Origin of the sequence: Flavobacterium sp. ACN6 (genome assembly GCF_002304005.1) — a bacterium.
Classification (GTDB): domain Bacteria; phylum Bacteroidota; class Bacteroidia; order Flavobacteriales; family Flavobacteriaceae; genus Flavobacterium.
In genome coordinates, this window is record NZ_MRCQ01000003.1 from 346,030 (window position 1) to 428,573 (window position 82,544).

Below are 82,544 nucleotides of genomic sequence, written 5' to 3' on the forward strand. Positions count from 1 at the left end.
GGATAGTTAAAACTTCTTTTGCTCCCGTGTTATCTGCTACTTTTAGTCTTGATTCCTGTTGTACCATAATTATTTAGCTCTTTCTAAGATTTCAACTAATCTCCAACATTTTGTCTTACTTAAAGGACGCGTTTCGCTAATTCTTACAGTATCTCCAATGTTACAGTCGTTTGTTTCGTCGTGTGCAACGTATTTCTTTGTTTTCAACACGAACTTACCGTATAATGGGTGTTTTACTTTTCTTACTTCAGCAATAACAATAGATTTATCCATTTTATTTGAAGTAACAACACCTATTCTTTCTTTTCTTAAATTTCTTTTTTCTTCCATCTTTCAGCAGAATACAATTATTGTAACTCTCTTTTAGTTAACTCTGTAGCTAATCTTGCAACTGTTCTTCTTACACTTCTAATTTGAAGCGGGTTAGCAATTGGAGATATAGCGTGAGCCATTTTTAGGTCAGCATATACTTTCTTAGTTTGACTAAGTTTTTCTTGCAACTCCGCTGCAGAAAGATCTTTTATTTCTGATTGTTTCATAATAAATATAAATTATGCTTCGAAATCTCTAGCAACGACGAACTTAGTTTTTACTGGAAGTTTCTGAGCTGCAAGACGTAAAGCCTCTTTTGCAACTGACAATGGAACTCCTCCAACTTCAAACATAATTCTTCCTGGTTTAACAACGGCAGCCCAATACTCAACTGCTCCTTTACCTTTACCCATACGTACTTCAAGAGGTTTCTTAGTAATAGGTTTGTCTGGAAATATTTTGATCCATAATTGTCCTTCTCTCTTCATGAAACGAGTTGCAGCAATACGTGCAGCTTCGATTTGACGAGAAGTTAAGAACATTCCATCTTCATGTACAGATTTAATACCAAACATTCCATTTGAAAGTTCGTGCCCTCTTTGAGAGTTACCTTTCATTTTACCTTTTTGTACCTTACGGTATTTTGTTCTTTTAGGCTGTAACATTTTTCTTTAGTTTAAAAATTTACTTTCTTTTACGAGCGTCTGGTTTTCCGCCTTTGTTAAAGTTAGATTTGCCTCTAGGAGCATCTCCACCTTTACCACCACCTGTACCAGATTGTTTTTTGTCCATTCCAGCAAGTGGAGAAAGTTCTCTCTTACCGTAAACTTCACCTTTCATGATCCATACTTTGATACCCATTCTACCGTAAGTAGTGTGAGCTTCAGCCAAAGCATAATCAATATCAGCTCTGAAAGTTGATAGAGGAATTCTACCTTCTTTGAAACCTTCTGAACGCGCCATCTCTGCACCATTCAAACGACCAGAAATCAAAACTTTGATACCTTCAGCGTTCATACGCATAGAAGCAGCAATAGCCATTTTGATTGCACGTCTGTAAGAAATACGGCTTTCGATTTGACGAGCGATGCTTGTCGCCACAAGATAAGCATCTAACTCAGGTCTTTTAATTTCAAAGATGTTAATTTGAACCTCTTTGTCAGTAACTTTCTTAAGTTCTTCTTTTAACTTGTCTACCTCTTGTCCACCTTTTCCGATAATGATACCAGGTCTAGCAGTAGTGATAGTAACGGTTACAAGTTTCAAAGTTCTCTCGATGATTACTTTTGATACACTAGCTTTTGATAAACGAGCATGGATATACTTTCTGATTTTGTGATCTTCGGCAAGTTTGTCACCGTAATCATTTCCACCATACCAGTTTGAGTCCCATCCTCTGATGATACCAAGTCTATTTCCAATTGGATTTGTCTTTTGTCCCATGCTGCTTAAGAATTGCTTTGTGTGTTATTGATAGCCCCAAGCACGATTGTAACGTGGTTAGAACGTTTTCTTATTCTGTGTGCACGACCTTGTGGAGCTGGACGAAGTCTTTTCAACATCATTCCACCATCTACTCTGATCTCTTTAACAAATAATCCAGCTTCTTCTAAATTACCTTCACTATTTTTTTGCTCCCAGTTGTTGATTGCAGATAATAATAGTTTTTCTAGTTTTCTTGAAGCTTCTTTAGAACTGAATCTTAAAATGTTAAGTGCTCTTTCTACCTTCTGACCTCTTACCAAGTCCGCTACTAAGCGCATTTTTCTAGGTGAAGTAGGGCAGTTATTCAATTTTGCGAAAGCAATAGACTTATTAGCCTCTTTTCTCGCATCTGCTGTTTCTCTTTTACGAACTCCCATTGCTTCTTATTTTTTACCTTTATTTTTTGCTCCAGCATGACCTCTAAAAGATCTAGTTGGTGAAAACTCTCCTAATTTGTGACCTACCATGTTTTCTGTTACGTAAACTGGTACAAATTGACGACCGTTATGAACTGCGATAGTTTGTCCAACGAAATCTGGAGTAATCATTGAAGCTCTAGACCAAGTCTTTACAACTGCATTTTTACCACTTTCTACGTTTTCTTGAACTTTCTTGTCTAATTTATAATGAACGAAAGGTCCTTTTTTTAATGAACGTGCCATATCTTATTATTTCTTTCTACGTTCTACGATATACTTGTTACTCGGGTTTTTCTTAGAACGAGTTCTGTAACCTTTAGCTGGCAATCCGTTTCTTGAACGTGGGTGCCCTCCAGAAGAACGTCCTTCACCACCTCCCATAGGGTGATCAACTGGGTTCATCGCTACTGGTCTAGTTCTAGGTCTTCTTCCTAACCATCTTGTTCTACCTGCTTTACCAGAAACAACTAATTGGTGGTCAGAATTAGAAACAGCTCCAATTGTAGCCGAACAAGTCAACAAGATTAATCTTGTCTCACCAGATGGCATTTTAATTGTTGCATATTTCCCGTCTCTTGCCATTAACTGAGCAAAAGTTCCAGCTGAACGAGCGATAACAGCTCCTTGTCCTGGACGTAACTCAATACAAGATATAACAGTTCCAAGAGGAATTCTGCTTAAAGGTAATGTATTACCAATTTCAGGTTGAGATTCTGGACCAGAAACTAATTTCTGACCTACTTTCAATCCGTTTTGAGCAATTACATAAGTTTTCTCTCCATCAGCATACGCTAATAAAGCGATAAATGCAGTACGATTTGGATCGTATTCGATTGATTTCACTGTAGCTGGAATCCCATCTTTAGTTCTTTTGAAATCAATAATACGATATCTCTGCTTGTGACCACCACCCGTATAACGCATGGTCATCTTTCCTTGACTATTTCTACCTCCAGAGTTTTTTATCGGCGCTATCAAAGAGCGTTCCGGCTTATCAGTTGTAATGGCGTCATAACCATTCACAACTCTAAATCGCTGACCTGGGGTAATAGGTTTTAATTTTCTTACTGACATTTTTCTATCTTAGATATTGTTGTAAAAATCAATTGTTTCTCCTTCTTGTACTTGAACAATTGCTTTCTTAATTGCATTTGTCTTTCCACTGATTAAACCACTTTTAGTGTATTTAGTAGATCTGTCTGGTCTCACATTCATTGTGTTAACAGAAACGATAGTTACTCCATAAGCAGCCTCAACAGCTTTCTTAATTTGAACTTTGTTTGCTTTTTTGTCAACAACAAATCCGAAACGGTTTAGAACTTCACTTTCTTTGGTTACTTTTTCAGTTACTATAGGTCTAATTATGATACTCATACTCCTATTATTTACTTAAATTTTCTTCAATTAACTCTAAAGAACCTTCCAAAAGCACTAAATTATTAGTGTTTAATATTGCGTAAGTGCTTAATTCTGAGCTAGTTACGACATTAGAAGCCTTTAAATTGCGTGACGACAAATATACATTTTTATTTGACTCTCCCAACACAAATAGAGATTTTTTATTTTCTAACCCTAAAGCTTTCAAAACGTTAATGAAATTTTTAGTGTTTGGAGCATCAAAATTAAAGTCTTCAAGAACGATAATATTTGACTCTTTTGCTTTGATTGAGAAAGCTGATTTTCTCGCCAATCTTTTTAAGCCTTTATTCAATTTGAATGAATAACTTCTTGGTCTTGGTCCGAAAATTGTTCCTCCACCTTTAAACAATGGATTCTTGATACTTCCCGCACGAGCTGTACCTGTTCCTTTTTGTTTTTTAATCTTACGAGTACTTCCAGTTACTTCAGCTCTTTCTTTAGCTTTGTGAGTACCTTGTCTTTGATTAGCAAGATATTGCTTAACATCAAGATATACTGCGTGATTGTTTGGCTCAATTGCGAATACTGAATCAGAAAGTTGAACTTTTCTACCAGTATCTTTTCCGTTGAAATCTAATACTTTTACTTCCATTACTTCTGAATGATTACATAAGAGTTTTTATGTCCAGGAACACATCCTTTAATAACAAGTAAGTTCTTTTCAGCAACCACTTTTAAAACTCTAAGGTTTTGAACTTTTACATTTTCTCCTCCCATTCTTCCAGCCATACGCATTCCTTTGAATACTCTAGATGGATAAGAAGAAGCTCCTACAGAACCTGGCGCTCTTAAACGGTTGTGCTGACCATGAGTAGCCTGTCCAACACCACCAAAACCGTGACGTTTAACAACACCTTGGAAACCTTTACCTTTAGATACACCTTGTACATCTACAAATTCTCCTTCAGCAAAAATAGAAACATCAATAAGATCTCCTAATTTTTGTTCAGTTGCGAAATCTTGGAATTCAACGACTTTTTTCTTAGCAACAGTTCCAGCTTTTTTAAAGTGACCTAAAGCCGCTTTAGTAGAATGTTTCTCGTTTTTGCCATCGAAACCAAGTTGCAACGCTTCGTACCCGTCAACACCTTTGGTTCTGACTTGGGTAACAACACATGGACCAGCTTCGATTACTGTACAAGGAATATTTTTCCCGTTTTCGTCAAAAATACTAGTCATGCCGATTTTCTTACCAATTAACCCAGACATAAATATTAATTATTAATTACTAAAATTCCCTTCAATTTGAAAATAACAGAAATTTCCAAACAGGGAGTGCAAAAGTAGACATTAAAATTGAATATACCAAACGGTTACAAAAATTAAATCGCTCATAATCAAAATCCAAGCTTCAAATCGCCAACACAACAGACCTTATCACACCCAAAATTCAACACTTATATTTCAACACTAACCAAACTCAGAGTTAACAATTAATTAATCCAAACAAAATAAAAAACATTGCCAGCACCTTAAAACAAAGACAATTACACCACGTAACAACTAAAATTGACCACATAAAAAAGCAATACACACAACTCAAACAAAAAATTATTAAAACAAAAAAAGCGAGACAAAACTGTCTCGCTTTTATATATAAAATATAATAAAAATTATACTTTTATTTCTACTTCAACTCCACTTGGCAATTCAAGTTTCATTAAAGCATCAATAGTTTTTGATGAAGATGAATAAATATCAATCAATCTCTTGTATGACATTACTTCAAATTGCTCTCTCGCTTTTTTGTTAACGTGCGGAGAACGTAATACAGTGAAAAGTTTTTTGTGAGTTGGTAACGGAATTGGACCTGTTACAACTGCTCCAGTAGTTTTTACTGTTTTTACGATCTTTTCAGCAGATTTATCTACCAACATGTGATCGTAAGATTTTAGTTTTATTCTGATTTTTTGACTCATTTTCTTAAGAATTAAGCGTTACCTTTTGCTTTTTTAATTACAGCTTCTGAAATATTAGAAGGTGTTTCTGCATAGTGAGAAAACTCCATTGTTGAAGTAGCTCTACCAGAAGACAATGTTCTTAATGTTGTTACATATCCAAACATTTCTGATAAAGGCACATCAGCCTTAATAGTCTTAGCACCGTTTCTGTCACCCATGTCATTAACCTGACCTCTACGACGGTTAATATCACCTACGATATCTCCCATGTTTTCTTCTGGTGTAATAACTTCCATTTTCATGATTGGCTCAAGAATAATTGCCCCAGCAGCTTTAGCCACTTCTCTATAACCCATTCTTGCAGCTAATTCAAAAGAAAGAGCATCAGAATCGACAGGGTGAAAAGATCCGTCTGTTAAAGTTACTTTCAAACTATCCACTTGATAACCAGCCAAAGGACCAGTTTTCATAGCTTCACGGAAACCTTTTTCTACAGATGGAATATATTCCTTAGGAACGTTACCACCTTTTACTGCATTAATAAACTGTAATCCTACAGGAACTTTACCATCAACTTCTTCAGCTGGCTCAAGTGTAAATACGATATCACCGAATTTACCACGACCCCCTGATTGTTTCTTATAAGTTTCTCTGTGCGTTGCAGTTCTTGTAAACGCTTCTTTATATTCAACTTGAGGCTCACCTTGGTTTACTTCAACTTTAAATTCACGTTTCATACGATCAACCAAGATATCTAAGTGAAGCTCACCCATACCTGAGATAATAGTCTGCCCTGAAGCCTCATCTGTTCTAACAGTAAATGTTGGATCCTCTTCAGCTAATTTAGCTAAAGCCATACCCATTTTATCAACGTCAGCTTTAGTTTTAGGTTCAATTGCAATACCAATTACCGGTGCAGGGAATTTCATAGACTCAAGAATGATTGGGTGTTTTTCATCACACAATGTATCTCCAGTTTTAATATCTTTAAATCCAACAGCTGCTCCAATATCTCCAGCCTCAATAAATTCGATTGGATTTTGTTTGTTAGCGTGCATTTGGTAAATACGAGAAATTCTTTCTTTATTTCCTGAACGAGTGTTCAAAACATAAGAACCAGCATCTAGACGACCAGAGTAAGCACGGAAGAAAGCTAAACGACCTACGAATGGGTCAGTAGCAATTTTAAACGCTAGAGCAGCGAACGGCTCTTTTACATCTGGCTTACGCAAGATTTTAGTTTGATCTTCTTCCAATAATTCAGCATCATCAGGATGAATTCCTTCAATACCTTCTTTATCCATTGGAGAAGGCAAATATTTACAAACTGCATCTAACATGAACTGAACTCCTTTGTTTTTGAAAGAAGAACCAGCAATCATTGGAATGATAGCCATATCCATTGTAGCCGCTCTTAAAGCGTTGTTGATTTCTTCCTCTGTAATAGAGTTTTCATCTTCCATGAATTTCTCTAAAAGATTTTCATCGTAGTCAGCAACTGCTTCAATAAGAATAGATCTATATTCTTTAACCTCCGCAACCATATCAGCAGGAATTTCAACAATATCAAAAGTTGCCCCTTGAGTTGCATCATGCCAAATAATAGCTTGGTTTTTTACCAAATCTACAACACCTTTGAAATCATTTTCTTCACCAATTGGCAAAGTGATTGCAACAGCATTTGATTTTAACATATCACGAACTTGTTGACAAACTGCCAAAAAGTTAGATCCTTGACGGTCCATTTTGTTTACGAATCCCATACGTGGAACTCTATATTGATCAGCAAGTCTCCAGTTAGTTTCTGATTGCGGCTCAACACCATCAACAGCACTAAACAAGAAAACCAAACCATCAAGTACACGTAAAGAACGGTTTACCTCTACAGTAAAGTCAACGTGTCCAGGAGTATCAATAATATTAAAATGGTATGGCAAAGACTCAGGCAAAAGCTTACCTTGCTCAGTTGGAAAATTCCACTCACAAGTTGTTGCAGCTGAAGTAATTGTAATACCTCTTTCTTGCTCTTGAGCCATCCAGTCCATTGTTGCAGCACCATCGTGTACTTCACCAATTTTGTGTGACTTTCCAGTATAAAAAAGGATACGCTCAGTTGTTGTTGTTTTACCAGCATCAATGTGAGCAGCAATTCCGATATTTCTTGTATATTTTAAATCTCTAGCCATTTCTTACGAATTAAAATCTAAAGTGAGAGAAAGCTTTATTAGCCTCTGCCATCTTGTGAGTATCCATTCTTTTCTTAACCGCAGCACCTTCTTCTTTAGCAGCAGCTAAACATTCTGACGCTAAACGTTGTGCCATAGATTTTTCATTTCTTCTTCTAGAATAAAGTATTAACCACTTCATTGCCATAGAAATTTTTCTGTCTGGTCTAATTTGCATTGGAATTTGGAATGTAGCTCCACCTACTCTACGACTACGTACTTCTACGTGAGGCATAACGTTTGTTAAAGCATCTTTCCAGATTTCTAATGAAGATTTTTCTGAATCTTGCTTTTTAGACTCAATGATGTCAATTGCATCATAAAATACTTTGAAAGCTGTAGATTTCTTACCATCCCACATTAAGTTGTTTACAAAACGTGTTACCAATTGGTCGTTAAACCTTGGATCTGGTAAAAGTGGTCTTTTCTTTGCCGCTCTTTTTCTCATGTCTTTTTTTTAATAAAAAGTTATAGGTTATCCGTTAAATGTTATGCGTTACAGATTTTAACTTTCGCCATCAACCCCTAACCCTTAACTCCTAACCTCCAACTCTTAACGTTTTAAATTACTTTTTTGCTTCTTTTGGGCGTTTAGCACCGTACTTAGATCTTCTTTGCGTTCTTCCTGCAACTCCTGACGTGTCAAGCGCTCCACGAACGATATGATATCTAACACCTGGTAAATCTTTTACCCTTCCACCTCTAACTAATACTATCGAGTGCTCTTGTAAATTGTGTCCTTCTCCAGGGATGTAAGCATTCACCTCATTACCATTTGTCAAACGTACACGCGCAACTTTACGCATTGCAGAGTTTGGTTTTTTTGGTGTAGTAGTGTAAACACGCGTACAAACCCCTCTTCTTTGAGGACAAGAATCTAAAGCAACCGATTTACTCTTCTTAGTTATCTGAGTTCTTCCTGTTCTTACTAATTGTTGAATTGTTGGCATAATTAATACTAAAAATTTATTATGTATATTAAATTCCCGCTTTTTACGGGGTTGCAAATGTATAAAATATTTTTCACTATACAAACGTTAAATCATTAATTTTCAATAACATTATTTATATCTATGATTTCACAAAGAAACATTAGATATTTGCTTTTCATTAATCACAAAACAATTGCACTTGAAACAATTAGCACACATACTTCTTTTCCTTTGCTCCTTTAGTTGTTTTGCACAATCTTTTTATTTAAATATAAACGGTATTAACAAAAAACAAAACCAAACAATTGATTCGATTTCTTTCAACAAAAAACATCCTAATTTAAAATCCTTAAACAACGAGATTGAAACAGTTTCAAACGAACTCACTAAACAAGGATACACAGACCTTAAAATACTGGAAAACAACAAAATAAACGACAGCACTTTTACCACAATAATAGACATAAAAGACAAGATAAAAGAAGTACATATATATATAGGTATAAATCATTTTTTTTACAACGAAAAAAAAACAGCAAAAGACAGCATAATAATACCTTATTCAGAGCTTGAAAATTTTCTCAATCAAGAAATTTCAAATAGCGAAAAAGCAGGTTTTGCTTTTACAAAGATTAAATTAGAAAATATCAAGAAAAAGAATTTGATAATTTATGCGGATTTAAATCTCGATTCCGAAAAAAAAAGAACTCTAAATTCAATTATCATAAATTACACAAATCCTAATTTGAAAAATTATTTTCCTAAAGGAGCATTAAAACAACTAAACAAAAAATACACCAACAAAACGTTCAATCAAGAAATAATAAAAAACATTAACAGCGATATTAATAGTTTTGAATTTGTTTCTCAGACAAAATATCCAGAAGTACTCTTTACAACAGATTCAACTAAAGTATTCGCCTACATTGAAAAAAGAAAAGCAAACACTTTTGACGGCTATATTGGATTTTCGAATGACGAAAAGAAAAAACTTATATTAAATGGGTATTTAGACATATCATTGATCAACACACTACATGCCGGAGAAAAATTCTCCTTATACTGGAAAAGCGATGGCAATCAACAAAAAACTTTCAACACCAAACTCGAAATCCCATATCTTTTTCAATCCCCAATTGGAATAAAAGCACAATTAAACATTTTTAAACAAGACAGCACTTTCCAGAATACTAAAACTGATATAAATCTTGGTTATTATTTAAACTATAATTCCAAACTGTATATCGGATATCAATCAACAGAATCGAGTGATATTCAAAATACAAATAATTCCACAATCAGCGATTACAACAATTCATATCTTACCACAACTTTCGATTTTCAAAAAGCAGACTACATTAATCCGTTATTCATAAACAAAGCATTTATTTATACTTCTTTTGGATTCGGAAAAAGAATCACAAACGACAATCCACAAACCGCGGAAACAAGCAATCAGTTTTTCGCAAATATTAATGCCAAGTATAATTTCGAACTAAATCCTAAAAATTTCATTAACATAAATTCACAGAATTTTATCTTAAAGAGCAAAAACTACATTTCTAACGAATTATTTCGCTTCGGCGGAATGAACTCAATTCGTGGATTTTTAGAAAATAGCCTGCAAGCCAACTACACTTCGATGATTCTTACAGAATATCGGTATTTATTATCTCAAAGTCTTTACATCAATTCGATTCTAGATTATGCCTTATACCAAGATATGACAAGCATTTCCAATAAAAATCAAATAAAAAAATTAATAGGAATAGGCATTGGTACAACAATTCAAACAACTAGTGGAATATTAAAAATTAACCTTACAAACGGAGGAGAAAAAACATCGGATTTGCAATTATATAACACTATCATAAACATATGTTATAATGTTAAATTTTGATGTTTAACGAAAAAAATATTTTTTTTATTAGGAAAGTTAACAAATTATTAAGAGTTTTGCGATACTAATTCAAAATATTTAAAAATGAAACTAAAGTTCAATGGATTCTTAGTGCTTTTACTAGTACTAGTTGCGCAATTATCATTTGCGCAAGAAAGAGCTGTTTCTGGGACAGTTTCTGATAATGCAGGGATGCCTTTACCGGGTGTTAGTGTATTAGTTAAGGGAACTAAAGCGGGAACACAAACTGATTTTGATGGTAAATTCTCTATCAAAGCCTCACCAAGCCAAATTTTGGTATTTAGCTACATTGGGATGAAAACTCAAGAGATAGCTGCAACTTCAACTACAGTAAACGTTAAATTAGCTGACGCATCTGTAGAATTAGAGAGTGTAGTAATTACAGCTGCACTTGGTATTAAAAGAGAGAAAAAATCTATTAGTTACGCTGCTCAAGATTTAAAAGGCAGCATTATTAATGAGGGAGGTACAAACAATGCAGTATCAGCTTTATCTGGTAACGTTGCAGGTTTACAAGTTACTTCTCCTTCTACAATGGGAGGTTCTACAAGAGTTGTACTTAGAGGTGTTGGATCTGTAACAGGTGAAAACAGACCTTTGATCGTTGTTGATGGTATTCCATTAGACAATGGTAACTACAACAGTACAACTACTCAAAGAGGTGCTGGAGGTAGAGATTACGGAGATGCTTCTGCGGATATTAACCCAGACGATATCGAATCTGTAACTGTACTTAAAGGAGGTCCTGCTGCTGCACTTTACGGAAGTAGAGCTGGTAACGGTGCGATTTTGTATACTACTAAATCTGCTAAAAAATCAGGTGGTAAAGCAGAAATTGCTTTCAATACAGGTATTACGTTCGAAAACGTATACATCATGCCAAACCTACAACACGAATACGGAGGGGGTAGTTCTTCTACTTTCCAACAACAAGTTATCAATGGCCAAACTTACAACATTGCTGACTACGCTACAGACGAAAGCTGGGGACCAAAATACGATCCAAACTTAAAATATTTACCTTGGAACGCATTTGATCCAGAATTTTCTAACGATTACTTAAAAGAAAAATCTTGGATTAACCCTAAAAATGATGTTAGATCTTTCTTTAATACTGGTATTACAAGAACTAACTCTATCTCTTTCGCTAAAAACACTCAGGATTCTGGAGTAAGATTTGCGTTTACAAACCAAAAAACAGAAGGTATTGTTCCTAACTCAAGCTTGACAAAAAACACATTCACTGTGAATGCTAACACAAAAATGAGTGACAAGCTTAAAGTTGAAAGTATGGTAACTTATGTTCAAACAAGAGGTTTCAACAGACCTGAGGTTGGATATGGTGATAATGGTTTAGGTCAAAAATTCTTCCAATGGGGTCAAAGACAATTGGATTATGATGAGTTAAAAGACTATAAATTATCAACTGGTGAACAAAGATCTTGGAATAGAAAAGCATGGAATGATGCTACACCTAACTATTCTGATAACCCATATTGGATCATCAACGAGAATACATCAAACGATACAAGAAACAGAATCTATGGTAATGGTAAAATTACTTACAACATTACTCCAGATTTATACGCTGTAGGTAACGTTTATGCTGATATTTACAACTTAGGTATCCAAGAAAGAGTTGCTATTGGTTCACAAGCACTTTCAAGCTTCACAAGCAGTTCAAGAACATTGACTGACTTCAACTACGAAGGTCGTTTACACTATGACAAAAAATTTGGTAAATTTAGTCTTGCTTCTTTTGCCGGAGCTAACAGAAGAAACTCATTCTTAACTAGAGTTTCTGGAAATACAGTTGGAGGTTTAGTACTTCCAGGTCAATACAATTTATCTAATAGTGCTAGCCCTGCTCAATCTACTAACGAAGATATTAGAGATAGAACAAATAGTGTTTATGGTTTTGTATCTTTAGGATATGATGACTTTTTATTCTTAGAAGCTACAGATAGACAAGACTGGTTTAGTACAGTATACAAATCTGTAAACTACGCATCTGTAACAGGAAGTTTTATCTTCTCTGAACTTACTGACATTTCTTGGTTAAACTATGGTAAAGTTAGAGGTGGTTGGGCACAAGCCGGTAACGCAACTACAGCATACAGATTACAAAACTATGCTGATATCGCAATTCCATTCCAAGGAACTCCAAGATACAGCCAACCAGGAACTGCAGGAAATCCATTCTTGAAACCTGAGTTAAAAACTACTAAAGAGGTAGGTTTAGAATTAAGCTTATTCGACAGAAGATTAGGTGTTGATGTAACTTACTATGATGTTGTAACTACAGACTTAATTACTCCTATCCAAGTTGATCCATCGACAGGTTTTAACTTTGCTTTATTTAACGCTGGTAAATTACAAAACAAAGGTATCGAGGCTACAGTAACTGTTAACCCTGTAAGAACACAAGATTTCAGATGGGACATTACTTGGAACTTTTCTAAAAATGACAACAAACTTCGTGAATTAATTCCAGGAGTTAACGAATTAACTATTGCAAATGCTCCATTCCAAGCTAGATTATTAGCTGTTGTTGGACAACAATATGGTCAAATCTACGGAACAGACTTTACTTACGATGCTAATGGAAATAAAGTAGTTGATGCTGAAGGAGCTTACATTCCATCTGCACAAAAATCTTTAGGAACAATTACTCCTGATTACAATATGGGTCTAAGAAACAACTTTAAGTACAAAAACTTAAACTTTGGTTTCTTAATTGATATGCAAGAAGGCGGAAGCTACTTCTCTACTTCTCACATGTGGGGATCTTACTCTGGTATGTTAGAGCACACTGCTACTCCAGGATTGAGAGAAAATGGTGTTGTAGTTGATGCAGTATACGAAAATGGAGCACAAAATACTTCTGTATTACCTGGACAAGCTTGGGCTCAACAACATTACGGACTTGATGCTATGAACGTTTTTGATGCTAGCTATGTAAAATTAAGAGAGGTTACTCTTGGATATACTTTACCAAAAAGAATTATCGGGCCTTTCGCAGACATTAGATTCTCTCTTTTCGCAAGAAACTTATTCACATGGGGATTAGATTGGAAAGGAATGGATCCAGAGATGGCTTCATATGGTAGTGGTAACACTCAAGGTTTAGAGGGAGGTTCTTTACCTTCAACTAGAACATACGGAATGAATCTAGAATTAAAATTCTAAAAAAAAATCAAGATGAAAAAAATATTCATATCAATATTGTCAATTGCAGCACTACTTACTACTACTGTAAGTTGTGATGATAAATTAGAGGACATAAACGTAAACCCAAACAGACCAGACATTTTAAACACTACATCTGTTGGTGTTTTCAACGGGGCTGTATATAACTTAATGACGAATTCTAGAGGAAGTTTTTCTTCGGGTAGAATGGCATTACCATGGGTTCAATATTCTGCACAAAGAAACTATACTGAAGAGGATCGTTTCCAATTTAGAGAAGTAACAAATCAAAGTTTATACGGTGATTATTACCTATCAGCTATCGATTTCAAAACTGTTATTCAAATGAATACAGATGCAGATCTAAAAGTTAAGAATGCTGCATACGGTAGCAACATTAACCAAATCGCAGCTGCTAGAGTAATGTTAGCTTACACTTTCTTACAACTTGTAGATGCTTATGGCGATGTTCCTTACTATTCTTACGGAACTACTGATCCAGATTTTCAAGCTTTACAAAAAGATGAATTTATCAAGCCTAAATTTGCTCCTGCAGTTAAAATTTACGCAGATCTTATGAAAGAATTGAAAGAAGCTGCTGCAATGGTTGAAACAAATCAAACAGTATTTTCACAAGGAGATCAGCTTTTCAAAAGTCCTGCAAAACTTATTAAGTTTGCAAACTCTTTAAGATTAAGAATTGCAACTAGAGTTAAAGGCGTTGTTCCAGGAGCTGAAGCACATATCGCTGAAGCTATTGCGGGCGGAGTTATGACTTCTAACGCTGATACTGTTGGTTTAACATACCAAGCAGACAATGTACTTCCAAGTCCATTCTACAATGACTTTTTCATTGGAAACAGAACTGACTTTGCTATTTCAAATACATTCGTTGAATTATTAAAAGGACAAACTGGTAACTTTGGAGTTGATCCAAGATTACAAAAGTATGCTGCGCCTGTAACAGCTTCTATCACAGCTGTTAGAAACAAAACATATGCTGAGACAGATGATTTAACTCAATATGTTGGTATGCCTTACGGTATTACAAGTGCACAAGCTGCTGGACAAAGACCTGGTACTTCTTTCTGGAGTTCAAATGTTTTAAAACAAGATTACACAGAGGTTTTAATGGAGTATGCTGAAGTTGAATTCTTATTGTCTGAAAACAATGGATGGAGTGTTGCAAACTACCAAAATGGCGTAAGAGCATCTATGACACGTTGGGGAGTAACACCTGCTAAAATTGATGCTTATATTGCAACATTACCTGCACCAAGTCAAGAGAATGTAATTACTCAAAAATACATCGCTCTTTTCATGCAACCATATGAGGCATATGCTGAATACAGAAGAACTGGATTCCCAAGTACAATTCTTAAGCCTGGTCAATCTCATCCTTTCAATGTACCACAAGAAGGAGTAGCAAATTATACATTTGTTGCTTTAAACAACCTAAGTGCAATGCCAGACAGATTTACTTACCCAGTTAACTTACAACAGTTAAATGGTGAAAATGTTGCTGCTGCTGCTGCTGCAATTGGTGGTGATGAATTAGACACTAAATTAATTTGGGCTAAAAAATAATTTTCTAGCTTAATTAAAATATTAAGACCGCTCTGTTAATTCAGAGCGGTTTTTTTATATAAACATATTACCTATATTTGCCTCATGGAAAAAGAACATCAAATATTTGGCATAAGAGCCATCATAGAAGCAATTCAAGCAGGAAAAGAAGTCGACAAAGTCTTCATACAAAAAGAGATCTCAAGTGAACTAATGAAAGATTTAATGAAGGTAATGAAACGTGCCAACATTAATTTCTCTTATGTTCCTGTTGAAAAACTAAACCGTCTTACTCCTAATAACCATCAAGGTGCCGTTGCCACTATTTCTCCAATTGGTTTTATAGATTTGGAACATCTTGTTGAATCGACAATTGAATCTGGAAAAAAACCATTATTTTTAATATTAGATCAAATCTCTGATGCTAGAAATTTTGGCGCCATAATAAGAACAGCAGAATGTACAGGTGTGAACGGAATTATTGTACAGAAAGCTGGATCAGCCCCTGTTAATGGAGACACTGTAAAAACTTCTGCTGGTGCAGTTTTTAATGTGCCTATTTGCAAAGTGGAGCATATCAAAGATGCAATCTTTTATTTGCAAGGTTCTGGAATTAAAACAGTAGCAGCAACTGAAAAAACAGATCAAAACATTTACGATATCACATTAACTGATCCTTTGGCAATAATCATGGGATCTGAAGATAGAGGAATAAATCCGTCAGTCTTAAAAATTGTCGATGAAAAAGCAAAACTGCCAATGTTTGGTTCAATAGGGTCTTTAAATGTTTCTGTTGCCTGCGGCGCATTTTTGTACGAAGCTGTTCGTCAAAGAAGTTAGATCACATTGAGAATGAAGATTAGAATGAATAATTAAAACTTTAATTAATGCTTTCAAAATCTAATCCAAAACAAATAATTACTATAATCCGATGCTTGTTTGTAGTCATGATGATTACAAACAGCTACGGACAAAATACTACATACAATCAATTTTGGAATGAGATTCAATTTAATCAAACTCTAAGCAAAAAATGGTCTACCGAAATTGATTTAGGAGCAGCATACAGCAGCACGGAATCTTCATCAAATTTATTCGAAAACACGATTCAAAGATCCGTAAGAGGCTGGGGACATTATTTCTATTCTCCAAGATGGAAATTTTCAGCTTTCATTGCTCACTACAACAATAGAGACGTTCCAGAAATTGGACAATTTGAATCTCCTGAATGGCGTTATGCCCTTCAAGGAATTTACTATTTTCACAAAACAGGATATACTTTAAGTACTAGAATGAGAATGGAATTTCGTCATATGCGAAATCAAGATGACAATTATGAAAACGTAATTCGCTATCGGCAGCAAATAAAATACCTGCAGCCAATAAATAGTAAAATTTTAAGAAAAGGAGTAATTTACGCCGTTGCTTCTGATGAAGTTTATTTAAAATCAGGAACCAAAGTTACCGGCGAGAGTTTCTTTGATAGAAATAGATTAAATGTTGGTGCTGGCTATTTATTTTCAGATGACATTCAAGTGGAGCTAACTTATGCGAACGAATATCTTCCACGGAATAGTGGTACTCAATTTACTAATGCTGCTTCGCTAACGGTAAGCTTTAACAATCTTCTGAGAAATATTCAAAAGAAAATTGCCAATAAAAACGATCATCACGCAAAAGACGAAGAAGAATAAATGCTATTCTTCTTTCTTCAAAAAACAATTGAGCTGCTCCATAATTGCATTTTTATGAAGTTTAAAATTGTAACTTCTCACAAATTCAGTGCCTTCCATATTAATCTCTGCCGTTACAGCTCCGTAGTTTGAAAAAGCATTCACATCTTTATCATCAATTAAATAAAGAACCTGCATAATTGAATCATTCCGACGGTATTGTGTATCGTAATGCGTTAATTTATAAATATTCTTGTCTGCAAGATGGATAACTAAATCTTCTTTAATTTTTTTGCCAATTTTCTTATCTGGAAATGGAGTTGGCTGGAGTGCTACAAAATAATGTTCTTTGTCTGTGACAATATTAATTTTTAACGACTTTGATTTCGTGGTATAAAACACAGCTGGATCAAAATAATAGAGCATACTTCCGTCAGCCTGTACCCTATTTTTAATATCGCACTGAGCAATAGTTATGCTGGTAAAAATGAAACACAAGAACAAAACTAAAAACTTTATTTTTTCCATGATGCTCGCAATTAAATTGTTACACTAACAAATTTAATCTTTTTCTACAAAGAAAACTATGAAATCAATTTTCAGTATCTAATTCTGGCTTTCGTGTCAAAATATAATTTACTGGATAACTAGATGAAAAATATTCGATTTCATCTTCATCATCTTCCTTTGAAATATTAACAAAGTGTCCTTCTTCATCAAAATGCTTCATAAAAGGATCATTTTCTGGATCAAAATCTGGACGCTGCCAGTCGTAAACAATAGGTTTAGTATATTCTGGAGTTCTGTAAAATAATGTGAGGACAAAGCCGGTAATAAGTCCCGCCAAATGTCCTTCCCAAGAAATAGATTGGTCAACATCAGGAAAAACATACCATATCATGCCGCCATAAAGTAAAATTACGGTTAAAGACAAGGCAACTAATCTGTAATATCGAGTTTGAATTCCTTTAAAGAAAATAAAACTTACTAATACATAAATTAATCCGCTGGCGCCAATATGAAAGTTCTCGCGCCCCACAATCCAAGTAATTAATCCTGAAAACAATATTCCGTAACCAATAACTCCAAATGTTTGTTTTGGATAAAAAAACTGCATCGCAGGTAATAATATCAAGAGCGGAATACTATTATTATATAAGTGATCTAAATTTTCATGAATAAACGGACTGAATAAAACTCCCTGCAATCCCAAAAAATCTCTTGGATAAATTCCGTGTCGATAAAAATCAAAATCAAATCGAATCTGCATCCAATAAATAATCCATAAAAAAAGGACAAAAAACAAAGGTAGTCCAATAACAGAATTCGAAAATTTAAAATTAGTATCGTTCATATTTTTTATCAGTAATATTGTTAGGGACTCAAAAAACTATCCAAAAATATTTTACTGATATTTTGTCATACCATAAAAACATAAACTTGTTTCAAATTGTAACAATCGTTCTTAAAACCAACTGTTTTAACTTTCAATAAATAAGATTTAAAACTTAAAATAGTAATTTTGTATAATGGAAGCACCGTTAGCAGAGCGCATTCGTCCGCAAAAATTAGAAGATTATATTAGCCAGCATCATTTGGTTGGTCCGACTGGATCTTTAACTCAACAAATTTCAAAAGGAATAATTCCTTCTTTAATTTTCTGGGGACCTCCCGGCACAGGAAAAACAACACTAGCTCAAATCATTGCACAAGAATCGAAAAGACCTTTTTATATTTTAAGTGCTATAAATTCTGGCGTAAAAGATATCCGTGATGTTATTGAAAAGGCAAAGCAGAGCGGTGGTTTATTTACGGCTAAAAATCCGATTCTTTTTATTGATGAGATTCATCGATTTAGCAAATCGCAGCAAGATTCCCTTTTAGCTGCTGTAGAAAAAGGATGGATAACTTTGATTGGCGCTACCACTGAAAACCCCAGTTTTGAAGTAATTCCTGCATTATTGTCACGCTGCCAGGTTTATATCTTAAATGCCTTTACAAAAGCAGATCTAGAAGCGTTATTACAACGCGCAATGAAAACGGATACTTACTTATTGACAAAAAGCATAAATCTTAAAGAGACAGAAGCTTTATTACGTCTTTCGGGTGGTGATGGAAGGAAATTGTTAAATATTTTTGAACTAGTTATTAATGCATCTGCAGGTGATGAAATCACCATTACGAACGATCGCGTTTTAGCATTAGTACAACAAAATACTGTTCTTTACGATAAAACAGGTGAACAGCACTATGACATTATTTCTGCCTTTATAAAATCTATTCGCGGAAGCGATCCAAACGGTGCGGTTTATTGGCTGGCCCGAATGATTGAAGGAGGTGAAGACGTTAAATTTATTGCCAGAAGAATGCTCATTTTATCCAGTGAAGATATCGGCAATGCCAATCCGACAGCTTTTATAATGGCAAACAATACTTTTCAAGCCGTTACAACTATTGGATATCCTGAAAGCCGAATTATTTTAAGTCAATGCGCTATTTACCTTGCAACGTCTCCAAAAAGCAATGCTTCTTATATGGCAATTGGAAATGCGCAGCAATTGGTAAAACAAACAGGAGATTTACCCGTTCCGATTCATTTGCGTAATGCTCCCACCAAATTAATGAAAGAATTAGGTTATGGTGATGAATATAAATATTCGCATGATTATGCCAACAATTTTGCAGAACAAGAATTTCTGCCAGATGCTGTAAAAGAAACGGTTCTTTATAATCCTGGAAGCAATTCTAGAGAGAACAGCAACCGAGAATTTTTAAAGAACCGCTGGAAAGATAAATACGGTTATTAAACCGTATTTTATATTTAGAATTTAACTACAATTTTTTCTGAAACCAATTTATCGTTTTGATAAGATTCAAAATACCATTGTTGGTCTTCTTTTAAAATTAAAGAGCCTTGAACATTATCTTTAATAGCTATAAAAACATTAGTTTGAGAAGTTTTAAGAAGCTTCATTACTACTTTTGGTGTTTTATCTATTAATTGGTAACCTGATTCTGTTGGCTGCGCATATAATAAATTTGGATCTTTTAAATCTGGAGACGGAGCTACAACTACAAGCTGGGACTGAGAAGCCGCAACTGTATTATTATTTACAGCTGAAGTAGTCGCTGCAACTGGAACAGCTGCTTTTACTGCAGCAGGAGTTTTGGCTGCCGAAACTGAATTACCACTATATTTATAATGCAAATCATAAACAGATTTAAAAGCATTATCTAGTGCTTCTTTATAAGCCACTTCATACTCTTTTTCCCTGCTTTTTCCAACTTCTGAAGTATACACAACTTGTCCAAAACAATCTTTTAATTGTACAATAAGTTTTGTAACCAAAAAAGCATTATCTCTTACAACATCAATGTATAGAACTTGACAACGGTCTGTATATCCTTCTGGAAGCTGCTCGTTTGCATAAAAAGCTTGAAAACCTGCTTTAACCAAATTCTGTTTACTTAAAGTAGCCAGACGATATTGATTATCTGTTTTTATAAAATCATATTTTAGAGGGATAATTACTGCTTTGTAATCATTAACAGACTGCGCAAATCCAACAACTGAACATAAAATTGCAGTAAGTAAAAATTTAATTTTCATCATTATAAATATTTTTTTAGTTCTAATAAATGGTTAATTTGTTTGTAATTTCCGGAAATATCCAGTTTTTTTTCATTGAAAAAAATAGCATCTAAACCCGCATTCAAAGCACCATTAACATCGGCCTCAAAATCGTCTCCGATCATTATGCTGTTTTGCTTGGATGTCTTTGCCAAATTTAATGCATAATCAAATATAATACTATTTGGCTTTTTAACGCCAGCTAATTCTGAATTTGTAATTGTAGAAAAATAACCGCCCAGAGAAGCATTACTTATTTTCTTATCCTGAACATGCGCAAAACCATTCGTAATAATATGAAGTTTATATTTGGGTTTAAGGTACTCTAAAACCTCGATGGCGCCATCAAAAAGATAATTATTATCTGTTAAAAACTCAATGTAATCATTGGCGATTTCAAAGATATTTTCTTCAGAAATCACATAATTTAAAGCATCAAAAGAGAACTTCAAACGATTGTAACGCAATTCCTGATGTGTAATTTTATCATTTTGATATAACCTCCAGCATTCCTGATTTATTGGAATGTATTTTCTAATAAAATCTTCTGTGCTGATTTCTGCGTATTTCTCTCTAAAAATACGACTAAAAGCCATTTCTGAGTTTTTATCAAAATCCCAAAGCGTGTGATCTAAATCAAAAAAAATGTCTGTAATATTGGTATTCATACATTAAAAAATTCCTTCATCTACAAAACTATAATATTTTGATTCAGTTATAATCAAATGATCTAAAACTTTAACATCTAAACTTTCACCTGCCAGCTTCATTTTCTTTGTAATTTGTTTGTCGGCATCACTAGGAGTCAAATTTCCCGATGGATGATTGTGACACAAAATCAAACCCGTAGCAGCATTTTCTAATGCCAATTTAAAAACTAATCTGGCATCGACAATAGTTCCCGCAATACCGCCTTTGCTTAATTGTGACTTAGAAATGACCTTATTGGCATTATTAAGAAAAAGTACCCAAAATTCTTCATGCGGAAGTTGTCCTATAATGGGTTGCATTATTTCAAAAACAGCTTTGCTAGAAGTTATTTTTTTGAATTGTAAAGCATCTTCGCTCCTTTGCCTTCTGCCCAATTCTAATGCGGCAACTATAGAAATCGCTTTTGCCTCGCCTACTCCCTTAAATTGCATTAAATTAGAAATAGACATTTTTCCTAAAGCATTTATATTTCCTGCACTGGCCAAAATTCGCTTGCTTAAAGAAACTGCAGACTCATTCCTGCTTCCAGAACCAATTAAGATTGCAATTAGTTCAGCGTCACTCAAAGCTTCCTTTCCTTTCAGCATTAATTTCTCGCGCGGTTTATCATCTTCAGACCAATTTTTTATAGCAAAATGAGAACTTTCCATACTTATATATTTAAGAAGCGAATATATTAAAAAGAAGAAAAATCCTTCAATTAAATACAATCAATTTTAAAATTCATTAACTTTAAAAACTAATTTGTCTAAAAATGAAATTATTACCTATTTCTATTCTGTTTTTTCTTTTTATTTCATGCAAGCAAAAGGAAACACAAAACATTGCTATTTTAAATAAAGAACAGCCAAAAGATTTTGCAGAAAGATTATCTGAAGCGGCAATTTCAATAATTGATCCGTCTATACATTATGACCCGTCATATTTTAAAATTGATTACCCAAATGGCGATGTCCCAAAGGGCAAAGGGGTTTGTACCGATGTAATAATTCGTTCCTATCGAAAATTAGGCATAGATCTGCAAAAAGAAGTTCACGAAGATATGCTGGAAAATTTTTCTCTTTATCCAAATCTTAAAAAATGGGGAATGACCAAAACGGACACAAATATTGATCATAGACGAGTTCCGAACCTAGAAATTTTCTTTGAAAGAAAAGGAACTAAATTACCTGTAACCCAAAATCCAAAAGATTATCAAACCGGAGAACTTGTAACTTGGATGATAAGTAATAAACTGCCACATATTGGAATTGTAACTAACAAAAAATCTTCTGACGGAAAACGAAATCTAATTGTTCACAACGTTAGAGGCGGACAAGTGCTGGAAGATTGTTTGTTTGATTATACAATTGTGGGACATTTTAAATATTCCAATTAAGATTCTAAATCTCAAAATCCAAATTCCAAAAATCCAAATTCCAAATTCCAAATTCCAAATTCCAAACTAAAAAAATGCCGATTGTTTAACACAATCGGCATTATCTAATTATCTAATTATCAAATTGACACATTATCTAATTAAATAGACCTTTAACTTCATCAAAATTTAGACCTCCGTAATTTCCTGAACTCATTAGTAAAAGTGCAGAATTTTCTAAATTTAAATGGAATAAATATTCTTTAAACTCAGCTGGATTAGTATAAATAATTAAATCTTTTCTATTAAATGCCGTTGCAATCTGTTCGTAAGTTACTTCTTCCAATTGCTTAATTTTTACCGCATCTGGCGAATAAAAAACAACTGCAACATCGGCATATTCTAAAGCACCTTCATATTCTTTCAAAAAGGCAGCATTTAAACTACTGTAGGTATGCAATTCTAAACAAGCCACTAAAGTTCTGTTTGGATATTGTTCTTTTACCGCTTTCGTTGTTGCAGCAACTTTACTTGGCGAATGCGCAAAATCTTTATAAGCGACTTTTCCTTTTCCTTCAGCAATTTTTTCCAAACGTTTAGATGCTCCTTTGAAACTTGCAATTGCTTCATAAAAATCTTCTTCATCAACTCCCATATTTTGGCAGATCCATTTTGCTCCGGCCAAATTATTCAAGTTGTGCGCTCCAAAAACTTCAATCGGCATATCGCCTTCTGGTGTTTTTAGTAATGTTACGCCGTCACTCACAGAATATTCTGGAGTTGAATACGCAATTTTTCTTATCGGATTTGTTGCTGCTTCAGAAACACGTTTTACTTCTGGATCATTTTCATTATAAACCAATATTCCTCCATTCGTAATTTTTTGAATAAAAATCTCAAACTGTTCTACATAATTTTCATACGTTGGAAAAACATTAATATGATCCCAGGCAATTCCTGAAATTAAAGCAATATTTGGCTGATACAAATGAAATTTAGGACGTCTGTCAATTGGTGAAGATAAATATTCGTCACCTTCCAAAACCATAAAATCATTTTCTTCGGTCAAATGCACCATGGTGTCAAAACCTTCCAACTGCGCTCCTACCATATAATCTACAGCGATATTATGGTAATGCATTACATGCAGAATCATTGATGTAATGGTCGTTTTTCCGTGAGAACCTCCAATTACAACGCGAGTTTTGTTTTTAGACTGCTCGTATAAAAATTCAGGATACGAATATATTTTCAATCCTAATTCCTGTGCTTTTAACAATTCTGGATTATCAGCTTTTGCGTGCATTCCTAAAATAACAGCCTCAATATCTGAAGTAATTTTTTCTGGAAACCAGCCCATTTCTGCAGGAAGAATTCCTTTTTTTTCTAATCTTGATTTTGAAGGTTCAAAAATAGCATCATCGCTTCCTGTAACCTGATATCCTTTATTATGTAATGCTAATGCAAGGTTGTGCATAGCGCTTCCGCCAATGGCGATGAAATGTGTCTTCATTGAATACGTTGAATCGTTTAGATGTTGAACCGTTTATTCGATAAAACGAATACACAATTCAACGATTAAACCGGTTAATTATTTTTCAAAAATAAGGAAATATAGTATGCTCTATTTGGTTTTAAAAATAAATTATTAATTTGTACGAAAATTATTTTTAAAAATAATTTTAAATTTTCCCAACTAATCAGCAAATTAATTCATCTATAGATTAAAACTTTCTTATGAAAAATATACTTTTTGTATTCTTATTAATTTCAACAGTACTTTTTGGTCAGCAAAATGATAAAAAATGGGCAAAAGCAATAGCATTTGAAAACGAAGGCAAAATAAAATCTGCAAATGAAGTTGTAGCAAAAATCTACAAAAGATCTGTATCTAAAAAAGATGAAGTGCAGATGATAAAATGCTTCTTTTATCAGTCAAAATATTTGCAGGTACTCGATGAAAATTCAAAAAGTAAAATTATCGAAAATCTTAAAACCGATATTAATCGCGTTTCTATTCCTTCAAAAGCAATTTTGAATTTAATTTACGCCAAATACCTAAAAGATTATTCTGATTACGATTACACTATTGTAATGGATTCAACCGAAGTAGAGGTTGACGAAGCAGCAACTGTTGTTGATTCTGCAGCTGTTGTAGATTATGGTGACACCGCAATTGATTCTGTAGAAGTTCCGCATTCAGATTATGTTCCTCAAATTTCTACACCGGAAGAAGATAATGTTCTAGCTTTTGAAAAAACATTAGAAAATGAAGCCGTATTAAAAGCGACTCCTTTAAGTAAATATGAAGCTATTTTTGAGTTTTCTTCTTTAGAAAAATTTAAAGAAGAAACTTTATGGGATTTTTTACTAAAAGAAAACATCGAATTTTATACAGAAAAAATAAACAGCTGGGATATTCGAGCCAGTGATTTCTTAGTCTATAAAGAACAATTACTAGGAAACTCTGCGTTGTTTACAAAACTCAATCTTGACTTTATCGAAGATGCAAACATTAAAAAAGTGTTGTCTTTGTACCAAAAAAAAGAAACGAATAAACCTTCACTCAAAAATCAATTTGATCGTGCAAAATTTTGTTATACTTACCTAACAAAAGACCCTTTTGATTATTATGCATTTTTAGACAAACTTGAAAAACAAGTTAAGGATAAAGATCTTATTCAAGATATTAAATTAGACAAAGCCATTTTTTTAACCGATAATGCTTCAAAAAAAACAAAGCCAAATAATAACATCGAAGCGCTTGTTATTCTAGAAGAAATCATAAAGATTAATGACAAATCGAATATTGCAAAAATTGCTTCAATACAAAAAAAACAAATTCTTACTAAAGAGTTGTCGATCGAACTTTTGCAAAACAGTTACAAAAACGAAAATACTAGAGCTTTAATTCGTTTCAAAAACATAAATAGTGCCATAGTATCTTTTTACAAAATTGCTCAATCTAAAACAGTTGAGTTTTATGATTTATCTGAAATCAAAAAAGACAGTTTAGTAAATTCAATTCTTAAAAAACAAACTAAAATTAGTTCTGAAACTTACAATCTTCCGAACAAAAATGATTATTACGAATCGTCTACAGAAATAATACTGCCAAAACTGGAAATAGGACATTATTTGGTTTATGTAGAAAGCGATTCTGAAATAAAAAACAAAAAAGCAGAAGGTTATCAAATTATCACGGTTTCAAATTTGTCTACTCTTGTTTCAAAAAATGATCAAACCGAGACATATCAGGTTCTGCATCGAAAAACAGGAAAACCTCTCGAAAATGTTACCATTGAATTTGCGACTAAAATTGTGAAAACAGATGCAAGCGGAAAAGCATCTTTTGAAGTTTCCAGTAACGATTTGTACTATGGAATCGTTAAACTTTCAAAAGGTAATGACACGATTGTGTTTCACAAAAATTACATTCGAAATACAGAAATTTATAAACTTTCCAGTGATGAAAAACCAAGCGGTAAAGTGCAGTTTTATTTAGATCGCGCCATTTACAGACCTGGCCAGACGGTTTATTATAAAGGAATTGCTATTCAAAAAAACAATAACAAAACTAGCATTAACGCAAATACATCATTCAAAATTCTGGTTACAGATGTTAATTATCAGAACATAAAAGAATTTGAGATAAAAACGAATGAATACGGTTCATTTTCTGGTGAATTTATATTGCCTAAAAACGGATTGACAGGTTCTTTTCATATTAAAGCACAAAGACCTGATAAAATCGCAGACAGCAATATTGATTATTGGAATAATGTACAATTAGAAAACTCTACCCAATACTTTACTGTCGAGGAATATAAACGTCCAAAATTTGAAGTCACTTTTGATACTAAAAAAGAAAGCTCTCAATTGAACCAGCCAATTAAGGTTAAAGGAAACGCAATAGCTTTTGTCGGAAGTAATATTTCTGACGCAATTGTAAAATATTCTGTAACGAGATACACCACCTTTTCTAGAAATTATTATGGAGGAGATAATAATGAAACTTTAGCTGTCGGTGAAACAAAAACTGATGCATCAGGTAAATTTAGCATTGATTTTACCGCGTTACCGCCGAAAAACAACCTTAAAGAAAAATTACCCGTTTTCAATTATAAAATTGAGGCTACCGTTACAGATATAAACGGCGAAACGCATTCGGCAGAAACTACTGTAAAAATTGGTTATCATGATTTGATCTTAAACGCTCAGATTCCGAATAAAATTGAAACCAAAAATAAAAACGAAATAATTTTAAATAGCACCAATTTAAACGGGGAATTTTTAGCTGCAAAAGGCGAAATTAAATTATATTTTGTGAGTCCGTTATCTAATAAATTTAAAAGCAGAGTTTTAGATGAACCTGAAGTTCAAACTATTTCAGACCAAGAACTTGAGAAACTATTTCCTTATGAGATTTTAAAAGAAGATACACTTTCAAAATCTAACAAAACTTTACTTTTTTCAAAAAACATTGATACTCAAAAAGACAAAAAATTAGTACTCGATTTTATTTCGAATTATAAATCTGGGAACTACCAAATTGTATTTTCTGCCAGAGACAGTTTTGATAATCCGATAGAAACTACCACGAATTTTAGTCTTAAACAAAGTAAAGACAAATTTAATCCAAGTAAATTATTTACTGCCGAACAGCTCAATAATGATCCGAAAAAAGATGGTTTTGTTCTTCTAAAATTATTATCAGTTATTCCCGAATTATACATTACAGCGAATGCAAATTATAATAACAAAGTTTATTTTGAAAATAATATTTATTTACAAAACCACGAAACAACGGTTAAAATACCTCTAAAAAATGAATTCGAAAATCAAGTACGATTAACATTTGAAAGTGTTTTTGAAAATGACGCTTTTACAACTGACCTTTCTGTTGCTCTAAAAACACAACAGCCGAAATTAGAATGGAGCGTAGAAAGCTTTAGAAGCAAGTTACAACCTGGAACTGCAGAAAATTGGTCATTTAAATTAAACGGTCTTTATACAAAAAATGAAGCAGAAGTATTGGCGTCTATGTACGACAGTTCTTTAGATCAATTTGCAAAAGAAGACTGGAATCCGTTAAATGTAAATCGTTACAATTATAATAGTGCAATCTATAAAACAAAAGTAGGTTTTGACGTGACATATCTTTCTGTAGAAAACTTAAACGAAAGATTACCTTTTTCAAGACTTACTAATGAAGAGATAAGATTAAAATGGTTTGGTTTCAATTTTTACAACAGTAGATATGGCCAGGCACTGGGTATTACAATTGCTGATATTAAAGATAAAAAAGTCGGAAGCGAAACTATAAAGGGAGATCCAGATGCCGTTTTAACTGTTGATGAACCAGTTGGTGCTGGGGCCGTAAATGAAATAGTAGTCGATTCTGCAGCGGCAAATGTAAGCATGGTTAAATTTGTTAAACCTGTTGTGGCGCACGCACAGGAAACCACTGAAAATCCTGAATATTATTATCAAACCAACAAAATAAAATTCATTCCTGGCAAAAAAATAATTAGTGGATTAACTTCGATAGCCATAGATTCATCTATATTATATGTAATTGATGGAGAAATTTCTTCACAGATTAATTTCGAAAAGATCAATCCTGAAGATCTATTATCTATTGATTATTTAACTCCCAAGGAAGCAAGTTTAGCATATGGTCCTAGAGGAAAAGATGGAGCAATAATCATTACAACAAAAAGTGCTGTAGAAGCCTTAAACCAAGTAAAAGCCAGAAAAAATTTATCTGAAACGGCATTCTTTTTCCCAAATTTAAGAACAGATTCTAAAGGAAAAGTAAGTTTTAATTTTACTTCTCCAGAAGCTTTAACGGCTTGGAAACTTCGCTTGTTTGCACATAATAAAGATGCTGTTTCAGGTTATCTAGAAAAAAGTGTTATTACTCAAAAAGAATTAATGGTGATGCCGAATTTTCCAAGATTTTTTAGAGAAAAAGATACTATTGTAATCAGCGCTAAAATTTCGAATGTTACCGCCGAAGCAAAAACCGGAATCGCAAGTCTGCAGTTTTTTGATGCTGTTACAATGATGCCAATTGATGCAAAAATGCTGAATGCAAAAAACATTAGAAACTTTACAATTCCAGCGTATGGAAATACAACGGCAAATTGGACCATTACAATTCCAGAAGGTTTGCAGGGAATTCAATATAAAATAGTAGCAAAAGCTGGTAATTTTTCGGATGGAGAAGAAAACATTCTTCCTGTTTTGACCAATAATATGTTAGTGACAGAAAGTATTCCGATTTGGGTTCGCGAAAATTCTACTAAAGAATATACTTTCGAAAATTTAAAAAACAATAATTCAACCACTTTAAGAAATCATCAATTTACGTTTGAATACACTTCAAACCCAACATGGATTGCAATTCAATCTTTGCCTTACCTAATGGAATATGAGCACGAATGTGCCGAACAAACTTTTGCGCGTTATTATGCTAATGCATTAGCTTCTGAAATTATTTCGAGTAATCCTAAAATTGCAGCAGTTTTTGAAGATTGGAGAAAAAATGGAAAACCAATTTCAAAACTGGAAGAAAATGAAGAATTAAAATCACTAATTCTAGCCGAAACTCCATGGTTAAATGATGCACAAAGTGAAGATGAAAAGAAAAAAAATCTGTCGCTTTTATTTGATTTGGAGAAAATGAAAATTTCTCAGGAAGCTGCTTTCGAAAAATTAAAACAGAAACAAAAACCATCTGGCGGATTTTCTTGGTTTGCTGGCGGTTATGAAAGTGAATATATTACGAGACATATCCTGGCAGGTTTAGGACATTTGGGAAAATTAACTAAAAATGAAACACTTAAAAGCGATGAAATAACTAAAACTGGAATTCCATTTTTAGATAATAAGTTTCTAGAATATTATAAATCAAGAACCAAAAACTTAAAAACTACCGACAAATTAATCTGGATCAATCCGTATTCTGATCTTCATTATTTGTATACGAGAAGTTTTTATTTAGAGAAATATCCCCTTTCTGATACTTTGAAGAAAGCGACAAAACTATATTTGGAAACGGCTAAAAAAGATTGGCTGAATTATTCTCTTTATGAAAAAGGTTTAGCAGCTTTAACTTTAAATCGTTTTGGAGAAAAAGAAAGTGCCAAAAAAATCATCGAAAGCCTGAAAGAAACTGCATCAAACAACGAAGATTGGGGAATGTACTGGATCGCCAATAAATCGGGCTGGTATTGGTATCAGGCGCCGATAGAAACTCAGGCGCTATTAATTGAGGCTTTCGCCGAAGTTGCGAACGACACCAAATCTGTCGATGCGATGAAAGTTTGGTTATTAAAAAACAAACAAACCAAAAACTGGCCAACCACAAAATCAACAACCGAAGCGATTTATGCTTTATTAATGCAGGGAACTAATTGGCTTTCTGTAAAAGACAATACCATTATTAAACTTGGAGATGAAAAAATCATGACCAAAAAATTATCCGAAAATGAAAAAGAAGCCGAAACAGGTTACATCAAACTAAACTGGAAAGCTGAAGAAGTAAAAAAAGAAATGGCTACAATTAGCGTTCAAAACAAATCTAAAATCCCAGGTTTTGGCGGTGTTTATTGGCAGTATTTTGAAGATTTGGATAAAATTAAAAACAATACGGGTTCTGTTTTATCGGTTTCTAAAGAATTATATCTAAAGAAAAACACTTTAAAAGGAGATCAATTAGAAAAAATCACTCCTAAAAATCCTTTAAAAACAGGAGATTTACTTACAGTCAGATTAATAATTACCGCCAAAGAAGACACTGAATATATCCATTTGAAAGATATGAGAGCTTCGTGTTTTGAACCTGTAAATGTTCTTTCAGAATATCAATACAAAGATCAACTAGGGTTTTATATGAGCACCAAAGATGCTGCAACACATTTCTTCTTTGATCAAATCAATAAAGGAACTTATGTTTTAGAATATGATATTCGAGTAAATAACAGCGGTGAATTTTCAAACGGAATAACTACTATTCAAAGTATGTATGCTCCGGAATTTACAAGTCACACAAAAGGGATTCGAGTGAAAGTTAATTAATAAAATCCCAATTTTTAAATTCCAAATTCCAAGGAAATGAGATAAAAAAACCTAACAGTTTTAATCCTGTTAGGTTTTGAATTTTTATTTTACATCGAACTATATAATCCCAATAGTTTCCATTTTTTTAACAATTTGGAATTTGGGATTTATAAATTGGAATTTAAATCAGATTATTTCACAATCGTCAATTCGTCAATAATGTTTTTAGCTCCAGCGTATTTGTCAATAATCCAAAGTACATAACGAATATCAACATTGATGGTTCTTTGTAATTTAGGATCAAAAATAACGTCTCCTGCCATAGCTTCGATGTTACCATCAAAAGCAATTCCGATTAACTCTCCTTTTCCGTTAAGAACCGGCGAACCAGAGTTTCCTCCTGTAATATCATTATCCGTTAAAAAGTTAACTGGCATATATCCTGCTTTATCAGCATATTGTCCGTAATCTTTTTTCTTGTTCAATTCTAATAAACGAGATGGTAAATCAAATTCTTGATCTCCTGCTTTGTATTTTTTCACCATACTTTCCATTGTAGTATAGTTATTAATTTTAGCATCATCATTACGAGTATCTGCAGGTAAAGCGCGAACTTTTCCGTAAGTCAATCTTAAAGTTGAGTTTGCATCTGGATATTTAACTGCATTTAATTTTGATTCTCTTAAACCTTCAACCAATTTACGGTAAGCAGTTGCAAAACCATCATCAGCTTTTGCCTGATCGTCTGTTTTAGAACGGTATTTTGTCAACAAATCATTAGAAATAATATACAACGGGTCGTGTACAATTGCTAATGGTTTTGGATCTGCCAAAAATGCTAATACTTTTTCTTTATTTGTAAAATAACTAATTTCTGCTGCTTTTGCTACATCTGCAGTAAAATCACCATTATTTGCCGCTTTCATTTTTGCAACTTCTGAAGCAAGTCCGTATTCAGCAGCTTTAGAAGCATATAAATTCAATTGTGCAGTTAAAACATCTTTTTCTAATGGAGCGTAAAACTCGCCATAGATGCTTTCTACCAATGCATTAATTTTAGGAAGCATTTCTGCTTTCTTAGCATCATTTTCTTTGTAGTAAGCGATTAATGCATTTCCTAAGTTTGCAGGTCCTGTTGCATAACTAGAAGTACGTAAAAGTTGAGTCAAGTAATTATCATGACGCGCTTTTAAGTTTGTTTCTCTGTAATAATCGTTAATAGTAGGAATTACATTTTCGTACTTTTCTTTATGGGCAGGTTTAGTTGCCCACTCATAGAATTTATCTTCTTGTGCTGCCTTTGTATCAACAGTTCCAGCCTTTGTCAACGCATCGATCATACCTTGACGGTTTTTCCAATAGTTAGCTGTCGAAGCATATTTAGAAGCATATTGTAAACGAACAGTTGCATCTTTATCCATATACTTTTTCATTTGGTCCATTCCGGTTTTTGCACCTTCAACCCAAGCAGGATAAGCATATTTAATATTTTGTTCGATTCCGCCGGCCGGCATCCAACGGTTTGTTCTACCTGGATAACCCAAAATCATAGCAAAATCATTTTCTTTTACCCCTTTAATACTTACAGGTAAATAATGTTTTGGCTGCAAAGGCGCATTGTCTTTAGAATATGCTGCAGGGTTTCCGCTTTTATCAGCGTATACTCTAAACATAGAGAAATCTCCAGTTTGACGAGGCCACTCCCAGTTGTCTGTATCACCTCCAAATTTACCAACGCTTTCAGGAGGAGTTCCCACTAAACGAACGTCTGTATAATCTTGGTAAACGAAATAGTAATATTCATTTCCTTGAAAGAAAGGACGAACAGAAACAGTATATTTTCCGTTTTCGCTGTTTTCTTTTTCGATTAAGCTGATCTCTTGCTGAATAACTTTGTTTCTTTCTGTTTCTGTCATAGTATCATTTACTTTAGACAAAATTCTTTTAGAAACATCATCCATACGAACAAAGAAACGAACGTATAAAGATTTTGGTTTCATTTCAGCGCTTCTTTCTTTTGCCCAAAAACCATCTTTCAAATAGTTTTGTTCGGCAGATGAAAGTTCTGCAATTGCGTTGTAACCACAGTGGTGGTTTGTTAAAACCAAACCGTCTTTAGAAACGATTTCAGCTGTACAACCTCCATTAAATTGTACAATTGCATCTTTTAAACTATGATTGTTAATGCTGTAAATTTCTTCGGCTGTCAATTGCAAGCCCATTTTTTCCATATCTCTATGGTTTAATCTTTCGATAAACATCAAGAACCACATTCCTTCATCGGCTCTTACTGGAAAAGCCATAAGGCACATGGTCAAGAATAAAACTATTTTTTTCATGTTATTTTGTTTAAGTGATGCGAATATAACTCATTTTCGCAAAAAAAATAAACAGAACATCAAAAAACAAAACATAATAAATCAATTACTGCATGATTTTGCGAATTTCACAATTTTAGTAAGACAATAATAAAGTTTAAAATCTAAAAATAAAGACATAAAAACCATTAAAATTGTCCAATAAAATAATTTAAAAATTTAAAATGTGAGATTATTTATAAAAATTAACTTTGAATTCAATATTTAACAATTAATATATTTCCTACAAAATGTTTTCATTTAAATTTGCGATCCAATTAAATAAATGAAAAATGAAAAAATTATTAACAGCGCTTGTTATATTAGTTACAACTATCGCAAGTGCACAAAAAAATTCCATCTTATTAGGTGGAAATGTTGGATTCTCTTCAGAGAAAATTGGTGATTCTAAATTGGAAAATTTTGAGTTCTCTCCAAAAGTTGGATATCAATTTTCGGAAAATTGGACAGTTGGTGTTGAAGGTTCTATTATGAATTTTAAAACTATAGGAACAGACAAAACTGAGAAATACAAAATTGGAAGTTTTGTACGTTATTCAACTCCACTTTCTGAATTATTTGCTTTTTATGTAGACTTAGGTGCAGGATACCAAAACACTTCACTAAACAATGCAAAAGGAATGTATGCAAGTGTAACGCCAGCTTTATTTATCAATATGAAAAATGGCTTTGGTCTTAATTTTTCTATTGGAGGTGTAAACTACGATAATCTTGACGGAAAAAATGATCCAAGACAACAACATTTAGGTTTTGATTTTGGAAAAACTTTAAACATTGGAGTTTCTAAAAACTTCGGATTATAACTTTAGGATTTAAGTTAAAAAGTAGATCCCATTATACTTTTTGTTTTCCGCGCAAAAAGTAAAAAACCCGGCAATTTACATTGTCGGGTTTTTATGTATTATAAAGTATATGCTACTCGTTAAGCATTTTCCAAAGTTTATCTTTCAAATCAGTTAAACCTTGCTGTGCAACTGATGATATAAACATATACGGAACATCTTTGAATGTTACGTCTAGTTCTGCTTTCAATTCTGCCTTTAATTCATCGTCAAGCATATCGCATTTAGAAATAACCAAAAGACGTTCTTTATCCAGCATTTCGGGATTATATTTGGTTAATTCGTTAACCAAAATATCATATTCTGCTTTAATATCCGGAGTATCAACTGGAACTAAAAATAGTAAAGTTGAATTACGCTCGATATGTCGCAAGAAATAATGTCCAAGACCTTTTCCTTCTGCAGCACCTTCAATAATTCCAGGAATATCAGCAATTACGAAAGATTGGAAATCTCTGTAAGCCACAATTCCTAAATTTGGTTTTAGTGTTGTAAAAGGATAATCGGCGATTTTTGGTTTTGCCGAAGTTAAAACAGATAATAAAGTAGATTTTCCTGCATTAGGAAAACCAACTAAACCAACATCTGCCAAAACTTTAAGCTCCAGAATTACGTCTATTTCTACACCAAGTAAACCTGGCTGTGCGTAACGAGGTGTTTGGTTTGTTGAACTTCTAAAATGCCAGTTTCCTAAACCTCCTTTTCCTCCTCTTGCCAGAATTTGTTTTTCTCCGTGTTCTGTAATTTCAAAAAGTGTTTCGCCTGTTTCTTTGTCTTTTACAACAGTTCCCAACGGCACTTCAATAATTTTATCGTCTCCGTCTGCACCGGTACTACGGTCTCCACCACCGTCTCCACCGTGTCCAGCTTTGACGTGACGCGCAAACTTTAAATGAAATAATGTCCAAAGTCCTTTATTCCCAACTAAATATACATGTCCTCCGCGACCTCCATCTCCTCCGTCTGGACCACCTTTCTCAATAAATTTCTCTCTATGTAAATGCGTAGATCCTTTTCCTCCTTTTCCCGAAGAAACATATATCTTAACGTAATCTACAAAATTCCCTTCTGTCATTTTTCTGAATTTCAGATTTTAGATTTTAAATTTTAGATTACTCTAAATTCGTCCTCTAAATTCTATTGTTTTTAGTACTCAGTCTCAGTCTCCGTTTTCAGTGCAAACTGCAAGTGAAAATTGAGACTGAAGACTATATTTTTATATTCCATCTCAGTCTAAATTTCCAGTATAACTGCGACTGAAAACCGAGACTGAAAACTCTTTTTTTTTTATATTCAATCTCAGTCTAAATTTCCAGTATAACTGCGACTGAAAACCGAGACTGAAAACTATTTTTTTTATATTCAATCTCAGTCTAAATTTCCAGCATAACTGCGACTGAAAACCGAGACTGAAGACTTTTTTCTCTCTACTCTTTAAGCGCTTTCACAAGCACTTTATCAATTTTTACGCCGTCCATGTCAACTACTTCTAGGACGAATTTTTGCCAAAACAACTTCTCTCCTTCTTTTGGAATATGAGAAAGCTCAGTCATAATCATACCGCTTACCGTGTTTACTTCGTAATCGTTTGTCAATTCGTCTAACTCAAAATAAGTTAAGAAGTCGTGTAACGAATAATGTCCGTCAACCAGCCATGAACCGTCTTCTCTTTCTATAAGCTGGAATTCATCTTTATAAAATTCAGATGCATCTCCAACTAGTGCTTCTAAGATATCGTTCAATGTAATCAAACCTTGAAAAACACCGTATTCATCTGAAACTAAAGCGTAATGAACGCCTGTTTTTTTGAAATTTTCCAGCGCTTTGTAAGCCGTTGTCTGTTCCATTAAATAAGGTGCATCAGAAACTATAGCGGACAAATCGAAATTATCATTTTCTATACTAGCGAAGATATTTTTTAGCGTTACTACTCCAACAATATCATCGTAATTATCATTATAAACTGGGTAAACAGTATGCAGATCTTGAACTACTAATTCTTTGATCTTTTCTTTATCTGCTTTTAATGGCAGCATGTCAACCGATTTACGGTGCGTCATTAAAGAGTTTACTTTTCTATCGCCAATGTGAAAAACACGTTCCACAATATCTTGTTCAATTTCTTGAACTTCCCCAACTTCAGTTCCTTCTTTAATTATTGCTTTAATTTCTTCTTCAGTCACTTTTCCGTCGGCAGTTGGTTTGATCTGAAAAACATTCAATAAAAAATCTGTCGAAGAGGTTAACAGCCAGATAAAAGGTGCTGTTATTATCGAAATTACTTTCATTGGCATTGCAACCATTTTTGCAATTGCTTCTGGGTAATTTAATCCGATTCGTTTTGGAAGCAATTCTCCTAAAACCAACGAGAAGAAAGTTAAAATCACAACCACAATTCCAACCGCTACAGAATGTGCATAAGGTTTTAGAACTGCAAAACCGGCAACGAAAAGTTCAACATCTGCGGTTACTTTATCTCCAGAATAAATACCTGTCAAAATACCGATTAAGGTAATTCCGATTTGTACTGTAGACAAAAATTTGTTTGGGGAATTGGCTAAATCAAGTGCTGTTCTAGCACTTTTATTGCCTTTTTTCGCCGCTGTTTCAAGCCTGTTTTTACGGGCCGAAATCAATGCGATTTCAGACATGGAGAAAACTCCGTTTAGTAGAATTAGAAAAAATATAATTAGTATTTCCAATTGATAGGGGATTCGTTATAAAATGGTCTTGTTAAATGCAATTTGTACTCTTAATTTATTCTAGCCCAGATGGAAGTGAAAAGCCCGGAGCTAAAAAAACTAATTTTTTCTGCCATAAAACAGCGACCGGAGGAAGCTCGTTTTAGGGTTTGGAAAAATAGTTTTTTTAGCGAGGACTTGTAACGCACAGCTGGAAAAAGCTTCTACAAATTATCTATAACTGACGTTAAGCGCTCTGTAATTTGTTCAATTGTTCCGATACCGTCTACGGCATGAAACTTATTTTGTTCCTTGTAATATCCAATTAGCGGCGCTGTTTTCTCATTGTATTCCTGATATCTCACACGAATTTTCTCTTCGTCTTGGTCATCAGCTCTACCGCTTGTTTTTCCTCTTTCTAATAAACGTGCAACTAAAATTTCATCATCAGCCTCTAAAGCGATTGTTGCTGTTACGCTTGATCCAATTGTTGGTAAAAATTTATCTAAAGCCTCAGCCTGATCGATTGTTCTTGGATAACCGTCGAACAAAAATCCAGCTGTTTCAGGGTGTTTTTTTACCTCATCAATTAACATTGCAGTTGTTACTTCGCATGGAACTAATTCTCCATTATCCATAAAAACTCTTGCTTTTTTACCTAGTTCAGTGTCATTTTTTAAATTAAAACGAAAAATATCTCCTGTTGAAAGATGTGTTAAATTATATTTTTCTTTTAAAAATTCTGCCTGAGTTCCTTTTCCTGCTCCAGGCTTTCCAAATAAAACGATGTTAATCATAATTGAAATGAGTGTTGTTACTTCTAATTTTTTGTCAGAAGTTTTTAAATGAATATATAGTTGTGTTTTTTTATTCTGCTAATTTATAGACTTCTGTCAAGTTTCGTCCCAAACCATCGTAGTCTAAACCGTAGCCTACAATAAATTTGTTTGGAATTCGAACTCCAACGTAATCTATCTTGATGTCTTTTTTATAAGCTTCTGGTTTAAAGAATAAAGTCGCAATTTTAAAATGCTTTACATTTCTTTCTTTAAACAAACGTTTCAATTCTTCGATCGTATTTCCGGTATCGATAATATCTTCTATAATTATAACCGTTCTTCCAGTCAAATCTTGGTTGATTCCTATTAATTCTTTAACAGAATTAGTAGTTTCGGTTCCTTCATACGATGCCATTTTGATAAATGAAACCTCGCATGGTTTTTTGTATTTTTTCAAAAAATCTGACACTACCATAAAAGCGCCATTTAAAACTCCAATAAAAATTGGTGTATCATCTCCAAAATCATCCTCTACCTGAGCCACCATTTTAGTTAAAGCAAAATCAATTTCTTTAGCCGAAATAAACGGAACAAATTGTTTATCGTGAAGTTGTATCATTATTTTTCATTTTAAAATAATGCACAAAGATACAGAATTACAACTTAACTGCTTCTATCAAAATGGAGTGTATCCTGATATTTTTTACGAATGTTAAATATCAGTTAATAATTACAAATTATTTTTTGATGCCATTTTTAATTTGAGTAAATTGTTGTTGTATAAATATTTAACTCCAAAATTTCAAATGAAAACATCCTTATCGCTATTCTCAATATCATTATTAGCACTAATGACCTCATGTAACGGACAAGTTAAAAAAGAAGAAAAAGAAGCTTTGGCCAAGCAGCCAAATACTACTGTAAAAACTGCCATTGGAGATCTTACGCTTCCTCCGCCCTATGCTACAGAATCTAAAACCAAAAATAGTAAAGTTATTGGCTGGCCTGCCGGCATAACGCCAAAAGCACCCGCAGGTTTTACTGTAACGAAGTTTGCTGACGGATTTGAGAATCCGCGTTGGACTTATATTGCGCCAAACCAAGATATTTTTGTTGTAGAAAGCGGCACAAGATCGAGCAAAAATCAAATTACTGTTTTACGCGATAAAGATAAAGACGGGAAATTTGAAACCCGAGAAGTTTTTATAACTGGATTAAACAAACCTTTTGGAATGCTGGTTCTAAAAGACTTTTTCTACATTGCCAATACAGACGGTTTATACCGTTATCCTTATAAAAACAATCCGCTGAAATTGGAAACAAAAGGCGAAAAAATTCTTGAACTTCCTGCTGGAGGTTACAACAATCACTGGACTAGAAATTTATTAGCAAGTGCGGATGGAAGCAAAATTTATGTTTCTGTAGGTTCTGGAAGTAATGTTGGTGAAAACGGAATGGACAAGGAAGTACGCCGTGCAGCTATTTTAGAAATTAATCCTGATGGAACTGGCGAGAAAATTTTTGCATCAGGTTTGAGAAATCCGGTTGGAATGGATTGGAATCCAGCTAACAAAGAACTATGGACAGCAGTCAATGAGCGTGATGAATTGGGCGATGATTTAGTTCCTGATTATATAACAAGTGTAAAGAGAGATGGTTTCTACGGATGGCCGTATTCTTACTTTGGAAGTATTCCTGATCCAAGATTAAAAGGCGAAAGAAAAGATTTAGTCGAAAAAGCAATTGTTCCTGATGTTCCTGTTGGTCCTCACACTGCTTCGCTTGGATTGGCATTTTATACTAAAGATGCTTTTCCTGCTAAATATAAAAATGGAGCTTTTGTTGGACAGCATGGTTCTTGGAACCGCTCTAAAATTTCGGGTTATAAAGTGCTGTTTGTTCCTTTTAAAGACGGAAAACCGTCAGGAAAACCAGAAGATTTTTTAACTGGTTTTATTTCTGATAATGATAAAGCCGAAGTTTACGGACGCCCAGTTGCGGTTACTGTTATGAATGACGGATCGCTTTTGGTGAATGATGACAGCGGAAATACAATCTGGAAAGTGACTGCTAAGTAAATTCCAAATTTTAAATTCCAAATTCCAAGAAATTCAAACTTTAAAAATTTTTAAACACATAGAGACATAGATTTTTGTTTCGTAGAATAAGATTGAAAAGAAAACTCGTTTTCACACATAGCTATGTGACTTTAATAAAAGTGAAACGCCTTTTTTGCCTCAATGAAATCTATGTTTCTATGTGTTAAAATAAGTTCCAATATTAATCTGTTAAGATAAAAATTCCAAGAATTGCTACATAAATATGTTTTTAAAAAAATACGTTTTCCTAATTATTGTGTTTTCGATTCTACAAAATCTAATTGCACAGGAAAAAGAAGTTCGAAAAATTGATTCTGTAAAAACCGAAAAGCTAAATGAAGTTTTAATTAGTCCGCTTCATTTAAATCGTGATTTACAAAACAGCCCCGCTTCTATTGGTATTTTATCCGAGAAAGAATTACTTCGAAACAATACTACAGACATCAGCAATATTATCAATACGATTCCAGGTGTTTTTATGCAGTCGTCCAACATTACTACGACCAGAATTTCGATTCGAGGTATTGGCGCCAGAACTCCGTACGGAACTAATAAAATTAGGGCTTTTTACGGAAGTATTCCGCTGACTTCTGGAAACAGCGAAACAGTAATCGACGACATTGATCTTCAAAACATCAATCAAATTGAAGTTATAAAAGGACCGCTTTCTAGTATTTATGGTGCTGGATTGGGCGGTGCCATTTTAATTTCGCCTCAAATTTTAAAAAAAGGTGAATATCAAGCTGAAGTCAGTTCTGTTTTTGGTTCTTACGGATTATTAAAAAACAGAATCAGTTTTGATTTGAATGAAAAAAGTTCTTCGCTAAATCTGACGTATCATAATTTAAAGACAGATGGCTGGCGGCAAAACAGCGCTTACAATCGCGAAGGAGTTACACTTTCGGGAGAATTATTCAGGACTAAAAACAGCAAGCTGACGTATCTTTCTAATTATACTTATTTAAAAGCTTATATTCCGAGTTCTATCAACAAAGCTGCTTTTGAAAATAATCCGCAGGCTGGTGCGCCGAGTTGGGTTGTGGCAAAAGGATTTAAAGAATACAAATCGACTTTGGGCGGCTTGGCTTATGATTTTAAAATAAACGATCACCTCAACAATTCGACTTCTGTTTTTATCAATTATAAAGACAGTAACGAACCTCGACCTTTTGATATTCTGCGTCAATATACTTTTGGTGCCGGCGCAAGAACTCAATTTTCTGGCGATTTTAAAATTGGAAAAATCAATAATCAGTTTATTGGCGGTATCGAATATTTTAGAGATAATTACAATGGTAATACTTTTGAAAATCTATATCAGCAGAATAACGGAAACGGAAGTCTGCAAGGCGATCAACTTACGGCAACCGATCAAAAAAGACATTTCTACAATATATTTTCACAAATTAGAACTTTACTTTCTGATGAATTTGAAATTCAAGCAGGTTTAAATTACAATAAAACCAAATTTGAACTTCAAAATGATTTTCCCGCTTCCGCGAATAATCCGAAGGAACATTATAGTTATGATGGGATTTTTTCGCCTCAAATTTCTTTTTTATTCAAACCAAATGAAATTCAGACGTTTTACTTTTCTGCAAGCCGTGGATTTTCACTTCCAGCAACCGAAGAAACTTTAACCAGCACCGGAACAATCAATCAAGACATTAAACCAGAAACGGGTTATAATTTTGAATTGGGCGGAAAACTTCATTTTTTCAGCAAAAAATTATATACCGAAATTGCCGTTTATAGAATGGAAATTAAAGATTTATTGGTAGCAAAAAGAATTGGCGACGATCAATATGAAGGTGTAAATGCAGGTAAAACTTTTCATGAAGGAATAGAAATTTCATTAAAACACAATTGGCCGATTAATCCAATTTTCAATTTAAATTCTTATATCGGAGCATCAATAGGGAAATATGAATTTAAAGAATATGTAGACAATGGAAATGACTATTCTGGAAATAAATTAACGGGGGTTCCAGCAAATACCGCCAGTGCAGGTTTTACTTTAAACACCAATTCGGGATTTTACTTTACTGCCGATTTCCAGTTTACAGATAAAATTCCGCTAAACGATTCTAATGCTGATTATTCTGATTCTTATTCGCTATTAAATTTAAAAACGGGTTATCAATTTGAAATTATATCAAACTTAAAAGCACATTTTGATTTTGGTGTAAATAATGTCACAAACTCCAAATATGCTTCAATGATTCTAACGAATGCAACTGCAGTAGGAAATGCACAACCTAGATTTTATTACCCAGGATTACCTATAAATTATTTCGGAATTATCTCACTAAATTACTTATTTTAGCATAGTATTTTAATACCACAAAACAATGCTTTCTGAATTGCAAAAAAAACTGGATTATGTAAACGCTTATAGAGAAAATCGTCTTAAAGCGGCACAGGATATTTTAGAAAATCCCGCACTTTTTGCCGAACTAGTTTCCATTTGTTTTACTCCATCAGACAAAAACAACCATAAAGCCTGCTGGATTTTAGAATTCGTATCTTATGAAGAATTAAATTGGCTGCAACCGCATTTGGATTTTTTTTGTTCCAATTTAAAAATTTTAAAAGATGAAAGTTCGCTGCGCCCAATTGCAAAGGTGGTACAGCTTCTTATAAAATCACATTATAAGAAAAATGAAAACTGTATTACTCTTTCCGAAAATAATTTACAAGATATTATAGAAGCCTCTTTCGATTGGTTAATTACCGACGTTAAAGTTGCTACAAAAGCTTATTCGATTAGAACGTTATATGTTTTGGGCAATTATTACGATTGGATCCATTCCGAACTCAAAGTAATTATTGATAAAGATTATGCAGATCATTCGGCTGCTTATAAAGCGGTTGCAAAAGAAGTTTTGAAGAAAATAAAATAGTGTAAGCTGCCACGAATTACACTAATTTTTACTAATTAATTTTAAAATTGAGTTAAAGAAAAATTTGTGCAAATTGGTGTAATTTGAGGCAAACAAAAAAAATCTTTTTTAATCCTTTTAATCTGTGGCAAAACTTAAAAAAAATAGTTTGTGGAAATTTGCGATAAAAAATCAATCAAATTTTATAAAAACATTATTTTACGTACATTTGTAAAAACTTTACGTATATGAATACCAAACTCACTTTATCGCTCGAGAAAGAAGTTATTGAACAAGCGAAATTGTATGCGAAAAAAACAGGCAGAAGCTTATCTGAACTGGTAGAAAGTTATTTTAAAAATCTGACTGAAAAAACAGAAACATATGACGATATTCATCCCAAAGTTAAAAAACTTATTGGAAGAATTACTTTACCGCCAGATTTTGATGAAGAAAAAATAAAAGAAGAACACTATAGAGAAAAATATGGCTTTTAAAAATATTTTTCTCGATACTAATATACTGGTTGATATTGTTGCTAATAGGTTTCCGTTTTCAAAAAACGCAATTTCGATTTTTGATTACTGTCAACGACATAAAATTAAAATGCATTCTACATCTCACTCTATTGCAACCGTACATTATATTGCAAAAAAAGTTGTTGATGAAAAAGAACTACGTTCAATTATTGAAGATTTATTAGACACCATTTCAATAATTGCGGTAACAGAATCAATCTTAAAAAAAAGTTTAAAATCCAATCATAAAGATTTTGAAGATGCCATTCAAATAACATCTGCTCAATCAATAAATTCAATGGATTGTATTATTACCAGAGATTTGAAAGATTTTAAATTTTCAGAGATCAATGTATTTACTCCAGATGAATTTCTAAATACACTATAAAACAATGAATTATTTTTCTTCTGATTTTAAATTAGGAATATTAGGCGGCGGGCAATTGGGTAAAATGCTTTTGTCTGACACCAGAAAATTTGACATACAAACTTATGTTTTAGATCCAAGTGACGAAGCGCCGAGTAAAATTGCCTGCAATAAATTCTTTCAAGGCGATTTAATGGACTATGAAACGGTTTACAACTTCGGCAAACAAGTCGATGTTTTGACTTTTGAAATCGAATTGGTAAATCTTGAAGCTTTAACGCAATTAGAAAACGAAGGCGTAAAAGTGTATCCATCTCCTAAAACCTTAAAAGGAATTCAGAATAAAGGAACTCAAAAAGATTTTTATACCGAAAGCAATATTCCGACCGCTGCATATTTACGATTTGAAAGTCCGTCACATTTGCAAAAATCCGTTGGAAATAATGAAATCACCATTCCGTTCGTTTGGAAATGCACCGAATTTGGTTACGACGGAAATGGCGTAAAAGTAATTCGTCAGATTTCTGATATGGATGATTTACCAAATGTAGAGTGTATTGCAGAAACAATGGTTCCGTTTAAAAATGAACTGGCGGTTATTGTGGTAAGAAATCCATCGGGAGAAATAAAAACGTATCCAGTTGTAGAAATGGAATTTCATCCAGAAGCCAATCAAGTAGAGTATGTAATCTGCCCTGCAAGAATTGATGAAAAAGTGGCCGAAAAAGCGAGAGCGATTGCTTTAAATGTTTCGGAAAAATTCAATCACGTTGGACTTTTGGCTGTTGAAATGTTTCAAACTCAAGAAGATGAAATTTTAGTAAATGAGGTTGCTCCTCGCCCGCATAATTCTGGACATTATTCAATAGAAGCAAGTTATACTTCACAATTCGAAAATCATTTACGTGCGATTCTAGATCTTCCTTTAGGAAATACCGAAAGTAAAGTTGCCGGAGTTATGGTAAACTTAGTTGGTGCCGAAGGGTTTTCTGGAGACGTTGTTTACGAAAACATCGAAACTATTTTAGGATGGGATGGAGTTACACCGCATATTTATGGTAAAAAACAAACTCGTCCTTTCAGAAAAATGGGTCACGTTACAATAGTAAATGAAAACATGGTTGAAGCAAGACGAATTGCGGAGAAGGTTAAGAACACTATTAAGGTGATCAGTGAGCAGTAATTAGTGATCAGATTTTAGTCGCAGTCGCAGTTTTCAGTCTAAAATGCAATTATTTTTTAATTAGCTTTGTAAAAATTCAATAAATGAAAATTTCAAAATTACATATCGATCAGTTTAGACATATAGAAAATCTAGATTTTGATTTTACTTATCAAAGTGGTGAACGAAAAGGTGAACCTTTGGACAAAATATGTTTTATTGGACAAAGTGCTACTGGGAAGACTGGATTATTGGAGTTAATTTATGAATATTCAGTTAACACTTTAAATTTAGAAATACTAAATGGCAATAGTTTATGGAATTTAAAAAATAGCATTCGAAATAAAGGCGAAGTTACTTTTTTAATAGGTGATGATATTTTCAATTTAAAAAACAGTGAAGTGTTTTTTAAAAATCGCACTTATAAAAATGATTTAAGCAATGGTGGCTCTGTAACATCTTTAATACCAAAACAAGACAGAAAAGATATTTTTTATTTTAAGGCAAATTTAGTATCTGATAAAAACATAGATTTTCTTTCAACCAATCCAATTGAACTAATTGAGAAACATAGTAATGAACTTCAAAACATAAAAAAAGATTACCAATATAGAGATAAAGACAATTTTCTATTTAATGAAAATTACGGCCTGTTATTTAATGGTGATGTAGATACTAAAATATGGCTCCATCTTTTAGTTGATTATCTAAATTATCGAAAAAATTTTACTCAAAAAATGTCTGAATTAATCCACACAGGTTTTATTCATGATGTAAATAAATTGAGTACAGAATTTAATAAATGGCAAAAGGACAATCCAAATAGATTAGAATCATTTGCAAAAGAATTTAATTATATTCTAGAACTTTTAAATTTAGAAGTTGATTTAGTAAACACAGAATATTCAATACCTATAAAAAACAAGCGTATCGATGAAATTATTCCATTTCAAGATACGAGTACGGGAACTAAACAACTTTTGCTAACATCACTGCCGTTATATTCACTAGAAACAAAAGAATCTATTATTTTAATTGATGAGCCTGAGCGTTCATTATATCCTAATATTCAAATGGAAATAATGGATTATTATAAAAAACTTGCGCCAAATGCACAATTTATTGTAGCCACACATTCACCGTTTGTTGCTGCTTCTTTCCAGCCAGACGAGAGATTTATTTTATCTTTTAATAATGAAGGAAAAGTTGTTGTTAGCAGGGGAAATTCACCGATTGGAGATGATCCAAACGATATGCTAGAAAATGATTTTGGAATAAACTATATCAATAAATATGGGCAGGAAAAATATCAAGAATATTTAGATTTAAAACAAAAAATATACTTTGAAAAAGATCCAAAAAAGAAAGAAGAAATTTCAGAACAGTTAGAAAAATTGGGTGATGAATACAATTTCTAAATATGAGAAGAATTTTTAAAAATCCAAATTCTGAGATTGTCATTCAAAGATTAGTTTATAAAAATGGAGATAACAAAAAGTTGTCTTCAATTCTATTAAAAGAACAAAAAAGCTTTTGTGCTTACACTGAAGAATATATAGGATGTAATGATGCCGTTGATATAGAGCATTTTAATCCTAATTTGAAATATTTAGAAACTGATTCATATCAAAATTGGTTTATGGTAAAGCACAAACCAAATAATCTTAAAAGAACCACTTGGATTGAGCCTATACTTTATCCAACCGACGAAAATTTTGAAACAAGATTGATTTATTCAGATGGCTACTTTCTACATAATCCAGAAGATATTGAAGCAAAAAACTTAATTGATATTTTGAATCTGAACGATGAAATTTTTGTAAAAAACAGAAAGAGATTTATTCAAAGAAGAAAAGAAAGAATTGCAGAAAAAGAAGTTTCAGCTTTAGATTATTTTACTGAAAAAATCGAAAACGAAATAGAATCTTTAAAATATTTAAGAGCAATTCAAGAAGAATTTAAAATTGATATTTGGAATATGATTCCAAAATTAAAATAAAAAATCAGCTGACTCTCAACAAAACTTGAAACAAACAAAACAAAAAATAAAATGAGTAAAGTAGCCATTATAATGGGAAGCATCTCAGACATGCCAGTTATGCAGGATGCCATCGACATATTAAAACAATTTAATATTGAAGTTGAAGTAGATATTGTTTCAGCACACAGAACGCCGGAGAAATTATTCGATTTCAGTAAAAATGCACATACTCGCGGTATTTCGGTTATTATCGCTGGAGCGGGAGGCGCTGCACATTTACCGGGAATGGTAGCTTCAATGTCACCGCTTCCTGTAATTGGAGTTCCTGTAAAATCAAGTAATTCGATTGATGGATGGGATTCGGTTTTATCGATTCTGCAAATGCCGGGCGGTGTTCCTGTTGCAACGGTAGCTTTGAACGGCGCAAAAAATGCTGGAATTTTAGCGGCGCAAATCATCGGAAGTCACGATAAAAAAGTGCTTGATACTATTATTTCTTATAAAGAAGATTTGAAAGCAGCAGTTAACAAAGCAGCTGAAGGATTGAAATAGTTTTCAGTTTTCAGTCACAGTTTTCAATATAAACTGTGACTGAAAACCGTGACTAAAAACTAAAATTAAGCAACATCTTCAACTTCTTCCAATACCGATTCAAATTCATATTCTGTAATATCTTCTTTATTGATCCAGTTTTCTGAAGTAACTAAACTGTAATTTAAATCATCTTTAGTATTCAATTCCCAAACAATACCTTCAGCTTCTGGAAAAGGAATATTTTGAGAAATTTGATTTTCAAACAATCTTTTGATTAGATTTCTATCAGACAACCCATTATTCAATAATTTCAGCACATTTTCAGCTGTTAACTTTTGTGTTTCGCCATCGGTTGGTGTCATTGAAAAGTGAACAACAGAAGCTTTTGCATTTGGAAATTTCCCATTATACGCTTTAAAAAGCAATTGATTGACATGAAACAAAGTTCCCTGCATGTGTATTTCTGGATATTCCTCGCAAACTTTATCAATTAACATATTGTTCGAAATCTGCTCAATTTGTCCTTCGCCCAATTGATCTCCTAATTTATATTCTAAAACAATCTGTGCCGCTTCGTTAGGTTCATAATCAGAAATTGCCATTTCTAATAATTCAGGCAGACTGCTTTTTTCTGCCGTCGCTCCATCGGGATAATTGAATTTACCTAATAACTGAATAAAATCTTCATCAGACCAATATCCTTCCACTTCATTTACGGTATCTATATTCTTAATTACAGCTTGATAATTCATAGTTTTAATTTTTATAATTACGATTAGTATTTTATAATTCTAACCTTTTTCTCAATTTACGCTTTTAAAACCGCCTTCGGCAATAAATAACATATCTATAACACAATTTAAGAGAGTTTTATGTCCAGAATGAATTCTTTATAGCGAATTAGATTTTTATAAATTGTTATCTTTGGGATTCAAAAATTTGACTTCAATTAATAAAAAATAGTATATCATAATGAGTGTTTTACTTTCAAAATTTATAACGAAACATAATACTGCACCTTTTTCTCAAATTAAAATCGAAGATTACGTTCCTGCTTTTCAAGAAGGAATTGTTTTGGCTAAAGCTGAAATCGATGCCATCGTAAACAATCCAGAAGCGCCGACTTTTGAAAACACAATCGTGGCAATGGATTTTTCGGGTGATATTTTAGATCGTCTTTCGAGTATTTTCTTCAATTTGAATTCGGCTGAAACGAATGACGAAATGCAGAAAATCGCTCAGGAAGTTTCACCTTTGCTTTCAGAATTTGGAAATGATATTCGTCTAAATGCTGCTTTATTTGCAAAAGTAAAAGCCGTTTACGATCAAAAAGAAAGTTTAAATCTGAATCCGGAACAAACGACTTTATTAGATAAAAAATACAAAAGCTTTTCTAGAAACGGAGCGAATCTGCCAGAAGACAAGAAAAATCAATTAAGAGAAATTGACAAAGAATTATCGAAATTGAGTTTACAGTTTGGTGAAAATGTTTTAGCAGAAACCAATGCTTTTGAATTGCATTTAACAGATGAAAAAGATCTATCTGGTTTACCTGAAGGCACAATTGAAGCCGCAAGATTATTAGCCAAAAATCAAGAAAAAGAAGGCTGGATTTTCACTTTAGATCATCCAAGTTATGTTCCGTTTTTGACTTATGCGGATAATCGCGAACTGCGTAAAAAAATGGCGATTGCTTTTGGTGCAAAAGCTTTTCAGAATAACGAATTCGACAATCAGGAAAACGTCTTAAAAATTGCAAAATTACGTTTTGAAAGAGCCAATTTGTTAGGTTACAAAACTCACGCACATTTTGTTTTGGAAGAAAGAATGGCCGAAAGTCCAGAGAAAGTTTTCTCTTTCTTAAATGATTTATTAGCTAAAGCAAAACCTGCAGCTCAAAAAGAATTCGCTGAGTTAACCGCTTTCGCGAAAGAGCTGGACGGAATCGAGCAATTAGAGAAATGGGACGGCGCTTATTATTCTGAAAAATTAAAACAACAACTTTTTAATTTAGATGATGAAAAACTGAAACCTTATTTCCAGTTAGAAAAAGTTTTAGACGGCGCCTTTACGGTTGCCAAAAAATTATACGGTTTAACTTTTACTGAGGTTTTTGACATTGACAAATACCACGAAGAAGTTACAACTTATGAAGTTCGTGATGCTGAAAACAATTTGGTTTCTATTTTCTATGCGGATTTCTTCCCAAGAAAAGGAAAAAGAAACGGCGCTTGGATGACTTCGTTTAAATCACAATATGTAAAGGACGGCGTAAACGAAAGACCGCACATTTCGAACGTTTGTAACTTTACAAAACCAACCGAAACAAAACCTTCCTTATTGACGTTTAATGAAGTGACCACTTTATTCCACGAATTTGGTCACGGGCTGCACGGAATGCTAGCTGATACAGTTTATCCAAGTTTATCAGGAACTTCGGTTTATTGGGATTTTGTAGAATTACCAAGTCAGATTATGGAAAACTGGTGTTACGAACCAGAAGCTTTGGCTTTGTTCGCCAATCATTATGAAACCGGAGAAATTATTCCGATTGAATATGTACAGAAAATTAAAGAAAGTGCAAGTTTCCAAGAAGGTTTAGCAACTTTGCGTCAATTAAGTTTTGGACTTTTAGACATGGCTTGGCACGGACAAGATCCAACTTCAATTACAGATTTAAAAACTTTCGAAACGGAACAATTTGCTAATACACAATTGTATCCTGATGTAAAAGAAAATGCGATGAGTACTGCATTCTCTCATATTTTCCAAGGCGGTTATTCTTCTGGATATTACAGCTACAAATGGGCAGAAGTTTTGGATGCTGATGCTTTTGAATATTTCCAGGAAAGCGGTATTTTCAATGAAGAAGTGGCGAAGAAATTCAAAGACAATGTCCTTTCTAAAGGAGGAACAGAACATCCAATGACTTTATACAAACGTTTTAGAGGTCAAGAACCAAAACCAGAAGCTTTATTGAAAAGAGCGGGATTGTTATAATTTTAAGATTTCAGATCTTAGATTTTAGATTATATCCGAAGTAGAAATACTTCGGATTTTTAATTTGATTTTGTCTGAAAATAAAATTGGCTATCTTCGTATTTTAAATCTAATCTTACAAAAAACAACTTTGAAAAAATATTTAAAAATCTTCCTTTACCTAGCAATTATTGGATTAGTTGCGATTGTTTCTGTAAATTATTACGTAAAATCTTCGACCAAGAAATACATTCACCACTCACTTAAAAAATTTCCAAAAAATGATGTGGGAATTATTTTTGGTGCGGGAATTAATGGAAACCACCCAAGCAAATATTTAAAAGATCGTTTGGATGCAGGGATTTTATTATGGAAAGCAAAACGAATCAATAAAATTCTACTTTCTGGCGATAACGGCCGAGAAGAATATGATGAATTAACGGTAATGAAAAATTATTGTTATACTCATGGAGTCGACACCACAAAGATATTTATTGACTATGCTGGTTTTGATACTTATTCGACGATTTATCGCGCTAAACATATTTTCAAGATTAAAAAAGCCACTTTAATAACTCAGGAATATCATCTAAACCGGGCCATATACATTGGACAGAAACTCGGAATTAAATCGGCTGGATACTCTGCCAATAGAGGAAATTATTTGGGATATAATTATGTTCGTTTTAGAGAATATGGTTCTGTTTTCAAATCCTTTTTTGATGTTTTAAGAAATAGAGAACCTCGATTTTTAGGAAATACAATTGATGTAAATGGTCCATCAAATTATTCAAAGGAAGATAAACGATAAAAAAAAGTTATTAAGAGCTCCAGCGGAGCAAAATATTTATAGAAAGATAAATATTAGGATTTTAAACGAAAGCTCTATCAGAGCGATATATTTCACCCCGATGGGGCTATTTTACATAAATCAACAAATTTTATCTATAAATATTTTGTTCCTATGGGACTTGTTGAAAATTAAATAATTTAAAAAAGTTATTAAGAGCTCCAGCGGAGCAAAATATTTATAGAAAGAAAATATTAGGATTTTAAACGAAAGCTCTATTAGAGCGATATATTTTACCCCGATGGGGCTATTTTACATAAATCAACAAATTTTATCTATAAATATTTTGTTCCTATGGGACTTGTTGAAAATTAAATAATTTAAAAAAGTTATTAAGAGCTCCAGCGGAGCAAAATATTTATAGAAAGAAAATATTAGGATTTTAAACGAAAGCTCCATCGGAGCGATATATTTTACCCCGATGGGGCTATTTTACATAAATCAACAAATTTTATCTATAAATATTTCGTCCCTGTGGGACTTGCTGAAAATTAAATAATTTAAAAAAGTTATTAAGAACTCCAGCGGAGCAAAATATTTATAGAAAGATAAATATTAGGATTTTAAACGAAAGCTCCATCGGAGCGATATATTTCACCCTGATGGGGCTACTTTACATAAATCAACAAATTTTATCTATAAATATTTCGCCCCTATGGGAGTTGTTGAAAATTAAATAATTTAAAAATCAAAAATCTTAATTCTATTCTCTTGATTCTATTTTCTCTACTCTTTCTCCAAAACCTTTTTCGCTAATTTTCCAACAGTAAGTCCTTGCACCACAATTGAAAACAGCACCACAATATAAGTCACCTCCAAAAGCAGATTTTTATATTCGCCTTCTGGCATAGAAAGTACCAAAGCGATAGAAACCCCACCGCGAATTCCTCCCCAAACCAATACCATCAAAGAACCTTTATTGTAGGCAGATTTGATTCCGAAGAACTTAAAGATATCAAAGAATTTCCAAGGTAAAACGATAGAAAAAATTCTCGCAAAAAGCACTATAAAAATAGCCACAAAACCTGTTACTAATTGTTTATTTAAATCTGGCAGTAACAATAATTCAAAACCAATAAAGAGGAATAAAATAGCATTTAGAATTTCATCAATAAGTTCCCAGAATTTACCTAAATAATCCTGAGTCACTTCGCTCATTGCCACTTTTTTACCATAATTCCCAATGATCAATCCCGCAACAACCATTGCCAGCGGACTAGAAACGTGTAAACTTTGGGCAATCAAAAATCCTCCCATAACGATAGAAAGCGTGATTAAAACAGAAACTTTATAATCATCGATTTTCTTCATTACTCTTGATGCCGTAAATCCAAGAAAAGCCCCTAGTAAAAGTCCGCCGATTCCTTCTTTTGCAAACAGCCAAGCGATAGAACCAAAACTCATGTCAAACGTTGGGTCAGTTGCCATTTTTAAAACAACGGCAAACATTACTACCGCTACTCCATCATTAAACAAGGATTCACCAACAATTTTGGTTTCTATTCTTTTAGGAACTTTAGCTTGTTTTAGAACCCCCAACACCACAATTGGATCGGTTGGAGAAATTAACGTTCCAAAAACCAAACAAAATATATAAGGAATTTTTATTCCGAAAAAAGGCGCGATATAAAAAAGCAGTACCGAAATTATTAATGCCGACAATACTACGCTGACCGTAGAATAAATCATAATGGGAACTTTTTGTTCTTTAAGATCCGACATGTTCACGTGCAGTGCACCTGCAAACAAAAGAAAATTCAACATTGCTCCCATCAGGATTTCGTTGAAGTCGAATTCTTTTATTAAATCAAAAAAGTGTTTTGTGGTTGAAGGAAAATAAGAATCTCCTAAAAGACGAATTCCTACTGAAACCAGCATGGCAATAATCATAATCCCAATAGTTCCTGGGAGTTTTAAAAATCTTAAATTTAAATAGGCGAAGAAAGAAGCCAGTACGATAAGTACTGAAAAGGTGTAGTATAATTCCATAAATGTGATTTTTACAAAAATATTCTTCTCATTAGTTAATCAAAAATTCAAGACCTGAATTAACATAACTTTATAATTCGTTAAATATGTTTCAATTATTTTTGAAAGTTTGAAAACTTTTGCTTACATTTGATCCATGGAATTCAAAGAAGCAAAAAATAAGTTTGTACAAACCTGGGGAGCATTAGGCTCTCAGTGGGGAATTAATAAAACGATGGCACAAATCCACGCTTTATTAATGGTCTCAAACGAAGCTGTTTCGATGGAAGACATTATGGACGAATTGCAAATTTCACGCGGAAACGCCAGCATGAACCTAAGAGCTTTAATGGATTGGGGAATTGTTTATAAAGAATACAAAGCTGGAGAAAGAAAAGAGTTTTTTACTGCTGAAAAAGATTTAGACGAATTAGCAGTTAAAATTTCAAGAGAAAGAAGCAAAAGAGAAATTAAACCTGCGCTTAAAATCTTAAAAGAAGTTTCGACTATTGAAGCAAAAGATTCAGCTGAAGAAAAACACTTTGTAGATCAAACTACTAAACTGTACGATTTCGTTTTAAAAGCAGATAATATGTTGGACAAAATGACTGAATTTAACGACAACTGGCTTGGAAAGCTGGTTTTAAAAATCATGAAGTAAAAAAATTTAATTAAAACTTTCATTTTTTTCTGAAAGTTTAAAAACAATGAATAGTTATGAAAAACATTAATTTATTAAATTATTTCTTTGTTGGTATTCCTGCCATTTTAATTCCTATTGGCTATGTAAATGATGAGAATCTTGGCGAACTATTCGCTTATGGCTTATTATTCAGTATTTTAACTGGTCTCTTTCAAATCACTATTGGTGCATGTATGTTAATCGATAATCCTCGTGACAAAAGCATTCAATATTATATACTTGGAGTGATTTTATATTTCGTGATGGTGTACATCAATCCCATTTTACCCCTCAGTCTCAAAACTTCTTTTGTATTCGCTATTCCCACAATACTAGCTATTTATCTTTCAATAGTAATCTATAAAAAAGCCCACAAATGAACTTCTTAAAAGCAGAATGGAAAAATTTAGCACTTTTCAATTATGAAGTTGATGCTGCAATTTTAGAAAAATATCTTCCTGCAGGAACTGAAATCGATATTTGGAACAACAAATGTTATGTGAGTTTGGTGGGATTTATGTTTAAAAACACCAAAGTTTTAGGATTGAAAGTTCCGTTTCATGTAGATTTTGAAGAGGTGAATTTACGATTCTATGTAAAACGTTTTGAAAACGGTGAATGGAAGCGTGGCGTTGTTTTTATTAAAGAAATTGTCCCTAAAAAATCGATCACATTTATTGCGAATACGTTGTATCAAGAACATTATGAAACACAAAAAATGAGACATGAAATCATTGAGAATGAAAATACCCATACTTTTATTTATCAATGGAAGATTGACAAAAAATGGAACACGATTCAATTAGAAACCAAAAATACTCTAACAGAAATTAAAGTCGATTCTGAAGCTGAGTTTATTACAGAACATTATTTTGGATACACAAAAATCGACGACGAAATGACTTTTGAATATGAAGTAACGCATCCGAGATGGGAACAATTGGAAGTTTTAAATCATAACATTGAAATTGATTTCGAAAAAACGTACGGAACCGATTTTGGATTTCTGCAAGATGCAAAACCAATTTCTGTATTCTTAGCAAAAGGCTCAAAAATTACGGTTAAAAATAAAAGAAAATTACAATCAATTCCTGTTTTAGAAGAAATGTACTAATCAAATTATTATCCTTAAAACCAAAAATCATGAAAACTTTAGAAAACCAAACCTTACTTTATGATGAAGATTGTCCGCTTTGCAATTTATATACAACCGGTTTTGTAAAAAGCGGTATGCTTGACGAAAACGGAAGAAAATCTTATTGCCAATTATCTGCTGAAGAACAAAGTTTTGTAGACTTAAAACGCGCTCCAAATGAAATTGCGTTAATTGATAACACGTCAAAAACGGTTACTTACGGAATTGATAGTTTGATAAAAGTGATTGGATTTTCTTTTCCTTTAATTGAAAAAACTGCAACTCTAAAGCCAATTCATTTCATCCTGAAAAAAATGTATTCTTTTGTTTCATACAATAGAAAAGTAATTATCCCAGGAGTTGTAAAAGAAGAAAACAAACTGCAATGCACTCCAGATTTTAATTATAAATATAGATTTCTTTTTCTCGGATTTGCATTAACGCTGACCAGTTTTATTTTATTTAAATATGCTGATTTGATTCCGAATTTACCTAAATCTACTATTTTAAGAGAAGTGATTTTAGCGTTTGGACAAATTGTTTTTCAGAGTTTATTTCTTTTGAAGTTCGATAAACAAACGATTATCAATTATGTTGGAAATGTAATGACAGTTTCTTTAATGGGAAGTTTAATTTTGATCCCAATTTTAATTTTAGGTCAGTTTTTCCAGCTTCCTCAAATGATCATTTTAGGCTGGTTTGCAGTTACGGTTTTGATTATGTTTTTGGAACATTTTAGAAGAGTAAAAATTTTAAAACTTCCTTTTTATCTATCTTACACCTGGATTCTGTATCGAATTATTGCTTTGCTATTTATTTTAAATTAAGATTTGCCACTAATTACACGAATTTTCACGAATTAGATTTTACAATCCTGACGGAAAAAATTAGCGGAAATTTGTGTAATTAGTGGCAAAAAAATCAACATCATGAAAAAACTCATCATCGCAGCCGGAACAGGATTTTTAGGACAGGTTTTAATCCAACATTTCAAAGATAAATTTGACGAAATTGTAATTCTGACCCGTGGAAAATCTCAGACAATTGACGGAATTAAATATGTAAACTGGAACGCCAGAAGTTTTTCTGGCTGGGAAAAAGAATTAGAAAACGCCACCGTTTTAATTAATCTCGCCGGAAAATCTGTTGATTGCCGTTATACCAAAGAAAATAAAAAAGAGATTCTTTTATCTCGAATTGAAAGCACGAAGATTTTAAATAAAGCCATTTTGAATTGTCAAAATCCACCTAAACATTGGTTGAATTCATCAACTTCAACTATTTATCGTTTTTCTTTGGATAAACAAATGGATGAAATTGACGGCGAGATCGGAAATGATTTTTCTATAAACGTCGCTTTGTCTTGGGAAAAAGCGTTCTTTAAAACTGAAACGCCAAATACTCTAAAAACTGCTTTGCGAACTTCTATCGTTTTAGGTAAAGATGGAGGTGCTTTTATTCCGCTAAAGACTTTGGCGAAAATTGGTTTTGGAGGAAAACAAGGTAACGGAAATCAATTCATAAGCTGGATTCACGAAGAAGATTTTGCCAATGCTGTTGATTTTATTATTCAAAAAGAAATCTCAGGAGTCATTAATATTGTTTCTCCAGAACCTATTCGCAATGTTGATTTTATGCAGAAACTTAGAAAAGCTGTTGGCTTTCCATTCGGATTTCCGTTGAATAAATTTTTTCTGGAAATTGGATCTTTCTTTATTAGAACAGAAACCGAATTGGTTTTAAAAAGCAGAAATGTGATTCCGAAACGACTTTTAGACAATGGATTTCAGTTTAAGTTTGAGGATATTGATAATGCATTTAAAAATTTAGTAAACAAATGAAAACACAAAACACAGATTGGATTTTTTTGTTTAAACATTGGTTTTTCACCTTGCTATTAGGGCCAATTATTTCTCAACTATTAATGTATATTACCGTTTTACATCCAAATAAAATTGTAGGCTTACTAGAAGTATTTCCTATAGCATTAATTTTCAGTTTGTTTTTTTCAATACCAACATATTTACTTTATGCTTTCTTTTACTATTATTTTTCTAAAAAAGACTTGCCTCTTTTATTCACGAAATGCATTTTGATCTTAATAGCAGTGACTGGCATTTTTATAACTTCCTCACTCATGAGAGGATTCATGTGGTTTGACATTGCTTTATCTTATTCCGTTTCATCGATTCTTACCGGATTATTTTTTAAGTTAAATTTTAAAAGTAAGGAAGAAAATGTAAAATAAGATTCTTTTAAATCTCCAGCGGAGTATAATGTTTATAGAAAAGATAAAAAATGCATCGTTCATTTAAGCTCCAGCGGAGCGACATCTTTGCTTTCTGATTACTTCTGAAACATTTCGCCCCTAATGGGGCTTTATTCCAATAGCAACTATAAATCTATAAATATGACGTCCCGCTGGGACTTGAAATACGTTGATCAATCATGACAACCATAAACCTCACAACCAAAATAAAAGCCTCGAAACAAATCGTTTTTGATGCATCAAGAAACATAGACATTCATCAACAATCTGCAAGTGAATCCAATGAAAAAGCAATTGCGGGCGTAACATCTGGTTTGATTAATTTACACGAAACAGTAACTTGGCGCGGGAAACATTTTGGTTTTTATCTGACTCATAAAAGCAGAATTACGATAATGAATTTGTATGATTATTTTGTGGATGAAATGGAACACGGCAAATTTAAATCTTTCAAACATGAACATTTTTTTGAGGAAGAAAATGGAATCACAATTATGAGAGACAAATTACAATATGAAACTCCATTTGGAATTTTCGGAAGATTATTTGATGCTTTATTTCTGAAAAAACATCTGAATCAATTTCTTTTGGAGAGGAACAAGGTACTCAAAGAAGTCTCAGAAAAACAGATTTAAAATATATTTCTTACTTTTAAGAAAAGTATCTAACTTAAAATCAGACTTATGAAATTAAAAACTAAAGTTTTATCGATAGCATTTTTCGCCTTTTCTATTGTTGGATTTTCTCAAAGCAATTGCACAACCTTAAAAGGATGTGAAAGAAAATTATGTGAATTAAATACCAAACTTACTGCTGCTAAAAAAGCAGGAAATCAAAACCAAATTAAGGGAGTTGAAGATGCTATTGCGCAAACCAAGAAAAACTGTACCACCAAAACGGTAAATAAAGATCTTGACAAAAAGGTAAAAGAGAAACAGCAAAAAGTAAACGAGAGAACTGCCGATTTGAACGAAGCGATTAAAGACAAAGAGAGCAAAGAAAAAATCGATAAAAAGAGAAAAAAATTAAATGAAGCTAAAGCAGATTTGAATAAAGCACTTGCTGAACAGAAAACGAAATAGATTTTTTTTGTTTTTTGAATAAATGCGAAGAGTTTTTTTTGCAGATTTGAGCAGATTGAAAAAACAATTTGAATAGCTTTATCTGGATGATATTGCAATGGAATTTTTCTCGGCTTTAGCCAAACTTTATATTTTGGCTAAAGCCCTGATCTAATCTTCTTTTGACCTCCAGCTAGAGCTGGAGGCAATTCAAAAAATGGAATCAAAATTTATTTTTCAAGCTATACATTAAACATAGCCCGCGGTTTGAACCGTGGGAAACGATGTAAAAAGAAAATGGCTTAATGGCTGAAAATATATTTAAAAATGAATTTTCTCGTTTTACGGTTTGCGTGAGGGATAGAAGCGGATAGCCCACAGCCTGACGAAGGAAGTGCGAGGACTTGAAGCGGATAGCCCGGTTCGCTTTTTTCGGCGAACACGCCCAAATCATTTAGAAACTTGAGGTCTTTACTACAGTAACGCAATCATTAACCACCAAAAAATGGGAACGCTTTCGACCCAAAAAGAAGTATAATATTTGGAGCGGTTTGTATTGGCAAAGAGAATAAATAACATCAAAGTCACGACCATTATTAAATTGATGATAAGATCGTGAAGGGTAAAACTTAAAATACCTAGAACCCAAAACGGAACCAAAAGTGAAAATCCTAAAATCTTTGTACGCTTAACGCCGATAGTTTGCGGAACGGTTTTTAAATGCGGATCGTCATTCGCCAGATCCAAAATTTCAAAAACTAAAATCAGTACAAAAACTAAAACAAATCGCTGTACGCATTTTATAAAAAAGTTGGCTGTAAAGGGAACTTCGGCATTTATGTAAGGCAAAACCAAAGTCGCTCCTACCCAACAAAGCGAAACAATATAGATTTTTACTCCTGCCCAGTTTCTGGCATTTTTTCTATTCGGGAAAAAAGGTAAAGTATAAAGTGCTGTTATGGCAAAAATTACAACAGAGACGATTTGGGTAATTTGCTTGAGATGGAAAAAATAATATCCGACTAATAGCAGCGAAATGAAACTCAAAATAGCAATTATTTTCAACTGCAGTCCGATTGGTTTTTTCTTAACGCGAACTAAAGCATCGTACTTTACGAAATTATATCCTACAATTGTTCCGAAAAAAACGAATAAAGCCATTGGCTCATCATACTGAATATGAAAGAAGTAAAATGTAATTCGGACCAAAGCATAACACGATAAAGCCACGTGAATACTGCTGTTTAAATAAAAATCAACTATTTGTTTTAGAAGTTTCATGCCTCAAATCTAATCAATTGGTAACAAATCAACTCTTTAGTTAGAAATTTGATAAAAATTGAAGTTAAAAATACCCATTAAATTATTAATAATACTTAATTTTGCGCCACAAAAAAACAACACATTTACTATAAAATGTAATAAACCCTGTGAAATAGTATAAAACACTCGGCAAATTACTTTTGATCTTTAAAAAATAGACTGCTACAAATGAAAACAGATGCTTTTGCTTTAAGACACATTGGTCCAAGAGAAACAGATCTTCAACACATGTTACAAACAATTGGTGTTGAATCTATTGAACAACTTGTTTATGAAACCCTTCCGGATGATATTCGTTTAAAAGCGCCTTTGAATTTGGATCCTGCAATGACGGAATACGAATTTGCAAATCATATTCAGGAACTAGGAAAGAAAAATAAAGTATTCAAATCTTATATTGGTTTGGGTTATCATCCAACTATTGTTCCGGCTCCAATTCAAAGAAATATCTTTGAAAATCCAGGATGGTATACAGCTTATACACCTTATCAGGCAGAAATTGCTCAAGGTCGTCTAGAAGCGATTTTAAATTTCCAGACTACTGTTATTGAATTAACAGGAATGGAAATTGCCAATGCATCTTTACTTGACGAAGGAACTGCTGCAGCCGAAGCGATGGCTTTGTTGTTTGACGTTCGTACACGTGACCAAAAGAAAAACAATACTAACAAATTCTTCGTTTCTGAAGAAATTTTGCCACAAACTTTATCGGTACTTCAAACACGTTCAACTCCCGTTGGAATTGAATTAGTTGTTGGAAACCATGAAACATTTGATTTTTCAAATGAATTCTTCGGAGCTATTTTACAATACCCCGGAAAATATGGTCAAGTAAATGATTACAGTGATTTTGTTGCTAAAGCAAAAGAAAATGAAATTAAAGTTGCCTTTGCTGCTGATATTTTGTCACTTGCTGCTTTAACTTCTCCGGGAGAAATGGGAGCTGCAGTAGTTGTTGGAACTTCACAACGTTTTGGTGTACCAATGGGTTATGGTGGTCCTCACGCTGCTTTTTTTGCCACTAAAGACGAATACAAACGCTCTATGCCAGGTCGTATTATTGGAGTTTCCATCGACGTAAACGGAAATCGCGCCTTACGTATGGCATTAGGAACTCGTGAACAGCATATTAAACGTGAAAAAGCAACTTCAAATATTTGTACGGCTCAGGTTTTATTAGCGGTTATGGCCGGAATGTACGCGGTTTACCACGGACCAAAAGGTTTACAATATATTGCAGGAAAAGTTCACGCATCTGCAGTTACTGCTGCTGAAGCTTTAAATAAATTAGGAGTTTACCAAACCAATACGGCTTACTTTGATACTATTTTAGTAAAAGCAGATGCTCAAAAAGTAAAAGCTATTGCGGAGAAAAATGAAGTAAACTTTTTCTATGTTGATGCTGATACGATTTCTATCTCATTTAACGAAACAACTTCTGTTGCCGACATCAACCAAATTATTGCCATTTTTGCTGATGCTTTAGGAAAAGAAACTTTTACGGTTTCTGAATTAACTGCTGCAAGTCAATTACCGGCTTCATTAGAAAGAACGTCACCTTTCTTAACGCATGATGTTTTCAACAATCATCATTCAGAAAGTCAGATCATGCGTTACATCAAAAAATTAGAACGTAAAGATTTATCGTTAAACCATTCGATGATTTCATTAGGTTCTTGTACGATGAAATTAAACGCAGCTTCAGAAATGTTGCCTTTATCAATGCCAAACTGGAACAGCATTCACCCTTTTGCACCAGTAGAACAAGCTGAAGGTTATATCACGATGCTTAAAAAATTGGAGGAGCAATTGAATGTAATTACCGGATTTGCCGGAACAACATTACAGCCTAACTCTGGAGCTCAAGGAGAATATGCTGGTTTAATGGCGATTCGTGCTTACCATTTATCAAGAAATGAAAGTCACCGTAATGTATGTTTAATCCCTTCATCTGCTCACGGAACCAATCCTGCTTCTGCAGCGATGGCCGGAATGAAAATTATCGTTACTAAAACTACTCCGGAAGGAAATATTGATGTAGAAGATTTAAGAGAAAAAGCGATTGAACACAAAGATGACTTATCTTGTTTAATGGTAACGTACCCTTCTACTCACGGAGTTTTCGAATCTTCAATTATTGAAATCACTAAATTAATCCACGACAATGGCGGATTAGTATATATGGATGGTGCAAACATGAACGCGCAAGTTGGATTAACAAATCCGGCTACAATTGGTGCCGACGTTTGTCACTTAAACTTACACAAAACATTCGCTATTCCTCACGGTGGCGGTGGACCTGGAGTTGGACCAATTTGCGTGAACGAAAAACTAGTTCCGTTTTTACCAACAAACCCAATCTTAAAAGTTGGTGGTGAGCAGGCTATTACAGCTATTTCATCTGCACCTTACGGATCTGCCTTAGTTTGTTTGATTTCTTACGGTTACATCACAATGATGGGTGCCGAAGGATTAAAAAGCGCTACAGAACATGCTATTTTAAATGCCAATTACATGAAAGCGCGTTTTGAAGGACACTATCCAATTCTTTATACAGGAGAATGCGGAAGAGCGGCTCACGAAATGATTTTAGATTGTCGTTCATTTAAAGAAAACGGAATTGAAGTGGGTGATATCGCAAAACGTTTGATGGATTACGGTTTCCACGCTCCTACGGTTTCTTTCCCTGTAGCGGGAACTTTAATGATCGAACCTACAGAATCTGAAGATTTAGCAGAATTAGATCGTTTTTGTGACGCTCTTATTTCAATCAGAAAAGAGATTGAAGTTGCAACAGCCGATGATAAAAATAACGTATTGAAAAATGCACCGCACACCTTGGCAATGTTAACTACTGATAACTGGGCTTTCCCTTACACAAGAGAAAAAGCGGCTTACCCATTAGAGTATATTGCTGACAATAAATTCTGGCCATCTGTTCGTCGCGTTGACGATGCTTATGGTGACAGAAATTTAGTTTGTAGCTGTGCTCCTATTGAAGCTTACATGGAAAGCTAAAATTTAGTTTTCTTTCATATAAAATACCTCAATCTGAAAAATCAGAATTGGGGTATTTTTTTTACAAAAAATTTAATTCAACATTTTATTTTATGTATAATTGCATTTAAACTATCAAACCAAAAATTAATTTATCCAATGGAAATAAAACTTAAATGTTCAGACTACACAAAAAACTTAAACTTTAAAGAAGCTGTCAAAAATGTTTTTGATTTTAATATTGGAACCGCCTTAACAGAAGTAGTTGGAATTTCCCAATCTAAAGAAATGAAAGCATTTGAACTTTTATTCAATACATTTAAAACAACAAATACTCAACTAAAGAAAGAGTTGGGACAAGATATATTAAATAAAACTATTGGGCTTTCAGTAATATCTGCTGAATTTGAAATTGCAATTAAAAATTATTTCGAACAAGAGATTGCAATAACTAAAGATTTTTTTGAGGACATCTTAAAATACAATCCAAGTTACTTAAAAGAATCATACAAAATATTTAAACTTAATTTACGCGAATTACAAATTCCCCTACCTGTAAACTTTGAATACGAGTATTATTCTAAGTACAGAGATAATCTGGAAACAGAATTTCAAGAAAAAAGTGATTATTACAATGAATTGATTGTTTTTTTTAACAATCCTATTTTTAATCAAAATAAAACATTTGATAGACAATTAGTACACTACCGATCCATAAAAAGTTTTTTCATAAATCCTTTGCAGCCAGATATTGAAGAGTGTAAAGAGTCTTTAAAAGATCTATATATTGATCCATATTTTAAAATATATAAAAATAATACCGACTTTCGAAATGAAGATAATTTTGAAGATTTTGAATCGCCAGAATCTAAAATATCGATTCACACTTTTTTAGATAAATATTTTTTAAAAGGAATTAAATACAATGACCTGAAAGCAAATTATAATATGTTATTCTTATTAGGTCAGCCTGGACAAGGAAAAACATCATTTTGTTATAAAGTTATTTATGATTATTTAGAAAATAATTCTGGTTTACCTAAAGTTCCTCTTTATTTTATAAAAATTAGAGACTTAGTTGCAAAAGATTTTATAAATGATACATTTAATACAATTAATAAACATCTCTGTCAAAATTTATCATTCGAAGAAGACAGTTGTATAATAATTTTAGACGGATTAGATGAGGCCTATATGGCTGGAGGATTAAACGATAACGATCTAAAAAACTTATATGATAGATTAAATAAAACTACTCAACAAAATAATGATTTAAAGATTATTCTAACCTCTAGACTTAATTACCTAAGAGTCAGCGATCCATGTCTTGACAAATCGCTAGTTTGTCAGCTGGACATTCTAAGTGATGAACAAATATTATTATACGCTGAAAAATTTAAAGTCTTTTATCCTAAAAATAATTTTTTAAAAAAAATAAAGAAAATAATAAAGACGAAAAGATATATTCATATTAAAGAACTTTTACAGCAAGCTGTTTTAATATATTTTGTTGCAATAACGGATATTGATATAGATGAAAAAGATTCAAAAGCTAATCTTTATGATAAATTTTTTGATTCTTTAGCAAAAAGGAATTGGGATAAACAAAGAGGACAACTTGACTATATTAAACCAAAAGTAAAAGAAGATTATAAACTTTACACCAAATATCTACGAAGATATATTCGAAGTATTGCTTTTGAAATATATCAATCACCCAATTTATATATCACTTTAGATAAATTATCGGGATTAAATTCTACCAAACAATTCATTAAAAGATGCTTTAATGAGGACTTAGTTAAATCTCAAGAGGAAATTAAAGAAATAAACAAATATTTACTTATAAGTTTTTATTTTCAAGAAACTAATAATAAAACTAATGAAACCGCAATTGAATTTTTCCATAATTCACTATGGGAATATTTAACTGCAGAGTATATGTGGGAGGAAAATAAAAATCTATTACTAAAAAAAGAAATCGATGATGAAGATGAATACGAAAATGTTTCAAAAGATTCCTACTTTGCATTACTTAATAGATTAATAGGTCAAAAAGAGTTTGATCAAGCTATACGGTCTAATCTTTATAATATTATTGAAAGTGAAAAAAACGACATAAAAAGAAATGTTTTTAATCAATCGATAAAAATATTCTACAAACTATCAGAAGATGATTTTTTATTAGATTATTCAAGTAAAAATAACAGTTTGTCAGTATTAGAAAAATCAATTTCAATATTTAATCTATTTTGGAACTTTATTAATATATCAAAAGATAACTTTAATTTAGAAATAAATACAAATTCAAATATTAATCGCTTTTTGTTTTCATTATCAGATTTAGGAACTACAACTTTTAATTATATTAATTTTGATGGAGATTCATATTGTGCTAATGCTTTAATGCATGAAATAGTTATTAAATCAAAATTTAATGATTTCTGTAATTTTAAATATATAATGGAAAATGAAATCATAGACACAGACTTTAATTGCTGCGAATTCTATTATTGTATAATTAGACATAATGAATTTACAAATGTCAATTTTATCGAATGTAGATTTTATGATCTCAATTTTTTAGAAAGCAACTCTTTTACAAATGTTAAATTTTTGAACGTAGAAGTCCCTACTGAAGATTGGTTAGATTATTTGTTTAAAGAAAACATTCTTGACGAAATTACTAAACAGAATCACACTATTGAATCAGTTTATGAAGAAACGTTTCCAGACACTCATGAATTGAAATTTTATATTAAATATGTTGGTGATTAAAAAGTATAGAACTATTACATTAAAGATATTATGAAATAAAAAACAAAATAGCAACTCATTTCAATCGTTTGAAATCTAGGAAATATTAAAAAATCATTAGAAAAAAGACAATATATTTACAGAAAAATAGTTATTTCATAATTATATGCATGCATACTATTTTTTATGATAGTTATCATAATATTATTTATACATTAGCACTAAATTTATCGGATAATTAAAGGGAAATGAAAATAAAGATAATTGGCATTGGGAGTTATATTCCTAATTTAGAAGTAAAGAACACAGACTTTGATAAACATATTTTTTTAAATGAAGATGGAACTCCATTTGGTTACCCTAACGAAGTTGTAATTAAAAAGTTCAAAGGTATTACCGGAATTGAAAATCGTCGTTATGCAGAACCTGAATACACTGCATCTGATTTAGCATTTTTTGCAGCCGAAAAAGCAATTGCAAATGCCGGAATCGATGCTGAAACTTTAGACTACATTATTTTTGCTCACAATTTTGGTGATGTAAAAACAGGAACGCATCAAACAGATATTTTACCAAGTTTAGCTACAAGAGTTAAAAATAAATTAGCCATTAAAAACCCTAAATGTGTTGCTTATGATATTCTTTTTGGATGTCCAGGCTGGATTGAAGGAGTTTTACAAGCCAATGCTTTCATCAAATCAGGAATGGCAAAAAGAGTTTTAGTGATTGGAGCTGAAACTTTATCTAGAGTTGTTGACGATCATGATCGTGACTCAATGATCTATTCTGATGGTGCAGGTGCTTCGATTTTAGAAGCCTCTACTGATGAAGCTGGATTATTATCTTATGAAAGTGCTACTTACGCTAACGACGAAGCAAATTATCTGTATTTCGGAAAATCATATAATCCTGATTTAGATCCAGATATTAAATACATCAAAATGTACGGACGTAAAATTTACGAATTTGCCCTTAGCAATGTTCCGTGCGCTATGAAAAGCTGTTTAGATCAAAGTGGTATTGGAATTGACGAGGTTAAAAAAATCTTGATTCATCAGGCAAACGAAAAAATGGACGAAGCTATTATCGAACGTTTCTACAAATTATACGATAAAACGGCACCTAAAGATATTATGCCAATGAGCATTCACGATTTAGGAAACAGCAGTGTAGCGACAGTTCCTACTTTATACGATTTAATCCTAAAAGGAAAAATTGAAGGTCATGAAATTAATAAAGGTGATGTAATTATTTTTGCTTCTGTTGGAGCCGGAATGAATATTAATGCTTTTGTGTATCGCTGCTAAAAAAGTTTTTATATAATTTTGAGTGAAATAATCTCGCAAAGTTTATTAAACCATAAAAGTGATATAAGTTCAATTAAGTGAAAACTTAAAATATCTTATATCACTTATATGGTTATTTTTTTTTCAAAACTTTGCAACTTCGCGTCTTTTCGAGAAATGCATTCCAAACTTCTTTCAAAACACTTCTATTTCATTCCAATTAAAAAAACAAGAAAGAGGATAACTTTGTATATTTGCGCCTTTGTTGCTTAAAACATATATAATGTACGAGAAAACGTTTCCGAATAAAAGATTCAAACTTACTTTAGAATTTTTACAAAAACATGTTAACACATCAGAAGTAATTTTTGATTTTGGTGTACCCAATCCGTTTTCTAAAATAATGGAAGAAAATGGTTATAAAGTAAAAAACACAAAAGGCGAAGATTTAGACAACGATCAAACCGCTTTACAAACAGAGGAATATAGTGTTTTTACTGCTTTTGAAATTTTCGAACATTTGCTAAACCCATACACGATTTTACAAAACGTAAAATGCGATAAATTGTTAATTTCAATTCCGTTACGTTTATGGTTTTCGCCAGCATATCGTTCTAAAACTGATATGTGGGACAGACATTACCATGAATTTGAGGACTGGCAGTTAGACTGGCTTTTAGAAAAAACAGGCTGGAAAATAACAGATCGTTTACAGTTTACGCACCCAGTAAAAAAATTCGGATTCAGACCCTTATTAAGATATTTTACTCCTAGATATTATATTGTTGCTGCTGAGAGAGCCTAACGGCAAATTCCAAAAATAAAATTCCAAATTCCAAAATGGAATAAATTTCAAATTCCAATTTAAAACTGGTTAAATTAGAATTTGGAATTTTTAAAAATTGGAATTTACTTTAAGTATTGGAATTTGGAATTTTAAAAGATTGGAATTTATTTTTGAATTTAAAAAATTGGAATTTAAAATGAAGTATTACATCGTTATTCCCGCGCACAACGAGCAAGAACTTATTGGCTTGACTCTACAATCTTTGGTTTCACAGACTGTTCTGCCATCAAAAGTTGTGGTTGTAAACGATAATTCGACTGATAAAACAGAAGAAGTTGTATTGGGTTTTGCAAAGGAAAATCCGTTTATTTCTGTTGTAAACAAAACTTCAGATGCGATTCATTTACCGGGAAGTAAAGTAATTCAGGCTTTTCAGAAAGGTTTTGAAACGTTGGATTCCAATTATGACATTATTGTAAAAATAGACGGTGATTTAATTTTTCCTCCAAATTATTTTGAAACTATAATCAAACATTTCGAATCTGATCCTAAAATCGGAATGGCAGGTGGATTTTGTTACATAGATAAAAACGGTGAATGGGTTTTAGAAAACCTAACGGATAAAGACCATATCCGCGGTGCTTTAAAAGCTTATCGTGCAGCAACTTTTCAGCAGATTGGCGGCTTAAAACCTGCAATGGGCTGGGACACAGTAGATGAATTACTTTGTAAATTTTACGGTTGGAAAATTGTTACAGATGAATCTTTACATGTAAAACATTTAAAACCAACTGGCGCAAACTACAACAAAACAGCACGTTATAAACAAGGTGAAGCTTTTTATACTTTAGGCTACGGTTTCTGGATCACAGCAATTGCTTCGGCAAAACTGGCGATGATGAAGAAAAAGCCACTTCTCTTTTTAGATTATATTAATGGTTTTTTGAAAGCTAAAAAAGCTAAAACTCCCTTACTCGTTACCCAAGAACAAGCTAAATTTATTAGAAATTACCGTTTGCAAAAAATGAAACAAAAGCTTTTTTAATCTTAAAAAAAATTAAAAAACTGCCAAGTGAAACGGTAAACTGTAAACTAATCCTTAATTTAGCCAATATTTCTAAAACTTATGATGCTAATTCGTTATTTATCCCAAATAGGAAGATATTTTTTAATGCTTAAAGAAATTTTCAATAAACAGACTAAATGGCCTGTTATGAAAAATTTGATTTTCAAAGAAATCGATGATTTAATTATCGATTCTCTTGGTATCGTTTGCTTTATATCTTTTTTTATTGGAGGAGTTGTTGCCATTCAAACGGCCTTAAACTTAACCAATCCTTTAATTCCAAAATATTTAATTGGTTTTGCTACACGTCAATCTGTAATTTTAGAATTTGCCCCAACTTTTATTTCGGTAATTATGGCCGGAAAAATGGGATCTTATATTACATCAAGTATCGGTACAATGCGTGTAACGGAGCAAATTGATGCTTTAGAAGTTATGGGTGTTAATTCATTAAACTACCTTGTTTTTCCAAAAATAGTAGCTTTATTAATGTATCCTTTCGTAATCGGAATTAGTATGTTTTTGGGTGTTTTTGGTGGATGGCTTGCTTGTGCATACGGCGGATTTTCAACTAGTCAAGACTTTATTCAAGGTGCTCAAATGGAATTTATTCCGTTTCACATTACATATGCTTTTATTAAAACTTTAATATTTGCAATGTTATTGGCTACTATTCCCTCTTTTCATGGATATTATATGAAAGGCGGTGCACTTGAAGTTGGTAGAGCCAGTACGGTATCGTTTGTATGGACATCTGTTTGTATCATTCTTTTTAATTATATACTAACTCAATTATTATTAGGATAATGATAGAAGTAAAAAACATAGAAAAATCATTTGGTGACAGTAAGGTTTTAAAAGGTGTTTCGACAGTTTTTGAATCTGGCAAAACCAACTTGATTATTGGACAAAGTGGATCTGGAAAAACCGTTTTATTAAAGACTTTATTAGGGATTCATACGCCAGATTCAGGCACAATTGAGTTTGACGGAAGAGTTTATTCTGAATTAAATCCAGATGAAAAAAGAGAACTAAGAACTGAAATTGGAATGGTTTTTCAAGGAAGTGCCTTATTCGACTCTATGACTGTTGAAGAGAATGTTGCTTTTCCTTTAAAGATGTTTACCAATGATAATAAAGCAAAAATCAAAGAAAGAGTTGATTTTGTATTAGAAAGAGTAAATCTAGTTGAAGCGCATAAAAAACTGCCTTCAGAGATTTCGGGAGGTATGCAGAAACGTGTTGCGATTGCGCGTGCAATTGTAAACAATCCAAAATATTTGTTTTGTGATGAGCCAAACTCAGGTTTAGATCCAAACACTTCGACATTGATTGACAACCTTATTAAGGAAATTACAGAAGAATACAACATCACAACTGTAATTAACACACACGATATGAATTCTGTAATGGAAATTGGAGAGAACATCGTTTTCTTGAAAAAAGGTGTAAAAGCTTGGCAGGGAACTAAGGAAGAAATTTTCGTAACCGACAATAAAGATATTGTCAAATTTGTTTACTCTTCTAACTTGTTTAAAAAAGTTAGAGAAGCTTATTTGAAAGGCTAGATCTTTTTAAATTCCAATAAAAAAAATACAAATTCCAATAACTGGAAGTTCAATAAAAATTCCAACTGTTCAAATTGGAATTTGGGATTTTTATTGAGTTTCTTAAATTGGAATTTGGAATTTTTTTATTAGAATTTCATGCGAATTGGAATTTGGAATTTTTTTATTGGAATTTCATCCCGAGGCTTCGGGAATGGATTTTCTCCCAAGGCTTCGGGATTGAAATTTAACTCATCAGCTCTACTTCCGCATTTGGATTAAAAAGATACGTTTTTCCAGAGCTTATTTCGATACATTCAAAACGTTTAGTTCTTACGGCCAGTTTCTTGAATACTTTTCCGTTTTTGATTCTGAAAACACTTCCAAAAGGGATTTCAAAAACATAATTCTTATCGTTGTCCGCATCGAATTGTTTTAATGCCAAAGACAAAGTGGTATCGGTATCACTGCTTGCCGAAGGGTTTTTAAAATGTCTGGCCAATAAAGGCAATATCTGACTTGGAAATATTTCCGGCCTGATAAACGGCACCATCAAACGCTGAAAAGTATATTTCCATTCGTTCCCGTGAGGTTTTATATTTCGCCCAAATTTTTCAAAAGCTACTAAATGTGCAATCTCATGAATCAGCGTAATCATGAACCTATATTTATTCAAGCTTGCATTAACCGTAATTTCATGTTTACCGTTTGGCCCTCTTCTATAATCACCATGACGCGTCTGACGTTCGTTTACAATTTTCAAGTGTACCTGATTGGCCACTATCAAATCAAAAACGGGTTTTACCGCATATTCGGGAATATATTTAGCTAAAGTTTCGCTCAAGATAATGTAGTTTGATTAACTCAAAAATACTTCGAAATATATTTTATAAAGTTAAATATTTAAAATATTGACTGTTAACGTCTTTTTTAATCTCACCAGCTGCATCAAAAAACGCATTTCGTTTGGCTTCTCTGGCTTTTACTCCTTCTTCAATACTTCTTACTTTACCTTCTTGGTATTTTAAAGCATATGCTTTTTGAATATATTCTAAACTGCTTTTCGGATTGTTTAAAAGTTCAAAACTAGACGCGATATTGATATAACAAGCCCACAAAGCTGCTTTTTGTCCTTTATCCTTTTCATCTAATTCTTTTGAGTATTGATTCATTTTTAGAATAAAATCGGTAAAAACCTTTTTCTTGTTTAGAAAATTTTCATAATTCTTTAAACGTGTTTCATCCTGAAAACGTTTTGATTCGTCTTTTATTACTAAACTATTTTTTTCGATAAATTCTCCATTCGAAGCAATAAGAGCATCATCTAAAATTGGTTCTGCCTTTCCTTTAGACCATTGTTCAAGAACATCAACATCTTGGTTTAATTTAAGAAAAATTGGGTTTTTATCTTCCTTAGAAATTCTTGAAAAATAATAACTGTCTTGATAATATTCAATATCAACCCAAGAGACTAATCTTACTCTTGTATTTTGTTGAATATTTTTAACCAATTGATTATAAAGTAAATCCCTGTCAATATTTGCAGTTAAGTAATTGACCATTTCGCCTCTGGTTTTACCAGCAACTTTAAAACCTTCAAAGCTACCAGAAACATTAGTCTGCTCTTTAACGTTAAATGATTTTTCCATCACTACTTCCTTGCTCAGACTGTTTATTATTTTGTACACTGCATCATATCTATAAAATATCTCATATGAAAACGGAAGTTCATTAGTCGTTGTTTCTTTAATATTCGCTGTGTAAGCAATATTTTTTATGGAAACATCTAAAATAAAATGATCTTTAGATTCAGCATCTCTTTGTGTATAACCCAATTCCATTATAGTTGGAATGTGATGCCCTTTAAGATCTGGTTCGGTATCCGTACCAATGATAGATCTCAGTAAATCTTTTTCTTTAAAAAACTCATTATAAGACAATGGCGGACGAGTTCCTTTTTTTTCTCCATCGATAAATACAGTTATTAAATCTGGAGAAAGATGTAATTTAACTCCGTAGCTATAATATCCCGCTGGAATATAGTTTTCTGGAAAAGCATAATTGTAAAAACTTAAAACCTGAGATTTGTATGACTGTGCAGCCATTTTCATATTGAAAGAAACAAAGAATAAGGAAACTAAAAGAATAGTAATTTTTCTTTTCATAGAGTAGATTTATTTGATTTGGGTTAAAAACAGTAATCTTAATTACGGATTCGTAGATGAAACTTCTAGCACCTTTCCGTTAAAATATTTATTTCCATTCAATGTAAAATCATAAATATAAGTTGCCATTCCTTCTGCAGAAATTGGTGCCTGATACCCTGGGAAAGCTTCATGCAGCATTTCAGTCTGAACAGAACCTAAAGCCAATACATTAAACGAAATACCTTGTTCTTTATATTCTTCTGCTAATAACTCGCTCAAAGTAATTACAGCACCTTTACTTGAGCTGTAAGCTGCAAGTCCTGCAAATTTAAGACTCCCGCGAACGCCTCCAATTGAACTGATCGTAACAACATGACTGCCGCTTTGTAAATACGGAAGACAAATTCTGGTAAGATTTGCAACTGCAAAAACATTCACTTTGTAAATACTTTCAAAATCAGCCTGCGTAGTTTCTGCAAAAGGTTTTAAAAGTAAAGCGCCTGCATTGTGTACAACTGCATCAACTTTTTTCCATGTTGAAGAAAGAAAATGATCTACTTCTTCCAAAGCCTTTTCATCTGCTAAATCAATTGATAAACAAGTTACATTTTGGTGTTCCAAAAGTATTTTAGGTATTTTTCTTGAAATGGCTAAAACCTGATTTCCTGCATTTGCAAATTGCAGTGCAAGCTCATAACCTATTCCTCTACTCGTTCCGGTAACAATAATATTTTTCATGAAGCAAAAATAATCAAATGCAGTAAAACGACCTCTTATTTATTCATGGTAATTTCTTGTGTCGGCGTAACTGCAATTTTTGTTACTGCTGGTAATAAATCTTGGGTGAATGAAGTAATATGTGGAATATCCATTAGCTTGAACTCATCTGAAACATGGTGATAGAAATCAAAATTCTCAAAATCGAAAGTACTTAGGGATTGACATGGTTTACCAAAAGCTTCAAAGAATGAATAATTATCAGATCTGTAAAACAATTTATATTCTGCTTCTTTTGGTAAAAATCCAATCGTATTTTTTCCTGTGTATTCGTTTATTTTTGATGCCATATTCGATTTGTCAAAACCTGTAATGTACGCTAGATAATCTCTTTTCATTGGCACACCGATCATTTCGATATTTAATTGCGTGTAAAGATTAAAATCTTCTTTTTTTAATTTCTGAACTAAACTTTTTGAACCTAAGAGTCCTTTTTCTTCTCCTGCAAAAAACACGATTAGTATACTTCTTTTGTTTGCTTTAGTTGAACTGAAATATTTTGCCATTGCTGCTACAGAAGTAACACCAGAAGCATCATCATTGGCACCATTATTTATTTTATCAGCTTGTTCTTTTTTCTCAACACCAATATGATCATAATGCGCGCTTAAAACGACAAATTCTTTTTTTAGTTCTGGATCTGTGCCTTCTATTACTCCAACAATATTAAAAGCTGGGGTTTTAAAGTTCGTCAAAGTATCACGATACGTTTTGAAGTAAGGCTTGACATTGTTTTTCTTTAGAAAATCTTCTAAAAAAACAGCTGCTTTTTCAATTCCCTTAGTTCCCGTTTCACGTCCTTCCAATTCATCTGAAGAAAGATATTTTAAGAAATCTGAAATTTCAGTTTCGCTGACTTTGTAATTTACTACAATTGGTTTCGAATTGGATTGAGCATCTTTATCGCTTGTAGTTGTGGTGCTTGATTTACATGCTAAGAAAATAAAAGGAAGCAAAAAGTATAGTTTTTTCATAATGGCTGGTGTTTGATTTTAAATTGAGTGACAACAAAATGATGCTTAAAAGTATAAACTTATGAAAAGTAATAGAATATTCATAAAAAAACCCTTTCAAACTACAAAGCTGAAAGGGTTTTGAATATAATTTAGTAAAAAACTATCCTGCAATAACTGATCTAGAAATTACAATTTTTTGAATTTCTGAGGTTCCTTCGTAAATCTGAGTGATTTTTGCATCACGCATCATACGCTCTACGTGGTATTCTTTTACATATCCATTTCCACCGTGAATTTGAACTGCTTCTACCGCAGTATCCATTGCAACCTGTGAAGCGAATAGTTTTGCCATTGCGCCGCTTACGTCGTAATTTTTATGCTGATCTTTATCCCAAGCTGCTTTCATACACAAATGACGTGCTGCTTCGATATTAACAGCCATATCTGCCAATTTAAAAGCAATTGCTTGGTGGTTACAAATCTCTGTTCCAAATGCTTTACGCTCTCTAGAATATTTCAAAGCCAATTCATAAGCTCCAGAAGCAATTCCTAACGCTTGAGAAGCAATACCAATTCTACCACCTGCAAGAGTTTTCATGGCAAATTTAAATCCAAAACCATCTTCACCGATTCTGTTTTCTTTTGGAACTTTTACATCAGAAAACATTAGAGAGTGCGTATCAGATCCACGAATTCCCATTTTTTGTTCTTTTGGTCCAACAGAGAAACCTGGCATATCTTTAGTCATAATCAAAGCATTGATACCTTTATGCTTTAATTCAGGATGCGTTTGTGCAATTACTAAATAAACCGAAGCGGTATTTCCGTTCGTAATCCAGTTTTTAGTTCCATTTACTACATAATGGTCACCCATATCAATTGCAGTAGTTTTTTGCGAAGTTGCATCACTTCCTGCTTCAGGCTCGCTCAAACAGAATGCACCGTGAATTTCTCCAGAAGCCAGACCTGGTAAATATTTTTGTTTTTGTTCTTCAGTTCCATATTCTTGTAATCCCCAGCAAACTAGAGAATTGTTTACAGACATTACAACAGAAGCAGATGCGTCTACTTTAGAAATTTCTTCCATTGCAATAACATAAGAAATAGTATCCAAACCACTTCCACCGTATTTAGGATCAACCATCATTCCCATAAACCCTAATTCTCCCATTTTCTTTACTTGCTCTGTTGGAAAAATTTGTTTTTCGTCGCGTTCAATAACTCCTGGCAGTAATTCATTTTGAGCAAAATCTCTTGCTGCCTGCTGAATCATTAAATGTTCTTCGGTAAGATTAAAATCCATAGTAATTTACTTTAATTGTTTTTTCAACCAAAAAATTGTTTAGTTGATAGTTTGTTAGTTTAGTTTTTTGTGTTTTTCGGGGCCTTATTTTTAAGTCAAAGGCTTTCAAAGATACTTTTTAAAAGTCAGTTTTACAATGCATGCATATAAAATTAATAGATCAACAAAGATTACGATAACGTTTTCGTGATAATTTAGGTTTTCTTTTAAATCAACATTAATATTGCAGCAAAATTTCTAAATTTTAAGAATCTAATTTTATCTTTTCTGAGCGTTAAAAACTAAAAAATCATCGTAAATTTTCAATTTCAACATTAAACAAATCTTAAATTGCGTAAAACTACGTAAAATAACTCTTACTAATTTGATTTTTAATACAATAGAAAAATTAGTTGTAAAATTTTCAAGAAAAAAACATGCTGTAAATGAGCTAAATATTGATAATTTAACATTATTTTTGCCCAAAAAATAAATAATTGATAGAACATGAAAAAGATTTTACTATTACTTACACTCCTTTTAAGCTTACAATTTTCGACCGTTTCGGCGCAGACTCAAATCGATGTTAATGGCGTAACAGTTCCTAGAAAAATAGAATTTCAAGGCAAAACTTTACAACTTAATGGAGCTGGCGGAAGATCAAAAATGTGGTTAGAAGTTTATGTGCAAGCATTATATTTATCTCAACTAAGTCAAGACCCACAATTTATTATCGACAGCGATACAGAAATGGCTATTAGAATCGAAATCACCTCTTCAATGGTTTCTTCTAATAAACTAACTAAGGCCATGAATGCTGGTTTTGAAAAATCTGCCGGAGACAATCTTGGAGAATTACGTCCTAGAATTGAAACCTTTAAAAGCTATTTGAGCGATGCAATTACAGAAAAAGATGTATTTATATTAGCTTACAATCCGTTGGACCAAACGATAAATGTTTTTAAAAATGAGGTTTTAAAAGGGAAAATCCAGGGATTTGATTTCAAAAAAGCTTTATTTGGAATCTGGCTATCTAACAAACCTGTAGATGAAACTTTAAAAAAGAATTTATTAGGAATGTAATTTTCTAAAACATCATACAATACAAAGCCGAAAGCAATTTGTTTTCGGCTTTCTTTTTTGTTTTATATATTTGACTCGGAATACATTATTCGCATTATTCTATTTTATACATTTACGCAAAATAAACATATCACAACAAAATGAAAGATTTATTACAACAATTTGAAAACAAGTCACCTGAAATTGTTTTCAATTGGAAAGATTCAGAAACAGAAGCCGAAGGGTGGACTGTTATTAATTCACTTCGTGGAGGAGCTGCGGGTGGAGGAACAAGAATGAGAAAAGGTCTAGACATGAATGAAGTTTTGTCTTTGGCTAAAACTATGGAAGTTAAATTCTCTGTTTCCGGCCCTGCAATTGGCGGTGCTAAATCTGGAATAAATTTTGACCCGAACGATCCTCGCAAAAAAGGTGTTTTACAGCGTTGGTACAAAGCGGTTTCTCCTTTATTGAAAAGTTATTACGGAACTGGAGGAGATTTAAATGTTGATGAAATCCATGAAGTAATTCCAATGACAGAAGAATGCGGTGTATGGCATCCGCAGGAAGGTGTTTTCAACGGACATTTTAAACCAACAGAAGCTGATAAAATCAACAGAATTGGTCAGTTGCGTCAAGGTGTAATTAAGGTAATCGAAAATCCAAAATTCTCACCAGATGTAACAAGAAAATATACAGTAGCAGATATGATTACTGGTTTTGGTGTTGCAGAAGCAGTTCGTCATTTTTATGCAACTTATGGCGGTGATATAAAAGGTAAAAAAGCAATCGTTCAAGGTTTTGGAAATGTAGGTTCTGCTGCAGCTTTTTATTTAGCTGAAATGGGAGCGAAAGTTATCGGAATTATTGATCGTGACGGAGGATTAATTAAAGAAGATGGTTTTTCTTTTGAGGAAATCAGAACTTTATTCCTAAATAAAGATGGAAATAAATTGGTTGCCGAAAATATGATTCCGTTTGAAGAAATTAATTCTAAAATCTGGACAATTGGCGCAGAAATTTTCACGCCTTGTGCTGCTTCAAGATTGGTTACTCATGCTCAAATTGACAGTTTAATTGCAAACGGACTGGAAGTTATTTCTTGTGGTGCGAATGTTCCTTTTGCTGATAAAGAAATCTTCTTCGGTTCGATCATGGAAGAAGTAGATCATAAAGTAAGTTTGATTCCTGATTTCATTTCAAACTGCGGAATGGCGAGAGTTTTTGCTTATTTCATGGAGAAAAAAGTACAAATGACAGATGAGGCTATCTTTAACGATACTTCAGAAATTATAAAAAATGCGATCGTAAAAGCTCACGCTTTGAATTCGTCTAAAACAAATATCAGTGCAACAGCTTTCGAAATTGCATTGAAACAGTTAGTGTAATTTTATTTTATACTTTTGCTACAAACGAGCCGAATAGTAATTCGGCTCGTTTTTTTTGTTTTAATGGCAAGGAACGCTAATTTATTTCTCGCAAAGGCGCAGAGGCGCAAAGTTTTTCATTTTTAAGTTTCTTTGCGACTTTGTGACTTTGTGACTTTGTGACTTTGTGACTTTGCGAGATTTAAAAAATAACCAACTTTGCGCACCTTGCGTAAACCTTTGCTCGCTTTGCGGTTAAACAACAAGCAGATTTTTAACGCTAAGTGCGCGAAGTTACTTTAATTCAGAGCGCAAGCAAGATCTAGATATTAAGTCCGCAAAGCTATTTGCAGATAAACTTTGCGAACTTTTAATCTAAATATTTACTCAAATTTAGGACAAATAAAAATTTGCGTTTCTTTGGGTAAAACCTAGCGTGCTTTGCGTTATAATTAATTTAAAAAATCTTAGCGCTCTTTGCGGTTAAATCTCGCCTTACACTTTCATTCTAAACAATTTTTAGTACTTTTAAACGTTTTTAAATAATACATTTCAAAATTCAGAATCAAAATGAGTTCCACTATTTCTTCAGATCAAAAGAAATCATTACTACTCACTACAGCTATATATGCGGTAATAATTTTATTGCTTTTTTTTATACGTTTTTGGCCTCCCTATAATCCAGAAAACAATGTTGCACTTGCTGACGGTGGTGGTGGCGGTGGCGGCGTAACCGTAAATTTTGGTGACAGCGATGTAGGTTCTGGAGCTAATTTTAAAAGTGAGGTTCTGGATGTAAAAAACAATGCAAAACAAGCGCCTGCAAAATCGACTCCTGAAGAGGAAGCGATTGTTACTCAAGAAAATGCTGTCCCTGATAAAACTGACGTTGTAATTCCGACAAAAGAAAAACCAAAGAAACCTGTTCCGGTTGAAAAACCAATTACAAAACCTGCTCCTGAAAAACCTAAAGTTTCTAATTCAACCAACGATGCATTGGCGAGTATTATGAAAGGCTCTAATAAAGGCGGCGATGGAGATGATAAGGCATCTGGAAATAAAGGAAAAGCAAACGGAAGCTTAAACTCTAACGGATATTACGGTTCTGGAGGCTCTGGCGGAGGAACTGGCGGCGGTAACGGAACTGGAAATGGTATTGGTACCGGAAGCGGCTACGGAGCTGGAAGCGGCGGTGGTTCTGGCGGCGGATCGGGTTATTCTTTAAATGGCCGAAAAGCATTGTCTAAACCTAAACCAAATAGTGATTGTAGCAACGAAACAGGGACTGTAGTGGTACAAATTACCGTTGATAAAAGCGGAAATACTATTAGTGCCGTTCCTGGATTCAAAGGAACTACAATTACAGCTAAATGTTTAAGAGAACAGGCTAAAATGGCTGCTTTGAATACCAAATGGGATGCTGACAGCAATGCTCCAGCAAAACAAACCGGAACGATTACTTATAATTTCAGTTTGAATTAAAACACAGATTTACACTAATTAATTACCATAAAAAAAGGTTTTCTAAAATTTAGAAAGCCTTTTTATTTTTATCCAGTTTGTTTCGACCAAAGGGAGAAATCACACGCGGGATTCGACAAAGATTGGAGAAAAAATTTGCAGAGTTTCTTGTGTGATTTCTCCCTTCTGTCGAAATGACAAGATTGTGGAAAACTGAAAGTGACACTGCAAACTAAAACTCAAAACTGAGACTGAAAACTGAGACTGAAAACTGAAACTGAAAACTGAGACTGAAAACTGAGACTGAGACTAAAAACTGCGCACGCGTGAGGGATAGAAGCTAGCTACCGAAGTAGCGCGTATAGCCCGACCGCAATAAAAAAATGGGCGAATCAACGTTATGCTGATTGGCCCATTTTTTTATTGTGGTCACGCCCTAATAATTATTCTTATTTTGGAGTTGTTGCGATTACAAATTTCAAGTTGTTCTTTACTCCTATCTGCAAAACATCGACAAGGTCTTGAACCTGCAGATTAAACGGAATTCGAACTACAACTGTTTGTTCTTTGTCTGCGCCAATTTTATTCATTAAAGTAGCTTCCAACTCTTCAAACGGAACAGGTTGTTTGTCGATATAGAACTGCTTATCTTCTGTAACTGATAAACTAATTAATTGCTTATTGGTTTTTTCATTAGATTTCGCTTTTGGCAATGTCATCTTAATAACATTCGGATTTGCCAGCGTTGAGATAATTAAGAAAAATAACAACAGGAAAAACATAATGTCGCTCAAAGATGAAGTCGCTACTTCGGCGTGAAATCTTCTTTTTCTTTTAATAGACATATCTTACGCTCTTTGAATTATATTGACAAATTCTAAAATCTGTTTCTGGATTTTTAAAGCAAAATCATCAATCTTTCCGTTTAATAAGTGGTAAGCACTATAAGCAATAATACCCACAATTAATCCTGAACCAGAACTAATCATTTTTTCATATAAACCTCCAGAGATGTTTCCGATACTAATATTTTCTGTAACCGAAATGCTGTAGAAAATTTTAATTACCCCAGAAATAGTTCCAATAAAACCTAAAGTTGGCGCAATACCTGCGATAAGTCCAAGATGACCTAAATGTCTTTCCATTTCGCCAATTTCGATATCTGCTGCGCGATCCATATTTGATTCTATTTCGGCAATTGGTCTTCCGATTACTAAAACGCCTTCTTTTAAGATATTTCCAGCGGCAGTATTACTTCTTTCAACAATTGTTCTTGCTAATTCAATATTTCCAGAATGTAATTTATCTCCAACATCCTGCATTAATCTGCCGTCAATTTTTGAAGCTCGGCTGATGTACATATAGCGTTCAAAGATTAGGTAAATAGTGTAAAACAATAAAATCGCAATTGGAATAAGGAAGACTCCACCTTTCATAATAAAGCCAAACATTGAAATTTCATTTTCTGGAGCTATCTTTTCGATAACTACATTTGAAGCCTGTGCGATCGTATCTGTTTGTAATTGAATAAAACTAAACATATATTAATTCTGGTTTTTAATAATTAATTCTAAAAAATATTTGAAATTTGCAATAAAGATAATTTTCGCTGTAATATTAAACTACAAAAATCGAAATTTATTTCAATCGACAACTATTTTATCTAAAATAAATGAACTATCAAGATACTACCGAGTGGATGTTTAATCAGCTCCCAATGTACCAATTGCAAGGTGCTTCAGCATACAAAGAAGATTTAACCAATATTAAATTATTGGCGGCTCATCTTGGCAATCCTCAAAGTGAGCTGCAATGCATTCATGTTGCGGGAACAAACGGAAAAGGATCTACGTCGCATATGTTATCTTCTGTTTTACAGGAAGCAGGTTACAAGGTTGGATTGTATACTTCTCCACACTTAAAAGACTTTAGGGAAAGGATTAAAATTGATGGAAAAGAAATCTCGGAAGATTTTGTTTGCGAATTTATAGCAAAGCACAAATCGTTTTTTGAAGCAAATGATATGAGTTTCTTCGAAATGTCTGTTGGTTTGGCTTTTGATTATTTTGCTGCTGAAAAAGTCGATATTGCAATTATCGAAGTCGGCCTTGGCGGAAGGCTTGATGCGACAAATATTATTACGCCTTTGGTTTCTGTCATTACCAATATCGGTTTAGACCACACGCAGTTTTTAGGAAATACATTGGAGGCAATTGCAGGCGAAAAAGCAGGAATTATAAAACCAAATATTCCTGTTGTTATTGGCGAATATACCGAAGAAACAAAACCTGTGTTTTTGGCTAAAGCCGAAGAAAATGAAGCGCCAATTTCTTTTGCTTCCGATTTAATCGGAGAAATTTATTTATCAGACTTACTTGGAGATTATCAATTTCATAATAAGAAAACAGTTCAGCAGACTATTTCCATTCTGAACAATCAAACCGATTTTAAAATTTCGACTGAACAATTGAAAGAAGGTTTATTGCATGTTGTAAAAAATACTGGACTACAAGGAAGATGGCAGCAATTGGGCGAAAATCCGAAAATTATTTGCGATACAGCACACAACAAACACGGCTTAGAAGTTGTAATGAATCAGCTTCAAAAAGAAGAATTTGAACAACTGCATATTGTTCTTGGTGTTGTGAATGATAAAGATCTGGATTCAATTTTACCATTATTCCCGAAAAATGCACATTATTATTTCTGCAGTCCAAATTCTTCAAGGGGTTTGCCTGCCGAAATTTTAAAAAATGCAGCTGAAAAATTCAGTTTGAATGGAGAAAAATACGATTCGGTTGAAATCGCTTTCGCGGAAGCAAAGAAAAATGCCTCGGAAAAAGATTTTATTTATGTTGGCGGAAGTACTTTTGTAGTTGCCGAACTGCCTTTGAACTAAAATATACTTTTGATATACATAAAACTTCAAAAAAATCATTTTAATAACAAATTCATAAACAGCGAGATATAAATTATTTTAAAAAAAGTTTTATTTTTTCTTCAAATTTCTTTGCAGAACTCGAAAACAAGCGTATATTTGCACTCGCAATCACAAACGATAGCAACCTAGTAAAATAGGGCGATTAGCTCAGCTGGTTCAGAGCACCTCGTTTACACCGAGGGGGTCGGGGGTTCGAACCCCTCATCGCCCACCAAGAAACTCCTTAAGAAATTAAGGAGTTTTTTTATGTTCTATTATTTATTTAAAAAATTCGTCAAAAGTTTCTTTTTTAGATTTTTGATACTTTTCAATATACGCATCTAAAAAACGGATCAGGTGCAAAAGTTGGGGATTAAGCAAAAAGATTAGATAATCTGAATAAGAAGAAATCTATTTTTCTGACTCCTCTAAATTGCGATCTAAAAGCTTTTACTTTTGCATTGAAAGATTCTGCTGAAGCATTAGTACTTCTGTTATCAAAATAATTTAAGATTGACTGGTAGTTAAAAGAAATGGTATTAAGTAGGATATTGAAGTTTTTGAAACCTGATTCCTCTACATTTCTATACCAATGGGCCAGTTTTGTCATGGCAATATGTTTATCGTTGTTATTGTTATAAATTCCTCGGAGTTGTTGACTTAGATTGTAAGCTTTCTTTAGATCGGGATATAACTCAAATAAAAGCTGAGCTCTTTCATTTTGGCTTTGAGTCCATTTTTCGCGAGATTTATAAAGTAAATATCTGCTTCTGGCTAATAACTGTTTTACGGAATCTCCGTTGATTAAAAGCTTGGGAATGTATGTTTTGTTTT

At 33.0% G+C, this 82,544-nt stretch carries 76 protein-coding genes and 1 tRNA gene (1 of these 77 running past the window's edge); 40 read left to right on the plus strand and 37 right to left on the minus strand.

Going from position 1 to position 82,544, the window contains the following annotated elements; genetic code table 11:
• The 15 genes from rplN to rpsL form a co-directional block, all read right to left on the minus strand.
• Positions 1 to 67, minus strand: partial view of a 50S ribosomal protein L14 gene (rplN, locus tag BSF42_RS06955; RefSeq protein WP_007803649.1) — the 5' portion only. It extends 302 nt beyond the left edge of the window; 67 of the gene's 369 nt are visible here — the first part of the coding sequence; the start codon lies at positions 65 to 67; its stop codon lies off the left edge, out of view.
• Positions 68 to 69: 2 nt separating this feature from the next.
• Positions 70 to 330, minus strand: coding sequence for a 30S ribosomal protein S17 (rpsQ, locus tag BSF42_RS06960; protein WP_007803646.1), 261 nt, complete (start codon positions 328 to 330; stop codon positions 70 to 72).
• 17 nt (positions 331 to 347) lie between these two features.
• Positions 348 to 539, minus strand: coding sequence for a 50S ribosomal protein L29 (gene rpmC / locus BSF42_RS06965; RefSeq protein ID WP_008464297.1), 192 nt, complete (start codon positions 537 to 539; stop codon positions 348 to 350).
• Between the two features lie 12 nt (positions 540 to 551).
• Entirely contained in the window at positions 552 to 977 is a 426-nt protein-coding gene (gene rplP, locus BSF42_RS06970) for a 50S ribosomal protein L16 (RefSeq protein ID WP_007803637.1), read from the minus strand.
• A gap of 19 nt (positions 978 to 996) precedes the next feature.
• On the minus strand, positions 997 to 1,755 hold the full coding sequence (gene rpsC, locus BSF42_RS06975; RefSeq protein WP_008464292.1) for a 30S ribosomal protein S3: 759 nt from the start codon (positions 1,753 to 1,755) through the stop codon (positions 997 to 999).
• A 5-nt stretch (positions 1,756 to 1,760) separates the two neighbouring features.
• A complete protein-coding gene (gene rplV, locus BSF42_RS06980) occupies positions 1,761 to 2,174 on the minus strand; it encodes a 50S ribosomal protein L22 (RefSeq protein ID WP_007803631.1) in 414 nt (137 codons plus the stop codon).
• Between the two features lie 6 nt (positions 2,175 to 2,180).
• Positions 2,181 to 2,459 carry a 30S ribosomal protein S19 gene (rpsS, locus tag BSF42_RS06985; protein ID WP_008464288.1) on the minus strand — a complete coding sequence of 93 codons (279 nt, stop codon included), beginning with the start codon at positions 2,457 to 2,459 and terminating at the stop codon, positions 2,181 to 2,183.
• Positions 2,460 to 2,465: 6 nt separating this feature from the next.
• Complete coding sequence (gene rplB, locus BSF42_RS06990; protein WP_035650459.1) at positions 2,466 to 3,290, minus strand: 50S ribosomal protein L2; 825 nt, start codon at positions 3,288 to 3,290, stop codon at positions 2,466 to 2,468.
• 9 nt (positions 3,291 to 3,299) lie between these two features.
• The gene (gene rplW / locus BSF42_RS06995; protein ID WP_012022489.1) at positions 3,300 to 3,590 is read right to left on the minus strand and encodes a 50S ribosomal protein L23; all 291 of its coding nucleotides are present in this window, start codon (positions 3,588 to 3,590) and stop codon (positions 3,300 to 3,302) included.
• Positions 3,591 to 3,597: 7 nt separating this feature from the next.
• A complete protein-coding gene (rplD, locus tag BSF42_RS07000; RefSeq protein ID WP_056200553.1) occupies positions 3,598 to 4,227 on the minus strand; it encodes a 50S ribosomal protein L4 in 630 nt (209 codons plus the stop codon).
• Positions 4,227 to 4,844, minus strand: a complete 618-nt coding sequence (gene rplC, locus BSF42_RS07005; RefSeq protein ID WP_095952364.1) for a 50S ribosomal protein L3 — start codon at positions 4,842 to 4,844, stop codon at positions 4,227 to 4,229. Before rplC ends, rplD begins: the two co-directional genes overlap by 1 nt.
• A 404-nt stretch (positions 4,845 to 5,248) precedes the next feature.
• Positions 5,249 to 5,554, minus strand: coding sequence for a 30S ribosomal protein S10 (gene rpsJ, locus BSF42_RS07010; RefSeq protein WP_007803605.1), 306 nt, complete (start codon positions 5,552 to 5,554; stop codon positions 5,249 to 5,251).
• Positions 5,555 to 5,565: 11 nt separating this feature from the next.
• The gene (gene fusA, locus BSF42_RS07015; protein ID WP_095952365.1) at positions 5,566 to 7,722 is read right to left on the minus strand and encodes an elongation factor G; all 2,157 of its coding nucleotides are present in this window, start codon (positions 7,720 to 7,722) and stop codon (positions 5,566 to 5,568) included.
• A gap of 10 nt (positions 7,723 to 7,732) precedes the next feature.
• On the minus strand, positions 7,733 to 8,209 hold the full coding sequence (rpsG, locus tag BSF42_RS07020) for a 30S ribosomal protein S7 (protein ID WP_007803600.1): 477 nt from the start codon (positions 8,207 to 8,209) through the stop codon (positions 7,733 to 7,735).
• 118 nt (positions 8,210 to 8,327) lie between these two features.
• Positions 8,328 to 8,711 (minus strand): 30S ribosomal protein S12, encoded by a 384-nt coding sequence (gene rpsL, locus BSF42_RS07025; protein ID WP_007136570.1) that lies wholly within the window; start codon positions 8,709 to 8,711, stop codon positions 8,328 to 8,330.
• A gap of 181 nt (positions 8,712 to 8,892) precedes the next feature.
• On the opposite strand from rpsL, the gene BSF42_RS07030 reads away from it, so the two are divergent.
• From BSF42_RS07030 to BSF42_RS07050, 5 genes are all read left to right on the plus strand, one after another.
• Positions 8,893 to 10,593, plus strand: coding sequence for a hypothetical protein (locus BSF42_RS07030; RefSeq protein WP_253251003.1), 1,701 nt, complete (start codon positions 8,893 to 8,895; stop codon positions 10,591 to 10,593).
• A gap of 84 nt (positions 10,594 to 10,677) precedes the next feature.
• The gene (locus BSF42_RS07035) at positions 10,678 to 13,803 is read left to right on the plus strand and encodes a SusC/RagA family TonB-linked outer membrane protein (RefSeq protein WP_095952366.1); all 3,126 of its coding nucleotides are present in this window, start codon (positions 10,678 to 10,680) and stop codon (positions 13,801 to 13,803) included.
• A 12-nt stretch (positions 13,804 to 13,815) separates the two neighbouring features.
• The gene (locus BSF42_RS07040) at positions 13,816 to 15,390 is read left to right on the plus strand and encodes a SusD/RagB family nutrient-binding outer membrane lipoprotein (RefSeq protein WP_095952367.1); all 1,575 of its coding nucleotides are present in this window, start codon (positions 13,816 to 13,818) and stop codon (positions 15,388 to 15,390) included.
• A gap of 84 nt (positions 15,391 to 15,474) precedes the next feature.
• A complete protein-coding gene (gene rlmB / locus BSF42_RS07045) occupies positions 15,475 to 16,209 on the plus strand; it encodes a 23S rRNA (guanosine(2251)-2'-O)-methyltransferase RlmB (RefSeq protein WP_095952368.1) in 735 nt (244 codons plus the stop codon).
• 47 nt (positions 16,210 to 16,256) lie between these two features.
• Positions 16,257 to 17,063 carry a DUF2490 domain-containing protein gene (locus BSF42_RS07050; protein WP_095952369.1) on the plus strand — a complete coding sequence of 269 codons (807 nt, stop codon included), beginning with the start codon at positions 16,257 to 16,259 and terminating at the stop codon, positions 17,061 to 17,063.
• A gap of 3 nt (positions 17,064 to 17,066) precedes the next feature.
• Here BSF42_RS07050 and BSF42_RS07055 read toward each other — a convergent pair whose 3' ends face one another.
• A complete protein-coding gene (locus BSF42_RS07055; protein ID WP_172426651.1) occupies positions 17,067 to 17,570 on the minus strand; it encodes a hypothetical protein in 504 nt (167 codons plus the stop codon).
• A gap of 64 nt (positions 17,571 to 17,634) precedes the next feature.
• Positions 17,635 to 18,396, minus strand: coding sequence for a rhomboid family intramembrane serine protease (locus tag BSF42_RS07060; RefSeq protein WP_095952370.1), 762 nt, complete (start codon positions 18,394 to 18,396; stop codon positions 17,635 to 17,637).
• A gap of 175 nt (positions 18,397 to 18,571) precedes the next feature.
• Between BSF42_RS07060 and BSF42_RS07065 the strand changes: the two genes are divergently transcribed.
• Positions 18,572 to 19,849, plus strand: coding sequence for a replication-associated recombination protein A (locus BSF42_RS07065; protein ID WP_095952371.1), 1,278 nt, complete (start codon positions 18,572 to 18,574; stop codon positions 19,847 to 19,849).
• Positions 19,850 to 19,863: 14 nt separating this feature from the next.
• Here the strand turns inward: BSF42_RS07065 and BSF42_RS07070 are convergent, their stop codons facing one another.
• Genes BSF42_RS07070 through radC form a run of 3 tightly spaced genes read right to left on the minus strand, consistent with a single transcriptional unit; the run spans position 19,864 to position 22,034 of the window.
• Positions 19,864 to 20,655, minus strand: a complete 792-nt coding sequence (locus tag BSF42_RS07070; protein WP_095952372.1) for a hypothetical protein — start codon at positions 20,653 to 20,655, stop codon at positions 19,864 to 19,866.
• On the minus strand, positions 20,655 to 21,341 hold the full coding sequence (locus BSF42_RS07075; protein WP_095952373.1) for a YjjG family noncanonical pyrimidine nucleotidase: 687 nt from the start codon (positions 21,339 to 21,341) through the stop codon (positions 20,655 to 20,657). The genes BSF42_RS07070 and BSF42_RS07075 overlap by 1 nt, the downstream gene beginning before the upstream one ends.
• A gap of 3 nt (positions 21,342 to 21,344) precedes the next feature.
• Positions 21,345 to 22,034, minus strand: a complete 690-nt coding sequence (gene radC / locus BSF42_RS07080) for a DNA repair protein RadC (RefSeq protein WP_095952374.1) — start codon at positions 22,032 to 22,034, stop codon at positions 21,345 to 21,347.
• 104 nt (positions 22,035 to 22,138) lie between these two features.
• Here radC and BSF42_RS07085 point away from each other — a divergent pair, with 104 nt between their 5' ends.
• Positions 22,139 to 22,762 carry a DUF1287 domain-containing protein gene (locus BSF42_RS07085; RefSeq protein ID WP_095952375.1) on the plus strand — a complete coding sequence of 208 codons (624 nt, stop codon included), beginning with the start codon at positions 22,139 to 22,141 and terminating at the stop codon, positions 22,760 to 22,762.
• A 136-nt stretch (positions 22,763 to 22,898) separates the two neighbouring features.
• Here BSF42_RS07085 and murC read toward each other — a convergent pair whose 3' ends face one another.
• Entirely contained in the window at positions 22,899 to 24,254 is a 1,356-nt protein-coding gene (gene murC, locus BSF42_RS07090) for a UDP-N-acetylmuramate--L-alanine ligase (RefSeq protein ID WP_095952376.1), read from the minus strand.
• A 224-nt stretch (positions 24,255 to 24,478) separates the two neighbouring features.
• Between murC and BSF42_RS07095 the strand changes: the two genes are divergently transcribed.
• Positions 24,479 to 30,826 carry an alpha-2-macroglobulin gene (locus BSF42_RS07095; RefSeq protein WP_095952377.1) on the plus strand — a complete coding sequence of 2,116 codons (6,348 nt, stop codon included), beginning with the start codon at positions 24,479 to 24,481 and terminating at the stop codon, positions 30,824 to 30,826.
• A gap of 173 nt (positions 30,827 to 30,999) precedes the next feature.
• Here BSF42_RS07095 and BSF42_RS07100 read toward each other — a convergent pair whose 3' ends face one another.
• The gene (locus tag BSF42_RS07100) at positions 31,000 to 33,147 is read right to left on the minus strand and encodes a S46 family peptidase (protein WP_095952378.1); all 2,148 of its coding nucleotides are present in this window, start codon (positions 33,145 to 33,147) and stop codon (positions 31,000 to 31,002) included.
• A 311-nt stretch (positions 33,148 to 33,458) separates the two neighbouring features.
• On the opposite strand from BSF42_RS07100, the gene BSF42_RS07105 reads away from it, so the two are divergent.
• Positions 33,459 to 33,989: an outer membrane beta-barrel protein gene (locus BSF42_RS07105; RefSeq protein WP_095952379.1), complete on the plus strand. Its 531-nt coding sequence runs from the start codon at positions 33,459 to 33,461 to the stop codon at positions 33,987 to 33,989.
• 112 nt (positions 33,990 to 34,101) lie between these two features.
• Here the strand turns inward: BSF42_RS07105 and obgE are convergent, their stop codons facing one another.
• The 4 genes from obgE to hpt form a co-directional block, all read right to left on the minus strand.
• Entirely contained in the window at positions 34,102 to 35,103 is a 1,002-nt protein-coding gene (obgE, locus tag BSF42_RS07110) for a GTPase ObgE (protein WP_095952380.1), read from the minus strand.
• Positions 35,104 to 35,455: 352 nt separating this feature from the next.
• Positions 35,456 to 36,730 carry a hemolysin family protein gene (locus tag BSF42_RS07115; RefSeq protein WP_095952381.1) on the minus strand — a complete coding sequence of 425 codons (1,275 nt, stop codon included), beginning with the start codon at positions 36,728 to 36,730 and terminating at the stop codon, positions 35,456 to 35,458.
• 203 nt (positions 36,731 to 36,933) lie between these two features.
• Positions 36,934 to 37,506 carry an adenylate kinase gene (locus tag BSF42_RS07120; RefSeq protein ID WP_095952382.1) on the minus strand — a complete coding sequence of 191 codons (573 nt, stop codon included), beginning with the start codon at positions 37,504 to 37,506 and terminating at the stop codon, positions 36,934 to 36,936.
• 70 nt (positions 37,507 to 37,576) lie between these two features.
• Entirely contained in the window at positions 37,577 to 38,107 is a 531-nt protein-coding gene (hpt, locus tag BSF42_RS07125; protein WP_095952383.1) for a hypoxanthine phosphoribosyltransferase, read from the minus strand.
• A gap of 187 nt (positions 38,108 to 38,294) precedes the next feature.
• Between hpt and BSF42_RS07130 the strand changes: the two genes are divergently transcribed.
• The 9 genes from BSF42_RS07130 to purE all read left to right on the plus strand — a co-directional run bounded on the left by BSF42_RS07130 (position 38,295) and on the right by purE (position 47,049).
• Positions 38,295 to 39,566, plus strand: a complete 1,272-nt coding sequence (locus BSF42_RS07130; protein WP_095952448.1) for a sorbosone dehydrogenase family protein — start codon at positions 38,295 to 38,297, stop codon at positions 39,564 to 39,566.
• Between the two features lie 244 nt (positions 39,567 to 39,810).
• Positions 39,811 to 41,913 (plus strand): TonB-dependent receptor, encoded by a 2,103-nt coding sequence (locus BSF42_RS07135; protein WP_095952384.1) that lies wholly within the window; start codon positions 39,811 to 39,813, stop codon positions 41,911 to 41,913.
• A gap of 25 nt (positions 41,914 to 41,938) precedes the next feature.
• Positions 41,939 to 42,490: a hypothetical protein gene (locus BSF42_RS07140; protein WP_095952385.1), complete on the plus strand. Its 552-nt coding sequence runs from the start codon at positions 41,939 to 41,941 to the stop codon at positions 42,488 to 42,490.
• Between the two features lie 227 nt (positions 42,491 to 42,717).
• A complete protein-coding gene (locus BSF42_RS07145; protein ID WP_095952386.1) occupies positions 42,718 to 42,966 on the plus strand; it encodes a DUF6364 family protein in 249 nt (82 codons plus the stop codon).
• On the plus strand, positions 42,956 to 43,375 hold the full coding sequence (locus tag BSF42_RS07150) for a PIN domain-containing protein (RefSeq protein ID WP_095952387.1): 420 nt from the start codon (positions 42,956 to 42,958) through the stop codon (positions 43,373 to 43,375). Before BSF42_RS07145 ends, BSF42_RS07150 begins: the two co-directional genes overlap by 11 nt.
• A gap of 4 nt (positions 43,376 to 43,379) precedes the next feature.
• The gene (locus BSF42_RS07155; protein WP_095952388.1) at positions 43,380 to 44,537 is read left to right on the plus strand and encodes a 5-(carboxyamino)imidazole ribonucleotide synthase; all 1,158 of its coding nucleotides are present in this window, start codon (positions 43,380 to 43,382) and stop codon (positions 44,535 to 44,537) included.
• A gap of 83 nt (positions 44,538 to 44,620) precedes the next feature.
• Positions 44,621 to 45,934 (plus strand): AAA family ATPase, encoded by a 1,314-nt coding sequence (locus BSF42_RS07160; protein ID WP_095952389.1) that lies wholly within the window; start codon positions 44,621 to 44,623, stop codon positions 45,932 to 45,934.
• 2 nt (positions 45,935 to 45,936) lie between these two features.
• The gene (locus BSF42_RS07165) at positions 45,937 to 46,515 is read left to right on the plus strand and encodes a hypothetical protein (RefSeq protein WP_095952390.1); all 579 of its coding nucleotides are present in this window, start codon (positions 45,937 to 45,939) and stop codon (positions 46,513 to 46,515) included.
• A 51-nt stretch (positions 46,516 to 46,566) separates the two neighbouring features.
• Positions 46,567 to 47,049, plus strand: a complete 483-nt coding sequence (gene purE, locus BSF42_RS07170) for a 5-(carboxyamino)imidazole ribonucleotide mutase (RefSeq protein WP_095952391.1) — start codon at positions 46,567 to 46,569, stop codon at positions 47,047 to 47,049.
• A gap of 65 nt (positions 47,050 to 47,114) precedes the next feature.
• Here the strand turns inward: purE and BSF42_RS07175 are convergent, their stop codons facing one another.
• On the minus strand, positions 47,115 to 47,783 hold the full coding sequence (locus BSF42_RS07175; RefSeq protein WP_095952392.1) for a hypothetical protein: 669 nt from the start codon (positions 47,781 to 47,783) through the stop codon (positions 47,115 to 47,117).
• A 220-nt stretch (positions 47,784 to 48,003) separates the two neighbouring features.
• Between BSF42_RS07175 and BSF42_RS07180 the strand changes: the two genes are divergently transcribed.
• The gene (locus BSF42_RS07180; RefSeq protein ID WP_095952393.1) at positions 48,004 to 50,031 is read left to right on the plus strand and encodes a M3 family metallopeptidase; all 2,028 of its coding nucleotides are present in this window, start codon (positions 48,004 to 48,006) and stop codon (positions 50,029 to 50,031) included.
• 130 nt (positions 50,032 to 50,161) lie between these two features.
• Positions 50,162 to 50,821, plus strand: coding sequence for a vancomycin high temperature exclusion protein (locus tag BSF42_RS07185; protein WP_095952449.1), 660 nt, complete (start codon positions 50,162 to 50,164; stop codon positions 50,819 to 50,821).
• Between the two features lie 765 nt (positions 50,822 to 51,586).
• Here the strand turns inward: BSF42_RS07185 and BSF42_RS07190 are convergent.
• Positions 51,587 to 52,849, minus strand: coding sequence for a sodium:proton antiporter (locus BSF42_RS07190; RefSeq protein WP_095952394.1), 1,263 nt, complete (start codon positions 52,847 to 52,849; stop codon positions 51,587 to 51,589).
• 136 nt (positions 52,850 to 52,985) lie between these two features.
• On the opposite strand from BSF42_RS07190, the gene BSF42_RS07195 reads away from it, so the two are divergent.
• The 8 genes from BSF42_RS07195 to BSF42_RS07230 all read left to right on the plus strand — a co-directional run bounded on the left by BSF42_RS07195 (position 52,986) and on the right by BSF42_RS07230 (position 57,996).
• Positions 52,986 to 53,489, plus strand: coding sequence for a GbsR/MarR family transcriptional regulator (locus tag BSF42_RS07195; RefSeq protein WP_095952395.1), 504 nt, complete (start codon positions 52,986 to 52,988; stop codon positions 53,487 to 53,489).
• Positions 53,490 to 53,545: 56 nt separating this feature from the next.
• The gene (locus BSF42_RS07200) at positions 53,546 to 53,890 is read left to right on the plus strand and encodes a hypothetical protein (RefSeq protein WP_095952396.1); all 345 of its coding nucleotides are present in this window, start codon (positions 53,546 to 53,548) and stop codon (positions 53,888 to 53,890) included.
• Positions 53,887 to 54,624 carry a YqjF family protein gene (locus BSF42_RS07205; protein WP_095952397.1) on the plus strand — a complete coding sequence of 246 codons (738 nt, stop codon included), beginning with the start codon at positions 53,887 to 53,889 and terminating at the stop codon, positions 54,622 to 54,624. Before BSF42_RS07200 ends, BSF42_RS07205 begins: the two co-directional genes overlap by 4 nt.
• Positions 54,625 to 54,653: 29 nt before the next feature.
• Positions 54,654 to 55,472: a hypothetical protein gene (locus BSF42_RS07210; RefSeq protein WP_095952398.1), complete on the plus strand. Its 819-nt coding sequence runs from the start codon at positions 54,654 to 54,656 to the stop codon at positions 55,470 to 55,472.
• A gap of 102 nt (positions 55,473 to 55,574) precedes the next feature.
• Positions 55,575 to 56,486: a TIGR01777 family oxidoreductase gene (locus BSF42_RS07215; protein WP_095952399.1), complete on the plus strand. Its 912-nt coding sequence runs from the start codon at positions 55,575 to 55,577 to the stop codon at positions 56,484 to 56,486.
• Entirely contained in the window at positions 56,483 to 56,893 is a 411-nt protein-coding gene (locus BSF42_RS07220) for a hypothetical protein (RefSeq protein ID WP_095952400.1), read from the plus strand. The genes BSF42_RS07215 and BSF42_RS07220 overlap by 4 nt, the downstream gene beginning before the upstream one ends.
• A 200-nt stretch (positions 56,894 to 57,093) precedes the next feature.
• Positions 57,094 to 57,549 (plus strand): SRPBCC family protein, encoded by a 456-nt coding sequence (locus BSF42_RS07225; RefSeq protein WP_095952401.1) that lies wholly within the window; start codon positions 57,094 to 57,096, stop codon positions 57,547 to 57,549.
• Between the two features lie 48 nt (positions 57,550 to 57,597).
• Entirely contained in the window at positions 57,598 to 57,996 is a 399-nt protein-coding gene (locus BSF42_RS07230; protein ID WP_095952402.1) for a DUF1090 family protein, read from the plus strand.
• Between the two features lie 453 nt (positions 57,997 to 58,449).
• Here the strand turns inward: BSF42_RS07230 and BSF42_RS07235 are convergent, their stop codons facing one another.
• The gene (locus tag BSF42_RS07235) at positions 58,450 to 59,256 is read right to left on the minus strand and encodes a hypothetical protein (RefSeq protein WP_095952403.1); all 807 of its coding nucleotides are present in this window, start codon (positions 59,254 to 59,256) and stop codon (positions 58,450 to 58,452) included.
• A 210-nt stretch (positions 59,257 to 59,466) separates the two neighbouring features.
• On the opposite strand from BSF42_RS07235, the gene gcvP reads away from it, so the two are divergent.
• From gcvP to BSF42_RS07270, 7 genes are all read left to right on the plus strand, one after another.
• Complete coding sequence (gene gcvP, locus BSF42_RS07240; protein WP_095952404.1) at positions 59,467 to 62,316, plus strand: aminomethyl-transferring glycine dehydrogenase; 2,850 nt, start codon at positions 59,467 to 59,469, stop codon at positions 62,314 to 62,316.
• A 138-nt stretch (positions 62,317 to 62,454) separates the two neighbouring features.
• On the plus strand, positions 62,455 to 65,073 hold the full coding sequence (locus tag BSF42_RS07245) for an NACHT domain-containing NTPase (RefSeq protein WP_095952405.1): 2,619 nt from the start codon (positions 62,455 to 62,457) through the stop codon (positions 65,071 to 65,073).
• 227 nt (positions 65,074 to 65,300) lie between these two features.
• Positions 65,301 to 66,359, plus strand: coding sequence for a 3-oxoacyl-ACP synthase III family protein (locus BSF42_RS07250; protein ID WP_095952406.1), 1,059 nt, complete (start codon positions 65,301 to 65,303; stop codon positions 66,357 to 66,359).
• Positions 66,360 to 66,621: 262 nt separating this feature from the next.
• Positions 66,622 to 67,143 (plus strand): methyltransferase, encoded by a 522-nt coding sequence (locus BSF42_RS07255; protein WP_095952407.1) that lies wholly within the window; start codon positions 66,622 to 66,624, stop codon positions 67,141 to 67,143.
• A gap of 178 nt (positions 67,144 to 67,321) precedes the next feature.
• Positions 67,322 to 68,170, plus strand: a complete 849-nt coding sequence (locus BSF42_RS07260) for a glycosyltransferase family 2 protein (RefSeq protein ID WP_095952450.1) — start codon at positions 67,322 to 67,324, stop codon at positions 68,168 to 68,170.
• Positions 68,171 to 68,251: 81 nt separating this feature from the next.
• Complete coding sequence (locus BSF42_RS07265) at positions 68,252 to 68,998, plus strand: ABC transporter permease (protein WP_095952408.1); 747 nt, start codon at positions 68,252 to 68,254, stop codon at positions 68,996 to 68,998.
• A complete protein-coding gene (locus tag BSF42_RS07270; RefSeq protein ID WP_095952409.1) occupies positions 68,998 to 69,759 on the plus strand; it encodes an ABC transporter ATP-binding protein in 762 nt (253 codons plus the stop codon). Before BSF42_RS07265 ends, BSF42_RS07270 begins: the two co-directional genes overlap by 1 nt.
• A 226-nt stretch (positions 69,760 to 69,985) precedes the next feature.
• Here the strand turns inward: BSF42_RS07270 and BSF42_RS07275 are convergent, their stop codons facing one another.
• The 5 genes from BSF42_RS07275 to BSF42_RS07295 form a co-directional block, all read right to left on the minus strand.
• Positions 69,986 to 70,582, minus strand: coding sequence for a SprT-like domain-containing protein (locus BSF42_RS07275; protein ID WP_095952410.1), 597 nt, complete (start codon positions 70,580 to 70,582; stop codon positions 69,986 to 69,988).
• Between the two features lie 43 nt (positions 70,583 to 70,625).
• On the minus strand, positions 70,626 to 71,903 hold the full coding sequence (locus tag BSF42_RS07280; RefSeq protein ID WP_095952411.1) for a hypothetical protein: 1,278 nt from the start codon (positions 71,901 to 71,903) through the stop codon (positions 70,626 to 70,628).
• Positions 71,904 to 71,945: 42 nt separating this feature from the next.
• On the minus strand, positions 71,946 to 72,623 hold the full coding sequence (locus BSF42_RS07285; RefSeq protein ID WP_095952412.1) for an SDR family oxidoreductase: 678 nt from the start codon (positions 72,621 to 72,623) through the stop codon (positions 71,946 to 71,948).
• Positions 72,624 to 72,658: 35 nt separating this feature from the next.
• Entirely contained in the window at positions 72,659 to 73,636 is a 978-nt protein-coding gene (locus BSF42_RS07290; protein WP_095952413.1) for a M28 family peptidase, read from the minus strand.
• A gap of 142 nt (positions 73,637 to 73,778) precedes the next feature.
• Positions 73,779 to 74,921 (minus strand): acyl-CoA dehydrogenase, encoded by a 1,143-nt coding sequence (locus BSF42_RS07295; protein ID WP_095952414.1) that lies wholly within the window; start codon positions 74,919 to 74,921, stop codon positions 73,779 to 73,781.
• A gap of 486 nt (positions 74,922 to 75,407) precedes the next feature.
• Between BSF42_RS07295 and BSF42_RS07305 the strand changes: the two genes are divergently transcribed.
• The 3 genes from BSF42_RS07305 to BSF42_RS07315 all read left to right on the plus strand — a co-directional run bounded on the left by BSF42_RS07305 (position 75,408) and on the right by BSF42_RS07315 (position 78,811).
• A complete protein-coding gene (locus BSF42_RS07305) occupies positions 75,408 to 75,983 on the plus strand; it encodes a chalcone isomerase family protein (RefSeq protein ID WP_095952416.1) in 576 nt (191 codons plus the stop codon).
• A gap of 140 nt (positions 75,984 to 76,123) precedes the next feature.
• Positions 76,124 to 77,350: a Glu/Leu/Phe/Val dehydrogenase dimerization domain-containing protein gene (locus BSF42_RS07310; RefSeq protein WP_095952417.1), complete on the plus strand. Its 1,227-nt coding sequence runs from the start codon at positions 76,124 to 76,126 to the stop codon at positions 77,348 to 77,350.
• Positions 77,351 to 77,899: 549 nt separating this feature from the next.
• A complete protein-coding gene (locus tag BSF42_RS07315; protein WP_095952418.1) occupies positions 77,900 to 78,811 on the plus strand; it encodes a hypothetical protein in 912 nt (303 codons plus the stop codon).
• 428 nt (positions 78,812 to 79,239) lie between these two features.
• Here the strand turns inward: BSF42_RS07315 and BSF42_RS07320 are convergent, their stop codons facing one another.
• Together BSF42_RS07320 and BSF42_RS07325 are read right to left on the minus strand one after the other, a co-directional pair.
• Positions 79,240 to 79,635: a biopolymer transporter ExbD gene (locus BSF42_RS07320; protein WP_095952419.1), complete on the minus strand. Its 396-nt coding sequence runs from the start codon at positions 79,633 to 79,635 to the stop codon at positions 79,240 to 79,242.
• A 3-nt stretch (positions 79,636 to 79,638) separates the two neighbouring features.
• Positions 79,639 to 80,331, minus strand: coding sequence for a MotA/TolQ/ExbB proton channel family protein (locus BSF42_RS07325; protein ID WP_095952420.1), 693 nt, complete (start codon positions 80,329 to 80,331; stop codon positions 79,639 to 79,641).
• A gap of 131 nt (positions 80,332 to 80,462) precedes the next feature.
• Here BSF42_RS07325 and BSF42_RS07330 point away from each other — a divergent pair, with 131 nt between their 5' ends.
• Both BSF42_RS07330 and BSF42_RS07335 read left to right on the plus strand, forming a co-directional pair.
• Positions 80,463 to 81,689, plus strand: coding sequence for a folylpolyglutamate synthase/dihydrofolate synthase family protein (locus BSF42_RS07330; protein WP_095952421.1), 1,227 nt, complete (start codon positions 80,463 to 80,465; stop codon positions 81,687 to 81,689).
• A gap of 178 nt (positions 81,690 to 81,867) precedes the next feature.
• A tRNA-Val gene (locus BSF42_RS07335) sits at positions 81,868 to 81,945 on the plus strand.
• Positions 81,946 to 82,083: 138 nt separating this feature from the next.
• Here BSF42_RS07335 and BSF42_RS07340 read toward each other — a convergent pair.
• Positions 82,084 to 82,544: transposase (locus BSF42_RS07340; RefSeq protein ID WP_253251005.1), on the minus strand; the 461-nt coding region annotated here is incomplete at its 5' end.

Coding starts and splice junctions, on each gene's coding strand:
- BSF42_RS07220 (WP_095952400.1), top strand. CDS start 56,483: ATGAAAACACAAAACACAGATTGGATTTTTTTGTTTAAACATTGGTTT.
- murC (WP_095952376.1), bottom strand. CDS start 24,254: ATGAAGACACATTTCATCGCCATTGGCGGAAGCGCTATGCACAACCTT.
- BSF42_RS07235 (WP_095952403.1), bottom strand. CDS start 59,256: ATGAAACTTCTAAAACAAATAGTTGATTTTTATTTAAACAGCAGTATT.
- BSF42_RS07085 (WP_095952375.1), top strand. CDS start 22,139: ATGAAATTATTACCTATTTCTATTCTGTTTTTTCTTTTTATTTCATGC.
- rplW (WP_012022489.1), bottom strand. CDS start 3,590: ATGAGTATCATAATTAGACCTATAGTAACTGAAAAAGTAACCAAAGAA.
- BSF42_RS07290 (WP_095952413.1), bottom strand. CDS start 73,636: ATGAAAAAACTATACTTTTTGCTTCCTTTTATTTTCTTAGCATGTAAA.
- BSF42_RS07120 (WP_095952382.1), bottom strand. CDS start 37,506: ATGATTAACATCGTTTTATTTGGAAAGCCTGGAGCAGGAAAAGGAACT.
- BSF42_RS07230 (WP_095952402.1), top strand. CDS start 57,598: ATGAAATTAAAAACTAAAGTTTTATCGATAGCATTTTTCGCCTTTTCT.
- BSF42_RS07315 (WP_095952418.1), top strand. CDS start 77,900: ATGAGTTCCACTATTTCTTCAGATCAAAAGAAATCATTACTACTCACT.
- BSF42_RS07330 (WP_095952421.1), top strand. CDS start 80,463: ATGAACTATCAAGATACTACCGAGTGGATGTTTAATCAGCTCCCAATG.
- BSF42_RS07160 (WP_095952389.1), top strand. CDS start 44,621: ATGAAAATTTCAAAATTACATATCGATCAGTTTAGACATATAGAAAAT.
- BSF42_RS07075 (WP_095952373.1), bottom strand. CDS start 21,341: ATGAATACCAATATTACAGACATTTTTTTTGATTTAGATCACACGCTT.
- BSF42_RS07210 (WP_095952398.1), top strand. CDS start 54,654: ATGAAAACTTTAGAAAACCAAACCTTACTTTATGATGAAGATTGTCCG.
- BSF42_RS07200 (WP_095952396.1), top strand. CDS start 53,546: ATGAAAAACATTAATTTATTAAATTATTTCTTTGTTGGTATTCCTGCC.
- BSF42_RS07215 (WP_095952399.1), top strand. CDS start 55,575: ATGAAAAAACTCATCATCGCAGCCGGAACAGGATTTTTAGGACAGGTT.
- BSF42_RS07320 (WP_095952419.1), bottom strand. CDS start 79,635: ATGTCTATTAAAAGAAAAAGAAGATTTCACGCCGAAGTAGCGACTTCA.
- BSF42_RS07165 (WP_095952390.1), top strand. CDS start 45,937: ATGAGAAGAATTTTTAAAAATCCAAATTCTGAGATTGTCATTCAAAGA.
- rlmB (WP_095952368.1), top strand. CDS start 15,475: ATGGAAAAAGAACATCAAATATTTGGCATAAGAGCCATCATAGAAGCA.
- rpsG (WP_007803600.1), bottom strand. CDS start 8,209: ATGAGAAAAAGAGCGGCAAAGAAAAGACCACTTTTACCAGATCCAAGG.
- BSF42_RS07040 (WP_095952367.1), top strand. CDS start 13,816: ATGAAAAAAATATTCATATCAATATTGTCAATTGCAGCACTACTTACT.
- BSF42_RS07105 (WP_095952379.1), top strand. CDS start 33,459: ATGAAAAAATTATTAACAGCGCTTGTTATATTAGTTACAACTATCGCA.
- rpmC (WP_008464297.1), bottom strand. CDS start 539: ATGAAACAATCAGAAATAAAAGATCTTTCTGCAGCGGAGTTGCAAGAA.
- rpsQ (WP_007803646.1), bottom strand. CDS start 330: ATGGAAGAAAAAAGAAATTTAAGAAAAGAAAGAATAGGTGTTGTTACT.
- BSF42_RS07100 (WP_095952378.1), bottom strand. CDS start 33,147: ATGAAAAAAATAGTTTTATTCTTGACCATGTGCCTTATGGCTTTTCCA.
- BSF42_RS07270 (WP_095952409.1), top strand. CDS start 68,998: ATGATAGAAGTAAAAAACATAGAAAAATCATTTGGTGACAGTAAGGTT.
- BSF42_RS07150 (WP_095952387.1), top strand. CDS start 42,956: ATGGCTTTTAAAAATATTTTTCTCGATACTAATATACTGGTTGATATT.
- BSF42_RS07255 (WP_095952407.1), top strand. CDS start 66,622: ATGTACGAGAAAACGTTTCCGAATAAAAGATTCAAACTTACTTTAGAA.
- BSF42_RS07265 (WP_095952408.1), top strand. CDS start 68,252: ATGATGCTAATTCGTTATTTATCCCAAATAGGAAGATATTTTTTAATG.
- BSF42_RS07060 (WP_095952370.1), bottom strand. CDS start 18,396: ATGAACGATACTAATTTTAAATTTTCGAATTCTGTTATTGGACTACCT.
- BSF42_RS07195 (WP_095952395.1), top strand. CDS start 52,986: ATGGAATTCAAAGAAGCAAAAAATAAGTTTGTACAAACCTGGGGAGCA.
- BSF42_RS07190 (WP_095952394.1), bottom strand. CDS start 52,849: ATGGAATTATACTACACCTTTTCAGTACTTATCGTACTGGCTTCTTTC.
- BSF42_RS07245 (WP_095952405.1), top strand. CDS start 62,455: ATGGAAATAAAACTTAAATGTTCAGACTACACAAAAAACTTAAACTTT.
- BSF42_RS07325 (WP_095952420.1), bottom strand. CDS start 80,331: ATGTTTAGTTTTATTCAATTACAAACAGATACGATCGCACAGGCTTCA.
- BSF42_RS07095 (WP_095952377.1), top strand. CDS start 24,479: ATGAAAAATATACTTTTTGTATTCTTATTAATTTCAACAGTACTTTTT.
- gcvP (WP_095952404.1), top strand. CDS start 59,467: ATGAAAACAGATGCTTTTGCTTTAAGACACATTGGTCCAAGAGAAACA.
- BSF42_RS07305 (WP_095952416.1), top strand. CDS start 75,408: ATGAAAAAGATTTTACTATTACTTACACTCCTTTTAAGCTTACAATTT.
- BSF42_RS07050 (WP_095952369.1), top strand. CDS start 16,257: ATGCTTTCAAAATCTAATCCAAAACAAATAATTACTATAATCCGATGC.
- BSF42_RS07055 (WP_172426651.1), bottom strand. CDS start 17,570: ATGGAAAAAATAAAGTTTTTAGTTTTGTTCTTGTGTTTCATTTTTACC.
- BSF42_RS07065 (WP_095952371.1), top strand. CDS start 18,572: ATGGAAGCACCGTTAGCAGAGCGCATTCGTCCGCAAAAATTAGAAGAT.
- BSF42_RS07130 (WP_095952448.1), top strand. CDS start 38,295: ATGAAAACATCCTTATCGCTATTCTCAATATCATTATTAGCACTAATG.
- BSF42_RS07285 (WP_095952412.1), bottom strand. CDS start 72,623: ATGAAAAATATTATTGTTACCGGAACGAGTAGAGGAATAGGTTATGAG.
- rplD (WP_056200553.1), bottom strand. CDS start 4,227: ATGGAAGTAAAAGTATTAGATTTCAACGGAAAAGATACTGGTAGAAAA.
- BSF42_RS07260 (WP_095952450.1), top strand. CDS start 67,322: ATGAAGTATTACATCGTTATTCCCGCGCACAACGAGCAAGAACTTATT.
- rplC (WP_095952364.1), bottom strand. CDS start 4,844: ATGTCTGGGTTAATTGGTAAGAAAATCGGCATGACTAGTATTTTTGAC.
- BSF42_RS07145 (WP_095952386.1), top strand. CDS start 42,718: ATGAATACCAAACTCACTTTATCGCTCGAGAAAGAAGTTATTGAACAA.
- rpsL (WP_007136570.1), bottom strand. CDS start 8,711: ATGCCAACAATTCAACAATTAGTAAGAACAGGAAGAACTCAGATAACT.
- BSF42_RS07280 (WP_095952411.1), bottom strand. CDS start 71,903: ATGAAAAGAAAAATTACTATTCTTTTAGTTTCCTTATTCTTTGTTTCT.
- rplV (WP_007803631.1), bottom strand. CDS start 2,174: ATGGGAGTTCGTAAAAGAGAAACAGCAGATGCGAGAAAAGAGGCTAAT.
- rpsC (WP_008464292.1), bottom strand. CDS start 1,755: ATGGGACAAAAGACAAATCCAATTGGAAATAGACTTGGTATCATCAGA.
- BSF42_RS07155 (WP_095952388.1), top strand. CDS start 43,380: ATGAATTATTTTTCTTCTGATTTTAAATTAGGAATATTAGGCGGCGGG.
- rpsS (WP_008464288.1), bottom strand. CDS start 2,459: ATGGCACGTTCATTAAAAAAAGGACCTTTCGTTCATTATAAATTAGAC.
- BSF42_RS07135 (WP_095952384.1), top strand. CDS start 39,811: ATGTTTTTAAAAAAATACGTTTTCCTAATTATTGTGTTTTCGATTCTA.
- fusA (WP_095952365.1), bottom strand. CDS start 7,722: ATGGCTAGAGATTTAAAATATACAAGAAATATCGGAATTGCTGCTCAC.
- obgE (WP_095952380.1), bottom strand. CDS start 35,103: ATGACAGAAGGGAATTTTGTAGATTACGTTAAGATATATGTTTCTTCG.
- BSF42_RS07205 (WP_095952397.1), top strand. CDS start 53,887: ATGAACTTCTTAAAAGCAGAATGGAAAAATTTAGCACTTTTCAATTAT.
- radC (WP_095952374.1), bottom strand. CDS start 22,034: ATGGAAAGTTCTCATTTTGCTATAAAAAATTGGTCTGAAGATGATAAA.
- BSF42_RS07310 (WP_095952417.1), top strand. CDS start 76,124: ATGAAAGATTTATTACAACAATTTGAAAACAAGTCACCTGAAATTGTT.
- hpt (WP_095952383.1), bottom strand. CDS start 38,107: ATGATACAACTTCACGATAAACAATTTGTTCCGTTTATTTCGGCTAAA.
- BSF42_RS07175 (WP_095952392.1), bottom strand. CDS start 47,783: ATGAATTATCAAGCTGTAATTAAGAATATAGATACCGTAAATGAAGTG.
- BSF42_RS07180 (WP_095952393.1), top strand. CDS start 48,004: ATGAGTGTTTTACTTTCAAAATTTATAACGAAACATAATACTGCACCT.
- BSF42_RS07140 (WP_095952385.1), top strand. CDS start 41,939: ATGCTTTCTGAATTGCAAAAAAAACTGGATTATGTAAACGCTTATAGA.
- BSF42_RS07225 (WP_095952401.1), top strand. CDS start 57,094: ATGACAACCATAAACCTCACAACCAAAATAAAAGCCTCGAAACAAATC.
- BSF42_RS07295 (WP_095952414.1), bottom strand. CDS start 74,921: ATGGATTTTAATCTTACCGAAGAACATTTAATGATTCAGCAGGCAGCA.
- BSF42_RS07250 (WP_095952406.1), top strand. CDS start 65,301: ATGAAAATAAAGATAATTGGCATTGGGAGTTATATTCCTAATTTAGAA.
- rplB (WP_035650459.1), bottom strand. CDS start 3,290: ATGTCAGTAAGAAAATTAAAACCTATTACCCCAGGTCAGCGATTTAGA.
- BSF42_RS07035 (WP_095952366.1), top strand. CDS start 10,678: ATGAAACTAAAGTTCAATGGATTCTTAGTGCTTTTACTAGTACTAGTT.
- BSF42_RS07070 (WP_095952372.1), bottom strand. CDS start 20,655: ATGATGAAAATTAAATTTTTACTTACTGCAATTTTATGTTCAGTTGTT.
- purE (WP_095952391.1), top strand. CDS start 46,567: ATGAGTAAAGTAGCCATTATAATGGGAAGCATCTCAGACATGCCAGTT.
- rplP (WP_007803637.1), bottom strand. CDS start 977: ATGTTACAGCCTAAAAGAACAAAATACCGTAAGGTACAAAAAGGTAAA.
- rpsJ (WP_007803605.1), bottom strand. CDS start 5,554: ATGAGTCAAAAAATCAGAATAAAACTAAAATCTTACGATCACATGTTG.